The sequence below is a fragment of the Arthrobacter sp. efr-133-TYG-120 genome (genome assembly GCF_030209785.1).
GTDB lineage: Bacteria > Actinomycetota > Actinomycetes > Actinomycetales > Micrococcaceae > Arthrobacter.
On the sequence record NZ_JARVRI010000036.1, the window covers coordinates 112,784 to 225,076 of the forward strand.

104 protein-coding genes, 2 tRNA genes and 1 riboswitch (1 of these 107 running past the window's edge) are annotated in these 112,293 nt (G+C 64.4%); of the genes, 65 read left to right on the forward strand and 41 right to left on the reverse strand.

The genetic code is table 11. The features are described from left to right. Both QRN51_RS19260 and QRN51_RS19265 read left to right on the forward strand, forming a co-directional pair. Nucleotides 1-59, forward strand: partial view of a TetR/AcrR family transcriptional regulator gene (locus QRN51_RS19260; RefSeq protein WP_284991429.1) — the final stretch only. 568 nt of this gene lie to the left of the window's left edge; only the last 59 of its 627 coding nucleotides appear in the window; its start codon lies beyond the left edge, outside the window; its stop codon occupies nt 57-59. A 63-nt stretch (nt 60-122) separates the two neighbouring features. Then, complete coding sequence (locus QRN51_RS19265) at nt 123-734, forward strand: hypothetical protein (protein WP_059387481.1); 612 nt, start codon at nt 123-125, stop codon at nt 732-734. A 44-nt stretch (nt 735-778) separates the two neighbouring features. Here QRN51_RS19265 and QRN51_RS19270 read toward each other — a convergent pair whose 3' ends face one another. Together QRN51_RS19270 and dapD are read right to left on the reverse strand one after the other, a co-directional pair. Further along, complete coding sequence (locus tag QRN51_RS19270) at nt 779-1,621, reverse strand: transglycosylase SLT domain-containing protein (RefSeq protein ID WP_284991431.1); 843 nt, start codon at nt 1,619-1,621, stop codon at nt 779-781. An 11-nt stretch (nt 1,622-1,632) separates the two neighbouring features. Next, the gene (gene dapD, locus QRN51_RS19275; RefSeq protein ID WP_284991432.1) at nt 1,633-2,658 is read right to left on the reverse strand and encodes a 2,3,4,5-tetrahydropyridine-2,6-dicarboxylate N-succinyltransferase; all 1,026 of its coding nucleotides are present in this window, start codon (nt 2,656-2,658) and stop codon (nt 1,633-1,635) included. An 85-nt stretch (nt 2,659-2,743) separates the two neighbouring features. Here dapD and dapE point away from each other — a divergent pair, with 85 nt between their 5' ends. After that, nucleotides 2,744-3,868: a succinyl-diaminopimelate desuccinylase gene (gene dapE / locus QRN51_RS19280; protein WP_284991434.1), complete on the forward strand. Its 1,125-nt coding sequence runs from the start codon at nt 2,744-2,746 to the stop codon at nt 3,866-3,868. Between the two features lie 102 nt (nt 3,869-3,970). Here dapE and QRN51_RS19285 read toward each other — a convergent pair whose 3' ends face one another. The 4 genes from QRN51_RS19285 to QRN51_RS19300 all read right to left on the reverse strand — a co-directional run bounded on the left by QRN51_RS19285 (nt 3,971) and on the right by QRN51_RS19300 (nt 7,237). Next, nucleotides 3,971-4,825 (reverse strand): amino acid ABC transporter permease, encoded by an 855-nt coding sequence (locus tag QRN51_RS19285; RefSeq protein WP_059387483.1) that lies wholly within the window; start codon nt 4,823-4,825, stop codon nt 3,971-3,973. Next, the gene (locus QRN51_RS19290; protein WP_059387484.1) at nt 4,822-5,469 is read right to left on the reverse strand and encodes an amino acid ABC transporter permease; all 648 of its coding nucleotides are present in this window, start codon (nt 5,467-5,469) and stop codon (nt 4,822-4,824) included. The genes QRN51_RS19285 and QRN51_RS19290 overlap by 4 nt, the downstream gene beginning before the upstream one ends. A gap of 62 nt (nt 5,470-5,531) precedes the next feature. Then, nucleotides 5,532-6,431 (reverse strand): glutamate ABC transporter substrate-binding protein, encoded by a 900-nt coding sequence (locus QRN51_RS19295; protein WP_059387485.1) that lies wholly within the window; start codon nt 6,429-6,431, stop codon nt 5,532-5,534. 50 nt (nt 6,432-6,481) lie between these two features. Then, entirely contained in the window at nt 6,482-7,237 is a 756-nt protein-coding gene (locus QRN51_RS19300) for an amino acid ABC transporter ATP-binding protein (RefSeq protein ID WP_059387486.1), read from the reverse strand. A 234-nt stretch (nt 7,238-7,471) separates the two neighbouring features. On the opposite strand from QRN51_RS19300, the gene QRN51_RS19305 reads away from it, so the two are divergent. The 4 genes from QRN51_RS19305 (at nt 7,472) to QRN51_RS19320 (ending at nt 10,300) form a co-directional block, all read left to right on the forward strand. Further along, nucleotides 7,472-8,272 (forward strand): LOG family protein, encoded by an 801-nt coding sequence (locus QRN51_RS19305; protein WP_284991562.1) that lies wholly within the window; start codon nt 7,472-7,474, stop codon nt 8,270-8,272. Between the two features lie 37 nt (nt 8,273-8,309). Continuing rightward, entirely contained in the window at nt 8,310-8,645 is a 336-nt protein-coding gene (locus QRN51_RS19310; RefSeq protein WP_284991437.1) for a DivIVA domain-containing protein, read from the forward strand. Continuing rightward, a complete protein-coding gene (locus QRN51_RS19315; protein WP_502870883.1) occupies nt 8,642-9,901 on the forward strand; it encodes a putative hexosyltransferase in 1,260 nt (419 codons plus the stop codon). Before QRN51_RS19310 ends, QRN51_RS19315 begins: the two co-directional genes overlap by 4 nt. A 231-nt stretch (nt 9,902-10,132) precedes the next feature. Beyond that, nucleotides 10,133-10,300 carry a DUF3117 domain-containing protein gene (locus QRN51_RS19320; RefSeq protein WP_009357720.1) on the forward strand — a complete coding sequence of 56 codons (168 nt, stop codon included), beginning with the start codon at nt 10,133-10,135 and terminating at the stop codon, nt 10,298-10,300. A 76-nt stretch (nt 10,301-10,376) separates the two neighbouring features. On the opposite strand, the gene QRN51_RS19325 is transcribed toward QRN51_RS19320, so the two are convergent. Beyond that, on the reverse strand, nt 10,377-11,009 hold the full coding sequence (locus QRN51_RS19325; RefSeq protein ID WP_059387489.1) for an O-methyltransferase: 633 nt from the start codon (nt 11,007-11,009) through the stop codon (nt 10,377-10,379). A gap of 258 nt (nt 11,010-11,267) precedes the next feature. Here QRN51_RS19325 and sigE point away from each other — a divergent pair, with 258 nt between their 5' ends. Genes sigE through QRN51_RS19340 form a run of 3 tightly spaced genes read left to right on the forward strand, consistent with a single transcriptional unit; the run spans nt 11,268 to nt 13,245 of the window. Further along, nucleotides 11,268-11,912, forward strand: a complete 645-nt coding sequence (gene sigE / locus QRN51_RS19330) for an RNA polymerase sigma factor SigE (protein ID WP_059387491.1) — start codon at nt 11,268-11,270, stop codon at nt 11,910-11,912. Between the two features lie 36 nt (nt 11,913-11,948). After that, nucleotides 11,949-12,830: a hypothetical protein gene (locus QRN51_RS19335; protein WP_284991440.1), complete on the forward strand. Its 882-nt coding sequence runs from the start codon at nt 11,949-11,951 to the stop codon at nt 12,828-12,830. Between the two features lie 31 nt (nt 12,831-12,861). After that, nucleotides 12,862-13,245 carry a twin-arginine translocase TatA/TatE family subunit gene (locus QRN51_RS19340; protein ID WP_059387493.1) on the forward strand — a complete coding sequence of 128 codons (384 nt, stop codon included), beginning with the start codon at nt 12,862-12,864 and terminating at the stop codon, nt 13,243-13,245. Nucleotides 13,246-13,250: 5 nt separating this feature from the next. On the opposite strand, the gene QRN51_RS19345 is transcribed toward QRN51_RS19340, so the two are convergent. Genes QRN51_RS19345 through QRN51_RS19355 form a run of 3 tightly spaced genes read right to left on the reverse strand, consistent with a single transcriptional unit; the run spans nt 13,251 to nt 16,367 of the window. Continuing rightward, complete coding sequence (locus QRN51_RS19345; protein WP_284991441.1) at nt 13,251-14,378, reverse strand: Mrp/NBP35 family ATP-binding protein; 1,128 nt, start codon at nt 14,376-14,378, stop codon at nt 13,251-13,253. Between the two features lie 11 nt (nt 14,379-14,389). Continuing rightward, nucleotides 14,390-15,034 carry a DUF1003 domain-containing protein gene (locus tag QRN51_RS19350; RefSeq protein ID WP_284991442.1) on the reverse strand — a complete coding sequence of 215 codons (645 nt, stop codon included), beginning with the start codon at nt 15,032-15,034 and terminating at the stop codon, nt 14,390-14,392. A 49-nt stretch (nt 15,035-15,083) separates the two neighbouring features. Further along, on the reverse strand, nt 15,084-16,367 hold the full coding sequence (locus tag QRN51_RS19355; protein WP_236812034.1) for a magnesium transporter MgtE N-terminal domain-containing protein: 1,284 nt from the start codon (nt 16,365-16,367) through the stop codon (nt 15,084-15,086). A gap of 76 nt (nt 16,368-16,443) precedes the next feature. Here QRN51_RS19355 and QRN51_RS19360 point away from each other — a divergent pair, with 76 nt between their 5' ends. The 3 genes from QRN51_RS19360 to QRN51_RS19370 all read left to right on the forward strand — a co-directional run bounded on the left by QRN51_RS19360 (nt 16,444) and on the right by QRN51_RS19370 (nt 17,829). Beyond that, on the forward strand, nt 16,444-17,271 hold the full coding sequence (locus QRN51_RS19360) for a YflT domain-containing protein (RefSeq protein ID WP_284991445.1): 828 nt from the start codon (nt 16,444-16,446) through the stop codon (nt 17,269-17,271). A 61-nt stretch (nt 17,272-17,332) separates the two neighbouring features. Continuing rightward, nucleotides 17,333-17,578 carry a type II toxin-antitoxin system Phd/YefM family antitoxin gene (locus tag QRN51_RS19365; protein WP_284991448.1) on the forward strand — a complete coding sequence of 82 codons (246 nt, stop codon included), beginning with the start codon at nt 17,333-17,335 and terminating at the stop codon, nt 17,576-17,578. Beyond that, complete coding sequence (locus tag QRN51_RS19370; RefSeq protein WP_284991450.1) at nt 17,575-17,829, forward strand: Txe/YoeB family addiction module toxin; 255 nt, start codon at nt 17,575-17,577, stop codon at nt 17,827-17,829. The genes QRN51_RS19365 and QRN51_RS19370 overlap by 4 nt, the downstream gene beginning before the upstream one ends. A 74-nt stretch (nt 17,830-17,903) precedes the next feature. Here the strand turns inward: QRN51_RS19370 and QRN51_RS19375 are convergent, their stop codons facing one another. Next, complete coding sequence (locus tag QRN51_RS19375) at nt 17,904-19,487, reverse strand: aminopeptidase P family protein (protein WP_284991452.1); 1,584 nt, start codon at nt 19,485-19,487, stop codon at nt 17,904-17,906. A gap of 80 nt (nt 19,488-19,567) precedes the next feature. Between QRN51_RS19375 and QRN51_RS19380 the strand changes: the two genes are divergently transcribed. Further along, the gene (locus QRN51_RS19380) at nt 19,568-20,413 is read left to right on the forward strand and encodes a PHP domain-containing protein (protein ID WP_284991454.1); all 846 of its coding nucleotides are present in this window, start codon (nt 19,568-19,570) and stop codon (nt 20,411-20,413) included. Here QRN51_RS19380 and QRN51_RS19385 read toward each other — a convergent pair. The 4 genes from QRN51_RS19385 to thiE all read right to left on the reverse strand — a co-directional run bounded on the left by QRN51_RS19385 (nt 20,410) and on the right by thiE (nt 25,506). Further along, nucleotides 20,410-21,273, reverse strand: a complete 864-nt coding sequence (locus QRN51_RS19385; protein WP_284991457.1) for a DNA-methyltransferase — start codon at nt 21,271-21,273, stop codon at nt 20,410-20,412. The genes QRN51_RS19380 and QRN51_RS19385 overlap by 4 nt on opposite strands. Before the next feature lie 8 nt (nt 21,274-21,281). After that, complete coding sequence (locus QRN51_RS19390; protein WP_284991460.1) at nt 21,282-22,976, reverse strand: DEAD/DEAH box helicase; 1,695 nt, start codon at nt 22,974-22,976, stop codon at nt 21,282-21,284. Nucleotides 22,977-23,264: 288 nt separating this feature from the next. Beyond that, the gene (locus QRN51_RS19395) at nt 23,265-24,779 is read right to left on the reverse strand and encodes an RNB domain-containing ribonuclease (protein ID WP_284991463.1); all 1,515 of its coding nucleotides are present in this window, start codon (nt 24,777-24,779) and stop codon (nt 23,265-23,267) included. A 37-nt stretch (nt 24,780-24,816) separates the two neighbouring features. Further along, nucleotides 24,817-25,506 carry a thiamine phosphate synthase gene (gene thiE / locus QRN51_RS19400; RefSeq protein ID WP_284991466.1) on the reverse strand — a complete coding sequence of 230 codons (690 nt, stop codon included), beginning with the start codon at nt 25,504-25,506 and terminating at the stop codon, nt 24,817-24,819. A 26-nt stretch (nt 25,507-25,532) separates the two neighbouring features. After that, nucleotides 25,533-25,652, forward strand: a riboswitch (TPP riboswitch). Here thiE and thiO point away from each other — a divergent pair. The 4 genes from thiO (at nt 25,644) to QRN51_RS19420 (ending at nt 28,374) form a co-directional block, all read left to right on the forward strand. After that, nucleotides 25,644-26,948 (forward strand): glycine oxidase ThiO, encoded by a 1,305-nt coding sequence (gene thiO / locus QRN51_RS19405; protein ID WP_284991468.1) that lies wholly within the window; start codon nt 25,644-25,646, stop codon nt 26,946-26,948. (Overlaps the previous riboswitch by 9 nt.) Continuing rightward, nucleotides 26,945-27,181 (forward strand): sulfur carrier protein ThiS, encoded by a 237-nt coding sequence (gene thiS / locus QRN51_RS19410; protein WP_269992862.1) that lies wholly within the window; start codon nt 26,945-26,947, stop codon nt 27,179-27,181. The genes thiO and thiS overlap by 4 nt, the downstream gene beginning before the upstream one ends. 3 nt (nt 27,182-27,184) lie before the next feature. Next, nucleotides 27,185-27,991: a thiazole synthase gene (locus QRN51_RS19415; RefSeq protein ID WP_284991470.1), complete on the forward strand. Its 807-nt coding sequence runs from the start codon at nt 27,185-27,187 to the stop codon at nt 27,989-27,991. A 62-nt stretch (nt 27,992-28,053) separates the two neighbouring features. Continuing rightward, the gene (locus QRN51_RS19420; protein WP_284991472.1) at nt 28,054-28,374 is read left to right on the forward strand and encodes a 4a-hydroxytetrahydrobiopterin dehydratase; all 321 of its coding nucleotides are present in this window, start codon (nt 28,054-28,056) and stop codon (nt 28,372-28,374) included. A gap of 31 nt (nt 28,375-28,405) precedes the next feature. Here QRN51_RS19420 and QRN51_RS19425 read toward each other — a convergent pair whose 3' ends face one another. From QRN51_RS19425 to QRN51_RS19435, 3 genes are read right to left on the reverse strand one after another with little or no spacing between them, the layout of a single operon-like run. Further along, nucleotides 28,406-28,708: a hypothetical protein gene (locus tag QRN51_RS19425; protein ID WP_284991475.1), complete on the reverse strand. Its 303-nt coding sequence runs from the start codon at nt 28,706-28,708 to the stop codon at nt 28,406-28,408. Nucleotides 28,709-28,744: 36 nt separating this feature from the next. Then, on the reverse strand, nt 28,745-28,969 hold the full coding sequence (locus QRN51_RS19430) for a DUF3107 domain-containing protein (protein WP_059387503.1): 225 nt from the start codon (nt 28,967-28,969) through the stop codon (nt 28,745-28,747). Between the two features lie 50 nt (nt 28,970-29,019). Next, nucleotides 29,020-29,559, reverse strand: a complete 540-nt coding sequence (locus QRN51_RS19435; protein WP_441432517.1) for a TetR/AcrR family transcriptional regulator — start codon at nt 29,557-29,559, stop codon at nt 29,020-29,022. A 203-nt stretch (nt 29,560-29,762) separates the two neighbouring features. On the opposite strand from QRN51_RS19435, the gene moeB reads away from it, so the two are divergent. Together moeB and QRN51_RS19445 are read left to right on the forward strand one after the other, a co-directional pair. Continuing rightward, nucleotides 29,763-30,962 carry a molybdopterin-synthase adenylyltransferase MoeB gene (gene moeB / locus QRN51_RS19440; protein WP_284991478.1) on the forward strand — a complete coding sequence of 400 codons (1,200 nt, stop codon included), beginning with the start codon at nt 29,763-29,765 and terminating at the stop codon, nt 30,960-30,962. A gap of 34 nt (nt 30,963-30,996) precedes the next feature. Then, the gene (locus tag QRN51_RS19445) at nt 30,997-31,983 is read left to right on the forward strand and encodes an SDR family NAD(P)-dependent oxidoreductase (protein WP_284991481.1); all 987 of its coding nucleotides are present in this window, start codon (nt 30,997-30,999) and stop codon (nt 31,981-31,983) included. A gap of 16 nt (nt 31,984-31,999) precedes the next feature. Here the strand turns inward: QRN51_RS19445 and QRN51_RS19450 are convergent, their stop codons facing one another. Next, on the reverse strand, nt 32,000-33,325 hold the full coding sequence (locus QRN51_RS19450; RefSeq protein WP_284991484.1) for a glutamyl-tRNA reductase: 1,326 nt from the start codon (nt 33,323-33,325) through the stop codon (nt 32,000-32,002). A gap of 148 nt (nt 33,326-33,473) precedes the next feature. On the opposite strand from QRN51_RS19450, the gene hemE reads away from it, so the two are divergent. From hemE to QRN51_RS19500, 10 genes are all read left to right on the forward strand, one after another. Further along, nucleotides 33,474-34,601 (forward strand): uroporphyrinogen decarboxylase, encoded by a 1,128-nt coding sequence (gene hemE / locus QRN51_RS19455; RefSeq protein WP_284991485.1) that lies wholly within the window; start codon nt 33,474-33,476, stop codon nt 34,599-34,601. 5 nt (nt 34,602-34,606) lie between these two features. After that, complete coding sequence (gene hemG, locus QRN51_RS19460) at nt 34,607-36,121, forward strand: protoporphyrinogen oxidase (protein WP_284991486.1); 1,515 nt, start codon at nt 34,607-34,609, stop codon at nt 36,119-36,121. A 72-nt stretch (nt 36,122-36,193) separates the two neighbouring features. Continuing rightward, entirely contained in the window at nt 36,194-36,895 is a 702-nt protein-coding gene (gene hemQ, locus QRN51_RS19465; RefSeq protein WP_284991488.1) for a hydrogen peroxide-dependent heme synthase, read from the forward strand. A gap of 65 nt (nt 36,896-36,960) precedes the next feature. Continuing rightward, the gene (locus QRN51_RS19470; RefSeq protein ID WP_284991564.1) at nt 36,961-38,136 is read left to right on the forward strand and encodes a ferrochelatase; all 1,176 of its coding nucleotides are present in this window, start codon (nt 36,961-36,963) and stop codon (nt 38,134-38,136) included. Then, nucleotides 38,133-39,119, forward strand: a complete 987-nt coding sequence (gene hemC, locus QRN51_RS19475) for a hydroxymethylbilane synthase (RefSeq protein ID WP_284991490.1) — start codon at nt 38,133-38,135, stop codon at nt 39,117-39,119. Before QRN51_RS19470 ends, hemC begins: the two co-directional genes overlap by 4 nt. A gap of 19 nt (nt 39,120-39,138) precedes the next feature. Next, the gene (locus QRN51_RS19480; protein WP_284991491.1) at nt 39,139-40,029 is read left to right on the forward strand and encodes a uroporphyrinogen-III synthase; all 891 of its coding nucleotides are present in this window, start codon (nt 39,139-39,141) and stop codon (nt 40,027-40,029) included. Then, nucleotides 40,026-41,006 (forward strand): porphobilinogen synthase, encoded by a 981-nt coding sequence (hemB, locus tag QRN51_RS19485; RefSeq protein ID WP_284751590.1) that lies wholly within the window; start codon nt 40,026-40,028, stop codon nt 41,004-41,006. Before QRN51_RS19480 ends, hemB begins: the two co-directional genes overlap by 4 nt. Then, nucleotides 41,006-42,082 (forward strand): LLM class flavin-dependent oxidoreductase, encoded by a 1,077-nt coding sequence (locus QRN51_RS19490; RefSeq protein WP_284991493.1) that lies wholly within the window; start codon nt 41,006-41,008, stop codon nt 42,080-42,082. Before hemB ends, QRN51_RS19490 begins: the two co-directional genes overlap by 1 nt. Before the next feature lie 52 nt (nt 42,083-42,134). Next, complete coding sequence (gene hemL / locus QRN51_RS19495) at nt 42,135-43,454, forward strand: glutamate-1-semialdehyde 2,1-aminomutase (protein WP_284991495.1); 1,320 nt, start codon at nt 42,135-42,137, stop codon at nt 43,452-43,454. A 66-nt stretch (nt 43,455-43,520) separates the two neighbouring features. After that, nucleotides 43,521-44,831, forward strand: coding sequence for a glycoside hydrolase family 3 N-terminal domain-containing protein (locus QRN51_RS19500; RefSeq protein ID WP_284991497.1), 1,311 nt, complete (start codon nt 43,521-43,523; stop codon nt 44,829-44,831). Between the two features lie 87 nt (nt 44,832-44,918). On the opposite strand, the gene QRN51_RS19505 is transcribed toward QRN51_RS19500, so the two are convergent. The 4 genes from QRN51_RS19505 to QRN51_RS19520 form a co-directional block, all read right to left on the reverse strand. Then, a complete protein-coding gene (locus QRN51_RS19505) occupies nt 44,919-45,656 on the reverse strand; it encodes an amino acid ABC transporter ATP-binding protein (RefSeq protein ID WP_284991498.1) in 738 nt (245 codons plus the stop codon). Then, entirely contained in the window at nt 45,653-46,426 is a 774-nt protein-coding gene (locus tag QRN51_RS19510; protein WP_059387509.1) for an amino acid ABC transporter permease, read from the reverse strand. The genes QRN51_RS19505 and QRN51_RS19510 overlap by 4 nt, the downstream gene beginning before the upstream one ends. 11 nt (nt 46,427-46,437) lie before the next feature. Continuing rightward, the gene (locus QRN51_RS19515) at nt 46,438-47,391 is read right to left on the reverse strand and encodes an ABC transporter substrate-binding protein (RefSeq protein WP_284751584.1); all 954 of its coding nucleotides are present in this window, start codon (nt 47,389-47,391) and stop codon (nt 46,438-46,440) included. A 356-nt stretch (nt 47,392-47,747) separates the two neighbouring features. Then, nucleotides 47,748-48,458 carry a 3'-5' exonuclease gene (locus QRN51_RS19520; RefSeq protein WP_059387510.1) on the reverse strand — a complete coding sequence of 237 codons (711 nt, stop codon included), beginning with the start codon at nt 48,456-48,458 and terminating at the stop codon, nt 47,748-47,750. Between the two features lie 88 nt (nt 48,459-48,546). On the opposite strand from QRN51_RS19520, the gene QRN51_RS19525 reads away from it, so the two are divergent. From QRN51_RS19525 to QRN51_RS19535, 3 genes are all read left to right on the forward strand, one after another. Continuing rightward, entirely contained in the window at nt 48,547-48,963 is a 417-nt protein-coding gene (locus tag QRN51_RS19525; protein ID WP_284991503.1) for an MGMT family protein, read from the forward strand. Between the two features lie 98 nt (nt 48,964-49,061). Further along, the gene (locus QRN51_RS19530; RefSeq protein ID WP_284991505.1) at nt 49,062-52,325 is read left to right on the forward strand and encodes an ATP-dependent helicase; all 3,264 of its coding nucleotides are present in this window, start codon (nt 49,062-49,064) and stop codon (nt 52,323-52,325) included. Then, the gene (locus QRN51_RS19535) at nt 52,322-55,852 is read left to right on the forward strand and encodes an ATP-dependent helicase (protein ID WP_284991506.1); all 3,531 of its coding nucleotides are present in this window, start codon (nt 52,322-52,324) and stop codon (nt 55,850-55,852) included. The genes QRN51_RS19530 and QRN51_RS19535 overlap by 4 nt, the downstream gene beginning before the upstream one ends. 49 nt (nt 55,853-55,901) lie before the next feature. Here the strand turns inward: QRN51_RS19535 and QRN51_RS19540 are convergent, their stop codons facing one another. Beyond that, a complete protein-coding gene (locus QRN51_RS19540) occupies nt 55,902-57,200 on the reverse strand; it encodes a macrolide 2'-phosphotransferase (protein ID WP_284991508.1) in 1,299 nt (432 codons plus the stop codon). A gap of 143 nt (nt 57,201-57,343) precedes the next feature. Between QRN51_RS19540 and nudC the strand changes: the two genes are divergently transcribed. Genes nudC through QRN51_RS19555 form a run of 3 tightly spaced genes read left to right on the forward strand, consistent with a single transcriptional unit; the run spans nt 57,344 to nt 61,088 of the window. Continuing rightward, complete coding sequence (nudC, locus tag QRN51_RS19545) at nt 57,344-58,330, forward strand: NAD(+) diphosphatase (RefSeq protein WP_284991509.1); 987 nt, start codon at nt 57,344-57,346, stop codon at nt 58,328-58,330. Next, the gene (locus QRN51_RS19550; protein ID WP_284991510.1) at nt 58,327-60,459 is read left to right on the forward strand and encodes an ATP-dependent DNA helicase UvrD2; all 2,133 of its coding nucleotides are present in this window, start codon (nt 58,327-58,329) and stop codon (nt 60,457-60,459) included. The genes nudC and QRN51_RS19550 overlap by 4 nt, the downstream gene beginning before the upstream one ends. Further along, nucleotides 60,459-61,088 (forward strand): M48 metallopeptidase family protein, encoded by a 630-nt coding sequence (locus QRN51_RS19555; RefSeq protein WP_284991511.1) that lies wholly within the window; start codon nt 60,459-60,461, stop codon nt 61,086-61,088. Before QRN51_RS19550 ends, QRN51_RS19555 begins: the two co-directional genes overlap by 1 nt. 15 nt (nt 61,089-61,103) lie before the next feature. On the opposite strand, the gene QRN51_RS19560 is transcribed toward QRN51_RS19555, so the two are convergent. Then, the gene (locus QRN51_RS19560; protein WP_284991512.1) at nt 61,104-62,549 is read right to left on the reverse strand and encodes a zinc-dependent metalloprotease; all 1,446 of its coding nucleotides are present in this window, start codon (nt 62,547-62,549) and stop codon (nt 61,104-61,106) included. A 226-nt stretch (nt 62,550-62,775) separates the two neighbouring features. Here QRN51_RS19560 and QRN51_RS19565 point away from each other — a divergent pair, with 226 nt between their 5' ends. The 10 genes from QRN51_RS19565 to QRN51_RS19610 all read left to right on the forward strand — a co-directional run bounded on the left by QRN51_RS19565 (nt 62,776) and on the right by QRN51_RS19610 (nt 73,087). Then, nucleotides 62,776-63,984 (forward strand): YlbL family protein, encoded by a 1,209-nt coding sequence (locus tag QRN51_RS19565; RefSeq protein WP_502870886.1) that lies wholly within the window; start codon nt 62,776-62,778, stop codon nt 63,982-63,984. Between the two features lie 133 nt (nt 63,985-64,117). After that, nucleotides 64,118-67,120: a UPF0182 family membrane protein gene (locus QRN51_RS19570; protein WP_284991514.1), complete on the forward strand. Its 3,003-nt coding sequence runs from the start codon at nt 64,118-64,120 to the stop codon at nt 67,118-67,120. 187 nt (nt 67,121-67,307) lie between these two features. Then, nucleotides 67,308-67,381, forward strand: a tRNA-Met gene (locus QRN51_RS19575). Between the two features lie 346 nt (nt 67,382-67,727). Then, nucleotides 67,728-67,804: transfer RNA gene (locus QRN51_RS19580), tRNA-Met, on the forward strand. Nucleotides 67,805-68,168: 364 nt separating this feature from the next. Further along, complete coding sequence (locus tag QRN51_RS19585; protein WP_059387515.1) at nt 68,169-68,456, forward strand: hypothetical protein; 288 nt, start codon at nt 68,169-68,171, stop codon at nt 68,454-68,456. Nucleotides 68,457-68,536: 80 nt separating this feature from the next. Then, nucleotides 68,537-68,908 (forward strand): VOC family protein, encoded by a 372-nt coding sequence (locus tag QRN51_RS19590; RefSeq protein WP_284991516.1) that lies wholly within the window; start codon nt 68,537-68,539, stop codon nt 68,906-68,908. Nucleotides 68,909-69,097: 189 nt separating this feature from the next. Beyond that, nucleotides 69,098-69,865, forward strand: coding sequence for an electron transfer flavoprotein subunit beta/FixA family protein (locus QRN51_RS19595; protein WP_284991518.1), 768 nt, complete (start codon nt 69,098-69,100; stop codon nt 69,863-69,865). A 13-nt stretch (nt 69,866-69,878) separates the two neighbouring features. Next, nucleotides 69,879-70,850 carry an electron transfer flavoprotein subunit alpha/FixB family protein gene (locus tag QRN51_RS19600; RefSeq protein WP_284991520.1) on the forward strand — a complete coding sequence of 324 codons (972 nt, stop codon included), beginning with the start codon at nt 69,879-69,881 and terminating at the stop codon, nt 70,848-70,850. Between the two features lie 90 nt (nt 70,851-70,940). Then, the gene (locus QRN51_RS19605; protein WP_284991522.1) at nt 70,941-71,873 is read left to right on the forward strand and encodes a cytochrome b/b6 domain-containing protein; all 933 of its coding nucleotides are present in this window, start codon (nt 70,941-70,943) and stop codon (nt 71,871-71,873) included. Nucleotides 71,874-71,950: 77 nt separating this feature from the next. Next, complete coding sequence (locus QRN51_RS19610; protein ID WP_284983762.1) at nt 71,951-73,087, forward strand: acyl-CoA dehydrogenase family protein; 1,137 nt, start codon at nt 71,951-71,953, stop codon at nt 73,085-73,087. 59 nt (nt 73,088-73,146) lie between these two features. Here the strand turns inward: QRN51_RS19610 and QRN51_RS19615 are convergent, their stop codons facing one another. Then, nucleotides 73,147-73,935, reverse strand: coding sequence for a PspA/IM30 family protein (locus QRN51_RS19615; protein ID WP_284991524.1), 789 nt, complete (start codon nt 73,933-73,935; stop codon nt 73,147-73,149). Between the two features lie 101 nt (nt 73,936-74,036). Beyond that, the gene (locus tag QRN51_RS19620; protein WP_284991526.1) at nt 74,037-76,106 is read right to left on the reverse strand and encodes a TPM domain-containing protein; all 2,070 of its coding nucleotides are present in this window, start codon (nt 76,104-76,106) and stop codon (nt 74,037-74,039) included. Between the two features lie 331 nt (nt 76,107-76,437). Between QRN51_RS19620 and QRN51_RS19625 the strand changes: the two genes are divergently transcribed. The 6 genes from QRN51_RS19625 (at nt 76,438) to QRN51_RS19650 (ending at nt 82,911) form a co-directional block, all read left to right on the forward strand. Then, entirely contained in the window at nt 76,438-78,093 is a 1,656-nt protein-coding gene (locus QRN51_RS19625; protein WP_284991528.1) for a S1C family serine protease, read from the forward strand. Between the two features lie 274 nt (nt 78,094-78,367). Further along, a complete protein-coding gene (locus QRN51_RS19630; RefSeq protein ID WP_284991530.1) occupies nt 78,368-79,168 on the forward strand; it encodes an electron transfer flavoprotein subunit beta/FixA family protein in 801 nt (266 codons plus the stop codon). A 14-nt stretch (nt 79,169-79,182) separates the two neighbouring features. Beyond that, nucleotides 79,183-80,136, forward strand: a complete 954-nt coding sequence (locus tag QRN51_RS19635; protein ID WP_284991532.1) for an electron transfer flavoprotein subunit alpha/FixB family protein — start codon at nt 79,183-79,185, stop codon at nt 80,134-80,136. Nucleotides 80,137-80,141: 5 nt separating this feature from the next. Continuing rightward, nucleotides 80,142-80,921: a PIG-L deacetylase family protein gene (locus QRN51_RS19640; RefSeq protein ID WP_284991534.1), complete on the forward strand. Its 780-nt coding sequence runs from the start codon at nt 80,142-80,144 to the stop codon at nt 80,919-80,921. 74 nt (nt 80,922-80,995) lie between these two features. Further along, on the forward strand, nt 80,996-81,541 hold the full coding sequence (locus QRN51_RS19645; RefSeq protein WP_059387524.1) for a gluconokinase: 546 nt from the start codon (nt 80,996-80,998) through the stop codon (nt 81,539-81,541). Continuing rightward, on the forward strand, nt 81,538-82,911 hold the full coding sequence (locus QRN51_RS19650; protein ID WP_059387525.1) for a GntT/GntP/DsdX family permease: 1,374 nt from the start codon (nt 81,538-81,540) through the stop codon (nt 82,909-82,911). The genes QRN51_RS19645 and QRN51_RS19650 overlap by 4 nt, the downstream gene beginning before the upstream one ends. 90 nt (nt 82,912-83,001) lie before the next feature. Here the strand turns inward: QRN51_RS19650 and QRN51_RS19655 are convergent, their stop codons facing one another. The 5 genes from QRN51_RS19655 to QRN51_RS19675 form a co-directional block, all read right to left on the reverse strand. Continuing rightward, nucleotides 83,002-83,763: a MerR family transcriptional regulator gene (locus tag QRN51_RS19655; RefSeq protein WP_284991537.1), complete on the reverse strand. Its 762-nt coding sequence runs from the start codon at nt 83,761-83,763 to the stop codon at nt 83,002-83,004. A 79-nt stretch (nt 83,764-83,842) separates the two neighbouring features. Then, a complete protein-coding gene (locus tag QRN51_RS19660; RefSeq protein ID WP_284991539.1) occupies nt 83,843-84,721 on the reverse strand; it encodes an anti-sigma factor in 879 nt (292 codons plus the stop codon). A 1-nt stretch (nt 84,722) separates the two neighbouring features. Beyond that, a complete protein-coding gene (sigK, locus tag QRN51_RS19665) occupies nt 84,723-85,319 on the reverse strand; it encodes an ECF RNA polymerase sigma factor SigK (protein ID WP_059387527.1) in 597 nt (198 codons plus the stop codon). Nucleotides 85,320-85,546: 227 nt separating this feature from the next. Further along, on the reverse strand, nt 85,547-86,014 hold the full coding sequence (locus QRN51_RS19670) for a tRNA (cytidine(34)-2'-O)-methyltransferase (protein WP_059387528.1): 468 nt from the start codon (nt 86,012-86,014) through the stop codon (nt 85,547-85,549). A gap of 44 nt (nt 86,015-86,058) precedes the next feature. Beyond that, a complete protein-coding gene (locus QRN51_RS19675; RefSeq protein WP_284991540.1) occupies nt 86,059-87,012 on the reverse strand; it encodes a J domain-containing protein in 954 nt (317 codons plus the stop codon). Between the two features lie 237 nt (nt 87,013-87,249). On the opposite strand from QRN51_RS19675, the gene QRN51_RS19680 reads away from it, so the two are divergent. Continuing rightward, nucleotides 87,250-88,128, forward strand: coding sequence for a diacylglycerol/lipid kinase family protein (locus tag QRN51_RS19680; RefSeq protein WP_284991541.1), 879 nt, complete (start codon nt 87,250-87,252; stop codon nt 88,126-88,128). Here the strand turns inward: QRN51_RS19680 and QRN51_RS19685 are convergent. Further along, the gene (locus QRN51_RS19685; protein WP_059387530.1) at nt 88,125-88,556 is read right to left on the reverse strand and encodes a hypothetical protein; all 432 of its coding nucleotides are present in this window, start codon (nt 88,554-88,556) and stop codon (nt 88,125-88,127) included. The two genes, QRN51_RS19680 and QRN51_RS19685, sit on opposite strands and share 4 nt — an antisense overlap. A 90-nt stretch (nt 88,557-88,646) precedes the next feature. On the opposite strand from QRN51_RS19685, the gene QRN51_RS19690 reads away from it, so the two are divergent. Both QRN51_RS19690 and QRN51_RS19695 read left to right on the forward strand, forming a co-directional pair. Beyond that, complete coding sequence (locus QRN51_RS19690) at nt 88,647-89,312, forward strand: helix-turn-helix transcriptional regulator (RefSeq protein ID WP_284991542.1); 666 nt, start codon at nt 88,647-88,649, stop codon at nt 89,310-89,312. Nucleotides 89,313-89,407: 95 nt separating this feature from the next. Next, nucleotides 89,408-90,676, forward strand: a complete 1,269-nt coding sequence (locus QRN51_RS19695) for a cysteine desulfurase family protein (RefSeq protein WP_284991543.1) — start codon at nt 89,408-89,410, stop codon at nt 90,674-90,676. On the opposite strand, the gene QRN51_RS19700 is transcribed toward QRN51_RS19695, so the two are convergent. After that, complete coding sequence (locus QRN51_RS19700) at nt 90,655-91,893, reverse strand: NAD(P)/FAD-dependent oxidoreductase (protein ID WP_284991544.1); 1,239 nt, start codon at nt 91,891-91,893, stop codon at nt 90,655-90,657. The genes QRN51_RS19695 and QRN51_RS19700 overlap by 22 nt on opposite strands. 239 nt (nt 91,894-92,132) lie before the next feature. Here QRN51_RS19700 and mnmA point away from each other — a divergent pair, with 239 nt between their 5' ends. The 5 genes from mnmA (at nt 92,133) to QRN51_RS19725 (ending at nt 99,090) form a co-directional block, all read left to right on the forward strand. Then, nucleotides 92,133-93,254 (forward strand): tRNA 2-thiouridine(34) synthase MnmA, encoded by a 1,122-nt coding sequence (gene mnmA, locus QRN51_RS19705; protein WP_370872699.1) that lies wholly within the window; start codon nt 92,133-92,135, stop codon nt 93,252-93,254. Nucleotides 93,255-93,515: 261 nt separating this feature from the next. Further along, a complete protein-coding gene (locus tag QRN51_RS19710; RefSeq protein ID WP_059387532.1) occupies nt 93,516-95,144 on the forward strand; it encodes an ABC transporter substrate-binding protein in 1,629 nt (542 codons plus the stop codon). Nucleotides 95,145-95,259: 115 nt separating this feature from the next. Then, nucleotides 95,260-96,348 (forward strand): ABC transporter permease, encoded by a 1,089-nt coding sequence (locus QRN51_RS19715; protein ID WP_284991546.1) that lies wholly within the window; start codon nt 95,260-95,262, stop codon nt 96,346-96,348. Between the two features lies 1 nt (nt 96,349). Next, nucleotides 96,350-97,384, forward strand: a complete 1,035-nt coding sequence (locus QRN51_RS19720; protein ID WP_284991547.1) for an ABC transporter permease — start codon at nt 96,350-96,352, stop codon at nt 97,382-97,384. Then, the gene (locus QRN51_RS19725; protein ID WP_284991548.1) at nt 97,381-99,090 is read left to right on the forward strand and encodes an ABC transporter ATP-binding protein; all 1,710 of its coding nucleotides are present in this window, start codon (nt 97,381-97,383) and stop codon (nt 99,088-99,090) included. The genes QRN51_RS19720 and QRN51_RS19725 overlap by 4 nt, the downstream gene beginning before the upstream one ends. A gap of 80 nt (nt 99,091-99,170) precedes the next feature. Here QRN51_RS19725 and QRN51_RS19730 read toward each other — a convergent pair whose 3' ends face one another. Then, complete coding sequence (locus tag QRN51_RS19730; protein WP_332601934.1) at nt 99,171-99,830, reverse strand: NADPH-dependent F420 reductase; 660 nt, start codon at nt 99,828-99,830, stop codon at nt 99,171-99,173. Between the two features lie 78 nt (nt 99,831-99,908). Here QRN51_RS19730 and QRN51_RS19735 point away from each other — a divergent pair, with 78 nt between their 5' ends. Both QRN51_RS19735 and QRN51_RS19740 read left to right on the forward strand, forming a co-directional pair. Beyond that, nucleotides 99,909-100,295 (forward strand): chorismate mutase, encoded by a 387-nt coding sequence (locus QRN51_RS19735; RefSeq protein WP_059387536.1) that lies wholly within the window; start codon nt 99,909-99,911, stop codon nt 100,293-100,295. A 4-nt stretch (nt 100,296-100,299) separates the two neighbouring features. Beyond that, a complete protein-coding gene (locus tag QRN51_RS19740; RefSeq protein ID WP_284991549.1) occupies nt 100,300-101,355 on the forward strand; it encodes a uroporphyrinogen decarboxylase/cobalamine-independent methonine synthase family protein in 1,056 nt (351 codons plus the stop codon). 18 nt (nt 101,356-101,373) lie between these two features. On the opposite strand, the gene QRN51_RS19745 is transcribed toward QRN51_RS19740, so the two are convergent. Genes QRN51_RS19745 through QRN51_RS19770 form a run of 6 tightly spaced genes read right to left on the reverse strand, consistent with a single transcriptional unit; the run spans nt 101,374 to nt 107,682 of the window. Then, nucleotides 101,374-102,108 carry a DUF4166 domain-containing protein gene (locus QRN51_RS19745; protein ID WP_284991550.1) on the reverse strand — a complete coding sequence of 245 codons (735 nt, stop codon included), beginning with the start codon at nt 102,106-102,108 and terminating at the stop codon, nt 101,374-101,376. 53 nt (nt 102,109-102,161) lie between these two features. After that, nucleotides 102,162-103,454 carry a DUF58 domain-containing protein gene (locus tag QRN51_RS19750; protein ID WP_284991551.1) on the reverse strand — a complete coding sequence of 431 codons (1,293 nt, stop codon included), beginning with the start codon at nt 103,452-103,454 and terminating at the stop codon, nt 102,162-102,164. Nucleotides 103,455-103,494: 40 nt separating this feature from the next. After that, nucleotides 103,495-104,538 (reverse strand): AAA family ATPase, encoded by a 1,044-nt coding sequence (locus tag QRN51_RS19755; protein WP_284991552.1) that lies wholly within the window; start codon nt 104,536-104,538, stop codon nt 103,495-103,497. Nucleotides 104,539-104,549: 11 nt separating this feature from the next. Further along, nucleotides 104,550-105,656, reverse strand: coding sequence for a DUF4350 domain-containing protein (locus tag QRN51_RS19760; protein WP_284991553.1), 1,107 nt, complete (start codon nt 105,654-105,656; stop codon nt 104,550-104,552). A gap of 59 nt (nt 105,657-105,715) precedes the next feature. Then, entirely contained in the window at nt 105,716-106,402 is a 687-nt protein-coding gene (locus QRN51_RS19765; protein ID WP_284991554.1) for a DUF4129 domain-containing protein, read from the reverse strand. After that, the gene (locus tag QRN51_RS19770) at nt 106,399-107,682 is read right to left on the reverse strand and encodes a DUF7847 domain-containing protein (protein ID WP_284991555.1); all 1,284 of its coding nucleotides are present in this window, start codon (nt 107,680-107,682) and stop codon (nt 106,399-106,401) included. The genes QRN51_RS19765 and QRN51_RS19770 overlap by 4 nt, the downstream gene beginning before the upstream one ends. A gap of 176 nt (nt 107,683-107,858) precedes the next feature. Between QRN51_RS19770 and mtrA the strand changes: the two genes are divergently transcribed. Genes mtrA through QRN51_RS19785 form a run of 3 tightly spaced genes read left to right on the forward strand, consistent with a single transcriptional unit; the run spans nt 107,859 to nt 112,238 of the window. Further along, complete coding sequence (mtrA, locus tag QRN51_RS19775) at nt 107,859-108,533, forward strand: MtrAB system response regulator MtrA (protein WP_059387541.1); 675 nt, start codon at nt 107,859-107,861, stop codon at nt 108,531-108,533. Continuing rightward, nucleotides 108,505-110,505 carry an MtrAB system histidine kinase MtrB gene (gene mtrB, locus QRN51_RS19780; RefSeq protein WP_284991556.1) on the forward strand — a complete coding sequence of 667 codons (2,001 nt, stop codon included), beginning with the start codon at nt 108,505-108,507 and terminating at the stop codon, nt 110,503-110,505. The genes mtrA and mtrB overlap by 29 nt, the downstream gene beginning before the upstream one ends. Continuing rightward, entirely contained in the window at nt 110,502-112,238 is a 1,737-nt protein-coding gene (locus QRN51_RS19785) for an LpqB family beta-propeller domain-containing protein (protein WP_370872694.1), read from the forward strand. The genes mtrB and QRN51_RS19785 overlap by 4 nt, the downstream gene beginning before the upstream one ends. Nucleotides 112,239-112,293 lie beyond the last annotated feature (55 nt).

A 112,293-nucleotide genomic window follows, 5' to 3' on the forward strand; every position in this document is an offset into this window, starting at 1 on the left:
GCCGCGACGTTCTGACCGCGCATCTGCAGACTCTCGTTGCGGTCCCGTCCAACCGTTAACGTCGAGGCTCAACGGGAATAGACTGGAACCCTGAGTGGGCACCTGCCAAGGGAGGCAATCGGATGCATGACACAGGCGGTCAGGGGTGGCGAATCACAATGGACACCTCCGGACCGATGCTCATTGCCTTGTATCTGAGAGACGTTGCTGGATTGGACGGAGCCGGTACGCCAACGTTGTCCCACGCCACACCCAAAGTCAGGCACGCGGACCACACGCACCTCACTGCCGAGGTAGGCGGGGTGCCGGCCCTCAAGACAGAGTGGGAGGCCTGGTGGGAGCAGCTGTTGAGGGCGTATCCGGATGCCGCGCCGGAGCTTTCACCCCCGGGATTCAACGCCTTCGGCAATTCACCCGCCCTACGCCGAGTATTGCAGGCACACTTCGGAGCCGCCCTGACCTGGGCCCGTGAGCGCCTTGAAGAGTACGAAAAACTGGAGGCTGAACGCGAAGCGAGCGGCGCCACGTTGCTTCTGGGGGACATGGTGGAGGACCGGCTGCTGGAAGTCGGACGAAGTTCCCGGGACTTCCAGCTGACAATCATCGAGCTACCCCTCAACGAGCCAAGGGCCTGGTACCTTGAGCCGGACAAGATGATCATGAGCCACCAACTCTTGTCCGAACCGGATATCTTCCGCAGCTACGTCCAGCCGGTGGTTGAACTACTGGTCTGAAGCCCGGGCGACGCCGCCAGGCACCGCCGAGGCCCCGCTCAAAACTAGGTCTTCGGAGCCGAAACCGTGATGGTCACGGACCCCGACGCTGCCGCCGAATCCTGCCAGCCCTTGTGGTCCTGCCGGTTCCAGGTGGCGCCAGCCACGTCAACCTGCGTCACGGAAAGGTCCTTGGCATTCGCCACGGCCCACTGGGCCACAGCCCACGCCTGCGCACCGCTGATGTTCAACTGGACCGTGCGGCCCTGGGCCACGGCCGGCAGGGCGCCGAACTCCGTGGTCATGGCGGCCACGACGGCGTTCGGGTCGCCGGCGGTGTCCGCGGCCCGGAGCGTGCAGTCGAGGGCCCGTTCGGAATGTCCCGTGAGCGCCGACGCATACGCCCGGCCCATGGGTTCCTGCTGCGCGTAGGCCTGGGGGTAGGCGGAATGCTGGACCGCTTGCGCCGCATCAGTGATCGCCATTGTTTCGTAGCCGGGTATTTTCACAAGGTGGTCATAGAAAGCGTTCGTCGCGTAGACGGGATCCATGACCTCGGCTTCGGTGCCCCAGCCCTGGGAGGGGCGCTGCTGGAACAGGCCCCGTGAATCGGGGCCAACCTCGTCACCGTGCCCGATGTTGCGAAGCTTGGATTCCTGCATGGCTGTGGCCACGGCGATTGTGGCCGCGCGCGGAGGCAGCCCCCGCTGCACGGCAATGGCGGTGATGAGGGCGGCATTCGCGGCCTGGTCCGTCGCCAGCTCGTACGAGTCCGAGCCCACGACGGCGACGCAGCGTTCCGTAACCAAGGTTTCGGAACGCTGCAGTACAGTCACCACGGCGTAGATGGCACCGGCTACCAAGGCAAGCGCCAGCAACAAGATGATGGTGCGTCGGAGACGGCGCATCCAGGTATCAGCTAGTTGGCGTGGAGGGCTTCGTTGAGTTCCACCGTCTGGCCCTTGCGGGGAAGGACCTCGACTTCGCCAGTTGTGGAATTGCGGCGGAACAGCAGGTTCGGCACGCCGGAGAGCTCAACAGCCTTGATGATGCTGCTGGTGTCTTCCCCGTTGGCGTCCTTCGGGCCGGGGATGCGCACGCGGGTTCCAGCCGTGACGTAGAGGCCTGCTTCGACCACGGAGTCGTCGCCGATGCTGATGCCCACGCCGGAGTTGGCACCCAGGAGCACGCGCTCACCCAGGGCGATCTTTTCCTTGCCGCCACCGGAGAGGGTCCCCATGATGGAGGCGCCGCCACCGACGTCGGTGCCGTCACCGGCAACAACACCTGCCGAGATGCGGCCTTCCACCATGGACGTGCCGAGCGTGCCGGCGTTGAAGTTCACGAAGCCCTCGTGCATGACCGTGGTGCCTTCGGAGAGGTAGGCGCCCAGGCGGACCCGGTCGGCGTCGGCGATCCTGACCCCGGTGGGAACGACGTAGTCCACCATGCGCGGGAACTTGTCCACTCCGTAGACCGTGACGGCGCCGCGCTTACGCAAGCGGGCGCGGGTCAATTCGAAGCCGTCCACTGCGGCGGGACCGAAGTTCGTCCACACAACGTTCGGGAGCTTGCCGAAGATCCCGTCCAGGTTGATGCTGTTGGGCTTGACGAGCCGGTGCGAAAGCAAGTGCAGGCGCAGGTAGGCGTCAACGGTGTCGGCGGGTGCCTCGTCCAGGTTGATCTGGGCAAAGACCACCTTCTGTTCGGTCCGGCGGTCGGCGTCGTGGCTTTCAGCTGCGAGAGCGGTCAGCGACTCGTCGGCGTGCTCCACGGCGCGCAGGGATGCGGCAGCTTCGCCCAATGCCGGTGCCGGAAACCATACGTCCAGCACTGTCGTTTCTCCGGCGTCGGAGGTGGCGATGGTGGCCAGGCCAAAGCCATAGGCGGAGCGATCGTTGTCAGAAGCGCTATCGAGAGCGGCAGAGGCAGCGGTTTCAGTCATGGCGCAAGTCTATCGAGAGCCACTGCTTCCCTTGAAACCGTGTGTGGACCGAGGGGTCGCAATTCGCTCGGGATACAGTTGACAGGTGACCGTTGAAACTACCCCGATCCTTCTTGACATCAGGCAAGACGTTGCGCTGCTGACCGCGGCGCTGATGGACATCAACAGCGTGTCCGGCAACGAAGCCGCGCTTGCAGACGCCGTTGAATCCGCGCTTCGTACGATCCCCGGCCTGCAGCTTGTGCGGGACGGCGACGCCATCATTGCCCGGACCGAGCTGGGACGCCCGGAGCGCGTGATCTTGGCCGGCCACCTCGATACCGTGCCGTTGCCCACCGTGGAGGGTTCGCTCGGCACCGTGCCCGCCACGTGGGAGTCCGGTGTCCCCGGGACGGGAACCTTGTATGGACGCGGAGCCACCGACATGAAGGGCGGGGTCGCGGTGCAGCTTGCGCTCGCCGCGACAATGTTCGACGGCGGCGCCGAGCCGGGCAAAGACGTCACCTTCGTCTTCTATGACCATGAGGAAGTTGAAGCGGTCAAGAGCGGCCTCGGCCGCTTGGTACGGAACCATGGCCATCTCCTGGAGGGGGACTTCGCGATCCTGCTCGAACCCACGGACGGCACGGTGGAAGGCGGTTGCAACGGCACCAGCCGCTTCGAAGCCACCACGGTCGGGGAAGCGGCGCACTCCGCCCGGGCGTGGATGGGCAGCAACGCCATCCACGCAGCCGCTCCCATCCTGAGCCGCTTGGCCTCCTACGAACCTCGCACCGTCAACGTGGACGGGCTGGACTACCGGGAAAGCCTCAATGCTGTGAAGATCAACGGCGGCACTGCGGGCAACGTCATCCCGGACCGTTGCGTCGTGGAGATCAACTACCGCTTCGCGCCGGACAAGACCCCGGACCAGGCCGAAGCCCATGTCCGCGAACTCTTGGACGGCTTCGACGTCGTCCGCACCGACGCTGCCGCCGGGGCGCGGCCGGGCCTCAACCACCCGGCTGCGGCGTCCTTCGTTGCCGCCGTCGGTGCCGAGCCCAAACCCAAATACGGTTGGACCGACGTCGCGCGCTTCAGCGAGCTAGGCGTTCCCGCGGTCAACTTCGGACCGGGCGATCCGCTTCTTGCGCACAAAGACAACGAACACGTCGACGCCGACGCCATCCGTGAGTGCCTCCGGGCGTTGCGGTCGTGGCTGGCTGACTAGGTGGAGTGACCTTATTTTTGCTTGAGAATGCGGGTGTGGCCCGTGGGCTTGGTTCCGGAACCAAGCCCACGGGCCACACCCACGTCTGCGACGTTCTTGCGACTAGCCCTCGATTGCCACAATCTCCGACTTGGCCACCTTCACCACTTTGACGTTGCGGCGCATCCGGCCTTCAAGCCACTTGGCGATTCCGGCCAGGATCAGGCACATCCCGACGTACAGGACACCGGCAATGATCGCGGAAGGAATGATGGGCGAACCGTACTGGGCCTGGCTTCCGAAGTACTTGGCCTGGAAGAGGATCTCGTTGTAGGTCACGATGAAGCCCAATGCGGTGTCCTTGAGGATGACCACTAGTTGGGAAATGATCACCGGGAGCATCGAACGGACCGCCTGCGGCAGCAGGATGTTTGTCATGACCGCGCTCTTCGGCAAGCCGATGGCGTAGCCGGCCTCGCTCTGGCCACGGGGGAGCGATTCGATGCCGGCCCGGAAGACTTCCGCGAGCACCGATCCGTTGTAGAGCACCAGGCCCGCAACGACTGCCGTGAAAGGCGTGATCCCCTGGACGCCGAGGGGAGGGAGCCCGTAGTAGAAGATCATCATGAGGATCAGCAACGGAATGGCACGGAAGAGCTCCGTGAACCCATAGCAAGGCAAGCTGATCCACTTGCGGTCGGAGAGCCTCCCGAAGGCCAGGAAGACACCCAGCACCAAGCTGAGCACGGCTGCCGTGGCAAACGCTGAAAGCGTGGCGCCCACTGATTGGATGATGGTCTGCTGGACCAGCGGGAAGGTGAACAAATGCCACTTCTTCTCGTCGAACTGGCCGCTTTGGGCGAAACGAAGGACGATGAATCCGACGATGGCGAGAATGACCAGGGCGGTCACGACGCCGAGAATCCGGTAGCGTGCGCGGGCCTTCGGGCCCGGAGCGTCAAAAAGGACCGAGCTCATCGGGCCACCTTCCATTTCTTTTCAAGCTTCCGCTGGACGAAGGAAAGGATGAAAACGAGCAGAACGAAGATCAGTGCGACCCAGAGCAGCCCGGCCATGGCAGGCTCGCCGCGCTCGGAAAGATTCGATCTGATGGCTCCCGCTTCGGCGACCGAGAAGCCGGCTGCCACCGTTGTGTTCTTGAGCAATGCGATGAACACGCTGAACATGGGCGGGATGACGGCACGGAATGCCTGGGGGAGGATCACCAGTGTCAGGGTTTGGGTGAACGGAAGGCCGATGGCACGGGCAGCTTCGGCCTGGCCGACAGGCACGGTGTTGATGCCGGAGCGCACGGCTTCCGCCACATAAGTAGCGGTGTACAGGCTGAGGCCGACGGTTGCGGCGGTCATGAAATCAATTTCCACGAGACCGAGCTTCGGATAGCCCAAGGCAAAAAAGAACAGGACCAACGTCAATGGGGTATTGCGCACAACGTTGATGTACAAAGTGGCTGCGGCGCGCATCGCAGGGATGGGGGATACCCTCAAGGTCGCCACGATGGTGCCCAGGATCAGGGCGAAGATCCCGGCAACGACGAAAAGTACAAGGGTGTTCCGGAACCCTGTGATGAACAGGTCCGAATTATTCAGCAGCGTATTCACAGAATGGTCGCTTTCAGCCGATATTCGAGGGGGCAGCCAAGGGCCGCCCCCTCAACATGGGTTTAGTAGTTGTCCACTGCGGGTTGGGTGACCTTGGTGCCGGACTGGCCCAGTGTGGAGTCGTAGATCTTCTGCCACACAGAGCCGCCGTCAGTGAACATCTTGTTCACGAACTTGCGGAAGGCGGTATCGCCCTTCTTCAAGCCAACACCGTACTTCTCAGTGGTGAACGGCTGGCCGACCACCTTGAGGTTGTCGGTGTCCTGGGAGGCATAACCGATCAGGATTGCCTGGTCGGTAGTCACAGCATCGACCTGGCCGCTCTTGAGCGCCTCGACACACTGTGAGTACGTGTCGAACTCAGTGGTCTTGGTGCCGGGGAAGTTTGCCTTGATGTTCTGGATGGGGGTTGAACCCGTGGCCGAACAGACGTTCTTCCCGCTCAGGTCCTTCTCGCTGTTGATGGTCGTGTTGCTCTTCTTGACCAGCAGGCCTTGACCCGTCACGAAGTAGGGTCCGGCGAAGTCGACCAACTGCTTGCGCTTGTCCGTGATGGAGTAGGTCCCGACGTAGTAGTCAATGTCGCCGTTGGTAATGGCGGACTCGCGGTTGGCCGAAGGAATGGGCTTGTACTCGATCTTGTCCTTGGAGAAACCGAGGGATGCGGCGATCCACTGGGCAACCTGGATGTCAAAACCGCTGTACTCGCCGGTCGCGGCATCCTTGAAGCCCAGGCCAGGCTGATCCTGCTTGACGCCGATCGTGATCTTTCCGTTCGACTTGATCTTGTCGAACGTGGGGCTGCCCGTGATGGACACGTTCTGGGCCACCGTGAACGGCGCGGACTCGCTGCTTGGCGCGGTGGTGGAACCCCCGCCGCCACCGCATGCGCTCAGCGAAAGGGCGAGCGCCGCGCTTGCAGCGACCAGGAGGGATTTCCTCCGGGTGATAAAAGACTTCATGATATTCCTTTCATTGTGCGGCCACCCCCGCGGCCTGGGTGCGGTGAGTGTCAGTGAGTCAGGAGTTTGGAGAGGAAATCCTTGGCACGGTTGCTTTGGGGGTTGGTGAAGAATTCCTCGGGCTTGGCGTCTTCAACAATCTGGCCGTCGGCCATGAAGACAACGCGGTCGGCGGCTTTGCGCGCAAAGCCCATCTCGTGGGTGACCACGATCATGGTCATACCTTCCTTGGCCAACTGGACCATGACATCCAGGACCTCGTTGATCATTTCCGGATCAAGTGCCGAAGTCGGCTCGTCGAAAAGCATGACCTTCGGCTTCATCGCGAGAGCCCGGGCAATTGCCACACGCTGCTGTTGGCCACCGGAGAGCTGTGCAGGCATCTTGGGTGCCTGTTGCCCGACGCCGACCCGCTCCAACAACGCCATGGCGTCCTTGTCCGCGGTTGCTTTGTCCTGTTTCTTCACCTTGATCGGTCCCAGCGTGACGTTTTCGAGAATCGTCTTGTGGGCGAACAGGTTGAACGATTGGAAGACCATGCCGACGTCGGCCCTGAGAAGGGCAAGTTCCTTGCCTTCCTCAGGCAGCTTCTTGCCATCGATCGAAATCTCGCCCGTATCGATGGTCTCCAAGCGGTTGATGGCCCGGCACAGCGTGGACTTGCCCGAGCCCGAAGGCCCGATGACAACCACAACCTCACCCTTTTTCACTTGGAGGTTGATGTCCTTCAGGACATGTAGTTGACCAAAGTGCTTATTGACGCCATTCAGGGAGACGAGGGCATCGCTGGCGGCTTGAATAGTCATGTGACGAATCTAGCGAAGAAATGATTCAAGTTGAGCCAGCTCACACTAACTTACGTGGATCGTGATTCAACAGATACCTGCTTTGCAGCTATCTGACAGCAAATGATGGGTAGGAAACCCAATACCGCAAACAACAGGCCACGCCGGAACGGCTGCAGCCGCCATCCGCGCTAGCCTAGGTCAATGAGTACCAGCCAGCCCCAAGTTCCTAGTCCAGACGCCAATGGCAAGGCGATGAGCAACGGATCGGCAGCGTCAGCTCCGGCCGTAGCCGCAGAGCCGCCAGCCAAGCACAAAGGACCCTTGGAGCTTCGGCGCAAACAGGCCGCTATGCCGATGTCGGACCAGCGACTCCTGGACACCAGGGGAGCCGACCACTTCATTCACACCGACCCGTGGCGGGTCCTGCGGATCCAGAGTGAATTCGTTGAAGGATTCGGTGCGCTCGCCGAGCTCGGCCCCGCCGTCAGTGTCTTTGGTTCCGCCCGCACCAAGCCGGGCACCGGCTATTACGATATGGGCGTGCAGGTGGGCCGCCACCTCGCGGAAGCCGGCGTCGCCGTCATCACCGGTGGTGGCCCGGGATCCATGGAAGCCGCCAACCGGGGCGCCGTTGAAGGCAACGGCGTTTCCGTGGGACTGGGAATCGAGCTGCCCTTCGAACAAGGCCTCAACCGCTGGGTGGACCTTGGCATCAACTTCAGGTACTTCTTTGCCCGCAAGACCATGTTCGTCAAGTACGCGCAAGGGTTCATTGTCCTGCCGGGCGGCCTGGGAACCCTGGACGAACTGTTCGAAGCCATGGTCCTGGTGCAGACCCGCAAGGTGACATCGTTCCCCATCGTCCTCCTGGGGGTCGACTTCTGGAGCCCGATGATCGAATGGATCAAGGGGACCCTGGTGGCCGAAGGCATGGTCTCCGCGAAGGACCTGGACCTCATCCAGCTTGTGGACGATCCTGCGGACGCCGTTCACCGCGTCCTGCACGGAATCCCGCGGGCACCCTCGACCAACGGGGACCAGCGCCCGGAGTAGCCTTGCCGTCACTGAGCTCTCAGCTGAGTCTGGCACGATGGTTGTTGTGAGCTTTTTTCTGGTCTTTCTCGCGATTGTCATTATCGGTGCCGTGTTGTTCCTCGGCGCCGGAATGGCGAGATCCGCCCGCGACTCCGGCGCCGGTTTGGACGAACCCGTCCCGAACCTGCCGCCGGTCCTGTTGCCGGCAGGAGCCAAGGCATCCGACGTCGACCGCGTGCGCTTCGCCCTTGGGCTGCGGGGCTACCGGATGGACCAGGTGGATGAGGTCCTCGATGAGCTCCGGGATCAGCTGACCTCGCAGGAGAGGGAAATCGAACGGCTGAAACTGGCCTTGGAGGCAGCCGGGAACCAGGAAGACCCAAAAGAGTGACCCCGTCACTCGAATCGCGGTCCCCGACGGGATTCCTGGTCCGAAGATTGCGCCGCGCCGGAGCCCACGCCGCGGGCTGGCCGTGGTGGGTCCAGGTCTCCCTCGTCTACATCGCCTCGAGGCTTGTCAGCGCTTGCATCTTCATGGCCGCAGCGTTGCAGCAAGGCGTCAATCCGTGGTTTCCGCCGGCACCTGACTACTGGAACTTCATCACCATCTGGGATGGGCGCTGGTACGCCGAAGCGGCGAACAACGGGTACCCCTCTGTTTTGCCGGTCAATGCGAACGGCGGCGTCGCGGAAAATTCCTGGGCGTTCTATCCACTCTTTCCGTACCTTGCCAGGGCGCTCGGTGCACTCACCGGACTGGCGACGCTGCCCGCCCTGACGGTCGTCGCGATGGTGGCCGGGTTTGGGGCGGCCCTGGTGGCCTACAAACTGTTCCGGGAATTCGCCGGGCGGACCACGGCGCTGTGGGCACTGACCTTGTTCTCGATGTTCCCCGTCTCGGCCATCCTGCAGGTCCCCTACGCGGAATCCCTCAATACCCTGCTCCTGGCGGGTTCGCTCCTGCTGCTGGTGCGTCGCAAGTACCTCGCGGCGATGCCCGTGGTCTTGCTCATGTGCCTGTCGCGGCCCACTGGAGTGCCCTTCGCGGCCATGGTGGGCCTACTCCTGGTCCACCACTTGTGGAAGAGGTTCGGGCGCCGCCCGTCAGTGCCCGCCGCCGGGTCGATCCCGACGCTCCGGGAGCTTGGATCGCTGGCCGCGCTAGTGGGGGTCAGCGCGGCGGGGGCCCTCGCGTGGCCGGCCATCGCCTGGGCGGTCACGGGGGATCCGCTGGCCTACACCAAGACCGAAACTGTTTGGCGAGGGGACGACCTTGTTCCGTTCAAGCCATGGTTCGAGACCGGCCAAATGCTCTTCGGGCCGGTACTCGGCATTCTCGCGCCGTTCGTCTTCGTCGCGCTCTTTGCCCTGCTGATGTTGAGCAAACCTGTCCGGGCCCTCGGCACCGAACTGAGGCTTTGGTGCACGTGCTACGTGGGGTATCTTCTGGTCTTCCTGCACCCCCAGACGAGCACGTTCCGGATGCTCTTGCCGTTGTTCCCCTTGGCGCTCAGCACGGCCTGGTTGTCCCGCTCGAAGGCTTACCGCGGCACCATGGTGGTCATGTTCTTCCTCCTCCAGATCGTATGGATCGTCTGGCTGTGGGCGTGGGCGCAGTTGCCGGGCGGCGGCGACTATCCTCCGTGATGCCTCCGCGTCGTTTCGCCAGTTCAAGCGCGATCACGGCCCGGCGGGAAAAGTCCATCAATTAGCTACGGGCGGGTAATTACGAGATAATGGACACAAGCAAGGACAAAGGCACCCTCGGGTGCCCGGCGACGACGACTGAACTGCCATGACTGTCGACGCCGTATATTCCACGCGGAGCCAACCCGGCCGGGTTGGCGGGATTTGGGACAACTGGAGGGGATTTTCCTAATGGCGGCTATGAAACCACGTACTGGCGACGGCCCTATGGAAGTAACCAAAGAGGGCCGCAGCCTGATCATGCGTGTGCCGCTCGAAGGCGGAGGACGGCTGGTGGTCGAGCTCAACGCAGCAGAGGCGGCGAACCTCAAGGAATGCCTCGTAGGCGTTACCGAATAGATTCACTGGGCAGGGCCCCGGCAGAAGAGCCGGCGCCCTGCTTTCATGTTTAAGCCTGAAGGCGAACGAGGGCCAGCTACTTCTTGACCGCTACCAGCAATCCGTCTCCCGTGGGAAGCATCGCTGACGAGAGCCGTTCGTCGTCGCGGATGGCCTTGCCGATCTGGCGCAACACCACGGTGGTGCTGTCCCTGGCAGCCGGGTTGGAAACTTTGTCCTTGTCCAGCGCGTCATTGATGACCAATGTTCCGCCCGACTTGAGCAATCGGATGGCTTGCTGAACGTAACCGGGAAAGTTCGGTTTGTCGGCGTCGATGAACACGAGGTCGTATGCGGAGTCGGTGAGGCGCGGCAAAACGTCGGCCGCACGGCCGGAGATCGTCCGGGTGCGGTTCGCCGGACTGCCGGATTCCAGGAAGGCCTCGCGGGCGGCCTTGAGGTGCTCGACGTCGACGTCGATAGTGGTCAGGACGGCCTGCGGGCTGAGGCCCCGCAGCAGGCACACGCCGGAGACCCCTGCACCGGAGCCGACCTCCACAACCGTCTGTGCCTTCGACGCCGCGGCCAGGACTGTCAGGACGGCGCCAACGCCGGGGCTGACGGGAGTAACGCCCAGCTCGAAGGAGCGTTCACGGGCGCGAAGCAACACGTCGTCCTCGGCAGGCAGATCTTCTGCATAGGACCAGCTGGTTGACTTGTCGGCACTCATGGGGGTTCGCTTTCCAGGCAGAGGGGTATTCCTTCCAGACTACTGGCTACGGGCCGCCCAGCCCGGATGCCTGCGGCCCGCAATTCTGTGTCTCTCCGGCTTCCTCCGGATGATGTTCGCTCTGCGGGAAAAGCCTGCCTGCGATCAGCAAAATCTCAGGCAACACTGGGATGATGTATATCCAGCCATCCAAGTGAGGGCCGGCAACGAACTCCTGAGTGACCGGCAGGATGACAAACAGTTTGAGGGGAGCGGACGATGCGGGCATCAAGTGCTGCGCCAGTCCAGGCAACGGCAGCAGTCCTGGGTTCCACCGACACGGCCCCGCCAGCCGAAGAATGGGTCAGGCCAAGCTGGGAAGAAGTGGTGGAGAACCACTCCGCCAAGGTCTTCCGCCTTGCCTACCGGCTCACCGGAAACAAGTTCGACGCCGAGGACCTCACCCAGGAAGTCTTCGTCAGGGTCTTCCGTTCGCTCGAAAACTTCAAGCCAGGCACACTCGACGGCTGGCTGCACCGGATCACCACCAATCTCTTCCTCGACCAGGCCCGTCGGAAAAGCCGTATTCGATTCGATGCCCTGGCCGAAGACGCCGAATCCCGGCTGCCTGGACATGAACCCGGTCCCGAGCAGAGCTTCGAGTTGAACAACCTCGATCTCGACGTCCAGCGCGCCCTGGAAGAACTGCCCCCGGACTTTCGCGCCGCCGTCGTGCTTTGCGATCTTGAAGGCCTCTCCTACGACGAAGTTGCCGAGGCGCTCGGCGTGAAGCTGGGAACCGTCAGGTCCCGCATCCACCGCGGCCGGACAATGCTCCGCGAAAAACTGGCGCACCGGGATCCGCGTCCGGTCCAGGCCCGCAAGCCGCGCCTTAAGATGCCGCGCATCGCCGGCCTCCTTTAGTCGCCGATGGGTCTGCTGAAAGGACGACGCGGTGGTTTGACTCGGGGAAAAATCCGGCACAGCCGAGCCCCCGGCCACCTGCAGCAATGCTCTGAATGCCACGCCGCTGTCCTGCGGGAACGCCAGTACCTCGAACGGCTTCGCCGTGCCGCCGTTCCCGAGGCGAGCCAGGACTTCACCAACAGGCTGATCGAGCACACCCAGCGGTTGGCGCAATCCGATGTCGACGAGCGCCCGGCGCCCCAGCGAAGCGTATGGCACGGGATCCGGCTCGCCAGCGCCGCGGCCGGCGGGCTCGCCGTCAGCGCCGGAATCCTGGCGGTTGCGGCCTACGCGCTTGGCGGCGAAGTTGCGCCCCAGGCGTCCGACCGTGGCGAACAGGAAGTCCGGACCCTGGTCAGTTCCACCGTGCCCGGAAACGCCGTAGAGCAACTCCCCGTGACGGGTTCGCAGTTGAGCCTGCCCGTCGGCGTTGCCGGGACGGTGAACCTGAGCGAGCAGCAATTGTCCGAACTGCGGAGGGACGGCTGGGCATGTCCCGAAATGGCAAGCATGGGTTACCACGTGGTTTCCGCCCGGGCCCTGATGCAGGACGGGCACCCCGCCGTTGAGCTGCACCTCAGTGACGGTGACCACCACGCCACGCTGGTGGAGCAGCACTTGGAGGGCAGCGGCGCTTCGGGGACCCAATTGTCCATTACCCAGGGGGCCCCGTGGCAGGCCGTCTACTCCTCGCCGGTGGCAGTGCTGCGTTATTCCTCCGACATGCCTGCCAGCCAGGCCGCCGGAGCCGTTCCGGAGCTCGTGAAAGCGGGCGACTCGCTGGTGGTTGCCCGGCCCGCCGAAAACAGCACAGGGACCTGGAACGATCGGCTGCAACGGGGACTCCATACCCTGGCGGGCCTCGCAGGTTTCTGAGCGGACCAACGGACAGGGTAATCTTCGATACGTGTTTGGAATCAATGGCTCGGAGTTTCTCATCCTGCTGATCATCGGCGTCATCGTGATCGGCCCCAGCCGTTTGCCTGAATACACGCGGAAGCTGACGAATCTGGTCAAGGAGCTGCGGCGCATGGCGTCCGGCGCGCGTGAGCAGATCAAGGAAGAAGTCGGCATCGACATCGATGAAGTCGACTGGAAGAAGTATGACCCGCGCCAGTACGATCCGCGCCGGATCATCAAGGAAGCGCTGCTCGACGACGACACGAAGCCCGTCAGCGACGGTGCGCCTGTCGCTGTGGCAGCCGTGGACACTCCGACGAAAGCTCCCGAACGGGTTGTCGAACGGCTTTCCGTCGGTGAAAAAGCGCCCTTCGACGCTGAAGCCACCTAAGAAGGCTATTTCGGCTGGATCCCGAGGGACATTCCGGCCAGGCCGCGGGGCTTGGCATTGAGCTTTCCCGCGATGGCCTGAAGTGCCTGTGCAGCAGCCGTCTCCGGAGCCGTCAACACCACGGGGCGGCCAGCGTCGCCGCCTTCGCGCAGACGGATGTCCAAGGGGATCTGTCCCAAAAGCGGAACGTCGGTCCCGACGGCGGCGCTCAGCCGCTCAGCCAGCACCCGCCCGCCGCCGCTTCCGAACAATTCCATCCTGCCGCCGTCGGGCATCTCCAGGAAGGACATGTTCTCCACGACGCCGGCAAGCTTCTGGCCCGTCTGCGTTGCGATGGTTCCGGCCCGCTCGGCAACGTCGGCTGCCGCGGCCTGCGGGGTGGTCACCACGAGGATTTCGGCGTTGGGAAGCAACTGTGCCACCGAGATCGCGATGTCGCCCGTGCCCGGTGGAAGGTCCAGGAACAAGGCATCCAGATCGCCGAAATAGACATCCGTGAGGAATTGCTCCAGGGCGCGGTGCAGCATGGGCCCCCGCCAGGCCACCGCTTTGTTCCCGGAAACGAACATGCCAATGGAGATCACCTTCACGCCGAAGGCCACGGGCGGGAGGATCATGTCGTCCACCCGGGTGGGCTGCTGCGTGATTCCCATGAGCGCCGGAACGGAGAAGCCGTGGACATCGGCGTCGACGATTCCCACGCGCAGCCCCTGCGCTGCAAGGGCGCACGCAAGGTTGACCGTCACGGAGGACTTGCCTACACCGCCCTTGCCGCTGGCCACGGCGAAGACCTTCGTCAGGGAGCCCGGCTCGTTGAAAGGTATTCCGCGTTGCCCGCCTGCGCCTCGCAACTGTTCCTTGAGGGCATCGCGTTGCGCTTGTGTCATGACCTTGAGCTCGACATCGACGGCGGTCACGCCGGGAACCCGCGTCAGGGCCGCGGTGGCGTCGGCCGTTATGGTTTCCCGCAGCGGGCAGCCGGCGATGGTCAGCAGCACCGCAACCCGGACGGTTCCGTCCGGACTGGCCTCTACCGAATCCAGCATCCCCAATTCCGTGATGGGCCGGCGGAGTTCGGGATCGATGACGGTTGCCAAGGCAGCGTTGAGGGCCTCGACGGATGGTGTGCTCATGGGGTGGGTGTTCAGCTTTCGGGCTGGGCGGGGGGGACCGGGTTCCGCGTTGGCGACGTGCCGACGGCCGAGAGGTCGGGTTCGGATTGGCTGGCGCTGGAATGCGCCGGATGGATCTTGGGGATCTGCTGGGTGGGAGGATTGCGCTGTTTGTTGCGCTTGTCCTTGATTTTGTCCTTGGCTTTCTCGCCGTTGTTGGAGCCGCCGGAATTGTTCGGCCCCAACTCTTCCTGCGCTTCGAGCAGATCCGACAGCAGCGAGCGGAGTTCGGCGCGCACGTAATCCCTGGTAGCGACCTCGCGCAGGGCGATGCGGAGAGCCGCGACCTCACGGGTCAAGTATTCGGTGTCAGCCAGATTGCGCTCGTCACGGGCCCGGTCCTGCTCGATTGTCACGCGGTCTCTGTCGTCCTGGCGGTTCTGGGCCAACAGGATCAGGGGCGCGGCGTAGGAGGCCTGTGTGGAGAAGAAGAGATTGAGGAGGATGAACGGGTAGGGATCCCACTGGAAGCCGAACAAGCCAATAACGTTGAACGCGATCCAGACGATCACGAAGATCGTCATGTAGAACAGGAAATTCGCCGTACCCATGTAACGGGCGAAGCGTTCGGCAAACCGGCCGAAGGCATCGGGATCGCTGCCGAAATTCGGCAGCATGCGGGAACGCAGCTCGAGCGGGGTGTCCAATCCTCCGCTGGTGGGCTTCTCAGCCAATTCGGCCTCCTAGTTTCCTGATCGGGGCTCCGTCTTCGTGGGTTCGCCAGTCGTCCGGGAGCAAATGGTCTAGGAGGTCATCAACAGTCACCGCCCCTACGAGGCGGCCGGCGCTATTTACGACCGGGAGGGAGTTCAGGTTGTAGGAGGCCATGGTGTGGCTGACCTCGCTGACGCTGGCGTGATCGGAAACCGGCTCCAGGTTCTTGTCCACGATGCTGCCGAGCTGTTCGGGTGGGGCGCTGCGGAGCAATTGCTGGATATGCACGACGCCGAGGAATCGTCCCGTGGGTGTCTCCAACGGCGGGCGGCAAATGAAGATGGCCGAGGCCAGGGCGGGGGAGAGCTCCTCGCTGCGCACATGGGCAAGTGCCTCGGCCACCGTGGCTTCCGGTGGAAGGATGACGGGAACCGGGGTCATGAGGCCGCCGGCGGTGTCCTCGTCGTACTGCAGGAGCCTGCGGACATCGTCAGCCTCGTCGGGCTCCATCAGGAGCAGTAGTTCCTCGGCCTTGGCGGAAGGCAGGTCAGCCAACAGGTCTGCGGCGTCGTCCGGGTCCATTTCTTCCAGGACGTCGGCTGCGCGTTCGTTGTCCAAAGCGGACAACAGCGTGACCTGGTCTTCTTCCGGCAACTCCTGGAGTACATCGGCGAGGCGTTCGTCCTGCAGCTCGCTGGCCACTTCGATCCGTCGTTTGTCCGACATCTCCTGGAGCGCGTCGGCGAAGTCGGCCGGCTTGAGGTCCTCGTGGGTGGCGACGAAGTGGCTTGCACCTTGGGGATCGTTCTCGGAGCCCTGCAGCGTGTCCGCCCAGTCCACCAGGAGGGTATGGCCGCGGCGCAACCCCCGGAGCCTGGACGTAGACGTGCCGCGTCGAATGAAAAGCTTGGAGACGAGCCAGTCACCGTTGCGCTGCTGGTCCATGGCGATGTCTTCGATGATGGCGTCGCCGCTGCCGTCCTTGAGGGTCACCTTGCGGTCAAAGAGCTCGCCGACCACTAGTTGCTCGGCACCGCGTTGCTGGAAGCGCCGCAGATTGACCAGTCCGGTACAGATGATCTGGCTCTGGTCCATGGACGTCAGCCTGGTCATCGGAACGAAGACGCGCTTCTTGCCCGGAACTTCGACGACGATACCCACTGCGTGCGGGGCCCCGCGCAAGCCGCGCGAGAGCACCACGACGTCGCGCAGCCGGCCCAGGCGATCGCCGAGGGGGTCGAAAACGTCGAGGCCGAGCAAGCGCGCAACAAAGATGCGTGAAGGATTTGTGCTCACCCTTACAGGCTACCGAGTCTGCTCTCTTTTAGCTGAATTTCAGCCGGTTCACATGTGTATGGGACAGAATGGGGGTATGGCGAACATTTTCGGTGCCCCTAAGGCCACGGAGGAATCCCGCAGCGTCCCTAAAGGCGACACCGTGGGCTCTTACACTTCCTATCTCGATGCCCAGAAGGCGGTGGATTATCTTGCCGACCAGCAGTTCCCCGTCCAGCATGTCTCCATTGTCGGAAACGACCTCAAAATGGTGGAGCGGGTTACGGGACGGCTCAGTTACCCCAGGGTCGCCTTGTCCGGAGCCCTGAGCGGTATGTGGTTCGGCCTGTTCGTGGGCGTCATGCTTTCGTTCTTCACCCCGGCCGGTGGCCCCTTCTCGATTGTGACGTCGGTCCTCATGGGTGCTGCATTCTTCATGCTCTTTGGGATCGTCACCTACGCAGCACAGCGCGGGAAGCGGGACTTCACCTCCACCAGCCAGGTAGTGGCGACGAACTATGACGTCATTGTCGCCTTGGAGGCATCCCACGAAGCCCGCCGTCTCCTTCACCAGTTGCCGATGAATCCTTCCGAGGCAGCCTTCGGGCGGCCGCCGCAGGCCTACACGCCGCAGGACTACCGGAACCCGCCGGCGCATCCCGGTGCACCGCAGGGTCCGGCCCCGGAGCGCCCGGCGTCTTGGCAGGATCCGTATGGCCAGCGTGGACCGGAAGCCGGACAGGCAACCGCCGGCGAGCCCGCCCAGCCTGCTGCGGACGCCGCGGCCCCGGCTGCGGCCGCGCGGCCGACCGCCGGCGTGCGCTACCCGGACCTTCCCGACGGCCGTCCGCAATACGGCGTGCGGGTGAACGAACCAGGAAACGGCGAGCAGACCGGAAATGGTGAGGATCCGGCCAAGCAGTAGTTATAGTCCGCGCTAAGCGGTACAATATTTGGTACCACTATACGAGCGAGGGAGTTAAGCAATGGCAATAACTGCGTCAAAAGCCAGAGCGGAGCTGTTCCCGCTTATCGAGCAGGTCAATGCTGATCACACAGCCATTGAAATCGTGTCCAAGAAGGGCAGCGCCGTCCTGATGTCTTTGGCGGATTATGAGGCCTTGGAAGAAACGGCCTACCTGTTGCGAACACCCGCGAACGCGGCTCACTTGCTCGAAAGTATTGCCCAGCACCGCGCCGGCACGGCATCCCGGCGAGAATTGGCTGAATGAATATCCTCTTTACCGACAAGGCGTGGGGCGACTATGTCTATTGGATCGGTACGGATAAGGCGATGACCAAACGCATCAATTTGCTGATCAAAGACTGCCAACGTGACCCTTTTGAAGGCATTGGCAAGCCTGAAGCACTCAAACATCAGCTTGCTGGGTACTGGTCCAGGCGAATTACCGAAGAGCACAGACTTGTCTACGCTGTCGAACCGGATCAGCTCGTCATCATCGCGGCCCGCCACCATTACTAGGGCAACCCAAAGCAAAAGAGGAGGGCTACCGGATCAATATCCGGTAGCCCTCCTCATGCGTTCTGCCTCAGTGGTTACGCTTCGGCGTCCTGGTAGATGCCGGCCATCCAGGACTCGACGTCGTCAGCCTTGCGGGGGAGCGCGGCGCTGAGGTTGAGGGGACCGTCTGCCGTCATCAGGATGTCGTCCTCGATCCGGACGCCGATTCCGCGGTATTCCTCCGGAATCGCGAGGTCCTCTGCCTTGAAGTAGAGCCCGGGTTCGATGGTGAACACCATGCCCTCGGTGAGTACGCCGTCCAGGTAGAGATCACGCTTGGCCTGGGCACAGTCATGGACATCCAGGCCAAGGTGGTGGCTGGTGCCGTGCGGCATCCAGCGGCGGTGCTGCTGGCCTTCGGTGCTGATGGCTTCCTCCACCGAGACCGGCAGCAGGCCCCACTCGGCAAGGCGTTCTGCGAGGACCGTCGTGGCGGCCGTGTGGATGTCGCGGAACTTCACGCCCGGCTGGGCCGCGGCGAATCCGGCGTCGGCTGCGTCGAGGACAGCTTCATAGACCTTGCGCTGGACGTCCGAGAACTTTCCGTTGACCGGAATGGTACGCGTGACGTCGGCGGTGTAGAGCGAATCTGCCTCCACACCGGCATCGAGCAGCACGAGTTCCCCTGCGTTGACCTTGCCCGTGTTCCGGGTCCAGTGCAGCACCGTGGCGTTGTTTCCGGCGGCCGCGATGGTGTCGTAGCCGAGCTCGTTCCCTTCCTCACGGGCACGCGCGAAGAAAGCGCCTTCGATGACGCGTTCGCCGCGGTGGTGGGTCATGGCGCGGGGGAGGGCTCGGACGACGTCGGCGAAACCCTCCACGGTCGCGGCCACGGCGATCTTCATCTGCGCGATTTCCCAGTCGTCCTTGAGCAAGCGCAGCTCCGAGAGCGCCTCGCTGAGTAGTTCGTCCAGTGCATCGAGTTCGCCGAGGTCCAGGTTCTCCGGATCCTTGGCGGTGTTGTAGCGGGCCGTGTCCACGAGGGCATCAATGTTCTCGTCGACTTTGCGGACCAAGCGGATGGAGATGCCACCGATTTCCGGGGCACCCACGTTCTTGGTGATGGCCATCTCGAGTTCGTCGAGGTGCGCCGTCCTGAGTCCGAGGCGCGCTTCGAATTCTTCGAGCGTCGGACGCGCGCCGATCCAGAACTCACCGGATCGCGAGTCGGCGTAGAACTGTTCCGTGTCCCGGCCGGCCAGCGGACGGAAGTAGAGCGTGGCGAGGTGGTTGCCGCCGTCGTCGCCGGTTCCTTCCTCGACAGGTTCCAGGACCAGCACGGCATCGGGCTCGTGGTCCAGGCCCAAGCCCGTGAGGTGGGCGAAGCCGGAGTGGGGGCGGAAGCGGTAGTCGCAATCGTTCGAGCGGACCTTGAGCGGGCCGGCCGGTAGGACGAGGCGCAAGCCCGCGAACTTGTCGGAGATGGCCCGACGACGTGTGGCGGCGCGGTCTGCGACAGCGTCACGTGCAGGGGTCACCTGCGGCGCGGGCGCCCAATTGCTGGCCATGAACGCCTTGAAGGCATCGGATGTGGGCCGCTGGGAGCGGTTGTTGACGCGCTCCTCCAGTGGCTGGGAGGCTGTGGTTTCACCGTTTTGGGTGTTTTCTGCATCGTTCACCGTCCCATCGTCCCATCAAGGCCGACACTAGGCCAACGCCGAAACGGTCCAAGCCGTCCCTCATCAAATACGCTTGGAAAGTGAAGATCGACCTGCACGCGCACTCCAATGTTTCCGACGGGACCGAGGCTCCCGCGGGAGTGATCGCTTCCGCGTCTGCTGCAGGTCTGGATGTGGTGGCCCTGACCGACCATGACTCCACCGACGGATGGGAGCAAGCTTCTGTCGCGGCCCTCGAATGCGGGGTGGCCTTCGTACCGGGGATAGAGATCTCGTGCCGCACCCGGGAGGGGATCAGCGTCCATCTGCTCAGCTATCTCCACGATCCGGCGCACCCCGGCCTGCTTGAGGAGATCACCAAGGCGAAAGACGCAAGGCTCACCCGCGCCAAGCGGATGGTCACGCTCCTGGCCGAGGATTACCCCTTGAGCTGGGACGATGTCATCCATCATGTGGCTCCGGGCGCCACCGTGGGCCGGCCCCACATTGCCGACGCCCTCGTGGCCGCCGGTGCGGTGGCGAGCCGCTCCGAAGCGTTCACTGCCATCCTGACCTCGCACTCGCGTTATTTCGTGCAGCACTATGCACCGGACCCGGCGCTCGCCGTCGAACTCGTCCGGGCAGCGGGCGGTGTCCCCGTCTTCGCGCATCCGGTCGCCTCGGCCCGCGGCCGGGTGGTCGGGGAACGGACTTACCGGGAAATGATCGACGCCGGCCTGCTCGGGCTGGAAGTGGAGCACCGCGACAATCCCGAGGAAGGCCGCGTGTTCCTGCGGCGACTGGCTGCCGAACACGGTTTGTTCATGACCGGATCGTCCGACTACCACGGAACCGGCAAACCCAACCTGCTCGGGGAGAACCTGACGTCCCCCGACGTCCTGGCCCGCATCGAGGAGCTGGGCACGGGTAGTTCGGTAGTCCGCTAGACGGGGTAGAAAGTGGCCTTGCCGTCCAGGCGCTTGCGCATCACATCGATGGCCGGGGCGTTCTGGTCCACGCACACGAACCTGCGGTCGAGTTTCGCCGCGACTGAACCGAGCGTGCCGGAACCCGCGAAGAAGTCGAGGCACCAGTCTCCTGGCCGGCTCGATGCCGTGACGATCCGCCGGACCAGGCCTTCCGGCTTTTGGGTCGGGTAGCCGGTCTTTTCCTTGCCGGTCGGGGAAACGATGGTGTGCCACCAAACGTCCGTGGGAAGCTTCCCCAGTTCGCGTTTGGCCGGAGTCACGAGGCCCGGCGCCATGTACGGCTCGCGGTCGACCTCGGCGTTGTCGAAGTGGTACTTGGCGGGGTTCTTGACGTACACGAGGATGTTGTCGTGCTTGGTGGGCCAGCGGTTCTTGGCGCGTGCGCCGTAGTCGTAGGCCCAGATGATCTCGTTCAGGAAGCACTCCCGGCCGAAGATCGAGTCCAGCATGACCTTGGCATAGTGGACTTCGCGGTAGTCCAGATGCAGGTACAAAGTGCCGTCGTCGGCGAGGAGGCGCCAGGCCTCCACAAGCCGGGGTTCCAGGAAGGACCAGTAGTCGCTGAACGCGTCGTCGTAGCGGTGCAGGGCGCCCTTGATGGTGTCATACGAGCGTCCCTTGAAGCCGACGCGGTCTCCGTCGCCGTCGGCGTTGCGGACCATGCGCGTTTCCTGGCGGCTCTGGACCCGGCCCGTATTGAAGGGCGGGTCCACGTAAATCAGTGTGAAGGCGCCGTCCGGCAGCGTCGGGAGGAAATCCGCGTTGTCCGCGTGAACCACCAAGTTGCTGCCGTCCGGCGCCCAAACAGTGTCAGTCATTGAGGCCGTTAAGCCTCGGTGCTCTCGCCGGAGGCACCGGAAGCCGAGACCACTTCGCCGTTGCGGCGGCGGGTGCGGGAACGGCGTGCGCGGGCGGGCTTGTCCGAGCCCTCGCCGGACTGCGGCTCGGCAGACTGGGCCGTTGCCTCAGCGGGGGCTGCTTCGCCTTCGGACGTACGACGGCGGCGCGTGCGGTTGCGGCCGCCCTCACCGTCGCCGTCGCGGGCCGGAGTCTCAGCGGACTTGGGACCGCGGCGTGCACCCTCCCGGCCACTGTCACGGCCGGAGCGTCCACGACCGGAATCGCCGCCGGAACGGGAGTTCTTCTTGCCGGTCTCGCCCAGGTCCTCCAGGACCTCGGCGTCGACGCCCGCAAGCGTGCGCTGGTTGCGGGGCAGGCGGCCCTTGGTGCCTTCCGGAATATCCAGGTCGGCGAACAGGTGCGGGGACGAAGAATACGTCTCCACGGGCTCGGGAGAGCTCAGGCCCAGGGCCTTGTTGATGAGGGCCCAGCGGGGGACGTCGTCCCAATCGACGAATGTGACCGCGGTGCCCTTGTTGCCGGCACGGCCGGTGCGGCCAACGCGGTGCAAGTAGATCTTTTCGTCTTCGACACACTGGTAGTTGATGACGTGCGTGACGTCGTCCACGTCGATGCCACGGGCGGCGACGTCCGTGGCCACCAGGACGTCTACCTTGTTGTTGCGGAAGGCGCGCAGGGCCTGCTCGCGGGCACCCTGGCCGAGGTCGCCGTGGATGGCCGCGGCAGCGAAGCCGCGATCGACGAGTTCCTCGGCTACCTTGGCGGCGGTGCGCTTGGTCTTGGTGAAGATGATGGTCCGGCCGCGGCCGCGGGACTGCAGGATGCGGGCGACAACCTCGATCTTGTCCATGCTGTGGGCACGGTAGATGAGCTGGCGGATGTCGCGCTTGGTCAGGCCTTCGTCATTCGGGTCTGCGGCACGGATGTGGGTGGGCTGCGTCATGTAGCGGCGGGCCATGGCAATGACCGGTCCGGGCATGGTGGCCGAGAAGAGAAGCGTCTGGCGGACGGCGGGAGTGCCGGCAATCAAAGTCTCGACGTCCGGAAGGAAGCCGAGGTCAAGCATCTCGTCCGCTTCGTCGAGGATGACCATGCGAACGTTCTTGAGGTTCAGGTGCTTCTGCTTGTAGAGGTCGATCAAACGGCCGGGCGTGCCGACAACAACCTCGACGCCCTTCTGCAGGGCTTCGATCTGGGGCTCGTAAGCGCGGCCGCCATAGATGGTGGCGATACGGGCGTTGCGCTTCCGGGATGCCGTCTGGAGGTCGTTGGCCACCTGGACCGCGAGTTCGCGGGTCGGAACAATCACGAGAGCCTGGGGTGCACCCGGGACAGCGAGCTTGTCGTGACCGGCGTCGCCCGGTCCGACGACGCGCTGCAGCGCAGGAATGCCGAAGCCGAGGGTCTTTCCGGTACCGGTCTTGGCCTGGCCGATGATGTCGTGACCGCCCAGGGCCACCGGGAGGGTCATGGCCTGGATGGGGAAGGGATGGGTGATTCCGGCGTCGGCGAGGGACTCGACGATGTCGGCGCGGACGTTGTAGTCGGCGAAGGACTTTTCCGCGATCTCGTGGGGTGTTTCGTCCGAGGAAATGGTTTCCTCGGGTTCGATCGTTTCGGTTCCGTCTGTCAGAACTTCATGGGTGTGCAATTCACTCACAGTGGAGTTTTCCTTATTCATTTGGGCTGCGCTGCGTGCTCAACGGTTGTGGCAGGGCCGTTCCGGAGCACGGACGGGCGCAAGCAAATCCAGTGGAAGCCGATCGCGGGCTATCTAAATACTGGCACTGGGGACCAGCTGGTGTATCTCAAGATCGCGTAGGGGCGGGCTTGTTGATGTCAAAAAATTAACTGAATCAACGACCGGGCATCCATTACTACTCACACAGTCTAGCGTCTGGGTGCAATAAACCCCGGATCGCGGCCGCGGTCCTGTGAACTGATTGCGCTACTGGAGCAGTTCGAAGGTGATTTGGCGGGTGGCAATGTCCGCGTCAAGCAGTTTCACGCGGACCTTCGTACCGGACTCCATTTCGCCATCGCAACGAGCGGTGACCGCCGGCTCGGCGATCTGGACGATGCCGGAGGGGCCGTGGGAGTTGCCGTTCCCATTCCCATTCCCGTTGTGGCCGTTGGTGCTGTTCCCGTTCCCGTTTCCGTTGTTCTTGGCAGGCTTCGATCCGGAAATCACCACGGCGTCGAATTCCTGTCCGACGTGGTTCACCAGGAGTGCGGCCTCCACCGTGTCCAAGGCGAGGCGCTCCATTTTGGCGGCAAGCTGGTCGGATGACGCCATGATCTCCGGCAGGCTCGGCAAAGCATCCCGGGCCCATGCAGGGATCTCCGTTCCGTTGCTCAGTGCTTCGCAGATGACCAGGACAAAACGATCGACCAGCCGGCGCAAAGGCGCAGTGGTGTGGGCATATGGTGCGCCGATGGCTGACTGCATGACGCTGCCCGGTACTTCGCCGTCGAAAGGCGTGTATCCGGCGCCCCGGAAAAGCAGCCCCGCGGAATGGAGAATGGCCAATTGCCGGGGGTCTTTGCCGTCGAGGGTCCGTAGGTACTCGCCGTAGCTGGTCCCCTCGGTCCAAGGCTTGCCGAGTGCCCCGGCCTGCCGTTTGAAATGGAGCAGCGAGCGCTCATCGGGAGCGGGCATGGTGCGCAGGATTCCAACCTTGCCGTCGAGCATCAGCTGGGCCGCCGCCATCCCGGTCATGAGCGAAATCTGGGCGTTCCAGTCCTCGACGGGCAGCGAGGGAGCTGCGACGATCCTGTACCCCCCGCCGTCGGGCAGTTGGACGATTTCTTGTTCAGGCATGTTCAGGCTCGCTCCGCCGCGGCGGCGTTCGAGTTCCACCCGTTTGAGCCCGACCTCCTTGAGCAACTGCAGGACGGGATCAGCTGTCCCGGAATCGATCGCGGACTGGACGCCCTTGTAGTTGAGCTTGGCGCGGCTGCGTACGCTTGCCCGGCGAACTGAGACGGTGCGGAACTCTGCTTCGGCATCGAGTTCGAAGTCCCACACGAACGCTCCGCAGTCCTGGCCCGCCAGCAGGCTTCCGGCGTGCTCGCTGATGATCTCGGGGTGCAGCGGTATGCGGCCGTCCGGCGCATAGTACGTCTGTCCCCGGTGGCGGGTCTCGGCGTCGAGCGCTCCTCCCGGTGGCACAAAGGAGGGCACATCGGAGATGGCGTAGAGAACCCTGTAACCATTCCCGGACCGCTCAATGAAGAGGGCCTGGTCGAGATCCGTGGAAGAGGCCGGGTCGATCGTGATGAACGGAACGCCCGTGAGGTCCTGCGCCGGCAGCCTGTGTCCTGAAACCGCGGCCTCCGCGTCGCGCAGTGCTTCAGCGGGATAACCCGCGGGCAGCTCGAGTTCGGTCCGAAGCGCCGCCAGTGCTTCCGCGAGCTGGTTCGACGTTTCAGAGACGTTCGGGGCTATGCGCTGATGTGACACGAAAGTCAGGGTAACTCCAAAATCTCCCGGCGTCTCGCTAGGCCGCCGCTGCGTCCAGTGCGGCCAGGAGTGCCTGGGCTGCCGCCGTCGGATCCTCGGCCTCGGTGATGGCGCGGACCACAACAATGCGGCTGGCGCCGGCCCTCACTACCTCTTCCACGTTGCTGAGATCGATGCCGCCGATCGCAAACCAAGGAAGCACTACGCCGCCGACGGTCTCTTCGTCTGCCTGCTTCACCGCATTGGCAGCGTACTTCACCAGATCGAGCCCGACGGCGGAGCGTCCAGGCTTGGTGGGCGTGGCCCACACAGGCCCGACGCAGAAGTAGTCCAAGCCGCTCCGGCCAGGCGACGCGGCGATGGCTGCGTCAATCTGCTCCGGCGTGTGCGTGGAGAGGCCGATGATGGTGGGGTCGTGGAGCAGCTTCCGGGCCGAGTGCAGCGAAATGTCCTTTTGGCCGATATGGAACACCGGTGCGCCGGCGAGGGACGCTACGTCGGCGCGGTCGTTGACTGCCCAGAGCCGGCCCTGACGGTGCGCCACGGATTGCAGGATCTCCAGGAGTTCCAGTTCCTCTGCCGCTTCGATGGTCTTGTCGCGCAGCTGGATGATGTCCACGCCGCCCTCGAACGCGGCATCGACAAACTGCTCAAAATCACCCTGTTGCTTGCGGGCGTCGGTGCAGAGGTAGAGGCGGGCGGTGGTGTGGACATCGTGCTGGGTCATGGAAACAGAGTAGTTCCTCTAAACTGGGCTGGTACCGCGGGAGCCGCGGCGGCAGTCACAATCGCCGCGCGGCTGAGAGGGCTTCAGCGCCGACCGCTTGACCTGATCCGGCTAGTACCGGCGTAGGGAAGGACTCCATGGACGAAGTAAACACCCAGCACGGGCCCCTGCACACAGACGTGGCGGTGATCGGGGGCGGCGTCATTGGCCTGGGCATTGCGTGGGAAGCCCGAAGGTCGGGCCGCTCGGTTGTCCTGATCGATCCCGCGCCGGCCAGCGGCGCTACTTTCGCGGCGGCGGGGATGTTGGCACCCGTCAGTGAACTGCACTACCAGGAAGAGGACCTCCTGGAGCTCATGCTCGAATCGTCGGCGTTGTGGCCGGACTTCGAACACAATGTGACCGGCTCACGAACCGGACGCAGCACGGGTTACCGGACGACGCCGACCCTCGCCGTCGGTGCGGACGCAGCGGACCGCCGGGCGCTCGCCGATCTTCGGGACGTCCAGCTGGCCCATGGCCTGGTGGTGGAATCCGTGCCGTTGCGCGAAGCACGGGAGCGTGAGCCGCTCTTGAGCCCGCAGATTTCCTGTGCCTTCGACATCCCGGGCGACCACCAAGTGGATCCTCGCCGGCTTTCGGCCGCGATTCTAGGCGCGCTGGCGGAGCACCAGCCCGGCGATTCGAGCTGGATTCCGGGGGCCGAAGGCGGTTTCGCGGTCCGGGACACTGCGGCGGGCCTCCTGTGGGAGGACGGGCGCGCCGTCGGGGCCGTGCTCGGCTCAGGCATCGAAGTGCTTGCCACGGAAACGGTGGTAGCCAACGGACTCGATGCCGCCCGCGTGAAAGGACTGCCGGATGGATTGTCGCTCCCGTTGCGTCCCGTCTACGGCGACATACTGCGGCTGCGCGTCCCGGACCACCTGCAACCGCTGGTCACCGCCACGGTCCGGGGAATGGTGCGCGGAGTGCCCGTCTACATCGTTCCCCGCGATGACGGGACCGTGGTGATCGGCGCGACGCAACGTGAGGACGGATTGTCGTCGTCCGGGGGATCGGCCAACCCGGTGTCAGCCGGCGGCGTCTACCAATTGCTCCGCGACGCCCAGGTATTGGTTCCGGCCGTTGCCGAGCTGGAACTCCTCGAAGCAACTGCCCGGGCCCGTCCGGGCACCCCGGACAACGCACCGCTGCTGGGCCGCGTCGAAGGTCGGGAAGGAACCGTGCCCGGCCTCATCGTGGCCAGCGGCTTCTTCCGCCATGGCGTGCTCCTCACTCCGGCAGCGGCAAAAATCTGCGTTGGACTCATGGATGGCACCGCCGATCCCCGGTGGAACAAATTCCGCCCGGACCGCTTCTCCCGCCCGCACTCAGCAGCAAGGGCTTCCGCAGACGGCCCATCCGCCGATACCTTAAATCCCCTTCTGAAGGACCACGCATGAACATCAAATTGAACGGCGCAGACCACACGCTGAGCGACGACGCTTCCGTCACCACCCTCGTCAGCCACATCACCGGACGCGTTGTGGATTCCAGCGGCCAAGCGGCCGACGGACGCAAGATCGGCGTCGCCGTCGCACGCAATTCCGAAGTGGTGCCGCGCAGCCAGTGGGCTGCCACCGCGCTCGCAGAGGGCGATGAACTCGAAATCGTTACCGCAGTACAGGGAGGCTGAACCATGACCACAGCAAGCACTCACGAAGCAGGCACCCGAACCGATGCCCTGGTGATCGACGGTGTTGAGTTCGGCTCGCGCCTTATCATGGGAACCGGCGGAGCTCCGAGCCTAGACGGCCTCGGGGCAGCCTTGCTGGCTTCCGGCACCGAACTCACTACCGTCGCAATGCGGCGGTACTCACCGACGGAAACCGGTTCGCTGTTCCAATTGCTCGTAGACCACGGCATCCGTGTCCTGCCCAACACCGCCGGCTGTTTTACCGCCAAGGATGCCGTCATGACAGCCGAGCTAGCCCGGGAGGCATTGGAAACGGATTGGGTGAAGCTCGAGGTCATCGCCGACGAACAGACGCTGCTGCCTGACGCCGTGGAGTTGGTGGATGCGACGGAGAAGCTGGTGGACCGCGGCTTCAAGGTCTTCGCCTACACCAACGACGACCCCGTACTTGCGCTTCGCCTGGAGAACCTCGGGGCAACTGCGGTGATGCCGTTGGGCGCGCCTATCGGCACCGGCCTGGGCATCCTGAATCCCCACAACATCGAGCTGATTGTGTCCCGCGCTTCGGTGCCGGTAGTGCTCGACGCCGGCATCGGCACCGCGTCCGACGCCGCACTGGCCATGGAGCTCGGCTGCGACGCCGTGCTGCTGGCCACCGCGGTGACCCGCGCGCAGAATCCGGTGCAGATGGGCGAGGCCTTCAAACACGCGGTCATCGCCGGTAGGCTGGCGAAGCAGGCGGGCCGCATCCCGCGCAGGGAACACGCCCTGGCCTCCTCGGCCATGGAAGGCCGGGCCGAGTTCCTCTAGCGGCCGACGCTGGCCGCTCCGGGGATTCCTGCGAAGATTCCGCGTCTGTGAAGGAGCCCCGAATGGCCGGCAAGGACGACATTCTTTCCAGGTCCACTATTGACGACGCCCTTGCGGAGCTGCCGGACTGGCGGTATCGCCAGGGCGCCCTCGTCACCGCCTACAAGTGCCCGACGTCGGCTGCCGCACTCGAGTTGATTGCCGCCGTCGGGCGCATTGCCGAACAGCAGAACCACCACCCGGACCTGGACTGGCGCTACAACCGCTACACGTCCCACGATGCCGGGAGCGAGGTAACGCAGCGCGACGTCCGGGCGGCTAAGAGCGTCAGCGAAGCGGCCGCGGAAGCCGGGGCAGTTGCCAAACCGGAAGCCACGCCATGAGCCGTATCTGCAGATAGAGCCGCAGCGCTGGTTAGAGCCTCAGCGCCGCGGTCAGCTGGGCGGTGTCGTGCCGCTTCCGATGGCGGCCCAGGAAGTAGGACGCCACGGCGGCCGCCACGGTCCCCAGAATGATGGGCAGGACCCACGGGATCCACGTCACGCCAGGCTGGTAGCCAAAGCCAAGTTGGATGAAGATCACCCAACTCAGCATGGCGACGGCGACCGAAACGCCGGCGGGCAGGGTGATTCCGTACGTTCCACGGTGTTTGTCAGTTCCCCAGACAATGAAGCCTGAAGCGATGGTGGCTAGCGCCACGATGACAAGTGAGAGCATGCGGACTCCTGGCTCGCTGGTGTTCTTGCCTGTTGCTTAGAGGGCGCCGAAGCCGACCCGGCGTACTTCCTCGGCGCCGATCTCCACGTATCCGAGGACATTGCCGGGAACGATGACCTGTCGGCCCTTTTCGTCGGTCAGGCGCAGGTCCGTGCCGTTGGCAATGGCCTCGCTCACGATCTTGGCAACAGCCTCGGCGTCGAGAGCGGACTCAAGCGCGATCTCACGGCCAACATTCTGAATGCCGATCTTTACTTCCACAGCGGGGCCTCCCAGCCAATCAAAAAAATACTCAGTCCTCTATTTGTAGTCTAGGACTCTTTCGGGAAGCGACTGATTCCGCGCCAAGCTAAACGGTAGATCAGGTCGCTGGCGACATCGAGGTCCAAATCGCCGTCGGTTTCGAGCCAATACCGCGCGCTGACCTGCGCCATTCCCGCCAGGCCCCGGCCCAGCAGCTGGGCCTCCAGCGGGGGCAGCTTGGTGTCTTCGGCGATGACCTTGGCGACGGCGTCGGCGAAGGTGCGGTTGAAAGTCTCCAGCCGGGAGCTGACGTCCGGGTCGTTGATGAGATCGGATTCGAAGACGAGCCGGTGGGCTTGGTCATCGCCCGCGATGAAACGGTAGTAGGCGCGCATGACGGCCTGGACGCGCTCCTTGTTGTCCGACGTCGAATTCAGCGCCGTGAGCATCTGGTCCGTGAGCGTGGCCAGGTGGCTGTCGAGGAGGGCCATGTAGAGCTCCCGTTTCGACGGGAAGTGTTGGTACAGCACCGGCTTGCTGACATGGGCGGTCTCGGCGATTTCGTCCATCGCCGCACCATGGAAGCCGTTGGCAACGAAAACTTCCAAGGCGGCATTCAAGAGCTGGGCCCGGCGCTCATCGCGTGGCAACCTGGCCGAACGGGGCGAACCGGTCCGATCTTGCCTGACCTGCGCCTCTTGTTTGATACGTGCACTCTCGGCCACTTGTCTGCCGCCTTTCCCCTTGCAGTTATGACCACAATACTGCGCAGTAATATGACCGGGCGGCACCTGCGGGGATACTTTGAAGTATGGCCACTACTTTTGCTGCCCAAACGTTGCCGTCTTCGCTGCCGCCACTCGTGGAACCGGCCGCGGGACTGACCACCGAAGAGGTGGAACGCTACTCGCGCCACCTCATTATTCCCGAAATCGGAGCGGCCGGTCAGCGTCGGCTCAAGAATGCCAAAGTCCTCGTGATCGGAGCCGGCGGACTGGGCTCTCCGGCGTTGCTCTACCTCGCCGCCGCCGGGGTGGGGACGCTCGGAATCGTGGACGACGACGACGTCGACCTCAGCAACCTGCAACGTCAGATCATCCACCGCGTGGGCGATGTGGGACGGCCGAAAATCGAATCGGCGCGTGACGCCATCAAGGAACTCAACCCGCTCGTCAGCGTGCAGCTGCACAACGTGCGCTTGGACTCCTCCAACGCTTTGGAGATTTTCTCGGGCTACGACCTCATCCTGGACGGCGCGGACAACTTCGCCACCCGGTACCTGGTCAACGATGCTGCCGCGATTCTCGGCAAACCGTACGTCTGGGGATCCATTTTCCGCTTCGACGGCCAGGTCAGTGTGTTCTGGGAGAAGCACGGACCCAGCTACCGCGATCTCTACCCGGAGGCCCCTCCCGCCGGCTCGGTCCCGTCCTGCGGCGAAGGCGGCGTGTTCGGCATGCTGTGCGCCGCTGTCGGCTCGCTCATGGTGACCGAGGCAGTCAAGCTGATCACCGGCGTCGGGCGCTCCATGCTGGGGCGCGTGGCGCTCTTCGACGCGCTCGGCGGCAGCTGGCGCGAAATCAAGGTTTCGAAAGACCCGGAGGCCGAGCCGATCACCGAATTGACCGATTATGAGGCTTTCTGTGGCATCACCCCTGCGCCCGCAAGCGACTCGGTTCCGACCGTCACGGCCACTGAACTTTCCGGAATGCTCGAAGCCCGCGCAGCGGGGGAACGCGACTTCGAACTGGTGGATGTCCGCGAGATCGGTGAACACGAGATTGTGAGCATCGACGGTTCGGTGCTCATCCCGCAGGGACGCATCCTGGCGGGAGAGGCCTGGACGGAACTCCCGCAGGACAAAGAGATCGTCTTCCACTGCAAGGGAGGTACCCGTTCCGCGGCTGTGCTCGCGGCTGCACAGCGTGCCGGCTACACACGCGTGAGCCACCTCGACGGCGGGATCCTGGCGTGGGTGCACGACGTCGAGCCAAACAAGCCGGTTTACTGACCCCACAACGCCCGTGAACACGAAAGGTCCCGATATGAGCGAGGAATCCATGACCACACCGCAATATCCCATCGGATCGGGCTTCGGCCATGGCTCCACGGCATCTGACGTTGTGGCGGGGTTGGACCTTCACGGTAAGACGGCAATTGTCACGGGCGGCTATTCCGGGCTCGGCCTGGAGACGGTGAGGGCGTTGTCCTCCGCTGGCGCCCGGGTCACGGTTCCCGCCCGGCGTCCCGAACATGCCAAGGAGGTCCTCGACGCGGCCGGCCTGGCGAAAGTGACCGTGGAGGGCCTGGATCTCTCCGATCAGCAAGCAGTGAAGGATTTTGCGGCACGCTTCCTGGAATCGAACCCAACGCTGGACATCCTGATCAACAACGCGGCGATCATGGCCAGCCCGGAACAACGTGTGGGTCCGGGCTGGGAATCGCAATTCGCCACCAACCACTTGGGCCATTTCACGCTTCTCAACACGTTGTGGCCCGCGTTGGCAGCTGCCGGCTCGGCCCGCGTCGTGTCCTTGTCCTCCACGGGGCACAAACTCTCGCCCATCCGTTTCGAGGACCTCAACTTCGAGAACGGCTACGACAAATGGAAGGCTTACGGCCAGGCGAAGACGGCCAACGCACTGTTCGCCGTCGAGCTTGACCGTCTGGGGCGCTCCTCCGGGGTGCGGGCCTTCGCGGTCCACCCCGGCGGCATCATGACCGAGCTCCAGCGCTACCTGCCCCGCGAAGAGATGGTCGCGGCGGGCTGGATGGACGACGCGGGCAACGTCAGGGAGGGTTTCAAGACTCCGGAGCAGGGAGCCGCCACGTCCACCTGGGCAGCCACGTCCCCGGCCCTGGCAGGCATGGGCGGGGTGTATTGCGAAGACTGCGACATTGCCAAGCCCACGGACCCGGCTTCGCCGCTCGCCCGGTACCAGGGAGTGGATGCGCACGCAGTGGACCCGGAAGCCGCAACGAAGCTGTGGGCCGTGTCTGCCGAAATGACGGGCGTCAACGCGTTCGCCTAGGGCGGGGTCGCGGAAGCTAGGCGCTTTCAGCCTGCTGAGGTGCTTGGCGGTGGTCCACGGGGCACTCTGCTGCGGGTGACGCAGCCGGCTGCTCCACCTGGATGCCATACAAGGCCTCGAGCGCGGCCACGTACTCGTCTTGCTGGCCGTTTGCGGCGAGTTCGCGTGCGCGGACCGTGGGGATGTGGAGCAATTGCTTGACCATGCGGCGGAGCGCGAACTCGACCTCTTCGGCCGCGGCGGTGCAGCCGTGCCGGGCCCGGACTTTCTCCATCTCGGCGTCGAGCACGTTCATGGTGTGTCGGCGCAGCGCCACAATGGCCGAATCGACGGACCGGGCTTCGCGCTCCTGCTCGAAGGCTTCTGCCGCGCCGGAAACAATGGTGCTCGCTTGTGCCAGCGACTCCGCTTGTTCCTGGGGCGCCGCGAGCCGCACGGATTCGAGCGTCAGGAGCTCGACGCCGTCGAGCTCGCCCACTGCGGGGTCGAAGTCGTGGGTGAGGGCGAGGTCGATCGCGATGAGGGTCTGGGTGGACACAGCGCGGACCTTTGCGAGCTCTTCGGCCTCAACGCGGGTGTCCGATCCGCTGCAACCGATCATGACATCGGCGGCAGCGACGGCGGCAGGGAGGGTTTCGGCGTCGAGCGCGGTTCCGCCGCGAGTTGCCACGAAGGCCTCGGCACGGCCGGAAGACGAGTAGACCGAGACGTCGGTGCAGCCGCGATCGCGAAGCAGCGACATCGTGGCTCCGGCGTAGGCCCCGGTACCGAAGACAACTACCTTCTTGGTGCTCCAGTCGGCATTCTCGGAGAGGTCGGTGGCGAGGTCCAGCGCAACTGAAACGATGGACAGGCCCCGCGAACCGAGTGCGGTCTGGGCTCCGACGTCCTTGGCCGTCTTGGAAGCGGCCTGGAACAAGCGGACCAGTCCGGAACTCGCGGTTCCTTCGTGCTGGGCAGTGATGAGAGCGCGACGCACCTGGCCGGCGATTTCGCGTTCGCCGACGACGGCGGAGTCCAATCCGGCGCTGACGGCGAAGAGGTGCCTGCTGACCTCAGGGCCGGTGCGGGTGCTGAAGGCGCGCGAGACGAGTTGCTCGTTGAGTCCGCTCAGGCCACTGATCTGCGAGACGAGCGCCGAGCGGGCCGCTTCGAGATTCTCTGCGTGCGGCGTTTCGCCGTAGATTTCGTAGCGGTTGCAGGTGGCCAGGACCACGGCGCCGGAGACAAGTTGGGAATCGGCCAAGGCGGACGAGGCAACCTCGGATGAACCGTTGCTCAACTGAGCGACGGTCTCAAGATCGATGTCGGCGTGTGTAGCCACCAATGAGAAAAGAACCACAGCAAAGCAATCATAGCTTTTTCGGCGCCATGTAGAACAACGCGGGTCAGTGGTTCTCCGCACTGCCGGGAGTGATGCCCGTCACCACGGATGGTGGGGGACAGGCTGTCGTTATCTTTTGGCCCCGATCTTCGGCACAATCGAAGGCATGACTTCCAGCTCCGCACTGCCTCATTCTGTGCCGGCCAACGGCACTTCCGGCACCGCCGCCTCAAGCCTTGATGCAAGCCACCCGCTGATGGATGGCCGCACCGCAGACTCCCCGCTGATCCAGGCGTACCGCGGAGGCAAGCCGTCCCGCCGTCCGGTGTGGTTCATGCGACAGGCAGGCCGCTCGTTGCCGGAATACCTCAAAGTCCGTGAAGGCGTGGCGATGCTGGACTCCTGCCTGCGTCCCGAACTCGCCTCCGAGATCACTTTGCAGCCGGTTCGCCGCCACGACGTCGACGCGGCAATCTTCTTCTCCGACATCGTCATCCCCCTCAAGCTGGCGGGCGTGGGCGTGGACATCGTCCCCGGGGTCGGGCCCGTCCTGGACAAGCCGGTCCGCACCGCCGCTGACGTAGCAGCCCTGCCGCAGCTGACCTGGGAAGCCCTCGAACCGATCCGCGAGGCCGTGCGCCTGACGGTCGCTGAGCTCGGCACCACGCCCCTGATCGGCTTTGCCGGCGCGCCGTTCACGCTCGCCGCATACATGGTGGAAGGCAAGCCTTCCCGCGACCACCTCGGTCCGCGCACCATGATGCACGCCGATCCGGAAACCTGGACCGCCCTGGCCAATTGGGCAGCCGACGCCTCCGGCATGTTCCTGCGCGCGCAACTGGAAGCAGGCGCCTCCGCAGGGCAACTGTTCGACTCCTGGGCAGGTTCCCTTGGCCTGGCCGACTACGCCAAGTACGTTGCACCCGCCTCGACCCGCGCCCTTGACCACGTCCGCCACCTCGGCGCGCCGCTGGTCCATTTCGGTACGGGAACGTCCGAGCTGCTCGTCGCGATGCGCGATGTCGGCGTGGACGTCGTCGGCGTGGACTACCGACTGCCTCTTGACGAGGCAAACCGACGGTTGGGCGGCACCGTGCCCTTGCAGGGCAACATCGACCCCGCGCTGCTCTCCGCGCCGTGGGAGGTCCTGGAAGCCCATGTCCGCGAGGTGATCGCAGCAGGTTCCGCGGCCCCGGGCCACGTCCTGAACCTCGGCCACGGCGTGCCCCCGGAGACGGACCCCGCGGTCCTGACCCGGGTAGTGGAACTCATCCACTCGATCCCGGCAGGATAGCGAACATGAGCCGCGGGCACGCGCAGTCCGAGCAAACACGGTCCGAACACGCACTTCCCGGGCATTCAGCAGCCGGCCTTGCCGCCGTCGTGGTGGGCGGCGGCATTTCCGGCCTGCTCGCTGCCCGGGGACTGGCCAAGGCCGGATTCGGTGTCACCGTGCTCGAAGCGAGCGACGCGTGGGGCGGTTGCGTGGGAAGCCACACTGTTGGCGGCCTTGGGCTGGACAGCGGAGCCGAGTCATTCGCCATGCGCTCCACGGCCGTGGCCGATCTAGCCCGCGATCTTGGGCTCGGTGGCAACATCGTGGCGCCGCATCCTGGGGGTGCCTGGGTGCAGTTGCCGGATGGCCCGCAGGAACTGCCCAAGACCGGGGTGCTCGGAATTCCCGCGAATCCCTGGGACCCCGAGGTCCGCCGCTCCTTGGGCTTCGCAGGCTCCTTGCGGGCCTCGCTTGACCGCTACTTGCCCACATCGGTGGGCAGCTCTGCCGACGTCACCAGCGTCGCAACCTTGGTGCGGGCGCGGATGGGCAAGCGGGTGCTCGAACGGCTCGTCGCACCCGTCGTCGGCGGAGTGCACTCCGCCGATCCGGGACTGCTCGATGTCGACATGGTGGCCCCCGGCCTGCGCGCGGCATTGCGGAAGCACGGATCGTTGGCCGCGGCCGTGGCCAGCCAGCGCGCAGCCGGTTCAGGACAAACTGCTTCAAAGCAAAACGGGACCGGACCGGCTAAGGCCGGATCCGCCGTCGGCGGCTTGAAAGGCGGAATGAACACCTTGGTCTCCGCCCTCGTGGCGGAGCTGCGTTCGCAGGGCGTCGCCCTCGTTTCCGGCGCCCGCGTGGATGCGATCAGCCGCACTGAAAGCGGTTGGCAGGCCAGCGCTGCGGGCACAACGTACGACGCCGTGCGGCTGGTGGTGGCGCTCGACGGTCCGGCCGCCGTCGGGTTGCTGGAGGGGGCGCTTCCGGAGCTGTCCGCGCTGCGCCCCGCCGCGGGTCCCTTGGTGAGCCTGGTGACCTTGGTGGTGGACGTGCCTGAACTGGACCGTCGTCCCCGCGGCACCGGCATTCTCGTCGCCCCGCAGACCGCCGGGATCGAGGCGAAAGCGCTCACGCATGCCACGGCAAAATGGGATTGGCTGGCGGAAGAAGCCGGACCCGGTACGCACGTGCTGCGCCTGTCCTATGGACGCGCCGAAGGGGCGGACGCCCCTGGATCGGCGGCTGCACAATCCGTCGCCTCACTCAATGACGATGCTCTGCTCGACGCTGCGCTCCGCGACGCCTCGACCTTGCTGACCGTGCCGATTGTCCGCGAAGACGTGCTCGATTGGGACGTCGTCCGCTGGGCGGGTGCCTTGCCGTTCGCCGCCGTCGGTCACAAACAGCGCGTTGCCGAAGTGCGCCGCATCTGCTCCGAAGCCGACGGCTTGACCGTGGTGGGAGGCTGGCTCGCCGGAAACGGCCTGGCCGCCGTGGTTGCGGACACCTCTGCGCAAATCGACGCAGTTTTGTGAAATGCATCACTTCTACGTCTCGTAGAAGTGATGCATTTCGACTTAGCGGCATCGACGGGGCAGACTTGTACCATGAGCCACACTTCTGCCGAATCTGTCACTAAAACTGCCGAATCCGAAGAGCAGTTCTTTACGCTGTGGACCGTGTTCAAGCGGTCGGGCGATGTCCTGCGCAGCGCCGACGCTGTGCAGGATTTCGAGCAGCTGGCTGCCAAGCTCGCCGAGGACGGCGTGGTCCTCCGCGGAAGCTACGACGTCTCCGCCATGCGCTCCGACGCCGACATCATGGTGTGGCTCCACGGCGCCAAGCCTGAGGCCCTGCAGCAGGCCGTCCGCGACATCCGCCGCAGCGCGCTCTTCGTAGGCACCGAGATCGTCTGGTCCGCCATGGGCGTCCACCGCGAAGCCGAATTCGCCAAGAACCACGTTCCGGCCTACGCCCGCGGGGTCGAGCCCAGCACCTGGCTGTGCGTCTACCCCTTCGTCCGCTCCTACGAGTGGTACATCCTGCCGGCCGAAGAGCGTGGAAAGATGCTGCGCGATCACGGCATGCTGGGCCGCGACTTCCCCCAGGTCATCTCCAACACCGTGTCCTCCTTCGCCTTGGGCGACTGGGAGTGGATCCTCGGCCTGGAAGCACCCGAACTCGTTGACCTGGTGGACCTCATGCGCCACCTGAGGGCCACCGACGCCCGCAACCACGTTCGCGAGGAAATCCCGTTCTACACCGGCCGCCGCATCACCGCCGCGGAGATCGCCGAGGTCCTCGCGTGAGCGGCCGCCACTCCGCGGGCCCGGCCAGCCTCACCGAGGTCAATGACGTCACCGAGGCCGGACGCATGGCTCCCAAAGAGTACGACGCCGTCCTCCTCGCCTCCTTCGGCGGGCCGGAAGGCCAGGACGACGTCATTCCCTTCCTTCGCAATGTGACCCGTGGCCGCGGCATCCCGGATGAGCGCCTCGAAGAGGTGTCCCACCACTACCGCGCTTTTGGTGGCATCAGCCCCATCAACCAGCAAAACAGGAACCTCAAGGCCGCCCTCGAAGCGGAGTTGGCATCGCGCGGCATCAGCCTGCCCGTGCTGTGGGGCAACCGCAACTGGGACCCCTACATCCCGCAAACGCTCCAGGAAGCCTACGACGCCGGCCACCGCAAGCTGCTGATGGTCACCACGAGCGCCTACTCCTGTTACTCCAGCTGCCGCCAGTACCGCGAGGACATCGGCATCGCGCTGACCGAGACCGGCCTCGACGGCAAACTCGAAGTGGACAAGGTACGCCAGTACTTCGACCACCCAGGTTTCGTCGAGCCCTTCGTGGAAGGAACGGCTGCAGGACTTGCTGAGGTCCAGGAGAAACTGGCAGCGGACGGCCTCCAGGGCGCGCCGGTGCACATCCTGTTCGCGACGCACTCCATTCCGACCCGTGACGCCGAGGCCGCCGGACGTTCGGACGGCGAGCCCCGCGACTTCGAGCAGGACTCGGCCTACGTGGCACAGCACCTGGCTGCCGGCGCCGAAGTTGTCCGGCGGGTTGAATCCGAATCCGGGCTCACCGCGCCGTGGTCCTTGGTGTACCAGTCCCGCTCGGGCGCCCCGCACGTTCCGTGGCTTGAGCCGGACATCAACGATGCCATCGAGGAACTGGCTGGCCAAGGGATCAAGGGCGTCGTGATCGTACCCCTTGGCTTCGTCTCCGACCACATGGAAGTGGCCTGGGACCTCGACACCGAGGCTCTGGAAACGTGCAAGAACCTCGGGCTCGCCGCAACACGGGTTCCCACGCCTGGAACCCACCGCAAGTTCGTTTCCGGCCTGGTGGACCTCATTTGCGAGCGGACGGTGGCCAACAACATCGCCGATCGCCCCGCCATGACCGGGCTGGGCCCGTGGTACGACATCTGCCGTCCGGGCTGCTGCGCCAACTTCCGCGGAGAGAAGCCCACGATTGCGGGTGCGGACACCACAGTCGGCACCGGACACGATGCCTACCCCGCAGGAGAAAGCGCGAAATGACCGTTCGGATCGGTACCCGCGCGAGCAAACTCGCGCTCACCCAGAGCCAGCAGGCCGCGGACCAGCTGGCCGCCGTCGGTGGCTTTCCCGTTGAACTGGTGCGCATCAAGACTGAAGGCGATGTCCGGACGGGTTCCCTGTCCCAGATGGGCGGCACCGGAGTGTTCGTCGCCGCGCTTCGCGACGCGCTATTGGAGAACGCTTGCGACGTTGCTGTGCACTCCTTGAAGGATCTCCCCACGGGCGCGGCACTCGGACTCACCATCGCCGCAACGCCCAAGCGCGTCGACGTCAGGGACGCTTTGTGCGCCCGTGACGGGCTCAAGCTGGCGGACCTTCCGGCCGGCGCCAAGGTCGGCACCGGATCGCCGCGTCGCGCCGCCCAGTTGCGCGCCGCCCGCCCGGATCTCGACGTCGTGGACATCCGCGGCAACGTGGACACCCGGCTGGGCCGTGTTCCGGGGCTCGCCGGGAATGCAGAAGACGCACCCGGCGACCTCGACGCCGTCGTCCTCGCCGCCGCGGGACTGGAACGGATCAGCAGGCTCGACGTCGTGACGGAGTTCTTTGAGACCGACATCATGCTTCCTGCCCCCGGACAGGGCTCGCTCGCGATCGAGTGCCGCACGGCCGACGCACCCGGGCAGTCCGGCTCCGGTGAAGGTTCCCAGGGGGCACTCGCCCAGGCCCTGGCCGCGCTCAACGACGAAGACACCCGGCTTGCCGTCACTGCGGAGCGGGCCGTCCTGGCCCGCCTCGAAGCCGGCTGTGCTGCGCCCGTGGGCGCCTACGCTTACCGCAAGGGCAGCATGCTCTACCTGGAAGCGGTCGTCTGCGCTGTGGACGGGAGTAAGTCGGTGCGTGAGAAAAAAGCCACGGACGGGCTCACTGAGGTGGGCGCCACGTTGCTGGGAATCGAAGTCGCCGAGCTCCTGCTTGCCGCGGGTGCCGCGGACATCACAGATCTTGCAGCTTCCCGATAACCGGAGCCAACAGGAGACCATGGGACGGCACAGCGCGGTGAAGTCGGGAGAGGCCCGGGTCCTTGAAGGCGCCCGGATTCTTGTGACGCGCAGCCCGGATCGTGCCGCCCCGCTGGTCAGCGCCCTGCGCGAAGCCGGCGCGGAGCCGCTCCTGTTGCCGTTGATCGACTTCGAGCGTGCCCGCGACCAGCATTCCCTTGAGGTCGCCTTGGACGCGCTCCGTGCGGGAGCGTACAGCTGGCTGGTGGTCAGCAGCATCACCACGGTGCGTGCCCTGAAGGAAAAGGCAGCAGAGCGGCGCTTGGAGCTGAAGGAGCTGATTCCGGAGTCCGTCCGGATCGCGACGATCGGTCCGTCGAGCAGGCGGGTCCTCGAGGCGGAAGGCATTCCGGTGGACCTCGCGCCGGAGGACGTCCAGTCGGCCGCAGGACTCGTCTCCGCCTGGCCGACAGGCCCGGCCAACGTTCTGTTGCCCCAAGCGGACATTGCCGACGCGATGTTGTTGGACGGTATCGAAGCCAAGGGGGCCTCGGTCCAGGCAGTGACGGCCTACCACACCGTGGACTACCCTGCGGCCCCCGAACGCCGGCTGACTGCCGCCTTGGCAGCAGCGAACGGCTGGCACGCGGGCGGGGCCGGGGCGCCGGAGCTCACCCCGGAAGCCGCGAAGGCCGAGCTTTCCGGCGGACGGCTCCACGCCGTCGTCGCCGCTTCACCCAGCGCTGCCCGCCGCATCCACGCCTCATTGGCGCCGCTGCGGGATTGCCGCTTCATTGCGATCGGGCGCTCGACGGCGGCAGAGGCGGCCGCCCTCGGCATCCCGGTCGCGGCAACCGCCAAGGAACCCACACCCGCCGGCATCGTGGCCGCCCTACGCACCGTATTCGACACCGAAGGGAACGAAAGTTGAGCTTTCCAAACCACCGGCCCCGCCGGCTCCGCACCACCCCCGCCATGCGCCGGATGACCGCCGAACACCGGCTGGCTCCCGCCGACCTCATCCTGCCCGCCTTCATTCGCGAAGGACTCAGCGAACCGGCTCCGATCAGTTCCATGCCCGGCGTCGTGCAGCACACCACGGACTCGCTCAAACGCGCCGCTGCCGAAGCCGTGGAATTGGGTGTCAGCGGAATCATGCTGTTCGGTGTTCCGGCAGTCCGCGATGCCCGCGGCACAGCTTCCCTGGATCCCGACGGCGTGCTGAACAAGGCCATCCGCGACGTCCGCGCAGAAGTCGGCGATGACCTGGTGGTCATGGGCGATGTATGCCTCGACGAATTCACCGATCACGGCCACTGCGGTGTCCTGGACGCCAACGGCTACGTGGACAACGACGCCACCCTCGAAATCTACGCCCAAATGGCAGTAGCGCAGGCCGACGCCGGTGCCCACGTCCTGGGGCCGTCCGGGATGATGGATGGCCAGATCGCCGTGATTCGCCAGGCCCTTGAAGAGGCCGGACATCAGAACACCGCGCTCCTGGCCTACGCGGCGAAGTACGCCTCCGCTTTCTACGGCCCCTTCCGCGAAGCCGTGGACTCGCAGCTCAAGGGTGACCGCCGGACCTACCAGATGGATGCCGCCAACCGCCGGGAAGCCATCATCGAGGTGGAACTCGACCTCGAAGAAGGCGCTGACATGGTGATGGTCAAGCCGGCCATGAGCTACCTGGACATCCTCGCCGACGTCGCAGCCATGAGCCCGGTACCCGTGGCGGCCTACCAAATCTCCGGTGAATACGCCATGATCGAAGCGGCCGCCGCGAACGGCTGGATCGATCGCCGCGGCGCCATCACAGAATCCGTGCTCGGCATCAAGCGGGCCGGCGCCGACATGGTGCTGACGTACTGGGCCTCCGAACTTGCCGGCTGGCTTAAGGAGTCCTGATGACCGATACCGCTTCCACTCCCACGGCCCCTGTCGGAGCCGCGGAGATCCTCCTCGGGCTGAATACTTTCGGTGACGCCGGGGTGGACGCCGACGGCAACCCGAAACCGCATGCCCAGGTCTTGCGGGAGCTGCTGGCGGAAGCGGAGCTGGCGGACGCCGTCGGGCTTCACGCCTTTGGGGTGGGGGAGCACCACCGGCGCGACTTCGCCGTCTCGGCGCCCGAAGTTTTCCTCGCGGCCGCGGCAGCCCGGACATCGCAGATCAAGCTCGGTTCGGCCGTCACCGTGCTCAGCTCCGACGACCCCATCAGGGTCTTCCAGCGCTTCTCCACCGTTGACGCGCTCTCCAATGGTCGTGCGGAGGTGATGCTGGGCCGCGGCTCGTTCGTGGAATCGTTCCCGCTGTTCGGCCTGGATCTGGCCGACTACGAAGTCCTGTTCGAGGAGAAGCTGGAACTCTTCGACAAGGTCCGGGCGCAGAAGCCGGTGCATTGGGAAGGCCGCACCCGGCCGAACGTGAACGGAATGAGCGTCTTTCCGCCGCTGGAACACCACTTGCTGCCAACGTGGATCGGTGTGGGCGGTACTCCAGAATCAGTGTTGCGCTGCGCCCAATACGGCTACCCCATCATTTTCGCCATCATCGGCGGGGAACCGCGCCGCTTTGCCCCGCTCGTGGAGCTCTACCGCGAGGCAATGGAAAAATACGGGCACCCCATGCAGCAAATTGCCACGCACTCGCCTGGCTATGTTGCCCCAACCGACGAGCAAGCCCGGGAGGAACTCTTCCCGCATTGGCTGGCCCAGCGAAACCGCATCGGCGCGGAACGCGGCTGGGGACCGGCAAGCCGGGGCGAGTTCGACGCCATGTGCGGACCCGAAGGAGCCCTGTATGTCGGTTCCCCGGAAACGGTCGCCCGGAAGATCGTCCTGCTGAAGCGGAACCTCGGCGTTGACCGTTTCGACCTCAAATACAGCAACGGAACCCTGCCCCACGAATCCATGATGCGTTGCATCGAACTCTTCGGCACTGTGGTGGCCCCACTGGTGGCCGAGCAGCTTGCCGACGCCTGAGCCCACTTTTTCGGTGCCTGAACCGTCCCGAATCCCTGAAAGAATGGACACCATGACTTCAAACACCCCTGTCTCCGACCAGCTGTTCGACCGCGCCCGATCCCTGATGCCCGGCGGCGTCAACTCTCCGGTGCGCGCCTTCGGCTCCGTCGGCGGCACCCCGAAGTTCATGGTTTCGGCGAAGGGTCCCTACCTCACCGACGCAGATGGCCGCGAATACGTCGATCTCGTCTGCTCATGGGGTCCGGCGCTCCTGGGTCACGCACATCCGGCAGTCCTCGACGCCGTCCATGCCGCCGTCGACCGCGGTTTGTCCTTTGGTGCCTCGACGCCCGATGAGGCAAACCTCGCCGCGATCGTCAAGGAACGCGTCTCCGCCGTCGAACGCATCCGCATGGTGTCTACGGGCACCGAGGCCACCATGACCGCCGTTCGCTTGGCCCGTGGGTTCACTGGCCGCAACCTGATCGTCAAGTTCGCCGGCTGCTACCACGGTCACCTCGATGGGCTGCTCGCCGCGGCTGGCTCGGGCCTTGCGACCATGGCTCTGCCCGGTTCAGCCGGTGTCACCGAAGCTGCCGCCGCTGAAACCCTCGTCCTGCCGTACAACGACCTCGGTGCGGTGGAAGCCGCTTTTGCTGCGCACGGCAACAACATCGCTGCCGTCATCACCGAAGCCGCTCCCGCCAACATGGGCGTGGTCACGCCGAACGACGGCTTCAACGCAGGCCTGTCCCGCATCACCCGCGAACACGGCGCGCTGTTGATCCTGGACGAAGTGCTCACCGGCTTCCGCACCGGCTACGCGGGCTACTGGGGCCTCACAGGCCGCCAGGAAGGCTGGACGCCGGACCTGCTGACCTTCGGCAAAGTCATCGGCGGCGGGATGCCGACGGCGGCGCTCGGCGGACGTGCCGACGTCATGGATTACCTTGCGCCCCTTGGCCCGGTGTACCAGGCAGGAACCTTGTCCGGGAACCCTGTGGCAATGGCCGCCGGCGTCGCCACCCTGACGCTCGCGACGCCGGAGGTCTACAGCTTCGTGGATGCCCGCTCGCTGGAACTCTCGGCGGCACTCTCATCGGCGCTGGACACCGCAGGCGTGGACCACTCGATCCAGCGCGCAGGGAACCTTTTCTCGGTGGCCTTCGGTACGTCGGTCAACGGAGTCCACAACTACGCCGACGCCCAGGCCCAGGACGTCTTCCGCTACGCACCGTTCTTCCACTCCATGCTGGACTCCGGTGTCTACCTGCCGCCGTCGGTCTTCGAGGCGTGGTTCCTTTCCGCTGCCCACGACGATGCCGCGATGAACCGGATTTTCGACGCCCTTCCCGCTGCGGCCAAGGCGGCCGCGGAGGCCGCAGCCTGACCTACGGCGCTTTTCCGATGCTTTGCAGCCTGTTCCTTGCGCCCACTGCCGGCCGGGGAGCAGGCTGTGGGCAACGATCGAATCGACAAGGCGATGATTCATCTGCTCAAGCCGTCCAGAATTCCACTGTTCATCTTTTTCGCCCTGATGGCCGGGGCATTCGCCGGAATTGCGCATGCCGATACCGCTGACGGCGGTTTGGTGGCGGCCGGGGACCCGCCCGCCACGCCAACTGCCCCACAGGCCGTCCCGACGCCTGGTTTTTCCAGCTCGCCGCCCGCGGGATCGCCGCCTGCTTCTGCTACTCCCGCCGGGCCCACTGACTTGCCGCCGCCTCCACACCCGACGCCGGAACAGCGGCTCGCGGGCCTGACCCTGGAACAAAGGGTAGGGCAGTTGTTCATGGTGGCGGCCAAGGCCGACGGAAGCGATTCGAGCGCGGTGGCTGACCTCCTGAACAACCACGTGGGCAATATCTATCTGGCCGGACGAAGCCAGGCAGGGGTCGCGGCGACGGCATCAGTTGTGGCAAAGCTGAGGGCGGGCATTTCGCCGGCCTCAAGCCGTGGCTTGCCGCTGTCCGTCGCGACGGACCAGGAGGGCGGCTCTGTTCAAGTCCTCCGGGGACCCGGGTTCCTGCCTATTCCCGCAGCCTTGGACCAAGGGAATTCGAGCCCGGAACAACTTCGCGCCGACGCCCGGAACTGGGGGTCCCAACTTTTGCAGGCCGGAGTGAATGTTGATTTGGCACCCGTACTGGATACGGTGCCCAGCCCCGAATTTGCACTCTCGAATAAGCCCATTGGGGCGTTCAAGCGCGAATACGGCTTCAATCCGGCGGCGGTGTCCGAGCATGGGAACGCGATGGCGGACGGATTGCGGGACGCAGGGGTGGCGCCGGTGGTCAAGCATTTTCCGGGAATGGGGCGCGTCAGCCTGAACACCGACGTCAGCGCGAACGTCCACGACACCGAAACCACCCGGACGGATCCCTACCTGATGCCGTTCAAGGCAGCGATCGACCGGGGACTCCGGTGGGTCATGATTTCGAACGCCTACTACGACAAGATCGATCCCGACCATGTGGCGCCGTTTTCATCGGTGATCATGCGCACCATGTTGCGGACGGACGCAGCGTTCACCGGCGTCATCGTGTCCGATGATCTGTGCAATGCCGTGCAGCTGTCGCCCTGGAGCATGGGGGACAGGGCAACGAATTTCATCGGGGCGGGCGGCACCATGGTTCTGTGCGCGGACACTGCTTCAGTTCCGGCGATGTATGCCCAGGTGCTGCAACGGGCGCAGACCGATCCTGGATTCCGCGACTCAGTGGATGCCGCGGCCTTGACTGTCCTTCAGGTGAAGGCCGGGAAGTAGCTCCGGCCACGAAAAATCCCCGGCTACCGGACGGCTCACCACGAGGGGTGTTTCGTCTGAAAGCCGGGGATTCCCCGTTGCTAAGGCCTAGAGCACGTCCGAAAGGAAGCCCTTCAGGCGCTCGGTCCGCGGCTCGGTGAAGAGTTGTTCCGGCGAACCGGTCTCTACGACGACGCCTGCGTCCATGAACGTCACGGTGTCGGAGACGTTCCTTGAGAAGCCCATCTCATGGGTTACCACCACCATGGTCATGCCGCCCCTGGCCAGATCGGTCATGAGCGCGAGCACGCCCTTGACCAGTTCAGGGTCCAGGGCCGATGTTGCCTCGTCGAAGAACATCACCTCGGGCTTCATGGCAAGCGCGCGGGCAATGGCCACTCGCTGCTGTTGCCCGCCGGAGAGGTTGGCTGGCCGGACGTCGGCTTTGTGCTTGAGCCCTACGAGGTCCAGTTGGGCCAAGGCGTCTTCCCGCGCCTGCTCCTTGGACATCCCACGGAGCTTCCGCAAGGCCAAGGAGACGTTCTCCGCCACCGTTTTGTGCGGGAACAGGTTGAACTGCTGGAAGACCATGCCGATCCGCCGGCGCAGTTCATCCGGGTTGTCCTTGAGTACCGAACGGCCATCGAGCAGAATGTCGCCCTGGGCGGGTTCGATCAGCCGGTTCATAACGCGCAGGAGCGTGGATTTCCCTGAGCCGGAAGGGCCGATCACGGAAGCCGTGGTGCCCTTCTCGACGTGCAGGTCGATGCCGCGCAGGACATGGTTCGACCCGAAGGACAAGTGGATGTTCTTGGCCGTCAGTGTTCCTGAAGCGAATTCGCTCATGCCTGGGCTCCCTTCCCGACGACGGCGGCTGCCTCGTCCGGTTCCTTCTTTTCCGGCCGGCCTGTCCTGAGGCGGCGGTCAATCCAGTTCACGAAGTGCGTCAATGGAATGGTCAGCGCCAGGTAGAAGATTGCTGCCGCTACATAGGGCGACAGATTTCCGCTCGTGGAGGCCGCATCCTTGCCAATCTGGAAGATCTCGCGCTCTGAGGCGAGCAAGCCAAGGAGGAAGACCAACGACGACTCCTTGATCAACGCAATGAATTGGTTGACCAGCGCCGGCAGGACCCGCCGGACGCCCTGGGGAACCACCACAAGCCGCATGGCAGGGCCGTAGCCGAACCCCAGGGCACGCGTTGCCTCTAGCTGACCCTTGTCAACACTCTGGATACCGGAACGGAAGATCTCGCCGATGTACGCCGCCGACATCAGGGACAGCGCCGCGACGGCCAACGGATACGGACTCGTGGAGCCGCTCAGCTGACGGATGATGGGGCCGAAGCCGAGGCCGATCACGAGGATGGTGAGGACGGGCGGCAGCCCACGAAGGACGTCGGTGTATATGCGGGCTATCCACCGGGCCACGGGGTTCCGGGAGATCCCCATCAAGGCGAGCGCCATGCCGAGCACAGTTCCGATCACGCCCGAGGTGACGGCCAAGACAATGGTATTCGGCAAGCCGACGGCGAACATCTTGGGGATAACTTCGCCTATCGCCTTCCAATCGAGGAAGGTCTCACCGAGTTGCTTGAGGATTTCCTGGAGATCCATGGAACGCCTGGTTACTTGGCCGGGATCTGGACGGCCTTGCTGCCCGGCTTCCAGCCCTGAGGGGTCTGCTCCGCCTGGGTCGGGCGGTCCTTGTACCACTCGGCCGTCAGCTTGGTCCAGGTACCGTCTGCGATCACGGCGTCAAGGCCGGAGTTGAGGGCGTCGATCAGGGGCTGGTTGTCCTTGTTCACGGCCCAGGCAGTGAAGTTCTGGGTGTTGACGACCTTTTCGGCGATCTTCGTGTTGTCGCCGTCCTTGACCTGGCCGGTTGCCTGCTGCGACGGGGCGACCCAAGCGTCAACCTGGCCGCTCTTTACGTTGGCGTAAACCGTGTTGTAGTCCGGGAAACGGACCGGCTCAAGCTTGAGCGTGTTGGTGACGTAGTCGTCCTGGACGGTGCCCTGGACGACGCCGATGCGCACGTCGGACTTGAGGTCCGCGAAGCCCTTGACCTTGGAGTCGGTCTTGGTCACGACGGCCATGTAGCCGAAGTCGTAACCATTGGTGAAGCCGACAGTCTCGCGGCGCTTGTCCGTGGTGGAGATCGAGGAGGATCCGACATCGAACTGCTTGTTCTTGACCTGGGAGAGCAGCGCCGAGAAGTCAGTGGAGGCGAACTCGACCTTGAGGCCCAGCTTGGCGCCGACGGCGCGCAGGAGTTCGTTGTCATAGCCGGTGAACTTGCCTGAGGGATCGATGAAGATGTTCGGCGGGGCGTCCGAGAGCGTGCCGACGCGCAGGGTGCCGTCGGTGATCAGGCCCAGCTTGGACTTGTCGATCTTGTCCACCGGAGTGACGTCCTTGGTGGTGTACTTGTCCAGCGTCTTCTGGTCGCTGCCTTGGAGGGCGTCGGTCGGCGAGGCGCTGCTGGTGCTGCCCGCTCCGCCACCGCAGGCGGCCAGGGAGACGGCGAGAACTGCAGCCACTGGGACAGCAGAGAACCACTTCAGGGCTTTGATTTTCATCAAGCAAATCACTTTCATCGGGGAACACGCGTTCGTATCGAGACGGGCGGGGAACGCAGCCAAAGCAGGTTTGGGCCGCAATATCAGAACTCGACCCGCCAAACTTAATTATGTCATCCACTCATTCAGCCATAAATTGACGACGATAAGGCGTGCGATTCCCGGAAACTCCGAATTAAATTCAGCGAAGTGTGGAAAGTGCCCTTGAGGTGCCGCGTCACTCGGGTATCGTGGGGAATTCGTGACTGACGTCCAGCTGGCTTTCAGGCAGCAACAGCGATGTGACGTGCGTCCCATCATGCGGACGCCGGAAAAGCGTCCGGCACGTGGACGGGCGTTTTGAAAGTCCGGAAGCCTTAGAAGTCTCCGCGGCTGGCATCTTCCGGGGGAAGAACCGGCCAATTGCCTTCGATGACTGCCGTTGGTTTGGTCTTGCGCAGGTAGCTCTGGAAATCGGCGGCCTGTGCGGCTGCCCAATCAACCTGGAGGTGATGCAGCTTGGAGGCGGGCATTTGCAGCTTCGGGAACTTGCCGGCCATGGCATCAAGGACGCGCAAGGTGGCGAGGGCGTCCGCAGCGGAGGTATGGGCGTTATCGAGGTTCACCCCGTATTCCTCGCACAAAGCGGTCAGGGTCCGCTTGCCCTTGCGGTACCGGTCGACCTGCTTGTTCATGACGTAGGGGTCAAGCACGGGGAAACGGCTCAGTTGCGGCACGCCGTAGCGGGCGGATTCGGCGGCCAAGACCGTGAAGTCATAGCTCGCGTTGAACGCAATGACCGGCACGCCGTCGTCGAACAGTTCCTGGAGTGCGGCGGCAACTTCGCGCGTCACTTCTGCTGCCGGTCGCCCTTCGGCCCTCGCCTTTTCCGTGGTGATGCCGTGGATCTCGCTGGCCTCCAAGGGAATCTCGATACCAGGATCCGCCAACCATTCGAGTTCCTTGATGACGCCGCCGTCGTCGTCCACTACGGTGATCGAAGCGGTGACGATCCTCGCGGAACGGGAGTTCCGTCCCGTGGTCTCAAGGTCGAACGCGGCGCGGGGGAGGGTATTCCAGGAGCTCATGCTTCAACGCTACCGGCGCCCTCCGACAAGAACCGGAGCGACACTCCTTCTGCGCCGATCCGGCGGCCCATGCCGATAGGCTGGGGGCATGCGGATGGAGTTTGTGACGGCGGTGCTGACCGTCGTGGATCTCATGCCGCCCGGCGTTGCCGTGTCCTATGGGGATGTTGCCGAGCTTCTGGGCTCGGGCGGTCCCCGGCAGATCGGATCGGTCATGAGCCACCACGGAAGCACCGTGGCTTGGTGGCGCGTACTGCGTGCCAGCGGCGAGGCGCCCCCAGGCCTTGAGTCGGAAGCGCTGCACCACTACTTGGACGAGGGAACGCCGCTGCACGGCGCCTACGCGGAGTATCTGCGGATCGGCGAAGGCCGCTGGCGCGTTGACCTGACCCTCGCCCGGTGGGCCCCGACGGACCGTGACTTCGACAGTATCGATGCGATCTCTGAGCAACTCGAGCGTCAGCTCCATAAATTGTCGGTACCCGATGATGAAATGACCGTGTGAGTCCAACACCGACACCTCAAGCAACAACGCAGGAAGCAACGCCCGCGCCACGGCAGGCACAATCGCGACAAGCACCATCGCGGCAAGCGCCTGCCCGCTTGCGCCTGCTTCCGCCGCGCGAGCTCCACTACGCAGCGCCGGAGTTGTCCGCCGACCAGGCCGCCGTCGTCGGGCTCCCGCACGGATCCGGGCCGGTCCTGATACCAGGGGCGCCCGGCACCGGGAAGTCCACTGTGCTGGTGGAAACCGCCGTCCGGCGGGTTCAGCGTGACGGCGTGGATCCGGAACGGATCCTGATTCTCGCACCCGGCCGGCTTGCGGCGTCGGCGTTGCGGGACACCTTTACGGGGCGCTTGGACCGCAGCTTGAGTACGACGCCGGCGCGCACTTGGGCGTCATACGCTTTCGACCTGATCCGGCGAGCCAAAGCCGAGGGCGTGCTGCCGCTGCAGCGGCCGCCCAAGTTGCTCTCGGGGCCGGAACAGGACCTCATCATCAAGGAACTGCTGGAGGGGCACGCCCGGCCGGGTTTTGAACTTCCTTGGCCGCAGGACTTGTCCGCCGCGCTGCCCACGCGTGGCTTCCGGCAGGAGATCCGGCAGCTCTTCGACCGGATCATCGAATCCGGCCGCACGGCGGACGATCTTACGTCGCTCGCCTACGAATGCGGCAGGCCGGACTGGATAGCCGCCGCAGACCTCTATTCGGAGTACCGCGACGTCCTGGACCTGCGCATGCCGGAAGCCTTCGACCCGGCCGGAATCATCACCGCCGCGCGCCAGATCTTCCAGGACTCGCCCGGATTCCTGGCGGCTGAGCGCGAGCGGCTGCAGTTGATACTCGTGGACGACGTCCAAGAGGCAAATCCCGCAGTGTTTGAACTGCTCGCGGACATCGCCGAAGGAAAGGACGTTTTGGTGGCGTCCTCCCCGGACACCGTGGTCCAGGGATTCCGCGGTGCCCGTCCGGACCTCGTCGCCGAACTCCCGCGGCTTCTCGGCGGCCTTGAAGGTGTCGTTCGGGAGCTTCCTCTATGGCACACCCACCGGCACCTGCCCGGTGTCGCAAAAGCGTGGACGGGCGTGGCTGCGCGTATTTCGCAGCGCGCGGGAGGGCAGCTGGCCCGGCGCCTGGACCCACTTCCCGCATCGGCGGAGGTGGCACGTTCCGGAGCCAATCAAGCCGCGGGCCGGGTCGAAGCACATGTCCTGCCCTCCACAGTCCATGAATTGCGCTACGTGGCACAACGCATCCTCGAAGCACAGCTGCGCGGGAACTACGAGTTCGGCGACATCGCAGTGATCGTGCGCAACGGCGGGCAATTGGCGCAACTGCAGCGGTACCTGAGCGGTCAGGGAATCCCCGTCCGTGTCCCCGTTACGGATTCCGCTGTCCGCGACGAAGTGGCTGTCCGTCCCCTGCTCGAGGTGTACGGGGTGGTTTTGGACGCCGCCAATCTGACGCCTGAGTCTGCCGTCTCGCTTCTCACGTCGAGGATCGGCGGGGCTACCGCTATCGAGTTGCGCCGCCTGCGCCAATCCTTACGCCGGGAGGAGCTCTTGGGCGGTGGTGGACGGTCCAGCGATGCGTTGCTGGTCGAAGCGTTGCTGGAGCCGGGGGCACTGGGTTCTTTGGGCATCGAGGGTGGCTCGGCCCGGCGTTTGGCCCGCATGATCGCGGCGGGACGTTCGGCGGCCGCCGAACCCGGAGCCAACGCGGAGACGGTTTTGTGGGCGTTGTGGCAAGCCACGGGGCTGGCTTCACGCTGGACGGAAATGGCGCTCGACGGCGGCGCTGCCGGCGCCCGCGCGGACCGGGACCTCGACGCCATGATGGCCTTGTTCCACACCGCCGAGCGCTATGTCGACCAGCTTCCCGGCTCCGGTCCCGAACAGTTCCTAGAATATCTCCTCAGCCAGGAACTCCCCATGGACACCCTTGCCGCCAGGGCCCAGTTGGAGGAAGCGGTGGAGCTCATGACGCCGGCCAGCGCGGCCGGGCGGGAGTGGGCCGTGGTCATCGTGGCGGGGCTGCAGGAGGGAGTCTGGCCCAATACGAGGCTCCGGGGTGAGCTCCTCGGCAGTACTTTGTTTGCCGATGCCGTGGAGCATGGAGTTGAACACGCCTTGCAGCGCGGGCCCCTCAGCAGGCTGAGGGATATCCGCTACGACGAACTGCGGAGCTTCTCCACAGCCGTTTCGCGTGCCCGGGAAGTCCTCATCTGCACCGCGGTTTCTTCGGAAGACGAGCAGCAGTCTGCCTTTCTCGACTATGTGGCGCCTTTGGAGCCGGGGCAGTACCAACGTGAGTACACTCCGGTTGGCCGGCCCATGACCCTGCGTGCCTTGGTGGCCGAGTTGAGGCAGCGGGTTCAGCCGGACGACGCCGCGCTTGCCCGACCGGGCGTGGCCGAGGACGCCGCCGAAGCCGCGCGCGTGCTGGCACACCTCGCGACCGCGTCGCCTGCAGTGCCGGGGGCGCATCCGGATTCCTGGTGGGGATTGGCACCGCTCAGCAGCGACGCGCCGGTAGTGCCGGCGGAAGGCACCGTGTACGTTTCTCCTTCGAAGGTCGAAACTGTGCACAAATCGCCTTTGGACTGGTTTGTCCAAGCGGCAGGTGGCGAAGCCGCTACCGACTTTGCCCGTAGCCTGGGCACCTTGGTCCATGCGATTGCCCAGGAACTGCCCGAAGCTTCCGGCGCCGAGTATGTCGCGGAGCTCGTGCGTCGCTGGCCCACCCTGGGCATGAAGGACAACTGGGAAGGCAGGCTGGACTTCCAACGGGCAGAGCAGATGGTCCGGAAACTCGCCCAATACGTCCTTGTCATGCGGAGCGAGGGCCGCAGCCTGGCCGCGGTCGAAGCGGACTTCGAGGTTCCGCTGCCGGAAGTGCGCCTGGGCCACGGTGCCGAGGACCCCGATGCTGGCCGGAACGCTGTGCTTCGGGGACAAGTGGATCGTTTGGAAATAGATACGGAGGGCAGGCTGGTGATTGTCGACCTCAAGACCGGCAAACGCCAGCCTGGCAAAGCCGAACTCGCCACGCACCCCCAGCTCGGTGCGTATCAGGCGGCCGTGTTGCACGGGGCGTTCCAGGACCTCCCTGTTCCGGGGCTTCCGGGCGGTGCAGTCCTGGCACAGTTGGGAACCAAGACGAAGACGCCCGTGGTCCAAGCGCAAGAGCCCCTGGATCCGGGAGATAACTGGGCGCAGGACCTCGTCAGTGAGGCCGCCGTGCTCATGGCCGGAGCAAGCTTCGAAGCACGCCACGATCCCTCAAAAGGCAGCCACGGAGGCCACGGCTGCCGACTGCCCGATATTTGCCCATTGTGCGCCAGGGGAAAGCAGGTCACCGAATGACCGTCCAGACACTCGCCGGAATCGAAGCCGGAGAGGCTTCCGAAGAAGCCGCCGTACTGCCGGAACCTCGATTCTCGCCCGGCGAATTGGCCGATATCCTCGGCGAGCGGAACCGTCCTACGGAAGAGCAATCCGCCATTATTGCGTCACCGTTGACCCCCCGGCTGGTCATCGCCGGCGCTGGATCCGGCAAGACCGCTACCATGGCGGACCGTGTCGTGTGGCTCGTCGCGAACGGGTGGGTTCGCCCCGAAGAGGTCCTTGGCGTCACCTTCACCCGTAAAGCCGCAGGGGAGCTGGCCAGCCGCATCCGCGCGAAATTGGCCACCCTGCAGCGCATCGCATCCTCGGACAACGGGGAGTACGGCTTCCCGGAGGGGGTTGCAGGCTCCGACGAGCTTGAACCCAAAGTGTCTACCTACCACTCCTACGCCAGCGGTATCGTGTCCGACTACGGCCTGCGCTTGGGTATCGAGCGCGATGTGGTCCTGCTTGGCGGCGCCCAGGCGTGGCAGCTTGCGAGCGAAGTGGTCGAAGCGTACGACGGCGACTATGAGCACTTCACCGCTGCCAAGTCCACGTTGGTCAACGCCGTGATGCAGTTGGCCGGCGAGTGCGCCGAACACTTGCGCGAACCCGCCGAAGTTCAGGGCTGGTTAATGGACCGGGTGTCCGAATTCGCCCAATTGCCCTATATGTCCGCCGCGAAAAAGAACCCAACCCAAGCTGCCGGCGATCTACGCGCCATGTTGCGGACCAGGGCCAGCGTCGCGGACATGGTGGGGCGTTACCAAGAGGCCAAGAGGAACCGCGGCGTCCTCGATTTCGGAGACCTCGTTGCGCTCGCTGCGAAGATTGCGCAGGACATACCCCTGGCGGCCGCCACCGAGCGGGCCCGCTACAAGGTTGTGTTGTTGGATGAATTCCAGGACACCTCGCACGCGCAACTTGTCCTGTTCTCCCGCCTGTTCGGGGGAGGGCATGCCGTGACGGCGGTAGGGGATCCCAACCAATCCATCTATGGCTTCAGGGGTGCTTCGGCCGGCCAGCTGTTCCACTTTGTCCAGGAATTTCCCGTCCGGGTGGAAGACGGCTTGGGACCGGCATCCCTTGCCACGGCACCCACCTCGTATCTGACCACTGCCTGGCGGAACGGGCGCAACATCCTGGCCGCCGCCAACGTCATTGCCGCGCCTCTTAACAAGGCGGCCGCGAGTGAGGGAGCCCCCGGCTCGAGGGCCGAAGAGAGTACTGTGGCGGTACCTCCACTGCAGCCGAGCCCGGCAGCGGCGGACGGCAGCGTTGTTCTCGGACGATTTGCCACCGACGAAGACGAAGCCGCAGCGATTGCCCGGGACGTCCGCCGCTACCGCCGCACAGTCTTTGAAACCGCGGCAGACGGTACGCCGGTTTCCCCCACCATGGCAGTGCTTTGCCGCCGTCGGGCACAGATGGAGTGCTTGCGGCGTGAATTCGAGGTCCAGGGTATCCCGTACGAAATAGTCGGCCTCGGAGGGCTCCTCGACACCCCTGAAGTAGTCGATCTCGTGGCTGCGCTCCGGGTCCTCGCAGATCCCGGCCGTTCCGATGCCCTGATGCGTTTGCTGGCAGGCGCCCGGTGGCGGATCGGAACTGCTGATCTGATGGCCTTCCGCGACTGGTCCCAGTTCCTTGCCAGGCGGCGATCACACGGCGGCTCGGGAGACGGCGGCACTGCAGACGATGCCTCCAACGCGGACGAAAGCCCGATGGAGACAGTCGTGGAGAGCGACATTACTGATGCGGCCAGCCTTGTGGAGGCGCTGGACTTCCTGCCCCGCCCAGGGTGGACTTCCGGTCACGGACGCTCCCTCAGCCCGGCGGCCTTGGACCGTCTTGGCCGGCTGTCTGCGGAGCTTCGGAACCTGCGGGGGTTCATCGGAGACGATCTGAGCACGCTGATCGGCGAGGTGGAACGTGCCATGCTGCTGGACATTGAGGTCGCTGCCAAGCCCGGGACGAGCATCCACCAGGCCCGCCGGAACCTGGACGCATTCCATGATGCCGCGGCGGGTTTCCTGCAGACTTCGCAGCGGGTTGATCTCCTGGCCTTCCTGGGGTGGCTTGAAGCGGCCGCATCAGAAGAACGTGGACTGGACATGGCCGACGCAGAGGTGAACCACGAGGCAGTGCAGTTGCTGACAGTCCACGCGTCCAAAGGCTTGGAATGGGACGTTGTTTTTGTCCCCGGCCTCAACGCGGGGGCCTTCCCGAGCAACCGGGACTCCCGGTGGAGCAGCGGTACCGCGGCCTTGCCATGGCCCCTGCGTGGCGACCGGGCGGACCTCCCTCAATGGGATCTGGACCAGCCGGACCAAAAGGGCTGGCTGGACGCCGAAAAGGACTTCAAATCGGAAGTCCAGCACCACGGTGAGGCCGAAGAGCGGCGACTCGCCTACGTTGCCTATACCCGTGCAAAGTTCGTCCTGTGGGCCTCGAGTGCCGCGTGGAATGGTTCCCGGGCAGGCATTGCGGAGACGTCACCTTTCCTTGCCGAGCTGGCCTGCCTTGCGGGCGAGGCAGGAGGCGAGGCCGGCCGGGCATCGGCCGCCGCCATTCATCCCCAGTCCCTTAGCGAAGACGCGCTGCCCACGGAGAGCCCTTTGACAGTCGGAACGGAGGTGGCGGTCTTCCCCTACGATCCGCTTGAGGGCCCGAGTGACCCCCGCACGGGGGAACGGCTCCGCTTGGTCCCGGGCCGGCGGGCTGCCATGGAGGCGGCGGCAATCCGGGTCAGGGACGCAGTCGAAGGATTACGGGCGGATTCGCCGCTTGTCATGGATGCCTCGCTGACGTCCCTCCGCGGGACGGCAGCCGGCTGGGCTGCCGAAGCGGAACTGTTGCTGGAAAGGCAGTTGCGGCGGAAACCCGTCCAAGACGTCCATTTGCCCGGACACATCTCGGCGTCCATGTTCGTCGATCTCGGAGACGATCCTGCTGCGGTCCTGGCCCAGCTCCGGCGCCCGGTGCCCCGGCAACCCGGGATCTCGGCGCGCAAAGGCACCGCCTTCCATTCCTGGGTGGAGGAATACTACGGAACCACCGGCATGCTGGATCTCGACGAAGCACCCGGCTCCGATTCCCACATCGACGAAGCGTATGGACTCGATGACATGGTGGCGACGTTCAGCAATTCAGAATGGGCACACCGGTCCCCGGCCTTCGTCGAGGTTCCCGTGGAAACAAGGATCGGTGACGTCGTGGTGCGCGGGCGGATTGACGCAGTGTTCCGCGGGGCGGACGGCACATGGGAACTGGTGGACTGGAAGACGGGCAAGCGCCCGGCCGGCAGGCAACTCAAGACCCGCGCCGTGCAACTGGCCGTCTACCGCCTGGCATGGGCGCGCCTCAAGGGTGTGCCGTTGGAGCAGGTCAGTGCAGCGTTTTACTACGTTGCCGACGACTCTGTCGTGAGGCCCCACGACCTGTGCACCGCGGAGGAACTGGAGAACATCGTCGCTTCCGCGCTGGGCAACCGAACCCGCTAGGCAGCCGAAACCGCGGCAGCCGAAACCACGGCAGCTAGACCACGATGGACTAACGGTCCTTGGCGTCCTGGAGTGGCGCGGGCTCCACTACCTGGAGGGCCGTCGTCGACGTGTCGTCGGATTCGGACGCCGTCTCCGTCGTCGAGGCGGTCCCGTTCGCTGATTCTCCCGCAGGCTCAGCGGCGGCTTCGTCTGAGGCGGCGGCCTCCAACGGTTCAACCGTGACCGACGGCGTTGCCGCGGCCGTCTCCGGGCGAACCTCGGGAACGTCGTCGTGAGCAGGCTCCGGGATGGCTGTGATACTTACCGTGGGCTTCGCCGGGCCGCCCGCCGGGGCCTTGGCTTCGGAAGCAATGACAACTGCCGGTGCCGCCAGCCCGTCCGCAGCGGCACGCTCCGCAGCGGCGGCTTCGGCCTCCTCGGCCGCCAACGCGTTTTGCTCCTCGATGTCGTCGGCGAGGGATTTAAGCATCGCCTCGGCTTCAGCCGTCATCTCACTGTGACCGGCCGCCAAGGCCTTGACGAGATACTGGGCCAAGGCGAATTCGGCAAGAAGTGCCGAGCGTCGCAGCAGGTGGCTGTCAGGTGTATCCCGTCTGGCTTCCGTGTAGTGCCGGAGGACGGACTCAACAAACTTCTGTTCGTTTGACGCCACGAGCCAGGCGAAGTCATCGGCAGGATCGCCGATGCGCAGATCGGTCCACCCCGTCACGGCCGTCACGCTATCGCCGTCGACCAGCAGGTTGTCTTCATGGAGGTCCCCGTGGACCACGCACGGGTTGAAGCGCCAGAGCGCCACGTCCTCCAGCGCATGCTCCCAGCGACGGAGCAGCGAGGACGGAATCTTGCCCGTTGTGGCGGCCTGGTCCAGCTCGTTCAACTTGCGCTGGCGGAATTCGTTGGCCGTGTAGCTGGGAAGATCGGCGTTATTGACGAGGGATTGGGGGAGGTCGTGCACGGCGGCCAACGCCGCACCGATCTCCTTGGCCAAGGCATCGCTGCAGGCGGACAACTCTTCGATGCTGCGCGTGGCCCCAGCCAAGTGGGCGTAAACAAAGGTGCTCAGCGCGCCTTGGCGCACCGTTCCGGCCACAGTGGGCATCAAAAAGGGCAGCTCGGCCCGGATCGCCGGCGCGAAAGCCCGCAGGATCATGAATTCGGTTTCCAGCCGGGCGCTGGCTTCCGGATGGCGCGGCGCACGGACACGCCACCGTTTGCCCTCGGAGTCCAGCAGGAGCGCCGAATCGAAATCGGCAGCATCATCCGGGGCAGAGGCGGCAGCCATCGGCGTCAGGCCGGGCACCGCCGCAGTAGCTACAGCGGCCAGTTCGAACGGTGTTCTTCTCACGTCTTCCACGGTAGATTGACAAGCGCCTCTGGCAGCGATGCAGTGCGGCGAGTCTTCAGATCCGCTGGAAAACCGGATCCAGGGGCATGCGTCGCTGAAAGATCCAAATGTCAATTGTCGGTGCGAGTCAGTACGGTAGGTACATGAGTTTCACCGAGTTCCAGGCGCCGGCAAACCACCTTATTGACACTGTTCTTCCGGTGCGCCCTGCCATGGTTGACCGCGGATCTGCCGAACGCCTGAAACCGGGCATGCTTGACGAAGTGATCTCCTCGGGTTCGGCCAAGGCCATGGTGGTGTCGCAGCGCCAAGCGCTCGTACTGGGCGACAAGCTGTGGCTGGGCGACGCCGCGCCGCTCTTCGAATCCCTCCAGGCCGCCGGCGGACCGCTCACTGCCATTTATCTCGGCCGGACCCTTGCTGCTTCCGCCGTCCCGGAGCAAACCCCAATTGTCCTCTTTGTGCCTGCTGAGCCGGTTTCGCCTGGAGCCGCGGGCCTTCCGGCCGACGGCTCCTGGGCGGGATTCCGGGAGGTAGCCGCCCGCCTTGGTGCGCTGGACACAGCCTTGTTTGTCGAGGCCAGCGCGATTTCCAACTGGCATGCCACCCATACCCACTGCCCGCAGTGTGGAACTCCCACGGAAATCGAAGCCGGCGGCTGGGTCCGGCGGTGCCCGCGGGACAAATCGGAGCACTATCCGAGGACCGATCCGGCCATCATCGTCACAGTGGTCGGTTCCGACGGCAGGCTTCTCCTCGGTGGAGGTGGGCCGCTTGACGCCAAGAACTACTCCACACTGGCCGGCTTCGTTGAGCCAGGGGAATCGCTCGAACAGGCCGTGGTTCGCGAAATCGGGGAAGAGGTGGGTGTACGGGTCACCGCTTGCCAGTACCTTGGCTCGCAGTCGTGGCCGTTCCCGGCTTCGCTTATGCTCGGGTTCACCGCAACAACTGACGACGTCGAGGCCCGGCCCGACGGCGTCGAGGTCACCCGGGCGCGCTGGTTCAGCCGCGCGGAACTCCAGGCAGCCGTGCTCAGCGGCGAGATCACGATCTCCACGAGGCTTTCGATTGCGCGTTCCTTGATCGAGCACTGGTACGGCGGCGTCATCGAGGACCTCCAGCAGTGACAGACGGCATTTTCAGCGACACCGTTTCACTCGAGGACCGGATTCTCGGCGGCCTTGATGCCGAGCAACGGGAAGTCGCCAGCAACCTCAACGGGCCCATGTGCGTCCTCGCCGGAGCGGGGACGGGAAAAACCCGGGCGATTACGCACCGCATTGCCTATGGTGTGCACTCCGGTGTCTACAGCCCGCAGCGCCTCCTGGCCGTCACGTTCACCTCCCGGGCCGCCGCCGAGATGCGCAGCCGCCTGCGGGATCTAGGCATCGGAAACGTCCAAGCACGCACCTTTCACGCCGCAGCGCTCAGGCAACTGCAATTCTTCTGGCCGCAGGCGGTCGGCGGTGTCCTGCCGAACCTGCTGGACCACAAGGCGAACATGATCGCCGAAGCCGCGCGACGGCTTCGGCTGAGTACCGATCGTGCTTCCATCCGTGACCTCGCGGCGGAGATCGAGTGGGCCAAGGTTTCCATGCTGACGCCGGCCAACTACCTCGAGAACGCGCATGGCCGCGGCACTCCCGGGGGTTTCGACCTCACAGCCGTCGCCCGGGTTTTCCAGTCCTACGAGGACGTGAAGACGGACCGCAACGTGATCGATTTCGAGGACGTCCTGTTGATCACGGTGGGCATCCTCCAGGAAGACCCGAAAGTGGCAGCTACGGTCCGCGAGCAGTACCGGCACTTCGTGGTGGACGAGTACCAGGACGTTTCCCCGCTGCAACAGCGGCTGCTGGAACTGTGGCTTGGCGGCCGCGACGAACTCTGCGTCGTGGGCGACGCCAGCCAGACCATCTACTCCTTCACGGGAGCCTCTCCCAAGCATCTCCTGGGATTCAAGGGCCAGTACCCCTCGGCGACGGTCGTCAAACTCGTTCGTGACTACCGTTCCACGCCCCAAGTGGTGAAGTTGGCCAACGATCTCCTGGGGTCCCGCCGCAGTGGTGGAACGGTTGCCGACGCCGCTTGGGCCAAACCCCTTCAGTTGCTTGCCCAGCGTCCGGCCGGACCGGAGCCACGGTTCATGGAGTGCCCCGATGACGAGGCCGAGGCGGCGGTGGTCGCGGGCCGGATCCGGGAATTGATCGACGCCGGCACCAAGGCAAGCGAGATTGCCGTGCTGTTCCGCACCAACGGCCAATCGGAAGCGTACGAGCAAGCTCTTGCCTCGGCGGGCATCGGCTACCAGCTACGGGGCGGCGAGCGATTCTTCGCGCGCAAGGAGGTCCGGGACGCCATCCTGCAGTTGCGCGCCGCCACGCGTGCCGTAGCCGAGGATTCCGCGAAGGAGCCGCTCGGCCAACTGGTCCGCGACATCGTGGCTTCGCTCGGCTACACGGATGCCGCCCCGCACAGCGGCGGTGCCCTCCGCGAACGCTGGGAATCGCTCGCAGCGCTCGTGGCGCTTGCGGACGAACTCGCCGCCAGCCGCGGGCCGGAATTCACGTTGATGGAATTCGTCAACGAACTCCAGGAACGTTCGGTTGCGCAGCACGCACCAACGGTCCAGGGCGTGACGCTCGCATCGCTGCACGCCGCGAAGGGCCTGGAATGGGATGCCGTGTTCCTGGTGGGCTTGAGCGAGGGCCTTATGCCCATTTCCTTCGCGGACACTCCCGAGAGCGTGGACGAGGAACGCCGCCTGCTCTACGTCGGGATCACGCGGGCGCGCGAGCACCTGAACCTGTCCTGGTCCACGGCCCGCACGCCGGGTGGCCGTGCCAACCGCAAGCCCTCGCGCTTCCTCGACGGGCTTCGCCCGGATTCGGTGCTCGGAGCCAGCGCGCGCAGCCGCGCCACGCCACGGCGCAAGGCGGCGGCACCGGCGTCGTGCAGGGTCTGCGGCACGATGCTCGCCACCGGCGCCGAACGCAAAGTGGGTCGCTGCAGCCAGTGCCCGCCCACGTACGAAGACCAGACCTTTGAGGCTTTGCGTCAATGGCGGAAGGAAGAGGCCCTGAGCAACGAGGTTCCGGCCTATGTGGTCTTCACGGACGCGACGTTGACTGCCATCGCCGAGGCCCGGCCGGAGTCCCTTGAGGACCTGGCTAAACTCGCCGGTGTCGGGCCCTCCAAACTGGAAAAATACGGCGAAGCCGTGCTGGCAGTTCTCGTCGAGAACGGATCTGCCTAGTGCCGCGGACCGCGGGCCAGCCCGCTTTGCCGCTGACCACCGACGACGGGGCGCCCGTCGTCGTTCGTCGCTCAGCCCGCCGCCGCCGTACCGTGGCGGCATTCTGGGAGGACGGGAACGCCGTCGTCGCGATTCCCGCCCATTTCACGAAAGCGCAAGAGAGCGAATGGGTCCGGCGGATGCTGGACAAGCTCAAGCGCCAGGGGGAGCGGGGCGCCCACGGTGCCGGCAGGAGGAGACCCGCAAGCGACACAGCGCTTGCCGCCCATGCCGCGGAACTATCGTCAAAGTATCTGGGCGGACGGTCCATCCCGACGTCGGTCCGCTGGGTGAGCAACCAGAAGTCACGGTGGGGGTCGGCAACTCCGGCGGACGGGACCATCCGGCTTTCGGACAAGCTCCAGCCCATGCCGCAGTGGGTCATCGACTATGTGCTGCTCCACGAACTCGCGCATCTGCTGGTGGCCGGGCACAACGCCGCGTTTTGGCGTTTGCTGGAGGCGTACCCCGAAACACAGCGGGCAAAGGCCTTCCTGGAGGGCGTCGCCTTTGCGACGTCGCGGGGGCTTGGCCCGGATGAAGAAGGCGCCGGTGCCCCAGCCGCGGGCTGGGACGCCGACGCCGATTAGGCGATTCAGGAGCGGCTAGGCTTTGGGCCCTCCGGGCTCCGTGTCGTCAGGGGAATCTCCGTCTTCAGGCTTCGGAGCCTCCGGACTGTCCTCTGTGTTCTCCTCATCCTTCGGAGCGTCGTAGCCACCTTCGAGGAGCTTCTGCAGCGCGTCGTCCACTTCGGTGTCGCTGGCTTCAGCCAGGCGGCGCCGTTCGGTGAAGCCCGCCGGGTCGTCGAGGTCGTGTGCCGTGGGGAGCAAATCGGGGTGCTGCCAGATGGCATCGCGGCCGGCGATTCCACGTTCGTCCTTCAGCGCGGCCCACAACGCGGCGGCTTCGCGCAGGCGCCGCGGGCGCAGCTCGAGTCCCACCAGCGAGGAGAACGCGTGTTCGGCGGGTCCTCCCGTGGCGCGGCGCCTCCGCACAGTCTCGCGGAGTGCGACGGCGGATGGCAGCATATTCTCGGTGGCAGCAGCCGTGAGCTCGTCCACCCAGCCCTCAACCAGCGCCAGGGCAGTTTCGAGTTTCTCCAGGGCAGCCGATTGTTCGGGAGTGCGCTCGGGCGTGAACACACCTTGGGACAGGGCTTCTTGAATCCCCTCGGGGTTGCCGGGATCGAGGTCCCGGGCGAGGTCCTCGACGCGGGACAAGTCGATGTGGATGCCTCGGGCGTAGGCTTCGATGGCCCCGAGGAGATGTCCGCGCAGCCATGGAACCTGTACGAAGAGCCGGGCATGCGCGGCTTCGCGGACCGCAAGGAACAACCGCACGTCATTCTCCGGGACGCTCAGGCCTTCGCCGAACTTCGCCACATTGGCTGGCAGCAATGCCATCTCAAGATCAGCGAGCGGAACGCCGATGTCGGTAGAGCTGACCACTTCGGCGGACAGGGCCCCGATGGCCTGGCCCAGTTGCATGCCGAAGATGGCTCCGCCCATGTTCTGCAACATGGACGAGGTGCCGCCCATCATGGCCTTCATTTCTTCCGGCATCTGCTGGGTGAGGGCGTCCGACAGGGCATTGGCGATGCTGTTGGCCACCGGCTCAGTGAGCCGTTTCCACGTGGCGAGGGTGGCTTCCACCCATTCAGCGCGCGACCAGGCGCGGCCGATGAGGCCCGTTGCCTGAAGATCGGTGACGGGATCCAACCAAAGTTCCGCGAGGCGGAGCGCTTCGTCGACTTCGCGGGCCTGCAGGGCATTCACCGACGGATCCGTGCCGGCGGCGGCAACACGGCGGGCGTTCTCGTGGGCAAGCTGCCAATTGACGGGGCCCTCGGAAGTGGAGCTCATCATGGCCTGCACTTGGGCGAACATTTGCTGCAGCATATTCGGGTCGTTCGGCAGTCCTGCGGCTTTTGCCAATTCGGCGGGGTCGATGTTGCCCATGCCTTGCCCGCCCATCAGGTTCTTCAGCATTTCTGCCAAGGGATCCACGGGTGAATCGTCTCCATTGGAGGGGGTATTGGGGTTGGAGGTCATGGTGCCGCCGATCGTCGGTGTGACTGGTGATCACTTTCAAGGTACCGCGATGCCCGGGGGCTGTCTGCCTCAAGAACGCGTCGTTCGCTCTAGGCAAAGCACGACTGGCAGGCACAGCAAGTAGGGTGGATCGTTGGTATGTTTACCGGCCTCCGCGCTGAGGGGGTCGAAACGGTAGCGTCGGACACACGGTTCCCCGGCGCGGAGAGGTCCTTCATTGACTAGTTTGCCGAGCCCCGGAGCTGCCGGGGAACCCGGAAAGCCTCTCGGCCCCTCCAACTCCCAGGACGTCCCGACATCGGACGGCCATTCCCCGGAGCGGGACACCGCACCATCGCAGGAGCCGGTACAGGAAGCGCCCGACGCGCCCCCACCGGCACGGCGCCGCGACGGCCGGTACGTCGCGATGTTGGTCGCCGGGGCACTGACCATTGTGTTGGGAATCGCCGCGGCTGTCCTTCCTGTTCCCTACGTCGTGGAATCTCCCGGACCGACGTTCAACACCTTGGGCATGGACCACAACAAGCCTGTCATTAGCATCACCGGACACGCGTCGTATCCCGCCAAGGGAAATCTGGACCTGACTACCGTCTATATCAACGGGGGCCCCAACGGACCAGTCAACATCTTCGAGGCCTTCCAAGCCTGGTTGGACGGTTCCAAGGCCGTGTACCCCGAAGAACTTCTCTATCCCAAGGGCACCACCAAGCAGCAATCCGAACAGGAAAGCGCGCTTGCCATGACCACGTCCCAGGAGAACGCAATAGCTTCGGCCCTTCAGGAAGAGAACATCCCGTACGGGCAGAAGCTTGCGGTCGCAGGATTGTCCGATGGCTCGGCCTCGGCGGGCAAACTCCAGGCCGGGGACGTCTTCACGTCGATCAACGGCAAGGCCGTCACGTCCCTGAACGTCGTCCAAACCGCATTGGCCGACGGCGCGGGCGCGCCTGCCGCCGTCGTCGTCGATCGTAACGGCAAACCGGTGACGGTGAGCATTACTCCGGGCAAGGGCTCAAACGGCAAGTACATCCTGGGCGTACTGCTTCAGTACAAGTTCACGTTCCCGTTCGACGTCAAGATCTCCCTGGACCAGGTGGGCGGACCGAGCGCCGGCATGATGTTCGCGCTGGGCATCATCGACAGCATCACCCCCGGGGACCTCACAGGGGGCAAGCATGTGGCCGGCACCGGCACCATTTCGCCGGACGGCACCGTGGGACCCATTGGCGGAATCGCCCAGAAAATGCGCGGAGCCCGCAGCGGCGGCGCCACGCTTTTCCTCGCGCCTGCCGCCAATTGCGACGAGGTCGTGGGCCACGTTCCGGACGGGCTGCAGGTAGTCAAAGTGGACACCCTCGCGGACGCGAAATCCGCTGTGGAGCGACTCGCCTCGGGCCAGGATATGTCCCGCCTCCCGACATGCTCCAACAACTAGACTGATGATGGAACTTAGCTCCACCGCCACTCGTGGCACTAATGACGGCCTCCGCCATTACTACCCGGCACCGGGGCCGACGAACACACGCACTGATGACCGTTAACTGACGACCAGCGATGAGGTATCGAGTTTGTCCCGTCCAGCCAGCACCAGCCCGCCCGGAAGACCGCAGCGGAGACGGGGTGCACTCACTCCAACTTTGATCATCGTCGCCGTCGCCGTGGTGGGATTCATTTTCTTCGCCAATGTGTGGACAGACGTCCTCTGGTATCAGCAGTTGGGCTTCTTCGAGGTCTATTTCAAGGAGAACCTTGCCCGGATCCTGATCTTCCTGGCGGGATTCGTCCTGATGTTCGTGCCGGTCTTCTACGCCATCCGCGTTGCCTACCATGCACGGCCGGTCTACGCTCCGGATTCCGAGGTCAGGGACAACCTGAATCGGTACCAGGCCCAACTGGAGCCCGTGCGACGCGTGGTCATGATCGGCATCCCCGTGCTGTTCGGCCTCTTCGCTGGCAGCGCGGCCGCGAGCCAGTGGCAATCGGTGCTCTTGTTCTTCAACCTGGTACCTTTCGGCCAGGCGGATCCCCAGTTTGGCTTGGACATCAGCTTCTACCTCATGACTTTGCCGTTCCTTGGCTTTGTCACGGGTTTCCTCATGAGCGTTGTGGTGATTGCCGGAATCGCGGGAATCCTCACCCACTATCTCTATGGCAGCATCCGGCTCATGGAACGCGGCATCTTCACCAGCCGTGCCGCCCAAATCCACTTGGCCGTGACCGGGGCCGTTTTCCTGCTGCTTCTCGGAGCCAACTTCTGGCTTGACGTCTACAGCACCGTCCAGAACAACGGTGGCCACTGGGCAGGTGCCCTCTACACGGACGTCAACGCTGTGATTCCGACCAAGACCATCCTGGCCGTTGCCGCGGGTCTTGTGGCCGTCCTCTTTATTGTGGCCGCCGTGATTGGCCGTTGGCGCTTGCCCGTGATCGGCACGGCCATGCTGATCATCACATCCATCCTCGCCGGTGGTGTCTATCCCTGGGTCATCCAGCAGTTCCAAGTCCGCCCCTCGGAGCAGACGCTCGAAAACAAGTACATTGACCGCAACATAGCCATGACCCGGTCCGCCTACGGTTTGGACAAGATCAAGGTTTCTCCCTACAACGCCACCACGGACGCCAAGACCGGGGCGCTTGCCAAGGATGCCCAGACAGCCGCCAACATCCGGCTGTTGGACCCGAACCTGGTTTCCTCGGCGTTCTCCCAACTGGAGCAGTACCGTCCGTATTACCAGTTCCCCAAGGCCCTGAACGTCGACCGCTACACCGTGAACGGCAAGACCCAGGACACCGTAATCGCTGTCCGGGAGTTGAACCAGGACGGGCTGAACGCCAGCCAGCAGACCTGGGTCAACCGGCATATCGTCTACACCCACGGTTACGGCGTCGTGGCGGCCAAGGGCAATACCTTCACGGTTGATGGAAAGCCGGACTTCCTGCTGTCCGGAATTCCGTCCATGGGTACCCTTGGCAGCGATGCGAGCTACCAACCCCGCATCTACTTCGGTGAAGATTCGCCGGACTACTCGGTGGTCGGCGCCCCCGACGGTGCTCCGCACCGCGAACAGGACCGACCGGCCGGCAAGGACACGTCGACTGAAACTCAGTACACCTTTACCGGCAACGGTGGCCCCAACGTGGGCAACTGGTTCAACCGCCTCCTCTACTCGATCAAGTTCCAGTCCTCGGACCTGTTGCTGTCTGACGGCGTCAACGAGAAGTCCCAGATCCTTTACGACCGCACTCCGCGTGAGCGCGTGCAAAAGGTTGCGCCCTACCTGACGGTTGACGGAAGCGCCTATCCGGCAGTTGTCGACGGCCGGGTGAAGTGGATCGTGGACGGTTACACCACCAGCCAGTACTTCCCCTACTCCCAGCAGCAGCAACTGGGAAACGCTACGGCCGATTCGCAGACGACCTCCGGGCGCACGGCGGCCCTGCCGAACAGCGCGGTCAACTACATCAGGAACTCGGTCAAGGCCACGGTTGACGCCTATGACGGCTCGGTCACGCTGTACGCCTGGGATGACCAGGACCCGATCCTCAAAGCGTGGGAGAAGATTTTCCCGACCACGGTCAAGCCGTACTCTGAGATGTCGGGACAGCTGATGAGCCACGTCCGCTACCCGGAGGACCTGTTCAAGGTCCAGCGCGAGTTGCTTGGGCGCTACCACGTGACCAACGCGGACAGCTTCTACCAGAACAACGACGCGTGGAGCGTTCCGAACGACCCCACGGTCACGGATCCCGTCCGGCAGCCTCCGTTCTACATGTCCCTGCAGATGCCCGACCAGACCAAGCCGGCCTTCCAGCTGACGTCTTCCTTCATTCCACAGGTGGTCAACGGCGCCGCCCGGAACATCCTGTACGGCTTCCTCGCAGCCGATTCCGACGCCGGTAGCCAAAAGGGGGTGAAGGCAGACACCTACGGCCAGTTGCGATTACTCCAATTGCCAACGGATACCCAGGTTCCAGGCCCAGGACAGGCCCAGAACAAGTTCAACTCCGATCCTGAAGTGTCGCGGGAACTCAACCTGCTCAGGCAGGGAGCATCCGATGTGCTCAACGGCAACCTCTTGACATTGCCGGTGGGCGGAGGCCTGCTCTATGTCCAACCGGTGTATCTGAAGTCCACTGGTGAGACCTCCTATCCGACGCTTCAACGCGTGCTCGTGGCCTTTGGCGACAAGGTCGGCTTTGCCCCCACGCTTGACGGTGCGCTGAAGATCCTCTTCGGGGGCGATTCAGGGGCCTCGGCGGGAGACTCGGCCAATAACGGCCAGACCACAACTCCGCCGGGGACTACTACGCCACCTGCGACGGCGGATGCACAGGCCCAGCTGAAGGCTGCGCTGGATCAGGCCAACAAGGCCATCCAGGATGGCCAGGCCGCTCTGGCCAAGGGCGACTTCGCCGGATACGGTGCCCAGCAGAGCCTCCTGTCCGCGGCGATACAGAAAGCGCTCGACGCCGAGTCCCGGCTTGGTGCCACCCCGGCTCCGTCGGCAAGTGCCAGCCCCTCGGCTAGCCCGTCGGCCTCGCCAACGGGGTCGCCCTCGCCAAGCAAATAGCTAAGTCCAGCTGGGCGATTCCGGCTTAGCTGGGGGCTTCGCAAGACCGGGCCGGCCCACCCAGGGCTGGCCCGGTCTTCCTTTTGATATGGAGGCCCGTGCATGGTGGCCGCCCGGCGGGGGAGACGGAGGTCACGTCGTTTCGATTTGGCCTGACATTCACCTGCAGGTAAAGTAGTTCTTGCGACGCGGGGTGGAGCAGTTCGGTAGCTCGCTGGGCTCATAACCCAGAGGTCACAGGTTCAAATCCTGTCCCCGCAACTGGATAAAAGATCCGGCACAGTGGAAACACTGTGCCGGATTTTTTTGTTTTCCGTCGATTCGCGGGTGGGGGAGTGCGGGATCGGTGGGGCATGTGCCGGGTAAGGCTGTGCCAGCTCCGTCCTGACCTTCTTTGCGCCGCCTCGACGCCGATATGACGCGACTTGCCGTGTCGCAAGCGCTTTCCCAAAGCAAAGAAGGTCAGGACGGCGCCAAGTCCACGGGAGGATAACCACCCTCAAGGGCTGTTGCTCCTGCCCGAAGATCCTCCAGATCCCATCGTGCTGCAGCGCACATCTGAATGGTCAGGGGCGCCCTCGAATGTGCGGTAGAGTTAATTCTGCGACGCGGGGTGGAGCAGTTCGGTAGCTCGCTGGGCTCATAACCCAGAGGTCACAGGTTCAAATCCTGTCCCCGCAACCAAATAAACGAAAGAGTCCGCCCGTCTGGGCGGACTCTTTCGTTTAACCCCATTTCGCCGCCCTCCCGACCCTGATGTGGGCGCGCAGTGGAGACATCCGCTCCTAATTTCCCCAAGGAGGTCTTGGACGCGGTCTTAGACGGCCATGCGGGCCGATCCGGGTGAAACGTTTTTTCACACGCAGAAGCGCCGAGATCCACACTGAGATTGCCGGAAAACACACTGATTTTTGGCAAATCTGTACGGATCTTAACCACTTCGACCCCCGAGAGGCAGAATGTCGGAGTAGTTTCTTGGGCGGGGACAAAGCTTCATCACTGGAATACAGGCGGCGCTCCGCGTTGGCCGGCTCGAGGAGGGACCCCAATGAAAACGGTGTCGAAAATAGTTGGCGCAGCGCTGGACGGCGTGGCCGGCGGATTGGCCCTGGCGTTCATTCTGTGCGTGGCAGTGAGCGTGATCGCCATTTCGACGGGTTCCCGGGCGACCCTGCCGGGACTTTTCACCGCGACTCGGGGAGCCGAAAACGGGGCGCTGGCCTTGGAATTCCAGCCGAACTTCGCCGGAATGGTCGTGGTCATAGCGTTGTCGGTACTTGTCAGCGTGGTGATGGCCGTGCGACGCAGCACCGCTGAATCTCCCGATCCTCGTTGACAGTCAGCTCCCGGAGGAAGACACTTGGGCCGAATGGCCCGTTCATCCTGACGGAATGGGCCGCCCTGAGGAGGCCCGAGATGATCAGTGCGACGATGATAGTGGCGACGATTCCGGTCACCGATCTGGAGCGGGCGAAAGAATTCTATGGCGGCATCCTGGGGTTGACCTTCCTCTGGGAGACTCCGGTCGGCGTGCGGTACCGTTGCGGATCCGTCAGCGAGATCTCAGTCTTCAAGCGTCCGCCTACCGCTACAGAGCACACCCTTGCCCACTTCGAAGTGGACGACATTGAGGCCGTGGTCGGCGACTTGGCCGCCAAGGGCGTGGAGTTCCTCGACTACACAGAGGGTCCCCTTGCCACAACAGGGCACATCGCTCAGCTCGGCCCCGCCCGTGGCGCATGGTTCCGTGATCCCGACGGGAACACCCTCGGCATTCGCCAGGGCTAGATCGATCGCTTCGAAAGAAGGCCTGCAACCTGCCGCCGGCCCGAATCCCCACGCCGGCCCGGAAAGCCGCATGCCCGGCAGAATCAATAGGAGTTCCAAGTATTCCTTCCTTCGCTCCATGGTAAATACTAGGAGTTCCTAGTATTCTCGATTCCAAGCGTCAGCCATTTGCATCGAGGGAGCTGTTGAATGAAGATCGTCGTGCTCGTCAAACAAGTGCCGGATACGGCCGAGGAACGGAAGCTCGACCTGGCAACGGGCCGGCTCGACCGTGAGGCTGCCGACTCCGTGGTCGATGAAATCAACGAGCGCGCCCTCGAAGCCGCGCTGCGCATCAAGGATGCCAACAAAGGCACCGAGGTTGTGGCAATGACCATGGGTCCTGACGACGCCACGCAGACCTTGCGCAAGGCCCTCTCCATGGGAGCCGATTCAGGGGTTCACATTGTGGATGATTCCCTGGCCGGCGCCGACACCGGTCGAACGGCCGCAACGCTGGCGACTGCACTGAGGTCTACCGGGTTCGACGTGGTGATGGCCGGCAACGAATCGACGGATGGCCGCGCCGGCGTCGTGCCCGCCATGATTGCCGAACATCTCCAACTGCCACTGTTGGGTTCATTGATCTCCGCGGAAATCGCCGACGACGGCGTGAGCGGCGTTCGCCAGGGTGAGGGTGGAACCCTCAATGTCCGTGCCGGACTGCCCGCCATCATCACTGTGACCGAGCGTTTCCCGGAGGCCCGGTTTCCCAACTTCAAGGGCATCCTGACGGCCAAGCGCAAACCCGTCACCACGTTGTCCGCCGCCGAGCTTGGCGTCCCGACGGGCGCCAGCCACACCGTAGTGGTCTCCACCGTTGAGCGGCCGCCGCGCGCGGCCGGACGAAAACTCATAGATGACGGGACCGCGGCCGACGAGCTGGCCGTGTTCCTCGTTGCGAACCGCCTGGTCTGACGGAGGAAAAGAAATGTCGAACGTCTTGGTGCTCATTGAAATTTCCCACCGCGGCGGGATTGCCGCTTCGGCCCGCGGGCTGCTGGCTGCCGCAGCCACGCTGGGCTCACCGGTCGCCGTCGTCGTGTCCTCGGCACCGCTGGCGGACGACGACGTCGCGCGCCTCGGTGAGCTGGGCGCGGTTCGGATCTACTCGGCTCTGACAGCTGCCGCCGGCACCGTTTTGGTGTCACCCGCCGTGGATGCCCTGAGTGGTGCCGTCCACGCCTACGGGCCGACTGCCGTCCTCACGGCGAATTCGGTGGACGGCCGCGAAGCTGCCGCCCGGCTTGCCGTGCGGGCAAGCGGGAGCGTGCTCGCCGACGTCGTGCAGGTGCGCAGCGACAACGGAACCGTTGTTGCCCAGCATTCGGTGTTTGGCGGGGCCTATACCGTCGAGTCCGTGGTGGAAGGCGGGCTGCCCATCCTCACCATCCGGCAGGGGGCGATCGAAGGCCAGGCTCCGGCACGCAAGGCAGACGTGGACATGGTGTCGCTGGAAGCCAGGGCAGAGGGTGCAGCAGTCATTGACCAGTTCAACGACGATGCCGCCGTCTCGGGCCGGCCCGAGCTTCGGACCGCAGCGACGGTGGTTTCCGGCGGACGGGGGTTGGGCTCGTCCGAGAACTTTGTGCTGGTTGAACAGCTCGCCGACACCCTGGGCGCGGCGATCGGTGCGTCTCGCGCCGCCGTCGACGCCGGGTATATTGCGCAGACGGCCCAGGTAGGCCAGACCGGCGTGAGCGTGTCCCCGCAGCTGTACATCGCATTGGGAATATCCGGAGCCATCCAGCACCGCGCAGGCATGCAGACTGCCAAGACCATTGTGGCCATCAACAAAGACGAGGACGCGCCCATTTTCGAGGTGGCCGACTTCGGAATCGTGGGCGATATCTTCACAGTGGTTCCGAAACTCATCGAGGCCGTGAAAGCCCGTTCCAACTGACGGCGTAACAGGCTTTGGCCGCTTCGGTCCAAAGCCTGTTAGCTTGATGCGTCCCTGATTGCAAAGTTCTTCCGAGAGGTGTCTGAGAAGATGTCCACCCCCGCCAAAAAGTCGACAGCAGCCAAGAGTAAATGGTCCCAACCGCTCTGGGTGGTTCCAGGCGTGCTGGTCGTACTTTTGCTCATCGTCTTGTTTGCCAAATGGTTGACGGGCCTGTCGGGTGTGCAGTCGTTCTTGCACGACTTTCCAGGCGCATCCAGCCTCCCGGCGAACGCCCCTGTAGGTTTCCCGGCATGGCTCGGATGGCAGCACTTCCTGAACGTCTTCTTCATGGTGCTCATCGTCCGATCCGGTTGGCAGGTCCGCACGGCCAAGAGGCCGCCGGCCCAATGGACCCGCAACAACAAGGGATTCATCCGGACCAAGAATGCACCAACCAAGATCAGCCTGGACCTGTGGTTCCACCTGACCCTCGATGCCCTGTGGGTGTTGAACGGCATCGTCTTCATCATCGTGATCTTTGCCACCGGGCAATGGATGAGGATCGTCCCCACCAGCTGGGATGTCTTCCCGAACGCCATTTCCGCCGCCCTCCAGTACGCATCGTTGAACTGGCCCACTGAGGACGGTTGGGTGAACTACAACGCCCTGCAGTTGCTGACGTACTTCGTCACGGTCTTCATCGCCGCCCCTCTCGCCATCATCACCGGTTTGCGCACCTCCTCTGCCTGGCCCAAGAAGGCCGGCACGGTGAACAAGGTCTATCCCATCGAACTCGCCCGGGCGGTGCATTTCCCTGTGATGGTGTACTTCGTGCTCTTCACGATCGTGCACGTCACCCTGGTCCTCGCTACCGGGGCGCTGCGCAACCTGAACCACATGTATGGCGGCAGCGACGATATCAACTGGGTTGGTTTCGGCATTTTCGCCGTGTCCCTCCTGGTGATTGTGGGCGCGTGGTTCCTCGCGAGGCCGCTGTTCCTTCGCCCTGTCGCTTCCCTGATGGGCAAAGTCAGCAAGTAAACCCCAGCGGATAGCTAGAAAAAGGCCAGTAAAACCGGACAACCCGGAGAACTGGGAAGAACTGCAAAGGAGTGCCAATGTTTGAGCTCACGGAGGACCAGCAAGCGGTGGTGGAGATGGTGCGCGATTTCGCCACGACGGCCATTGCGCCGCATGCCGCAGAATGGGACGAGACCAAGCATTTCCCTGTGGATGTCCTGCGTGAAGCGGGCACCCTCGGCATGGGAGGCATCTACGTCCGGGAAGAATTCGGCGGCTCGGGCCTTTCCCGCACGGATGCGGCGCTGATCTTCGAGGAGCTGTCCAAGGCAGACCCCACCATCGCGGCCTACATCTCGATCCACAACATGGTGGTGTGGATGATCGACGCTTTCGGCAACGACGAGCAGCGGGCACAATGGGTGCCGCAGCTTGCGTCCATGGAAGCGCTGGGCAGCTATTGCCTTACGGAGCCGGGAGCCGGCTCGGATGCCGCCGCGCTGAGCACCAAGGCAGTGCTCGACGGCGACAGTTACGTTCTTAACGGCACCAAGCAGTTCATTTCGGGTGCCGGAGTTTCCAGCGTCTATGTGGTCATGGCGCGGACCGCGGACACGGGCAGTCAGGGCATCACCGCAATCGTTGTGCCCGCGGACGCGCCTGGGCTGTCCTTCGGCCCGAATGAAAAGAAGATGGGATGGAATGCCCAACCCACCCGGCAGGTCATCTTCGAGGACGTACGCGTCCCCGTGGCGAACCGGCTTGGCGAAGAAGGCAGCGGATTCGGCATCGCGATGAAGGGCCTCAACGGGGGCCGGGTCAACATGGGCGCTTGTTCGCTGGGAGGTGGCCAGGCGGCACTGGAGAAGTCCATCGCCTATCTCAAGTCACGCTCGGCTTTTGGCGGCCCGCTCATCAACCAGCAGTCCCTGCTGTTTGATATTGCCGACATGGATACGGAACTGGAAACTGCCAGGACCCTGATCCTCCGGGCCGCGGACGCTTTGGACCGTGGCGCCCCGGACACCGTGAGGTTGTGCGCCATGGCGAAGCGCGTCGCCACGGACGCCGGTTTCAACGTGGCGAACAAAGCCATCCAGCTGCACGGCGGCTACGGCTACTTGTCGGAATACGGCCTCGAGAAGATTGCCAGGGACCTGCGCGTCCACCAGATCCTGGAAGGCAGCAACGAAATCATGAGGCTCATCGTTGGACGGCTCGCCGTAGGGGCATAAAGCACTCAGAAAGCGTATGGCCGGGCCTCATTGGAGGCCCGGCCATACGCTTGGCTGAACTAGAGCTTGTCGAAGTCGGCTTCGTCCACGGTATCGTCTGCCGGAGCGGTGGCGCCGGCGCCGATAGCGGCCTTCGAACCGCCCGACTTCAGGGCCGCCAGGCGGGCCTCGATCTCAGTCTGCTCTCCAAGGTCCTCAAGCTGGTTGAACTGGGCGTCCAGGCTGGAGGCTGCCAGTTCCTGCTGGCCGAGGACCTTCGCCTCTTCGCGGCGGATCTTCTCTTCGAAGCGGCCTACCTCGCTGGTGGGGTCCATGATGTCGATGCTCTTGAGGGCGTCGTGCACCTGGGTTTGGGCAGCAACCGTCTTGGAGCGGGCAACCAGCTCATTGCGCTTGCTGGTGAGTTCGTTGAGCTTGCCCTTCATCTGGTCGAGGCCGCTCTTGAGCTTGTCCACGACCTCCGACTGGGACGCGATGTTCGGCTCGGCGGCCTTGGCCTCGTTTTCGGCCGACATCTGGCGCTGGATGGCCACCTTGGCAAGGTTGTCGAACTTGACGGCGTCGGCCGCGTTGCCGGACGCACGGTACTCGTCCGCCTTGCGGGAGGCTGCGAGGGCCTTGTTGCCCCAGTCCTGGGCGTTTTTGATGTCCTCGTTGTAGTCGGCCTGCAGCATGCGGAGGTTCCCGATGGTCTGCGCGACGGCGGACTCGGCTTCGGCGATGTTGTTCGAGTAGTCGCGGACCATCTGGTCCAGCATCTTCTGCGGGTCCTCAGCCTGGTCGAGCAAGGCATTGATGTTCGCCTTGGCGAGCTGCGCGATCCGCCCGAAAATGGACTGCTTAACCATGGTGTTGCCTTTCGTCCTGCTCAGTGGTGCCCACTGAATCCAGTGATCAGTTTTTTGTACCGCTCTACGTGGGGAACAGGCCCCCACCTAGTCTTTGGGAGTTAGAAACTACCGGAGTCGCCGCCGCCGAAGTCGCCTCCACCTCCACCTCCACCGTCGCCGCCGAAGAAGCCTCCGCCCCCACCGCCGTCGCCACCGAAGAAGCCTCCGCCTCCGCCGTCGTTGTTTCCACCGCCCCAGCCGCCCCCTCCGCCGTGGAGGATGGAGTTGATGAGGATGCCGCCGAGGATCGCTCCGCCGAGGCCGCCACCACTGCCTCCACCACCGAACATGCCGCCGCGGCCGTAGCCTTGGTTGGCGAAGCCGCCGAACTGATCGACGTCGGACTGGGCCAGTTGCGCGGCTTGTGCAGCGAGCGACTGGGCCTGCTGGGCGTACGTCAGTGCGGTGACGGGGTCATTGCGGGAAATGGACAGGGCGTAGTCGAGATTCCGTTGGGCTTCGGCCAAACGAGTACGGGCCTCGGGGCCAACGCCGCCGCGTCGCGCCGCGATGTAGTCCGAGGTAGCGCTGATCTGGGACTGGGCAGCCATGATGGTCTGCTGGAGCGCGGCTTGCGCGCGCCTTGCCTGTTCCTGCTGGTCACGGATTCCCGAGAGGGACTGGTCCAAGGCTTGGTGTGCCTTCTCCACCCGGTCCAGGGTGGCAATGGGATCGATCTTTCCGCCCTGGATTTCGGCCTTGACCTGCGCCAGTGCGGCTTCGACGCCCGCCACCGGACCGGCCAGCTCCGGGTGTTCGCCGGACTGGATCATCGCTTTGGCCTGGGCCAGGTCCTGGCTGGTCTCCACCACGGCGCCCTCCAGCGAATTCCGGGCTTCGTCGAGGTTGCCCGCCACCTTGGAGATCGCGTCGATCAGGACGTTGGTCTGGTGCAGGCCCTCTTCCGCGGCGCGGACGGCCACAGCGGCGAGGCTGCTCTCACCTGCGGCGAGCTTTTCCTGCGCCGTCGTTGTTGCGTTGTGAACGAAGGCAAGCCGGTCCTTGGCCTGGGTGATGTTGTCGCTCACGTGGCCAAGTGCGCTGTCTGCGTACTTCTCGCGCAGTCCGTTGAGCGATTGCTCCGCGCTGCTGATCTTTGCCTCGGCTTCGTTCGCCCCGGCGGCAACAGTGGCCAAAGCCTGCGGCGCGTTCTTCTCCAGCTCGCGCAGGGAGTCGAAATCGGCCTTCTGCTCCCGCAGCGACTCGAGGGCCGCGTCCGAGCGCCGGATGATTTCGCCAAGCCAACTGCGCTGCTGCTCTTCGGTGTCCGGGATGTGGTCATCGAGCTGTTGCTGGAGCTTGAAGGACTCGGTCATATGGTTCTTTGCTTCCAGCAAGGCCTTGGTGAAGTTCCCGACGGCGGCATCGCCGTATTGCGCTTGGGCGAAGCCGAGTTCCTGCTCGCTGGATTTGATGGTGTCGTCCGCTTCGATAAGCAGGGACCCGGCTTTGCGCCGCAAGTCCGGGATGCTCAAGGAGGCGAGGGGATCGAGCTGTTCGCCCTGCGGGCCGTAGCTCGTTCCGGATGCCTGGCCCTTCTTGCGGCGGTTACGGAAGTACAAGTACGTGCCCACACCGCCGGCCGCGACAACGCCGGCACCGATCAAAACGACTGCACCCGAGTTGCCGCTAGGAACCGTGCCGCTGCCCCCGCTGGCGGCGTCGCCGACGGCGGCCGCGGTGTCGATGGCCGCCTGGGCAAAGTCACGCTTGCCTGCGCCCAGGTTGGCCGCGATGGCATTGGACGAAATGGTTGACCTCTTGGAATAGATCGCGCTTGCAGAGTTGGGTGCGAAATAATACTGACCGGCCGTGGAGATGGCCAGAATGACGTCAGCCTTGCCCATACTCTTCTTGGTGGCCACTGCCGTGGCCCAGGCCTCGGGCGATGAGGGGTTCTCGAAGGAATTCACCGTGACCACGTACAAGTTGTATTTGTGGTCCTTCAGGAGCTTCTGGATGGCATCCTGGACCTCGCCCTTGCGGTTGCCCAGGACATTCGCGTTGTCCACGATGTTCTGGCCGGAGGGGATGGTCACCGGACCCTCGGCCCAGGCTGCGGTGGCCGGGAGGACCAGCAATCCGGCCAGGCCGATGACGGCGAGTACACGTTTCAACATTGACCGCATGTGCAACCCTTCAGCACGTCTGCGACTGGTCCGGGCCGGAGCAATCGAAACAGAATGCATCAGCGCCCCCACGCATGGTTGTCAAGCGGCAGGTCGCTGTGGCAATTCCACTTGATACTATGGTGCACCTTTTGGAGCGTCCACAGCGGTAAATATGCCGCCAGCGAAACGGGGAGAAATCGTACCTTCTCCAACGTTGAGGGGCTTGTCGGCGGCATTCGACGGCATAGGGCCAATCCGATGACGGCGTTCAGCAAGCTCCCAGCGAACGTCGACTCTTGATCCAGCAAGAGCGACGATAGTTAAGGGGACGAGGAAGAAAGGAAGTCCCATGACGGAGAACCCAGCACAGGGCGCCGAGCCTGAGAACAATGGCCCCGAGAACCATGGTCCTGAGAGCACCGGCAAGGCGGAAGCGGACAAGCAAGCCAATTCCCAGCCTACGACCCCGCTGCCGGCATACCAGCCGGGTCAGGATTTCACTGCGAAGCCCGATTACCCGGCGCAGCCCGATTACACAGCGCAGCGGGAGCACACAGCACAGACCCCGGTAGCCCCGGCACCATGGGCCCAAGGCCCGGCCGAAAACGCCACCGAGCAGATCCACGCTCAGCACAGCGCTCCCCAGAACGGAGCGCCCCAACACGGAGCCTCCCAGCACAGCGCGGGACAGCCGCACGCCTACCCGCAGCACCAGCCTTTCTATGGCGGACCGAACCCTGCGCAGCACTATCCCACTCAGCAGTTCCCTGCCCACCCGGGAGGTCCGGTGGCTAGTCCGAAGCGCAAGCCGGTCTTCGGCGTCGGGACCTTGGTGGCCTGCATCCTGGCAGCCGGTCTCGTGGGTGGAGGCGTGGTGGCCGCCAGCGATCAATTGTTGAACAGCCGGACCCCGGTGGCGGCCGGCAGCGGCCAGGCGGGAACCGTGATTGTCAACAACACGGACAACGTCAACGCCATCACAGCAGCCGCGGCCAAGGCTACTCCGAGCGTCGTGACCATCATGGCTTCAAGCGGGAGCCAGGGCGGCACCGGCTCGGGCATCATCCTCGATGACCAAGGCCACATCCTGACGAACACCCACGTGGTGACCCTTGACGGTGCCAGCGCGAACGCCGCCATTGAAGTGCGGCTGAGCGACGGACGCGTGCTGAAGGCGACGGTAGTGGGTACGGACCCGCTGTCGGATCTCGCCATCATCAAGGTGGACAACGCTTCCGGCCTCGTGCCGGCCACCCTGGGTGATTCCAGCAAGATCAACGTCGGGGACAACGCCATCGCCATCGGTGCTCCGCTCGGCTTGCCCGGCACGGTCACCGACGGCATCGTGTCCACGCTCAACCGCACCATCAGCGTGGCGTCCTCGGCTGTTCCCAACGGCGGCTCGGACAATTCGCAAAACGGCGGCCAGGGCGGATTCCAATTCGCCCCTCCAGGCGGTGGCCAGAGCCAGAGCAGTGCGGGCCAAGGCACCGTTTCGCTCAACGTGATCCAGACCGACGCGCCGATCAACCCGGGTAACTCCGGTGGAGCGCTCGTCAACACCAAGGGCGAGATCATCGGCGTCAACGTGGCAATCGCTTCTGCCGGCAGCAGCAGTTCTTCGTCTTCGTCCAGCGGCAACATTGGTGTTGGCTTCAGCATCCCGATCAACAACGCGAAGCGTATTGCGCAGGAACTCATCAAGAACGGCAAAGCAACCCACGGGCAGTTCGGCGTCAGCGTTCAGCCTAAGTCGGCAACAGGCAGCAGCTCCGGGTTCTCGATCGGCGCGCAGGTCGCGGCCGTGACCAAGGGCTCCGCAGCTGAGAAGGCCGGGCTCAAGGTGGGCGACGTCGTGACCAAGTTCGCCGGTATAGACATCACCGACCCGGAGCAGCTCACTGCGGCTGTCCGGGAGCAGCCGGCAGGCGCAACAGTCAAGGTGACCGTCCAGCGTAGCGGCCAGTCGCAGGAGCTCGACGTGACCTTGGACGCTGCTCCGTAACAGCTACGCCGTAGCAGCGGATTCCAGCACGCGAACCGACTAGCACGTCGACGACGGCGGGCGGCACCACCGGTGCGGCCCGCCGTCGTCGTGTGCTCTTGCCGCCGTGGCGGTGGCGATCCACGAAACAGGAGTTAACGCGGCGCCGTTGTCCGACTTGTCCCGCAATATGCTTAGCTAGGACGAGCCCGTATGCCGGGCACTCTTGGCCATGCGCCTAGTTGCTGGCCATCCCCGAGTATGGAAGGCTGCCTCGAACACAGTGGGAGATACATTGAAGATTGTTGTTCTGGTCAAGCACGTCCCGGACGCGCAGTTCGACCGACACCTCACCGGCCCAGGCAACACCACGGACCGCGACGAGAGCATCCTGTCCGAACTGGACGAGTATGCACTCGAAGCCGCGCTGCAGCTCAGCGAAGCCCGCGGCGGTGCCAAGGCCGGCAACGAGGTCATCGCCTTGAGCATGGGTCCAGCCGGTGCCGTGAACGCGGTCAAGAAGTCCCTGCAGATCGGTGCCTCCTCGGGAGCGCATTTGAGCGACGACGCCTTGGCCGGCTCCGATGCCGCAGCCACTTCGCTGGCCCTTGCCGCGGCGATCCGGTATCTCGGTGCAGACTCGCCCGTTGACCTCGTCCTGACGGGCATGGCGTCGACCGACGGCGAAACGTCCTTGGTTCCGGCACAGCTCGCCGAGCGGCTGGGACTCCCGCAAGTCACTTTTGCTTCGTCCCTGGAGGTCAACGGCGAACGCATCGTAGCGCGCCGTGACGGTGACGCCCACGCGGACACCGTGGAGGCAACCTTGCCCGCGCTGGTCTCCGTGACGGACCAGATCAACGAACCGCGATACCCCAACTTCAAGGGCATCCTTGCAGCCAAGAAGAAGAAGATCACGGCACTCACCCTGGCCGATATCGGCGTCGATGCCGCGCAGGTGGGCGCCGCGGGTTCCCTGACCGCCGTCGAGACCGCGGAGGCGCGGCCGCCGCGCACTGCCGGCACCATCATCACCGACGAAGGCGACGCCGGCATCAAGCTGGTTGAGTTCCTGGCCGCCCAGAAGCTGCTCTAAGAGGATTCCGACACATGGCAAAAGCACTTGTATTCATTGACAACCCGGGCACAGCGCTCAAGAAGAGCAGCCTGGAACTCCTGACGATCGCGCGTTCGCTCGGGGAAGCTGTGGTCGCCGTCAACGGCGAACTGCACGACGACGTCGCAGCCGCCTTGGGGGCGCACGGAGCCTCGGTTCTTTACCGCCCATCCGCAACGGACCTGGACGACTACCTGGTTGGGCCGAAAGCCGCCTATCTGGCCGCGGCCGTAGAGGCCTCCGGAGCCGGGACCGTCCTGCTGGAGAACACCGCCGACGGCAAGGAAATCGCAGCCCGTCTTGGCGTGAAGCTCAACGCCGGCGTCATCACCGATGTTGTGGGGGTCGACGCCGACGGCACGGCCCACAAATCGGTCCTCGCCGGCTCGTACACCACCACGGCCAAGGCGCGCACCGCCGTCGCCGTGCTCACCGTCAAGCCGAACAGCGTCGACGTCGAGGCCCCGGCCGCGTCAGGCACGCCCGAGGCTGTCACCATCGACGTCCCGGCTGATGCCACCGCGAATGCCGCACGGGTCACCGGGCGTGCGGAAAAGCCTGCCAGCGGCCGTCCCGAGCTCACCGAAGCCCGGATCGTGGTTGCCGGTGGACGCGGCGTCGACGGCGACTTCGGTCCGTTGGAAGAACTGGCCGACGCACTGGGCGGCGCGCTCGGGGCTTCCCGTGCCGCCACGGATGCGGGCTGGATCGGCCATGACTACCAGGTTGGCCAGACGGGCAAGACGGTGTCTCCGCAGCTCTACATCTCGGCGGGCATCTCCGGGGCGATCCAGCAAAAGGCCGGGATGCAGACCTCCAAGGTCATCGTCGCGATCAATAAGGATGCTGAGTCGCCGATCTTCGAGATCGCGGACTTCGGCATCATCGGTGACCTCTTCAAGGTTGTTCCACAGGCCACCGAAGAGATCAAAAAGCGGAAAGGCTGATCCCTTTGTCTTCTGACGCTACGTCAGCAAAGAGCCCGTTCAACGCCTCCACAGAGCGCGTTGAGCGGGTGCTTTGTTTTACCGCCCACCCGGACGACGTCGACTTTGGCGCGGCCGGAACCATCGCTGCCTGGACCGCTGCCGGCGTCGAGGTCAGCTATTGCGTCATGACAGACGGCGATGCCGGAGGTTTTGATCCTGCACACCGCGAAGAGATCATCTCCATGCGCGCAGAGGAGCAGCGACAGGCCGCTGCCCTCGTCGGCGTGACGGACGTGCACTACCTCCATGAGCGCGATGGTTACCTGGAACCGACGCATGGGGTCATCAAGCAAGTGGTGAAACTCATCCGCGAGATCCGCCCGGACATCGTTCTTGCCATGCACCCGGAACGCAATTGGGACCGGATCCAGAAGAGCCACCCCGACCACCTCGCAGTGGGGGAGATCGTGACGCGGGCCGTGTACCCCGCGCTTGAGAATCCCTTCGCGTACCCGGAACTGGCCGAAGCGGGCCTCGAGGCCTTCAAATTGCCATGGCTGTGGCTCTTCGCCGGTCCCGAAACCCGTGAGAACTATTTCGTGGACGTCACCGACCACGTGGACGCGAAACTGGCTGCCATCCGGATCCACGCGAGCCAGCACCCCGATCTGGAAGGCATGGAACGGGCCGTGCGGGGCATGCTCCGGCACAATGCCTCGCGCGCCGGAATGCCCGGCGGGCGCAGCGCCGAAGCGTTCCATGTGGTGGAAGTCAACGGGTCCCAAACCATCGCCGGTTTCTGAAATTGCTGATGTGTAACCTGTGTCATATGCTTAGTCTCGTTTAAATCATATTTAATTGAGAGAGGCAGACTTTGATGGCGAAGACTGCACAACAACCGGTATTGGTGATCATGGGCGTCTCCGGTTCCGGTAAATCGACAGTGGCCGGCGTATTGGCCGGACGCCTGGGCTGGGACCTCGCCGAAGGCGACGACCTGCACCCGGAAGCGAACGTGGCAAAGATGCAGGCGGGGCACGCACTCAGTGATGAGGACCGTTGGCCGTGGCTGGACATCATTGCCGATTGGATCAAGGAGCGTACGGCAGCTGGAAAGCCGGGCATCATCACGTGCTCGGCCTTGAAGAAGCGCTACCGGGACGTCTTGCGCGGCGAGGGCGTTGTGTTCGTCTTCCTCCAGGGGAGCAAGGACAAGATTTCCGACAGGCTGGCTTCGCGCCACGGGCACTTCATGCCTGCTTCGCTGCTGGAATCCCAATTCGATGCGCTGGAAGCGCCCACCGAGGACGAGAACCACATCTCGCTGTGCGTCTCCGCTTCTCCTGCCGAAGAGGCAGACGAAATCATCGAACGGCTCGGCCTTGAGGCACAGCCGGCACACACAACCGGAGATGCAGCGTGAACTGGACCGGGCACGATACCCAACTCCTGGTGGTCGCGGCTATCGGCATCGCGCTGATCGTCCTGCTGATCGCGAAATTCAAGGTCCATCCGTTCTTGTCCCTCGTGCTAGGTTCGGCCTTCGTCGGCCTGGCATCGGGAGTCGGCCTCGATAAAGTGGTCAGCAACTTCGAAGACGGCGTGGGCGGCGTCCTTAAAGAGGTCGGCCTCCTGATTGCCCTCGGCGCCATGCTCGGCAAGCTCCTGGCGGACTCCGGCGGCGCAAACCGCGTGGTGGACACCTTGTTGGAGAAAGCCAGCGGCAACAAGGTGGTCTGGATGATCACTTTGGTTGCGGTCATCATCGGCCTCCCGATGTTCTTTGAGATCGGCCTCGTCCTGCTGCTTCCGGTGATCGTCCTGGTCACCCAGCGCTCGCAGATGAAGCTCATGCGCATTGCCATTCCGGCCCTCGCGGGTTTGTCCGTGTTGCACGGACTGGTCCCGCCGCACCCGGGCCCACTCATCGCCATCAGCGCGGTGAAGGCTGAACTGGGCACCACCTTGGCTCTTGGGCTCCTGGTGGCCGTTCCCACCGTGATCATTTGTGGACCGCTGTTTTCCCGCTTGGCCGCGCGCTGGGTTCCAGTTGATGCTCCTGCGGTGGCCGGCGGCGTCGACACCAAGCACGCCGTCGACCTCAGCGAAGTGAAGCGTCAGCCCAGCTTCCTGGTCACCCTGCTGACCATCATTTTCCCGGTGGTGCTCATGCTGTTGAAGGCCGTCGCGGACATCGTCTGGGCCGATCCCAAGACGGCACCCATGATCCGCACCGTCCTGGACTTCATTGGCCAGCCCCTCGTTGCGATGACCCTGGCCGTGCTCGCCGCCATGGTGACTTTCGGCTACGCGGTCGGTTTCACCGGTAGCAAGATCACCTCCAAGCTCAGCAGCAGCCTCGGACCGATCGCCGCGATCCTTCTGATCGTGGGCGCGGGCGGCGGTTTCAAGCAGACCCTCATCGGTGCCGGAGTCGGTGACGCAGTCAAGAAATGGGCCGAAGGCGCCAACATGTCCGTGCTGGTCCTGGGGTTCCTGGTGGCCGTGGCGCTTCGCCTGGCCACGGGCTCGGCGACAGTTGCCACTGTCACGGCTGCGGGCATCGTGGCTCCGTTGGCAAGCAGCCTGAGCCCGACCCACGCGGCACTCCTTGCCTTGGCCATCGGTGCCGGTTCGCTCTTCCTGTCCCACGTCAACGACGCCGGGTTCTGGCTCGTGAAGGAACTGTTCGGCCTGACGGTCGGGCAGACGTTCAAGACCTGGTCGGTGATGGAGACACTCATCTCGGTGGTCGGCTTCGGCTTCATCATGGTGCTCTCGCTGATCATTTAGCGGGGCTGCTTAGCAGCCGGTACGACGGCGGCCCGTCCACTGTTTTTCCAGTGGGGACGGGCCGCCGTCGCGCTTTTCGGCAAGAGTGCCTTAACTGAGCTTTTGCGCTGCGTAGACCTTGATGCCTTCGAGCAGGTAGGGCGCCAGGCCTACCCGGACCTTGTCGTAATTTGCAGTGAACCGGGGGTCGTCCACGTACATCTGTCCCAGGCCTACGTAGGATTCGGCGTTTGGCGTCCAACTCGCGCAGATCCACTTGTAATGCCGGCCGACGGCGGCCTGGACGTCCGGGTGGTCCGCCGGAAGGGCGGCGTCGAAGCAGTGGGCAAGATCCTGGTTCAGCGCCGCGTACTCTTCCATGAACGCCTGCTTTTGGGCTGTGGTCATCGCCGAGTGCCGGGCGTTGCTCTCGTCGACGGCAGGATCGCCCCAGCGCTCGCGAGCCTCGGCCTCGTAGGGGTTGTTGTCGAAATCCTTGAAGATGTTCTCCGCGGTCATGGTTTCTCCTTGACGTAGTGCTGCGATAGTGGCGTCGACCGTCCGGGACATCCGGTCCAGTCGGTCGCGCTCGGCCAGCAGCCAATCCCTGTGCACGGCAAGTGCCTCCACAGGGTCGGCCTGGCCATCCAGAACTTCGCCGATGGTCTCGAGCCCAAGGCCAAGTTCACGAAGCAGAAGGATCCGCTGCAGTCGCAGCAGCTCAGGCTGACCGTAATACCGGTAGCCGTTGGATCCTGTGTGGGCAGGCTCCAACAGCCCGAGGTGGCCATAGTGGCGCAAAGTCCGCGAGGAGACCTTGCTGGCCTTGGCCAGTTCGGAAATTGTCCAGGTACCTGCCTTGTCCTGCTTCATGTATCCAGCGTAGAAGTTGACGTAACGTCAAGGTCAAGCCCTGCCGTAAAGAGCCAACGGCTGGGCAGGGCCCTTCGCTCTAGGTGAGAGGTGCTGCGGCGACCGTGGGGAGGGTCGGTTTCTTGGAGCCACCCACGGGTTCAACCGTGATGCCGATGGAGGCCGCGCTGGAAATGCCGGAGACAACGGCCGGATGGCTCAATGCCTGGGCATCCATAAGGCCCTGGGATACAGGGTCGGAGCCGTCCTTGGGAATGAGCCACATCTGATAGACCTTGCCGGCCGGGGGAGCCGGAACGCCGTTCATGCGGACTACCACGGCGTTCTTCGAGCTGGAGATGGACACGGTGGCGGTACCGCCACCGTTGACGTCGACGGTGGCTTGACGGACATCGCCGGCCTGCAGCACTTGGTTCACAGGATCGTTCTGACCGGCTACGTAGACGCCGACGCCCACGCCGCCAAGCGCAATCACCGCGGCAGCCGCAGCGGCTGCCACCCAACCACGGACGCCTCCGAAGCGTCGGCGATCCCGTCGGTTCCGTTCGGCGGCGAGGTCCACGACGTCGGGGGCAAAGTGCGTTGCGGTTCCAGTCGACACTTCGGGAACCGACGACGGTGCGTTCGCTGTGCCGGTTTGTGCAGTTCGTGGTTGTTCCGGGAGCTGCCGCAGGATGTCCTGCAAGAGCCCGGGCCGCGGTTCGGCCTCGTCGGCGAAGGAAGCGGTGAGGGCTTCGCGTGACTGCCGGACCCGTTCGAGGAATGCCGAGCGTTCAGGCGCCGTGGCAATGTAGTTGTCGATTTCAGCACGCTCGGCGTCGCTCAAGGCGTCGAGGGCATAGATCTCGGCAAGCTCCAAGACGCGGCCTTCGGCAAGGTCAGTGGCTATATCGGTGGCAAACATCCTGCGGAGGCCTTCCTTCCCGAAGTTCCGTTTGTTGTCATCGTGTTCGGTCATGTCAGCTCACCCCCAGGCAAGTCTTGAGTCGGAGAAGTCCATCGCGGATGCGGGACTTGATGGTCGGAATCGCGGCACCGAGTTGTTCGGCGACCTCCCGGTAGGTGAGCCCGCCATAGTAGGCGAGCCGTACGGATTCCAATTGCGTTTCCGTCAGGGTGCCGAGGCAACGGGTGACGGCCTCGGCTTCAAGCCGGCTGCTGGCTTCTTCTTCCACTGAATCGTGGTCAAGGAGTTGGCTCGCGGCGCCGTATTTCGCTTCCCGGTCCGTGGCGGACTGGGCCGAGCGGACGCGGTCGATAGCGCGCCGGTGGGTGATGGTCATGAGCCACGCGAGCGGGCTGCCGGCCTCGGGATCGAACTTGGCCGCGTTCTGCCAGACCTGGATGAACACTTCCTGGGTGGTATCTTCGCTCAGGCCGGCATCCACCAGCACTCGCTTGGCCATGCCGAAGACCCGCCGTGCAGTGAGGCGGTAGAACTCGCTGAAGGCGACCCGGTCGCCGTCGGCCATCAACCCCAGCAACTCCGCAAGCTGCGCATTCGAGCCGGCAATCAGGCCGGGGGCCTCGGGGCCTCCCACATTCGGTGTATCCATCACCGTCCAGCATAGGTTGCTCGTGACCCTGGCAGTACCAGAAGCACTGCGGGTCTTGAGAGTAGTCACCTGTGCCCCTTCCGCGGCCGTCGCCCACCGGCCCTGCTTCGCAGGCCAGCTGCCTGCCCAGGCTGTTGGCCTGCATAGGGTATTCGGCGCAGGGGGAGCTTTGGATGGGTGACCCGCGGAGGTGACCCAGTGGATGTCCGGGCGGACGAGCAGGCCCGCTAGAGCTTCGCGCCCGCAAAACCGTGTTGGCGCCACGCTTCATACACCGCGATAGAGGCAGCGTTGGCAAGGTTCAGCGAGCGCAGGGACGGCAGCATGGGGAGCCGGACGCGGGCCGTGACGTGCGGGTCCTGCTTCAGCCAGTCCGGAAGCCCGACTGACTCGGGTCCGAACATCAGGACATCGCCCTCTTCGTAGGCGATGTCCGTATAGGAGGATTCGCCGTCGGACGTGAACGCGAAGACGCGCTCGGGCTGCAAAGCCGCCCATGCGGCCTCGATGTCCTTGTGCACCGTGACCACCGCCAGGTCGTGGTAGTCGAGTCCCGCTCGGCGCAGCTTCGCGTCGGAGAAGTCGAAGCCCAACGGCTCCACGAGGTGGAGCTCTGCGCCGGTGATGGCGGCGAGCCGGATGGCGTTTCCCGTGTTGCCCGGGATTTCAGGGGTGTGGAAGAGGATGCGGAACACGTATCAATCCTAGCCAGCGAAAATACGGGGTGGCTCCTGCGGGCTCAGTGCATGCCGCGGAGCAACCGGGCAAGGACCGGGACAACCACGGTGTTGGGCACGGGGCCCGAACTCAGGAACTGCTTGAGGCCGCGGGCCAAACCGGAGGCGTTGACGATTTGCACCGAACCGAAGTCCCCGTCCTGGCGCCGGTAGTGGTCGATGACCGGCTCGTGGGGGTTGCCGTCCGGGCTGTGGACGACTACCCAACCCGTCACATTCAGTTCGGGGAAGATCTCCTGCATGTGGCGAACGATCAGCTCGAGCTGGGGCGGTGGCACCGAACGTCCGCCGTGCTTGAGCGCCACCCCGTCCCAGGCATAGGCGCCCTTGGGCAGCAGCATGGAACCGATGAGCGCCAGGCGGTAGCCGGCGAGGAGGGCGTGGTCGATGTGGCTGTCGTCCGAGGGGGAGCGGAGCCCGTTGACGAGCCGGGCCGACGGGATGGCAGGCAGGATCTGGCGGCTGATGAGCTGGACTGTCCGCATTTCGCGCTGAATGCGGGCTTCGGCCCCGAAGATTCCACGCTTCCGGGGAATCCCGTGGATCTGCAAGGCGGCCTCGCCCTTGGAGAGCAGGGGCACCTCGTGGGGATCATCGAAGGGCGGGACATAGACGGGGGCGTCGCCGGCCGTGTTGCGCGGGGTGTTCGGCCTGTGGACGCCGGTGCGCGTTTCCGGCCCTGGAGCGCCGGTCCCGGCGTAATCCGGCCTTTGCGCCGGGAAAGGGTTCGCCCTGCCGGAAGTGCCGCTGGCGTACCGGCGGTCGTACTCTGCGCGTCGTTTGGGGTCGATCAGGGTCTCGTACGCGAGCGTGACCTGCCGAAAGACCTCAGGATCCCCGCCATGGTCCGGATGGGCGTTCCTCGCGGCCTTCCTGTAGGCCACTTTGATCTCCTTGTCCGTCGCGGTGACGGGAACCCGGAGGATCTGATAGTGGGAACTGCTGCCCTGAGCCAACCACGGGCCTTTCTCTGGGATTCTGAAGTTTCCCGCCGTCCCGGTGCGGAGCGGCGATCTTGGCAAGTCTAGCCAGCCCACCATGGGAACGACGGCGGCCCGGGCTTTAGTTCCCCGGATCACGCCCCTACCGGTGGGATGATTCATGCTGTGAACTCCCCGGCCGGCCCCGATCATCCTATTCACCTGCCAAGTACCGGCCCTCACGGACTGAACGGATCTCTCCGCCGAAGGATCGTGCTGGCGGTCAATCCAACCGCAGCGTTTGGACGGCACGCCCTTGCCGGGGACGAGGCCGCTCGCTGCCTCCGCGAGGCGGGTCTCGACGTCGTCGTACTTCGGCGCGACAGCATGGACGCCCTGCGGGAAGGGGTGGACGAAGCGCTTCGCACAGGCGCCGAAGCCTTGGTGGTGGTGGGCGGCGACGGCATGGTCCATCTGGGCGTCAACTCACTGAGCGGGACCGGGTTACCGCTCGGGATTGTTCCCGTGGGTACGGGAAACGACGTAGCCCGGATGCTTGGGCTGCCTCTGCAGGATGTCGAGGGCTCCTGTGCCCGCGTGATTTCGGCGCTCGCCGACGGCGGCCGGGTGCTCGACGCCGGCCGCATCACCATCGGCGGACGAACCATGTGGTTTGCGGGAGCTGTATCGGCGGGATTCGACGCTGCCGTCAATGAACGGGCCAACTCCTGGAGGTGGCCCCGCGGTGCACTCCGCTACACCCTGGCGATGCTCCGGGAGCTTGGATCGTTCCGGGCCATCAACTACACCGTGACTGCCGACGGCGCGGAAACGAAGGAAGGCGCCATGCTGATTTCGGTGGCCAACGCCCCATCGATCGGCGGCGGCATGCGGATCGTTCCGGATGCCGCGCCCGACGACGGTTTGTTGGATCTGTTTATCGTCAAGCCGTTATCCCGGCTGGCCCTCCTCGCTGTCTTCCCCAGGGTCTTCTCCGGCCGGCATACCTCGCACCCGGCGGTGGAAATCCGCCGGGTGCGTTCAGTGCGGCTTGCCGCCCAGAATGTGGTGGCCTACGCCGATGGTGAGCGGATCGGCCATCTTCCCTTGGACATCGACGTGGTTCCGGGCGCCCTGCGGGTATTGGCCTAAGCCTGGCCGTCAGCTTGCGAGGCGACGGCCAGGCGGTTGAGCGCGAGTGCGCCCACAAGCAGGCCGAAGTCGCGGAGGGCGACGTCGAAGAAGTTGCCCAGCACCAGCAGGTTCACGATGATGCCCAGAAGCCAGACCGCCACCAGGAGCGAGCCAAAGCGTGGCCGGACCGCCACCGCAATGCCGGCCACAATCTCCACGACTCCCACGATGTACATGAAGGTCTGGGCCGGGACCGGAATGACGGAGGTGGCCACGGGCGCCAGGTAGATCGTCCAGTGGGTGAGCAGGTTGGTGAACTTGTCCAGGCCGAAAATGATCGGCGCCACGGTGAACACGGTCCGGAGGAGCAGGAATGCCTGCCGCTGGGGATCCATGGACATGAGCGATCCGGTTTTCGCCTGGGCCGGGGATGATGCAGTGTTCATGATGCCTTCTTTCTAAAACTGGATACTTTGATTTTAGAAAGTCCAAGGGAATTAAGCAATGAGTGTTGATTTTAGAGTTAAGCTTGATGCATGACCGGACTTCCCTGGCTGCGTCGACTCTCCGCTTTGGCATCCCTCGACGACGGCAACCGCCGCCGCCTGTACGAGCACGTCTGCGGGGCACGCGACGCCGTCAGCCGGGACGACGCCGCGATGGCCCTCGGGCTTCCCCGCAGCACGGCCTCCTTCCATCTGGACCGGCTGGTCCGCGACGGACTCCTGAGTGTTGAGTTCCGCAAGCTCGGCGGCAAGGTCGGTCCGGGTTCCGGGCGCCCGGCGAAGCTGTATTCACCTGTCCTTGAAGAGATCGGCACCTCGGTTCCGGAGCGCCACTATGACCTCGCCGGTGAAGTGATGGCTTCTGCCATCCAGAACCTGATGGCGAAGGGTGGTTCCCCCCGCGAAGTGCTCCTCGAAACCGCCTACGCCCGCGGCCGCGAGGCCGGCAGTGCGGAGCCGCATTTCGAAGATGTCCTGGCAAGCTACGGTTACAGGCCGGAACCTGACGACGACGGCGGGTACTCCTTGGTCAATTGCCCGTTCCACCGGCTGGCCGAAAGCCACACGAGCGTCGTCTGCGCCATGAACGGCGCCTTCCTCAGCGGAGCGGCGGCCGTCTGCGGAATTGCCGAGGAGCGGATCGCCGACGACAACCGCGAAGGCCATTGCTGCGCCAAAATCCGTCCGGCATCGTGATCAGTCCGGCGGACTAGTCCCGATCGGAGAAGCGGCCCGTAAAGGCGTCTTCCGCCGCCGAAGCCCGGATCCGCCTGTCTCGATAGACTTGGGTAGTGCCTGTTTACCTGGACCATGCCGCCACCACGCCCCTTGCCGCCGTCGCCCTCACCGCCATGACCCGCGAGCTGGCACGGACCGGCAACCCGTCATCGTTGCACGCTTCCGGACGGCGTGCCCGGCGATCCGTCGAAGAAGCGCGGGAAGCTATTGCGGCTGCGGCCGGGGCGCATCCTTCCGAGCTCATCTTCACGTCCGGCGGCACCGAGGCAGACAATCTCGCCGTCAAGGGGATGTATTGGTCCCGCCACGACGAAGACGGCCGCCGCAAGCGGATCCTTTGCTCCGCCGTCGAGCATCACGCGGTGCAGGACACCGTCGAATGGCTGGAACGGCACGAAGGGGCCGAGGCTGTGTGGCTCCCCGTCGATTCCCAGGGCGTCGTGCGGCTGGACGCTGTACGGGCGGAGATCGAGCGTGATCCGGGATCGGTAGCCCTGGTCACCGTCATGTGGGCGAATAACGAGGTGGGCAGCATCCAGCCTGTCAAGGAGATCGCGGAAATCGCTGCCGCCCACGGCATCCCCGTGCACTCGGACGCAGTCCAGGCTTTCGGCTCGATTCCGCTGGGCTTCCGCGAATCCGGGCTCGCCGCGATGTCGGTCTCAAGCCACAAAATCGGCGGCCCCGTGGGCGTGGGTGCCCTGTTCCTGGGGCGGTCCACCAAGGTCACCCCTGTCCAGCACGGGGGAGGGCAGGAGCGCGACGTCCGCTCGGGAACGTTGGACACGGCGTCGATCGCGGCATTCGCCGCCGCAGCGGAGTCGGCGGCCCAAAACCTCGTGGCAGAGCGCGAGCGGATCAGCGCCTTGCGGGACCGGATCATCGACGGGGTCCGGGCCGCGATTCCCGAAGCAGTGCTGCGCGGCGCGCCCGGGGACGCCCGGCTGCCCGGCAACGCCCACTTCACGTTCCCGGGCTGTGAAGGCGATTCCCTGCTGTTCCTCCTGGACCTCGCGGGCATCGAATCATCCACCGGATCCGCCTGCACGGCAGGAGTCCCCAGGCCCTCGCACGTCCTGCTTGCCATGGGGTTGGACGAGGACACCGCCCGCGGGGCACAGCGGTTCAGCCTAGGGCACTCTTCGAACGACGCCGACGTCGACGCCCTCCTCAAGGCCCTGCCTGACGCGTATGCCCGGGCAAAGCTCGCCGGAATGGCCGGCCACGAGTCCAGCATCCAGACCGCAGGCACAGCGGCCCGCGGCCACGGTAGCGGCTCCGCCGGCGGTCCGGCCGGCCATCAGCTCGCCGGCAACAACTGATCCAGCGGAACGGCAGGATCAGCCAGGCGGTCCACATCCACCGGGATGCGCCCTGAAATGAGTGCCTTGACGGGCTTTTGTACCCGTTGCTGGTTGACGCTCATGCCCGCCACGACGGCGCCATCCCGTAGCCAGAACGCGAGGAAGGTGTTTTCCTCCAACGCGCCGCGGATGACGGGCACGGAACCTGCCGTGAGCGTGGGATATCCCCAGTACTCCATCGAGACGTCGAACTGGTCCGTATAGAAATACGGGACCACGTCCAGCATCGCGTCCTGTCCCAGCATCGCTTTGGCGGCGACCTTGCCGCCGTTGAGGGCGTTGGACCAGTGCTCGCTGCGGTGGTGCTCGCCCGTGAAGGGATGCAATGCATTGGCAACGTCTCCGGCTGCGAACACGTCCGGACTGCTGGTCCGGAGCGAAGCATCCACCACGATTCCGTTGCGGATCTCCAAGCCGGCTGCTTCGGCCAGGGCCGTATCTGGAACGACCCCGACCGCCATCACCACGAGGTCGGCAGGGAGGACCTCGCCGGAGTTCGTGACAACGGCGCTCGCCTTGCCCCCGACGCCGGTGATTTCCGCGGCGCTCGCGGGGAGCCGGAACTGCACGCCGTGCTTTTCGTGCAGGCTGCGGAAGAAGCCTCCCAGTTCGGGTCCGATGGCGACGCCGAGCGGGACGTCGTCCAGTCCCAGCAAGGTCACGGCGTTTCCGTAGCTGCTCGCGGCCGCGGCAAGCTCCATGCCGATCCAACCCGAGCCGATCATCACCACATTCCGGCCTCCTCCGGACAGTTCTTCCTTGAGCCTGCGGGAATCATTGAAGGTGCGGAACGTCATGACACCGGCAAGATCCGAACCGGGGAGCGGAATCCGGCGCGGCTGCGCCCCCGTGGCGATCAGGAGCTTGCTGAACGGAAGCCCAGTTCCTGATCGCAGATGCACCGTGTGGGCGGCAGGATCGGCAGCCGCGACCGCCTCGCCAAGGAGGAGTTCGACGTCGTTCTCCCCGTACCAGCCGGCCGCCAGCACCGGGACGGTATCCTCGCCGGCCTTGCCCAGGAGGAACTCCTTCGAGAGTGGAGGGCGCAAGTAGGGCTGTTCATTCTCGGCGCAGACCACGGTGATGCGGCCCTGGAATCCTTCGGAGCGCAGTGTCTTGGCAGCCGTGGCGCCGGCCAGTCCGCCGCCTGCAATCAGGATGTGTTCGGTGTCCATGGTGACTCGATTCGCGGGGCGTTGGCGGTTCGCATGCGCGGTCTGCGTGTGCGTCAACGCGCGCGCAGCCGCGATCTAAAACTGTTAGTTTTGACTTTAGAATCGTCCGGGATGCTGGTCAAGGCATTTTTGGGGCGGATTCCCGCGGGCGCTAGAATAGTTGGGCGCGCTTACTCACTTCAGCCGCAATTCTTCCCCCCCACCATCAACAGAAAGCCAGCATGCGAGTTCTTGCAGCCATGAGCGGCGGAGTCGACTCCGCTGTTGCCGCCGCCCGCGCCGTCGAGGCCGGGCACGACGTCGTCGGCGTCCACTTGGCGCTGTCCCGCATGCCCGGAACGTTGCGCACGGGCAGCCGCGGGTGCTGCACCATCGAAGACTCCCGCGACGCCTGGCGTGCCTGCGACGTGCTGGGGATTCCCTACTATGTCTGGGACTTCTCGGAGCGCTTCAAGGAAGACGTAGTCCAGGACTTCATCGATGAATACGCGGCCGGCCGCACTCCCAATCCCTGCATGCGCTGCAACGAGCGGATCAAGTTCGCCGCCCTGCTGGAGAAGGCCATCGCCCTGGGCTTCGACGCGGTCTGCACCGGCCACTACGCCAAGGTCATCCAGGACGCGGACGGCAACCCCGAACTCCACCGCGCCGCAGACTGGGCCAAGGACCAAAGCTACGTACTCGGCGTCCTGACCCACGAACAGCTCAAGCACTCCATGTTCCCGCTGGCGGAGACTCCCTCCAAGGCCGAGGTCCGCGCAGAGGCCGAACGCCGCGGCCTGTCCGTGGCGAACAAGCCGGACAGCCACGACATCTGCTTCATCCCGGACGGCGATACGGCCGGCTGGCTCGCCGAGAAGATCGAGATGACCACCGGCGACATCGTGGACGAGGCCGGAACCAAGGTAGGGGAGCACCCCGGAGCCAACGCCTTCACCGTAGGCCAGCGCCGCGGCCTCAAGCTGGGTACCCCGGCCGCTGACGGCAAGCCGCGCTTCGTGCTGGAAATCCGGCCCAAGGAAAACAAGGTGGTCGTCGGGCCCGAAGCCCTGTTGGCCATCGACGAGATCCGCGGGATCAAGGTGTCCTGGGCGGGCCTGCCCATCGCCGAGGTGGCTACCGGCGCCGAGTTCGATTGCTATGCGCAGGTGCGCGCCCACGGCGATCCGGTACCCGCGAAGGCCTCGGTCGAGCGGCATGTCGACGACGCCGGCATCGAGCGCGAGGGCCTCGTGGTGACCCTCGTCGATCCCCTCCGCGGAGTGGCCCCCGGTCAGACCATCGTGCTTTACCAAGGCACCCGTGTCCTCGGCCAGGCAACTATCGACGTCGCCCGGTCGCTTCAGCGCGCGGAACTCTAAGCCCGGCCGCGCTCCGCAGCGGGTGAATCCGGGTCCGCAAGACTGTTAGCGCTAACGGGTCTGTTTCATCAGCGTCCAGTGCGGCCTGCCGCTTTCCCCTAGCCGAGTATGCGCCAAAAGAAAAGTAAATTTTGTGTCTCAACTCACAAAATCAAACGTTTCACCAGAAAAGCTTCTGATTGAATCGTGGAGTCAGGAGTATGCGCTCCTAAGAAATTACCGACGGCGGTTCGCCGTATCCATCGAACAGAAAGTTCACTGATGGCATTGAACAAAAAAGCCTTGCGAAGCGCTATCGCGTTCGCGGGCATCTCCGTATTCGCTTTGACGGCCTGCACGGGCCCGGCGGGCGGCGGCGGTTCAGCTTCCTCAGCTGCCAGCGGTCCGATCGCTTATGGCACCACCGATAAGGTGACCGCACTCGATCCCGCAGGCTCGTACGACAACGGTTCCTTCATGGTGATGAACCAGGTCTATTCCTTCCTCCTCAACTCGAAGCCAGGAAGCGCCGACCCCGTTCCGGACCTGGCAGCGTCGGCGTCGTTCACGTCGCCCACCGAGTACACCGTCAAGCTGAAGCCCGGACTCAAGTGGGCCAATGGCCACACGCTGGACTCCACCGACGTCAAGTTTTCCTTCGACCGCCAGCTCAAGATCAACGACCCCGCTGGTCCGGCAAGCCTGCTCGAAAACCTGGACAGCGTCACCACCCCGGACGCCAACACGGCCGTTTTCAAGCTGAAGCTCGCCAACGACCAGACGTTCCCGCAGATCCTCAGCAGCCCGGCCGCGCCGATCGTGGACCACCAGGTCTTCCCGGCCGACAAGCTCCTTTCGGATGACGACATCATCAAGGCCAAGGCGTTCTACGGCCAGTACACGATCGACAGCTACAAGAAGAACGAGCTCATCAGCCTCAAGGCCTACCCTGACTACCAGGGTGTCCTGGGCAAGCCGGCCAACGACGCCGCAACGATCAAGTACTACGCCGAGCCGACCAACATGAAGCTGGACATCCAGCAGGGCAACATCGACGTTGCGAACCGAAGCCTCAGCGCCACCGACGTCGACGACCTCAAGAAGGACTCCAAGGTCAAGGTCAACGTTGGTCCCGGCGGCGAGATCCGCTACATCACGTTCAACTTCAACACCATGCCGTTCGGTGCCAAGGCAACCGGTGCCGACCCGGCCAAGGCACTTGCCGTGCGCCAGGCGATCGCCAACCTCGTTGACCGCCAGGCAATCGCCGACCAGGTCTACAAGGGCACCTACCTGCCGCTGTACTCCAACGTCCCCAGCGGTTTCCTGGGCGCCAACGAGTCGTTCAAGGATGCCTACGGCGACAACGGAAAGCCGAGCTTGGACAAAGCCAAGAAGGTTCTTTCCGATGCCGGGGTCAAGGACGTCGTCACGCTGAACCTCCAGTACAACCCGGACCACTACGGCAAGTCCTCGGGCGACGAGTACGCCATGATCAAGGACCAGCTCGAGAAGTCGGGCCTCTTCAAGGTGAACCTGCAGTCCACCGAATGGGTGACCTACAGCAAGGCCAGCCGCGCCGACGAGTACCCGCTCTTCCAGTTCGGTTGGTTCCCCGACTTCAGCGACCCCGACAACTACCTGACCCCGTTCTTCCCGAACGGTGGCTTCTTGAAGAACCACTTCAACGACCAGGCCGTGACCGACCTGATCAACAAGCAGCTGACCACCACGGACAAGTCGGCTCGCGAATCCACCATCAAGGACGCCCAGAACGCTCTGGCAAAGGACATTTCCACTTTGCCGCTGCTCCAGGGTGCCCAGGTTGCCATCTCGGCGAAGGGCGTGAACGGCGTCGACAAGACGCTTGACGCTTCCTTCAAGTTCCGACTGGGAACTATTTCAAAGTAAGCAGCCGGTAGGGGGAGGCGGGTGCCAACAGGTGCTTTGCCTCCCCTTATTGCTGATTGCCTCACATTTTGAGCAAAACCCCGCGCGATCCGCGGGCAATGAACTTTAGGTAGCAATGACAACACTTATAGAGGTGCCCGACGTCGAACCGGACGCGGTCGCTCCCAAGAGTAAATCAGCGGGCGGGGGTCTCGGCAGGTACATCGTGGTCAGGTTCTTCCTGATCATTCCCACGATCTTCATCCTCGTGACGCTGGTTTTCTTCCTCATGCGGGTCATCGGAGACCCCATCACCGCAGCCCAGGGCGGCCGGCTTCCCCCGGATGTCCTGGCGCAGCGAATCCACGACGCCGGTTACGACCGGCCGATCATCATCCAGTACTTCGAATACCTGGGCCAGTTGATCACCGGTAACTTCGGCACCACCATCACGGACCGGCGGCCCGTCGTCGAAATGCTGTCGACCTTCGGTGCAGCCACCCTTGAGCTCTCGATCAACGCCCTCATCGTGGCGCTCGCGGTCGGCATCCCGCTGGGCATGATTGCCGCGCAACGGCGCGACAAGGCGTCTGACGCTTTCCTTCGCTGCTTTGCCATCCTCTGCTACGCCACTCCGGTCTTCTTCTCCGGACTCCTGCTGAAGCTGACGTTCTCCGTTTGGCTCGGATGGCTCCCAGTGGCCGGTCGCGTATCCACCCGCACTGAGCTGACCATGGGCCAACTTGCCGCTCCCACCGGCATTTACTGGCTCGACGCCGTGCGCAGCGGCAATCTCACGGCACTCGGCGACGTCGTGTCCCACGCCGTTTTGCCCGCTATCGCGTTGGGCCTCCTGACCGCGGGTGTCTTCCTGCGACTCGTCCGGACCAACGTCATCGGGACCCTGGGCAAGGATTACGTCGAGGCCGGCCGTTCCCGCGGCGTCAGCGAGTTCCGACTCGTGACGAAGCACGCCTACAAGCCCGCGCTTATCCCCATCATCACCGTCATGGGCTTGCAGATCGCCCTGATGCTCGGCGGAGCCGTACTCACCGAGACCACCTTCGAATGGAAGGGCCTTGGCTACCAGCTGGTCCAATACCTGAACGCGAGGGACTTCGTAGCGGTCCAGGGCATCGTGGTGCTGCTGGCCGTCATCGTCGCATTTACCAACTTCGTCGTGGACGTCGTCGCCGCGCTGATCGACCCGCGAGTGAGGTACTGACATGAGCACCGCAACAATTTCAGGACGGAAGAAGTCCTTCCTGTCCGGACTTCCTGTCATCTCCCACGTCAAAAAGAGCGTCGGCCTCCAGCGGGGCATGCTCATCACCGGGCTTGTGCTGACCGGGCTCTTCCTTCTTTCGACCGTGCTCGCGCCGTTCATCGCGCCGTACGGATATTCCCAGCTGAGTGACGCAACAGGCTCGTTCCCCACCCAAGAGGCTCCCGGCGGCAAGCACCTGCTCGGCACCACAGTCGGCGGCTATGACGTCCTCTCCCGCGTCCTGTGGGGTTCACAGACCGCGGTGACCGTGATCGTCGTCGCCGTGGTGATGTCCATCTTCCTCGGCGTGGCGCTCGGCCTCCTCAGTGGTTACTTCGGTGGCTGGCTGGACCGGGTGCTGGTAGTCATCGCCGATGCCATTTATGCCTTTCCCTCCCTGCTCCTGGCGATCGTCATGTCGATCGTCATCAGCCGTGGCCAGTCGAGCTTCTGGGGCGGCATCCTCGCCTGTTCCTTCTCGATCACCGTGGTGTTCGTTCCGCAGTATTTCCGCGTGATCCGGGCCGAAACCATCCGGCTCAAGGCCGAGCCATTCGTGGAATCGGCCATGGTCCTGGGCGCGTCCAGCCTCCGGATCATCACCCGGCACATCTTCAAGAACGCCACCAGGACGCTTCCATTGATGTTCACCCTGAACGCCTCCGAAGCGATCCTGACCCTTGCGGGCCTTGGCTTCCTGGGCTTCGGCATTGAACCATCCTCGGCCGCCGAATGGGGCTTCGACCTCAACAAGGCCATGGCGGACGCGTCCTCCGGCATTTGGTGGACCGGCGTCTTCCCCGGTATCGCGATCGTCCTGACCGTGCTGGGGCTGACGTTGGTCGGCGAAAGCATCAACGACCTCAACGATCCCCGCCTACGCGGCCGGAAGCGTGCTGGAGGCAAGGCCTCCCGCTCCAAGGCCGCAGTTGGAACCGACGGCACGAACACAGGGGCCACCACCGCTCCTGAACCAGAAGCAGGTAAGGCATGACCACCAACATCGGCAACATTTCGGACCAGCCGCTGACATCCGGGCAGCCCGTCCTGGACATCGAACGGCTCAAAGTCACCTTTGCCACCGACAGCGGCGACGTCTACGCGGTCAAGGACGTCAGCCTTGAGGTCAAAGCCGGCGAAGTGCTGGCGATCGTAGGGGAGTCAGGTTCCGGCAAGACCGTCACGGCCAAGACCATTCTCGGCCTCCTCCCTGAAACGGCCATCAGCTCCGGGGCTGTGCTGATCAACGGCAACAACGTCATCAGCGTGAGCGCGTCCAAACTGCGCAAGATCCGTGGCCGCGACGTGGCCATGGTCTTCCAAGAACCGTCAACGGCCCTGAACCCGGTGTTCACGGTCGGATGGCAAATCGCCGAAGGCATCCGGGCACACGCCTCGGACGGACACCGCATCTCGGCCAAGGAGGCCAAGAAACGGGCCACCGAAGCCCTGCGGAAGGTGGGCATCCCCGATCCCGAAACCCGCGTCAACTACTATCCGCACCAGCTTTCCGGAGGCCAGAAGCAGCGCGTCGTCATCGCGGCCGCGCTTGCCTTGAACCCCGGCTTGATCGTGGCGGACGAACCGACGACGGCGCTGGATGTCACTGTCCAGGCCGAGATCCTTCAGTTGCTCCGGGACTTGCGGGACAAGTACGGCACCTCGATTGTGCTCATTACGCACAACATGGGCGTCGTGGCCGACCTGGCCGACCGCGTCGTGGTCATGTACCAAGGCGACGTCGTCGAAGAGGCCACCGCGAGGGTGCTTTTCGCCGAGCCGAAGCAGGACTACACCAAGAAGCTGCTGGCCGCTGTGCCGCACCTTGGCCGCAACTCAGCGTCCGAGGGGGCCACCGAACGGTTGCACCAGACCGGGAAGATCCTGGTCGAGGCCAAGAACCTCACTATCGAGTATCCGGGCCGCCTCGGCAAGCCAGGGTTCAAGGCCGTGGACAACGTCAGCTTCACGGTCTCCGAGAACGAGGTCTTCGGCCTGGTCGGCGAGTCCGGTTCGGGCAAGTCCACCATCGGTCGCGCCATCGCAGGCCTCAACAGGGCAACCGGCGGCAGCCTCAAGGTCCTTGGCTACGAAATGCTGGGATTCAAGGAGCACACGTTCAAGCCGCTGCGCAAGGACATCGGCTTCGTCTTCCAAGACCCGGCCGCCTCGTTCAACCCTCACCTGACCATCGGTGAGTGCGTCGCGGAACCGCTGCTGATCCATACCCACCCGAGCCCGGCCCAAGCACGCCTGCGCGTGGCGCAGTTGCTCGAATCGGTCCAATTGCCGGCGTCGTACGCTGAACGCTTTCCGCATGAGCTCTCGGGCGGGCAGCGCCAGCGCGCTTCGCTGGCGCGTTCGCTCGCGCTCAACCCGCGCCTCCTGATCGCCGATGAGCCCACCTCGGCCCTCGACGTTTCCGTGCAGGCAAAGGTCCTGGAACTGTTCAAGGACATCCAGGAAGAGTTCGGTTTTGCTGCGCTGTTCATCAGCCACGATCTCGCCGTGGTGGATATTCTCTCCCACTGGGTGGGCGTGTTGTACAAGGGCAAGCTCGTGGAGCAAGGGATCGGCAGCCAGATCATGGGCAATCCCCAGCACGACTACACCCGCAGGCTCATTGCCTCGCTGCCGGTGCCGGATCCTGACGAACAGGCCCGACGCCGGGAAGAGAACCGCGCGCTGCTGGGCATCTAGCCCTCCAGCCAAGCGGCGATCCGCAAGAACGGACATGCCCGCCCTTCTACACGAAGGGCGGGCATGACCCTTCTGCGCGGCTATTCGGACACGATGCTGATGTTGAAGAGCTTGTCCTTCGGTTGGCGCACGAAGATCCGGAGCCACAGCGGCATCCACATTTCAAGGCCACGGGCAACGTCGAGCCCGCCCAGGTCGTGGATGTGTTCCGGAAGCCAGCCGAACTCCCGCAGGAGCGCGACGACGGTGGTTTTCGCGTCGTCGTCGTTCCCCGCCACGAAGACGTCATGGGCACCATCGGCGAGCCTGAGCGGATCAACCATCAGGGGAGCAGTCAAGGTGTTGAGGGCCTTGACCACACGCGCCGCGGGGAAGGAGCGCTGGATGGTTTCGGCAATGCTGTCGGTATTGCAGACGGAGAGCGACGGCGGGAAGCCGGCGGAAAAATCCAGCGGGTTGGACACATCCACCAGGACCTTGCCCGCCAGGTTCGCAGCCCCGGCTTCGCTCAACGCCGCGAGCGAGACCATGCCCGGGGTTGCGTTGACCACGAGCTCGGCCATGGCTGCCGCCTGCGCGAAGGAACCGGAGCTTGCCCCCGGACCCGCCTGCGCCGCCCACTCCGTCCCCTTGGGATTGCCGGCTTCCCGGGAACCCATCATGACCTCGTGGCCTACCGCCACCAATTTGTCGGCCAGGGTATGCCCCACCATTCCGGTGCCAAGAACTGCGATTTTCATGCGTGCTCTCCTTATCATCGGCGCGGACATGCCCATTCTGCCCCTCAAGGGCCGGCCCGCACACCCTAGACTGGAGGAATGACCGAGCAGAACCACGCCCTCCCCGACGCCGACTCCTTCGATCCTTCCGCCAGCTCCCTCGCCGGCCGCGTGGACCAGGCCGTCATGGACGAGTTGCTCTCCATCCGCTCCAGCATCGACAACATCGATGCCACCCTCGTCTTCCTCCTCGCGGAGCGGTTCAAAGCCACCCAGAAAGTGGGAGTCCTGAAGGCGACGCACAAGCTTCCCGCCGGGGACCCGGGACGCGAGTCCGCCCAGATCGCGCGGCTCCGCCGGCTCGCCGAAGAAGCGCACCTCGATCCTGCCTTCGCGGAGAAGTTCCTGAATTTCATCATCAGTGAGGTCATCCGGCACCACGAGGCAATCGCCGAAGGCCACCAGGCTTCCATCGCGCAGGCCTGAACACGTGGCCGCCGAGACCGCGCAGAAAGCCGAAACCGCGCAGAACCAGGTCAGCGCCACGGCATTGGGTCCTTGGCCCGGAACGGATCCTGCTGAGGCAGCCCGGATCATCCGCGGCGAACTGGGCAGCCCGCACCTGCCGTTCCTGGCCGAGCTTCCGGATCGTGGCGTGGGCTCGGATGCCCTCGGCCGGACGGCATCGCTCCTGGTCGAGCTGGCCATCGATGTGCAGCCGCACGGCTGGCGCCTGGTTGACCGCCCGGGGAAAGACCTGCGGCGTGCGAAGTCCGCCCTTGCCACCGACATCAATATCCTGGCCGACGTTGCCGGCTCGGAAGAGTCCTCCGCCGACGAACTCAAGATTCAGCTGCGCGGCCCCTTGAGCCTAGCCGCGGGCCTTTACTTGCATAACGGGGAGCGTGCCCTTCTTGACTACGGCGCCCGCAGGGACATTGCGGAGTCCTTGGCCGCCGGTGTCGCCGAGCACGTATCCAAAGTCCGCGCTGCCGTGCCCGGCGCCGCGATCGTGGTCCAGCTCGACGAACCGGACATCTCCTCCGTGCTGGCCGGCACCATCCCGACGGCGAGTGGCTACCGCACCCTGCGTTCCATCCCGGGCGAGGAAGTCACGGGAGCCTGGCGGTTGGTGATCGACGCGCTGCGGGCCGCAGGAGTGGCCGAGACCGTGGTTTCCGTTCCGGAAATCGAAGCCCCGATCCAGCAGATCCTCTCCTCCGGAGCTGACGGCGTCGCGCTACCACTCAAGGCACTCACTACGCGTCAGTGGGAACAAATTGCCACTGCGGTGGAAGCGGGCAAACGCCTATGGGCCGGCGCCTTGCCCGTAGGGAATCCACGGGCAACCCTGCCACGCACCGCCGAGCTCGTGGACACCGTCTGGCAACCGTGGCGCCAACTCGGTCTGCCGGCGTCGAGCCTGGGTGCCGTGCGGGTCACGCCGTCGGACGGTCTGGCCGGATTCTCGCCGTCGGGGGCTAAAGAGGTTCTTAACCGCTTGACCCAGATTGCGGATGGGCTCAACCAGATCGCGCTCGGTTAGCCTGCCGTCCGGGCCCTTCTAGACGCGCCGTTCCCAACGGTCCGGCTCGGCGTAACGGGGGAGCCCGACGGCGGCAGTGGCGGAACGCTTGGCAACTGCACCATCGTTCGCGGGCAGCGAGGGCGCCAAACGGTAGTCGAAGGAGCCGGCATAGACCAGCACCAGTCCGACCTGCGGCTGCAGCACCTTCACCTGGATCCGATGCTTTCCTTCTGCCGCATCCCACCACTGCTCTGCGTAGGCTTTTGCGTCGAGGGAAGCCGGCAAGCTGAGCCTCAGCGGCCCCAGGAACAGGCGTGATGTACCCGAGACACCGCGAAGACGCCCTTCCGCGGTGACATCCAGGTCCAACGCCGTGGCCAGCCTGCGGTATCGGCCCAAATAGTCGACCAAGCGGGTGCCACCGTCGTGGGCGGCCTCCGCGACAGTGGTGTCATGGAACAAGCGGGTGTGCCCGGGAAAGAATATTTCACGCCGGGCCGTGAGGCTGGACCGTCCGAAGGGATCAAGATGCGCATGATTTTCGATGCGGAACGGGATGCGCTCGCCGTACTCGGGGAAGAAGGCCTCTTCGCCGGCAACCGTGGCAAGGAGTGGGCGGAGCCACTTCTGCCTGCAACCGACCACGTCGAACACGCCCTCGCCGATTCCGTAAGATCCGGAGCCCGGGGCCAGGGAAAAGTAGTCCTGGAGTTCGGGCTGCAATTGCCGGAACTTAGCGCCCAGCGCCAACTCGTAGATGGGTGTGCTCATGTGCTTTCCTCGGATTCCGGGTTGTTGATATCTGGACTGGGCGCCTGGCAAGGCTATAAGCGTCCCGCGGCCTTCAGCCGAATGTAGGCATCCGCCAGGAGCGGCGGCAGTTCCAACGGCTCGGCGTCGACTACCTCCGCCCCAAGCTGGCGCAATTGGGCGCTGACGGCCTCACGGTCCAGCAGGGCACGTTCGGCGGCGGAGGCTCGGAAGACCTGGCTCGCCGTCGTGCGTTCTTCCTTCATTCGGCCCAGCAAGGGGTCCCGCACCGATCCAAGCAGCACGACGTGCTGCCGTACGAGTTGCGCCACCAAAGGAATGAGTCCTTCTTCGGGTGCGCCGCTGTCGAGCGAGGTCAACAGGACCACAAGGGAACGGTGCGCCGAAATGGCCCGTACTTGCGCCGGGATCTGGGCCCAGTCCATCTCGATCAGTTCCGCCTCCAGCGGAGCCATGGCCTGGACCAAGGAGCCGAGCAGATTGCCTTTGGCCGCTGAATCGACGCGCCCGCGGACGCGCCTGTCGAAAGCGAAGAAGTCCACGCGGTCTCCGCCCCGCTCTGCCAGCACCGCAAGCAGGAGAGCCGCTTCCATCCCGGTGTCCAGGCGGGGCTCGTCGTCGATTCGGGCTGCTGCCGTGCGCGAGGTATCGAGCATGATGACGACGCGGCGGTCCCGTTCGGGTCGCCAGGTCCGGACGACGACGGCGGTGCGCCGGGCGGTTGCCCGCCAGTCGATGGAGCGCACGTCGTCGCCCCGGACGTAATCGCGGAGGGAATCGAATTCCGTGCCGGCCCCGCGGATCTGCACGGCCGCTTTGCCGTCGAGCTCCCGGAGTTTTCGCAGCTTGGACGGCAAATGCCGCTTGGAATGGAACGGCGGCAGAACGCGAAGACGGCCGGGAAGGGTCACGGTGCGTTGCCTGGCAGCCAGGCCGAGCGGGCCGAAGGAACGGAGCGTTACGTGCGGTGCCGACAGGTCCCCGCGCCGTGTTGGCTTCAGAGCCACCGACATCCGACGCCGCTCACCAGCAGGGATTTCAACACGCTGGACCGGGGCGACCGTCCCCGCGGAGGGTTGCCACGCGTCACGCACCACTCCGCGGAATCTACGCCGATTGCCGTTTTCCAGCGTCAGAACGGACTCCGTGTCCGCGTGCAGGGTGACATTCCCGGGATCCTTGCGTTGAAGGGCGATTTTGGCCGGGGACGCGGCCAGCAGGAGGTCGGACAACACCAACGCCAGCAGCAAGGCGGTGGCGAGAAGGACCGTACTCCACGCGGGAAACAGCAGCAAGGGGGCCAACGCGGCGAAAACGAGCAGCACAAAGCGGCCTGTGATCGCCATTCAGTACTGCCCGAAGTAGAGAGTCATGAGGCGAGGCCAATCAGCGCGGCACGGGAACGGACGCCAGGATGCTGCCAAGGACATCATCTACATGCACACCGTCCATTTGGGCTTCGGGTCGTAGTCCGACACGGTGCCTCAAACACGGCAACGAGAGCGCTTTGACGTCGTCGGGGGTGACGAAGTTGCGCCCGGACAACCATGCCCAGGCACGCGAGGTGTTCAGAAGCGCCGTCGCGCCGCGCGGGGAGACTCCCAGCTGGAACGACGGCGCTGCCCGCGTCGCCCGCACGACGTCCACGATGTAGCCGAGGATCTCGGGGGCCACGGTCACTTCGGCCACCGCGTCGCGGGCATTCTGGAGTTCGGCGACGCCCGCTACTGGCCTGACTCCCGCAGCCAGCAAATTGCGCGGATCAAATCCTTCCGAGTGCCTGCGGACCACTTCGATCTCTTCGGCACGTCCGGGCAGCGGCATGGAGAGCTTGAGCAGGAAGCGGTCCAGTTGCGCCTCGGGCAGGGGATAGGTGCCCTCGTACTCGACAGGGTTTTGGGTGGCGGCAACAATGAACGGCGACGGCAAAGGCCGGGAGAGTCCGTCCACGGATACCTGGCGCTCCTCCATGGCTTCCAGCAGCGACGCCTGGGTCTTGGGCGGCGTTCGGTTGATTTCGTCGGCCAGCATGATGTTGGTGAACACTGGTCCTTCGCGGAAGGTGAATTCCGAGGTGTGCGAGTCGTAGACGAGTGAGCCGGTGACGTCGCCCGGCATGAGGTCCGGAGTGAACTGGACGCGCTTCGTATCCAGGCTCAACGCGGCGGACAAGGCCCGTACCAGGAGGGTTTTGGCGACGCCCGGAACACCCTCAAGCAGTACGTGGCCACCGCACAGCAGCGCGATGAGCATGCCCGTCACCGTTGCATCCTGCCCGACCACGGCCTTGCCTACTTCGTGACGGACGTCCAGCAGGGCTTTGCGGGCAGGGTCGGACCGCCTAGCCGCCTGCGTTGGCTGCGCCTGCGACGCCGGGCCGCCCGGGTAGCCATAGCTGCCGTCGGTGTAGCTGTTTGCTTGATTGCTCATTGCGTGATTACTCATGGGGCTGTTGCCTCCTGCTCGAGTGTTTCGATGCTTTGTGCCCAGTGGACGAGTTCTGATTCGGTGCGTGGCCGGTGGTCCAGCAGGAGCATGCGCAACTCCTGTGCAGGCTGGTTGACCTTTCGGGACACGGCATCGAGGACGGCCTCCGCGCGGGCTTCGGGGCCGAGCCGGAAGTGCTTGGCAAGCCTGGTCAAAGTGCCGGCCCGGAGATTGTCGGCGGCCTGGCCGACAGCGCGGGAATCCTGATAGAGACGGGCACGGCCTTCGGCGGTCTCAACAGCCTTGACCACCACCGGCAGCGGCTCAAACACGAGCGGACCAAGCCGCCTGCCCCGCCACAGCACAGCGAGCAACGCGACCACCGCCAGCCACAATCCCAGGAAGCCAACCCACGGCGGCGCCAATTCCTCCAGCGTGGGCGGTGTGCCATTATTCGGTACGTCTCCAAGGCCTGGCAGATACCAGACGAGATCCGGCGTTGGCCCGAGGGTCCGAAGAGTCAGTGCGGCATTGCCCTCTACCTGCAGGAGATCGTTGCTGAGAACGGCCGTGCTGCCGAGAACCACCAGCCGACCGTCCGCACTGGCCGCGTACATGCCTCCGTCGGTGCTGCCAGGCCGGTAGCACGTCACATCGGCTCCCGTGTAAAGGAACGCGCCCTTGCCGGAGACACGCCCCGCAACAAGTGGATCCGTTTGCCCGCACCCTGCTTCCAACGTTGACGTCCCGTTGGGAACCACTCCGGCATGACGGATCTCGCGGCTCAGCCCCGTCAGGGTTCGGAAGCCGGGAGCGATGACCACCACGCGGTCGGCCGATTGCAGCAGGCTGTGCAACTGGGCGGAATCGAGATAGCCGTTGCGGTCATACAACAAGACGGTGGCGCGTGGTTTCCCGGCCAGCAGCGAGGTTGTCGTCGCGAATGAATCGGATTCCGTGACCGTGACTCCGTGCCGCCGGAGGATTTCGGCCGCAGCCATGGCGCCATCAGGAGCGGCATTGCGGGCGGAGAGGGGTGCCGTGTCCGTGTTCGTCGGGGACTGGAACACAGTGACAGATCCGAGTACCGCCACGATGGCCCCGATGATGATCCAGGCCATATGGCGGCGCAACCAACCCCGCAGTTGCGCGGACCACCGGACTGTTTGAGTGTCCGATGTCATCGCGGCACCGCCAAACCGTTGGCGGACTGCCCGGCGAAATCAGGTTTCATGGCCGATAGTCCGGTGTCCAGTGAGAGGACGGCTGCATGGTCGGAAGCGGTGGCGGTCGCCTTTCCGTATTTCACGCCATCGAAAATCCTGGCGGCTTCCTCAAGCCGCGAACTGGCGTCCCCGAACGCGCGCCCCAATTGGGCAGCCGCCTCGTCCGCGGTCCGGCCAGCCTGGACATCAATGACTGCCCGGTCCTCCGCAGAGCGAACCACGGCGCGGAACTGTTCGACGACGGCCGTTTGCCAGTCTTCACGGCTTGCCGCTGCAGATGCGCGGGCGCGGAACGTATCGGCATCAACCGTCGGCTCGCCGTCGAAAACCTTCGCCGACGCCTTCTTCCGCGCGTTGAGCCTCGGCCTGACGACCATCACGGCAACCACAATGAGGACCACGGCCAGGACGCCGATCAGCGGCACGCCGATATTTGCCCCACCCATGGAATCGCCGTTCAAGGAACGGAGCCAGTCGACGAACTGATTCCATACCTCGCCGATCCAACTTGGCTTGGCCGATGCATACTGCTGCCTGGACAGTTCTTCGGTCGCCCACCGCTGGGCCTCGCCGCGGTCCGGATCAACGGGAGGCTCGATGGCAGGGAGAAGAAGAGCAAGGGACGCGGAGACCGGGATCATCCTTGTGGGGTACCCTGGGCGGTGTTCGGCGGCCATGGATGCGCACCGACTTGACGTGCCCTGCGCCGGCCGGGAACGCCGTCGGGATCTTCCCCGGTCTCCAGAAGCCGCAGGAGTTCCACGTCCAGCCCGTCGCGTCGCATCCTCAGGTCCATGTAGATCAGGGCTGCTACGGAGGTTTGGAAAGCGAAGCCAACTGCGCTTACGAGGACCCCTACGACCAGCGAGGCCACGGCGAGGACAATCGCCGTCGTGGTCACTTGTGCGGCGCCGGCATGGGGGGCGAACACGGAGTTTATTCCACCGGAAGCCAAGCCCAGGGGAATCTGGATGACCGACCCGATGATAAATACCATGAAGGCCACCAGCAGCGTGATTCCGAAGATCCGCCACCAATTCCGGCGCGTCAGCGTCCACGAGCGCCGAAGACCGGCGAAGACGCCGAGTTCTTCTACGGTGATGGCGGCCGGGGCCACCAACAGTTTCGTATAGATCCAGAAAAATACGACGGCCGCGCCGAATACCAACGGGAAAAGCAAGAGCACCCCGGCCGGACCCAATCCGGCCAGGACGAGGACGGCCAGCAAGAACAGGACCAGGAAGAACAACAACGATCCAGCAAGGAGGAGGGCGGCAAGTCCTACCAAGGGCCAGATGCGCGAGCGGGCCAAGGACCACATTTGCTTGAACCCCGTGGGCCGGTTCAACGCGGACCTGGCGACGGGAATGGCCATAACCCCTTGAAGGACGGCTGTGAGCACCATAGTGAGCAAGGAAATCCCCATGATCCCGGCAGTGGCGCCAACGGCCGGGCCAAGATACCGCATCGCCTCGTCCTGGCTCGTGAATCCTCCTACGGGAGGTTCGACCATCCCGAGCATGCCCAGCGCGGCCACCTCGTTCAATGCGCCGGCAACGGCCTGGACAATGAGGGCGGAGCCGAACATGGTTTTGGCGTTCCGGCGGACGGTCTGGAAGGCACCGTCCATGATTTCACCGAAGAAGAGCGGCCGGAGGGGCACGATTCCGGGTTTCGGGGGAGCCACATAGCGGGGCTGGCCGTACGGCGGCGGACCGCCTGCCGGCCAGCGCGGATCGACCGGCGGGCCCCACGATTGCCCCGGATACTGCGGCACGCCCCATTGCGGTGGGGTGCCCCATTGCGGTTGGGTGCCCCATTGTGGCTGGGCGCCCGGTTGCGGCGCACCCCACTGTGGCTGGGCGCCCCACGGTGGCCGCGGTCCCTGTTCAGGCCGGTAACCCGGATCGGGCTGTGACACGTTTTCCTCCCCAAAAGATGCGTCCGCGGCAATGCACGGACCCCGAAAGGGGCCGTTCGCAACAGCCTATAGTTCCGCCGTCGCGCCTCATAGCCCATTTGCTTGCGGGCTGCAGCGCGCCATGCCGTGATCGGGCTCAACGGGACAAAGGCTTGGTCATAAGGGAATATATAACTATGAAGGCACGCATCCTGGTAGTAGACGACGACGAAGCGCTGGCCGAAATGATCGGCATCGTGCTGCGGAACGACGGCTTCGACCCGGTTTTTTGCGCGGACGGCGGACAAGCGCTGGAGGTGTTTCGTTCCTCCAAACCGGATCTGGTACTGCTTGACCTGATGCTGCCCGGATCGGACGGCATCGAAGTGTGCCGCCAGATCCGCGGGGAGTCGGACGTTCCCATCGTCATGCTCACCGCCAAATCGGACACCTCCGACGTCGTCCGCGGCCTTGAATCCGGTGCTGACGACTACGTGCCCAAGCCTTTCAAGCCAGCCGAGCTCGTGGCCCGGGTCCGCGCCCGGTTGCGTCCGGGCGACCAGAAAGCGCCCGAGACCCTGCGGATTGCCGACGTCACCATCGACGTCGCGGGCCACTTGGTGACGCGCGGCGGCGAGCGGATTTCGCTGACACCCCTGGAATTCGATCTGTTGGTCGCGTTGGCGCGCAAGCCCTGGCAGGTCTTCACCCGCGAACTGCTCCTTGAGCAGGTGTGGGGCTACCGCCACGCTGCCGACACCCGCCTGGTCAACGTCCATGTCCAGCGCCTGCGGTCCAAGATCGAGCGTGACCCGGAAGCTCCCGAAGTTGTATTGACGGTTCGTGGTGTCGGATATAAAGCAGGCGCCTGAGTCTTCCACCGGCGAGCCCGGCACCGACCAGGAGGCCCCGGAGGCCAAGGTCAAACACCCCGTTTCAGGACATCCTGTCCCGGAACACACGGACGCCCGGGCATTGAATCTCCCGTGGATCCTGGAGCGCACCCGCATTTGGACGCGCCGCGCCCTGATCCTGGCACTGCGTGTCTCCCGCCTCGTGGTGACCGGACTTCGCCACATCCGGCCAGGAATCCGGTACTTGTGGCGCGCCTTGCTGCGCCGTTGGCGCCGCTCCCTCGAATTCAGGACCGTCGCGGTGACAATCGTGCTGTCGATGGTGTCGTTTGCGGTGGTCGGCGCATATCTCTCGAACCAAATAGCGAACAACCTTTTCCAGGAGCGTTTGAAGCAAGCCGAGTCCGAAAGCCGCTACTACGTCAAGCAAGTCCAGGACACCTTTGACGGGTCACAGGCCAACGACCAATCAAGCGTCATCACACTTGTCTATGACACGCTCAAAGCGGTGGAAGGCAACGGCTCGGTCATCCAGAGGAGATACGTCTTCGAAGCGATGCCCGAACAAACCAAGCCGCGCAACCGCTGGGTGGAATCGCGGGCCTCGGATCAGTTGACGGTCCGCGTCATTCCTCCGGCCCTTCGCAAGTCTGTGCAGGAATCGGGCAAGGACCAGTACTGGGCTTCCACCGAGTTCCCCGTCGGCAACCAGGACCACCCCGGGATCGCGGTCGGGAACAAAGTCACCTTCAATGGCACGGTCTACGAGCTCTATCTCCTCTACGACCTGGATACCGCCCAACAAACTCTGGACGAAATCCAGAACGTGCTGTGGGCGGGCGGAGCCGCACTCATCCTCATGATCGGCGGTATTGCCTGGTACGTGACCAGGAACGTCGTGAGTCCGGTGAGCCATGCCGCGGTCGTCTCCGAGAAGCTGGCCGCAGGCCAGTTGCAGGAGCGGATGGTGGTCAAGGGCGAAGACGAGGTGGCCAGGCTGGGCGCCTCCTTCAACCACATGGCCGCGAGCCTGCAGGAGCAGATTACGCAGCTGGCCACGTTGTCCCAGATGCAGCAGCGGTTCGTTTCCGATGTTTCCCATGAACTGCGGACACCGCTCACGACCGTTCGCATGGCAGCCGAAGTGTTGTTCGATGCCCGCGATGACTTCGACCCCATCAACAAGCGTTCCGCCGAGCTGCTTTACAACCAGGTGGAGCGCTTCCAGTCGCTGCTTTCGGATCTGCTGGAGATTTCCCGCTTCGACGCAGGGGCCGCCGTGTTGGACTCCGAGCCGACGGACATCTTCCAAGTCGTTTCCCATGTCATCGACGGTGCCTCTCCCGTTGCCGCCGAATATGGCTCCGAAGTTCGCCTTACCTCGCGCCACAAGCGGATCATCGTGGAGATGGACGCCCGCAGGATCGACCGCATCCTGCGGAACCTGCTGCTCAACGCCGTCGAACACGGCGAGGGGAAACCGGTCCACGTTTCCGTTGCCGCCAACCAAGAGGCAGTCGCCATCTCTGTGCGTGACTTCGGCATAGGGATGACCCCGGCAGAAGCCGCGCGGGTCTTTGATCGTTTCTGGCGCGCCGATCCCGCGCGTGCGCGGACCACGGGTGGCAGCGGACTGGGACTCTCCATCGCCGCAGAGGACACCAAGCTCCACAACGGTTGGTTGCAAGCTTGGGGGCGCAAGGGATCCGGTTCCAACTTCCGGCTGACGCTGCCTCTCAAGAGGGGTGGCACCATCGTGAAATCACCGTTGCAGCTTGAACCGGCAGACATCCATTTGCCGGGCGCCGCTCCTGAGCGCCAGATGCTCGTATTGGATGCCGGCGATCCGCCACTCGAGCGCGGTTCCGCCGCGGACCCGGGGCTGGAAGACACGCCGGCGCCGCCACTACTGCCTCCCGTACTGCCCGCCGTACTGCCTCCGGCAGGACAGGACGACGACGGCAAAGCCGAAGGGGGAACGGCACCTTGAGTTCCCGACGCCCGTACCTCTCCCGACGCCCGTACGTGTTAAGGGCCGTGATCGCCGTTCTTGCTGTCCTCATGGTGGTCCTTAGTTCCTGCGCCCAGATCCCACGGTCTGGTCCGGTGGGAAAGAGCAAGGACGAAAGCGCGGGCAACCCGAACGCTCCTGTTTTCTTCCCGCCGCCGCCCCACCCCGGTGCCACTCCGGAGTCCATCATCGAAGACTTCTATGGTGCAGGCAGCGGTTACGAAGGCGACTACGCCGTGGCCAGGCAGTACCTCACGCAGGCGCTGTCCGTCAGCTGGAAGTCCGACAAGCGCACGCTCGTTTTCCGGAAGGCGACCGTCGTCAAGACCGGTGTGGAAAACGAATTCAAGTACCAGCTGGACCTCGCCTACGCGGTCGACGCCGACGGCGTTGCGACGCAGTTCCCCGAAGGAACCACTGAGACAATTCCGGTGACCCTGGAACAGGTCGACGGCGAATGGCGGATCTCGGCGGTCCCCGACGGCACCGCGATACCGGAAGAGACGTTCAAAGTCATCTACGCGGCCCAGCCCATCTATTTCTACGACCCGACCTTCACCTATGCGGTTCCGGACGTCCGGTGGTTCATCAAGAAGAACACCGTCAAGGCAATGACCAGCGCCTTGCTCGACGGTCCTGCGCCCTACCTCCAGGGTGCGGTTGTCAGTGCCTTTCCCTCCGGCATGAAGCTGGCCCGGGAGTCGGTCCCGGTGGTGTCGGGAGCCGCCCAAGTGGACCTTTCCGCCAAGGAACTCGTGGATGCGTCTGCCGAGGACCGGCAGCGGATGCAAAACCAGCTGACCCTGACTTTCCGTAGCCAGCCGGACGTGGTCAATGTTCAGTTGCGTGCCGACCAGGATCTGGTCCGCGTGGAGGACAACGGCTCGGTCCTGCCGCCCGTGCTTGAGAAGAATGCTCCCGCGCGCCAAATCGCCGTCAGTAACAACGAACTCGTCCGCTACGAGAACAACAGGGTCTCGGCCCTCCCGGACATGCAGCCGGTGGCCGGACTGAACCCTAGCGCTCCCGCCGAGTCCCCGACGTCCCAGGCCGTGGCCTTCCTCAACAGTGCCGGAACCAGCCTGTATTCGATGATTCCCGGCCTACCCGCCCGTCAACTGACAACCAGGACAACCCTGAGCCATCCGTCCTTCAGCCCGCAGGACTGGGTCTGGACGGCAGGTCCAGGAGCCAACGGTGCCACCGAGGTGGTGGCGTTCAAACCGTCCAACGTTCCTCTTGGACAGCCCGTCCCCACGGTGACGATGGCGCCGGCATGGTTGGCAGGGCGCGTCGTGAGGGACTTCCGGATATCCCGCGAAGGGACGCGCGCACTGGTGATCTCCGAGATGAACGGGAAATCATCGGTGCAGGTGACCGGAATTGTCCGCAATCCTGACGGCACCCCCAAAGACCTGACTGCACCCATAACCTTGTTCTCTTCCGCCCCTGTTGATCAAGGGGTCTGGGTCAATTCCACGACAGTCGCGGTGATGAAAGCTTCGTCAACGGAGAACGTGGTTCCCGAGCTGTTGTCCTTGACATCGAGCCAGCCGCAGCTGTTGCCGGCATGGCCAAACCTGACGACTATCAGCGCGGGCAACGGACCCGAGCAGATTTTCGGACAGTCGGGCGCAGGCGTGTTCCAACGGGTGGGCAACGGCTGGGAATTGCAACTCAAGGGTCCGGTAGACCCCTCCTTCCCGGGCTAGTCCCCACCGCCTCCCTAACCTCGCTTCGCTCGGCCAGGGAACCCTGGCGGCGTGG

Coding starts and splice junctions, on each gene's coding strand:
- hemL (WP_284991495.1), top strand. CDS start 42,135: ATGACTTCAAACACCCCTGTCTCCGACCAGCTGTTCGACCGCGCCCGA.
- QRN51_RS19265 (WP_059387481.1), top strand. CDS start 123: ATGCATGACACAGGCGGTCAGGGGTGGCGAATCACAATGGACACCTCC.
- moeB (WP_284991478.1), top strand. CDS start 29,763: ATGGCCACTACTTTTGCTGCCCAAACGTTGCCGTCTTCGCTGCCGCCA.
- QRN51_RS19305 (WP_284991562.1), top strand. CDS start 7,472: ATGAGCAACGGATCGGCAGCGTCAGCTCCGGCCGTAGCCGCAGAGCCG.
- QRN51_RS19660 (WP_284991539.1), bottom strand. CDS start 84,721: ATGACCGAACACGATGACAACAAACGGAACTTCGGGAAGGAAGGCCTC.
- QRN51_RS19560 (WP_284991512.1), bottom strand. CDS start 62,549: ATGACCTCCAACCCCAATACCCCCTCCAATGGAGACGATTCACCCGTG.
- QRN51_RS19370 (WP_284991450.1), top strand. CDS start 17,575: ATGAATATCCTCTTTACCGACAAGGCGTGGGGCGACTATGTCTATTGG.
- QRN51_RS19750 (WP_284991551.1), bottom strand. CDS start 103,454: ATGGCGATCACAGGCCGCTTTGTGCTGCTCGTTTTCGCCGCGTTGGCC.
- QRN51_RS19365 (WP_284991448.1), top strand. CDS start 17,333: ATGGCAATAACTGCGTCAAAAGCCAGAGCGGAGCTGTTCCCGCTTATC.
- thiE (WP_284991466.1), bottom strand. CDS start 25,506: ATGACCCAGCACGATGTCCACACCACCGCCCGCCTCTACCTCTGCACC.
- nudC (WP_284991509.1), top strand. CDS start 57,344: ATGAGTTTCACCGAGTTCCAGGCGCCGGCAAACCACCTTATTGACACT.
- QRN51_RS19480 (WP_284991491.1), top strand. CDS start 39,139: ATGGGACGGCACAGCGCGGTGAAGTCGGGAGAGGCCCGGGTCCTTGAA.
- QRN51_RS19270 (WP_284991431.1), bottom strand. CDS start 1,621: ATGCGCCGTCTCCGACGCACCATCATCTTGTTGCTGGCGCTTGCCTTG.
- QRN51_RS19470 (WP_284991564.1), top strand. CDS start 36,961: ATGGCTCCCAAAGAGTACGACGCCGTCCTCCTCGCCTCCTTCGGCGGG.
- hemG (WP_284991486.1), top strand. CDS start 34,607: ATGAGCCGCGGGCACGCGCAGTCCGAGCAAACACGGTCCGAACACGCA.
- QRN51_RS19645 (WP_059387524.1), top strand. CDS start 80,996: ATGGCGAAGACTGCACAACAACCGGTATTGGTGATCATGGGCGTCTCC.
- QRN51_RS19310 (WP_284991437.1), top strand. CDS start 8,310: ATGGTTGTTGTGAGCTTTTTTCTGGTCTTTCTCGCGATTGTCATTATC.
- QRN51_RS19610 (WP_284983762.1), top strand. CDS start 71,951: ATGTTTGAGCTCACGGAGGACCAGCAAGCGGTGGTGGAGATGGTGCGC.
- QRN51_RS19320 (WP_009357720.1), top strand. CDS start 10,133: ATGGCGGCTATGAAACCACGTACTGGCGACGGCCCTATGGAAGTAACC.
- dapD (WP_284991432.1), bottom strand. CDS start 2,658: ATGACTGAAACCGCTGCCTCTGCCGCTCTCGATAGCGCTTCTGACAAC.
- thiO (WP_284991468.1), top strand. CDS start 25,644: ATGGACGAAGTAAACACCCAGCACGGGCCCCTGCACACAGACGTGGCG.
- QRN51_RS19345 (WP_284991441.1), bottom strand. CDS start 14,378: ATGAGCACACCATCCGTCGAGGCCCTCAACGCTGCCTTGGCAACCGTC.
- hemE (WP_284991485.1), top strand. CDS start 33,474: ATGACTTCCAGCTCCGCACTGCCTCATTCTGTGCCGGCCAACGGCACT.
- QRN51_RS19635 (WP_284991532.1), top strand. CDS start 79,183: ATGGCAAAAGCACTTGTATTCATTGACAACCCGGGCACAGCGCTCAAG.
- QRN51_RS19685 (WP_059387530.1), bottom strand. CDS start 88,556: ATGAACACTGCATCATCCCCGGCCCAGGCGAAAACCGGATCGCTCATG.
- QRN51_RS19710 (WP_059387532.1), top strand. CDS start 93,516: ATGGCATTGAACAAAAAAGCCTTGCGAAGCGCTATCGCGTTCGCGGGC.
- QRN51_RS19730 (WP_332601934.1), bottom strand. CDS start 99,830: ATGAAAATCGCAGTTCTTGGCACCGGAATGGTGGGGCATACCCTGGCC.
- QRN51_RS19360 (WP_284991445.1), top strand. CDS start 16,444: ATGGCGAACATTTTCGGTGCCCCTAAGGCCACGGAGGAATCCCGCAGC.
- sigE (WP_059387491.1), top strand. CDS start 11,268: ATGCGGGCATCAAGTGCTGCGCCAGTCCAGGCAACGGCAGCAGTCCTG.
- QRN51_RS19720 (WP_284991547.1), top strand. CDS start 96,350: ATGAGCACCGCAACAATTTCAGGACGGAAGAAGTCCTTCCTGTCCGGA.
- QRN51_RS19600 (WP_284991520.1), top strand. CDS start 69,879: ATGTCGAACGTCTTGGTGCTCATTGAAATTTCCCACCGCGGCGGGATT.
- QRN51_RS19725 (WP_284991548.1), top strand. CDS start 97,381: ATGACCACCAACATCGGCAACATTTCGGACCAGCCGCTGACATCCGGG.
- QRN51_RS19295 (WP_059387485.1), bottom strand. CDS start 6,431: ATGAAGTCTTTTATCACCCGGAGGAAATCCCTCCTGGTCGCTGCAAGC.
- QRN51_RS19515 (WP_284751584.1), bottom strand. CDS start 47,391: ATGAAAATCAAAGCCCTGAAGTGGTTCTCTGCTGTCCCAGTGGCTGCA.
- QRN51_RS19535 (WP_284991506.1), top strand. CDS start 52,322: ATGACCGTCCAGACACTCGCCGGAATCGAAGCCGGAGAGGCTTCCGAA.
- QRN51_RS19350 (WP_284991442.1), bottom strand. CDS start 15,034: ATGCTGCCGAATTTCGGCAGCGATCCCGATGCCTTCGGCCGGTTTGCC.
- QRN51_RS19765 (WP_284991554.1), bottom strand. CDS start 106,402: ATGATCCCGGTCTCCGCGTCCCTTGCTCTTCTTCTCCCTGCCATCGAG.
- sigK (WP_059387527.1), bottom strand. CDS start 85,319: ATGGATACACCGAATGTGGGAGGCCCCGAGGCCCCCGGCCTGATTGCC.
- QRN51_RS19755 (WP_284991552.1), bottom strand. CDS start 104,538: ATGAGCAATCAAGCAAACAGCTACACCGACGGCAGCTATGGCTACCCG.
- QRN51_RS19510 (WP_059387509.1), bottom strand. CDS start 46,426: ATGGATCTCCAGGAAATCCTCAAGCAACTCGGTGAGACCTTCCTCGAT.
- mnmA (WP_370872699.1), top strand. CDS start 92,133: ATGAGCGGCGGAGTCGACTCCGCTGTTGCCGCCGCCCGCGCCGTCGAG.
- QRN51_RS19425 (WP_284991475.1), bottom strand. CDS start 28,708: ATGCTCTCACTTGTCATCGTGGCGCTAGCCACCATCGCTTCAGGCTTC.
- QRN51_RS19590 (WP_284991516.1), top strand. CDS start 68,537: ATGATCAGTGCGACGATGATAGTGGCGACGATTCCGGTCACCGATCTG.
- QRN51_RS19690 (WP_284991542.1), top strand. CDS start 88,647: ATGACCGGACTTCCCTGGCTGCGTCGACTCTCCGCTTTGGCATCCCTC.
- QRN51_RS19625 (WP_284991528.1), top strand. CDS start 76,438: ATGACGGAGAACCCAGCACAGGGCGCCGAGCCTGAGAACAATGGCCCC.
- mtrA (WP_059387541.1), top strand. CDS start 107,859: ATGAAGGCACGCATCCTGGTAGTAGACGACGACGAAGCGCTGGCCGAA.
- QRN51_RS19735 (WP_059387536.1), top strand. CDS start 99,909: ATGACCGAGCAGAACCACGCCCTCCCCGACGCCGACTCCTTCGATCCT.
- thiS (WP_269992862.1), top strand. CDS start 26,945: ATGAACATCAAATTGAACGGCGCAGACCACACGCTGAGCGACGACGCT.
- QRN51_RS19605 (WP_284991522.1), top strand. CDS start 70,941: ATGTCCACCCCCGCCAAAAAGTCGACAGCAGCCAAGAGTAAATGGTCC.
- QRN51_RS19385 (WP_284991457.1), bottom strand. CDS start 21,273: ATGACTGACACTGTTTGGGCGCCGGACGGCAGCAACTTGGTGGTTCAC.
- QRN51_RS19585 (WP_059387515.1), top strand. CDS start 68,169: ATGAAAACGGTGTCGAAAATAGTTGGCGCAGCGCTGGACGGCGTGGCC.
- QRN51_RS19715 (WP_284991546.1), top strand. CDS start 95,260: ATGACAACACTTATAGAGGTGCCCGACGTCGAACCGGACGCGGTCGCT.
- QRN51_RS19595 (WP_284991518.1), top strand. CDS start 69,098: ATGAAGATCGTCGTGCTCGTCAAACAAGTGCCGGATACGGCCGAGGAA.
- hemQ (WP_284991488.1), top strand. CDS start 36,194: ATGAGCCACACTTCTGCCGAATCTGTCACTAAAACTGCCGAATCCGAA.
- QRN51_RS19760 (WP_284991553.1), bottom strand. CDS start 105,656: ATGGCCTGGATCATCATCGGGGCCATCGTGGCGGTACTCGGATCTGTC.
- QRN51_RS19445 (WP_284991481.1), top strand. CDS start 30,997: ATGAGCGAGGAATCCATGACCACACCGCAATATCCCATCGGATCGGGC.
- QRN51_RS19655 (WP_284991537.1), bottom strand. CDS start 83,763: ATGAAGCAGGACAAGGCAGGTACCTGGACAATTTCCGAACTGGCCAAG.
- QRN51_RS19505 (WP_284991498.1), bottom strand. CDS start 45,656: ATGAGCGAATTCGCTTCAGGAACACTGACGGCCAAGAACATCCACTTG.
- QRN51_RS19745 (WP_284991550.1), bottom strand. CDS start 102,108: ATGAGCACACCCATCTACGAGTTGGCGCTGGGCGCTAAGTTCCGGCAA.
- QRN51_RS19615 (WP_284991524.1), bottom strand. CDS start 73,935: ATGGTTAAGCAGTCCATTTTCGGGCGGATCGCGCAGCTCGCCAAGGCG.
- QRN51_RS19415 (WP_284991470.1), top strand. CDS start 27,185: ATGACCACAGCAAGCACTCACGAAGCAGGCACCCGAACCGATGCCCTG.
- hemC (WP_284991490.1), top strand. CDS start 38,133: ATGACCGTTCGGATCGGTACCCGCGCGAGCAAACTCGCGCTCACCCAG.
- QRN51_RS19620 (WP_284991526.1), bottom strand. CDS start 76,106: ATGCGGTCAATGTTGAAACGTGTACTCGCCGTCATCGGCCTGGCCGGA.
- QRN51_RS19325 (WP_059387489.1), bottom strand. CDS start 11,009: ATGAGTGCCGACAAGTCAACCAGCTGGTCCTATGCAGAAGATCTGCCT.
- QRN51_RS19420 (WP_284991472.1), top strand. CDS start 28,054: ATGGCCGGCAAGGACGACATTCTTTCCAGGTCCACTATTGACGACGCC.
- QRN51_RS19490 (WP_284991493.1), top strand. CDS start 41,006: ATGACCGATACCGCTTCCACTCCCACGGCCCCTGTCGGAGCCGCGGAG.
- QRN51_RS19525 (WP_284991503.1), top strand. CDS start 48,547: ATGCGGATGGAGTTTGTGACGGCGGTGCTGACCGTCGTGGATCTCATG.
- QRN51_RS19520 (WP_059387510.1), bottom strand. CDS start 48,458: ATGAGCTCCTGGAATACCCTCCCCCGCGCCGCGTTCGACCTTGAGACC.
- QRN51_RS19300 (WP_059387486.1), bottom strand. CDS start 7,237: ATGACTATTCAAGCCGCCAGCGATGCCCTCGTCTCCCTGAATGGCGTC.
- QRN51_RS19285 (WP_059387483.1), bottom strand. CDS start 4,825: ATGAGCTCGGTCCTTTTTGACGCTCCGGGCCCGAAGGCCCGCGCACGC.
- QRN51_RS19700 (WP_284991544.1), bottom strand. CDS start 91,893: ATGGACACCGAACACATCCTGATTGCAGGCGGCGGACTGGCCGGCGCC.